The sequence below is a fragment of the Vibrio sp. GLN_1 genome, assembly GCF_043106015.1.
GTDB classification, from domain to species: Bacteria; Pseudomonadota; Gammaproteobacteria; order Enterobacterales; family Vibrionaceae; genus Vibrio; species Vibrio parahaemolyticus.
On the sequence record NZ_JBICMD010000017.1, the window covers coordinates 288026 to 402540 of the forward strand.

The 114515-nt window shown below is 42.8% G+C and carries 124 protein-coding genes (2 of these 124 running past the window's edge); 45 read left to right on the plus strand and 79 right to left on the minus strand.

Annotated features, from left to right (window positions below; translation table 11 throughout):
• From rplQ to rpmE, 29 genes are all read right to left on the minus strand, one after another.
• Positions 1–128, minus strand: partial view of a 50S ribosomal protein L17 gene (rplQ, locus tag ACF8OV_RS09620; protein ID WP_005383141.1) — the 5' end (the start) only. It extends 253 nt beyond the left edge of the window; the window shows 128 of its 381 coding nt (coding positions 1–128); its start codon is at positions 126–128; the stop codon falls past the left edge of the window.
• A gap of 26 nt (positions 129–154) precedes the next feature.
• On the minus strand, positions 155–1147 hold the full coding sequence (locus ACF8OV_RS09625) for a DNA-directed RNA polymerase subunit alpha (RefSeq protein ID WP_005383143.1): 993 nt from the start codon (positions 1145–1147) through the stop codon (positions 155–157).
• 24 nt (positions 1148–1171) lie between these two features.
• Entirely contained in the window at positions 1172–1792 is a 621-nt protein-coding gene (gene rpsD, locus ACF8OV_RS09630) for a 30S ribosomal protein S4 (protein WP_005383146.1), read from the minus strand.
• Positions 1793–1819: 27 nt separating this feature from the next.
• Positions 1820–2209 (minus strand): 30S ribosomal protein S11, encoded by a 390-nt coding sequence (gene rpsK, locus ACF8OV_RS09635; protein WP_001118870.1) that lies wholly within the window; start codon positions 2207–2209, stop codon positions 1820–1822.
• 18 nt (positions 2210–2227) lie between these two features.
• Positions 2228–2584 carry a 30S ribosomal protein S13 gene (rpsM, locus tag ACF8OV_RS09640; protein ID WP_005450559.1) on the minus strand — a complete coding sequence of 119 codons (357 nt, stop codon included), beginning with the start codon at positions 2582–2584 and terminating at the stop codon, positions 2228–2230.
• A 149-nt stretch (positions 2585–2733) separates the two neighbouring features.
• Complete coding sequence (rpmJ, locus tag ACF8OV_RS09645; RefSeq protein WP_000868186.1) at positions 2734–2847, minus strand: 50S ribosomal protein L36; 114 nt, start codon at positions 2845–2847, stop codon at positions 2734–2736.
• 38 nt (positions 2848–2885) lie between these two features.
• Entirely contained in the window at positions 2886–4220 is a 1335-nt protein-coding gene (gene secY, locus ACF8OV_RS09650; protein ID WP_005481401.1) for a preprotein translocase subunit SecY, read from the minus strand.
• A gap of 20 nt (positions 4221–4240) precedes the next feature.
• Positions 4241–4675, minus strand: a complete 435-nt coding sequence (rplO, locus tag ACF8OV_RS09655) for a 50S ribosomal protein L15 (protein WP_005450562.1) — start codon at positions 4673–4675, stop codon at positions 4241–4243.
• Positions 4676–4680: 5 nt separating this feature from the next.
• Positions 4681–4857, minus strand: coding sequence for a 50S ribosomal protein L30 (rpmD, locus tag ACF8OV_RS09660; protein WP_000201159.1), 177 nt, complete (start codon positions 4855–4857; stop codon positions 4681–4683).
• Positions 4858–4864: 7 nt separating this feature from the next.
• Entirely contained in the window at positions 4865–5368 is a 504-nt protein-coding gene (rpsE, locus tag ACF8OV_RS09665; RefSeq protein WP_005435090.1) for a 30S ribosomal protein S5, read from the minus strand.
• Positions 5369–5382: 14 nt separating this feature from the next.
• Positions 5383–5736 carry a 50S ribosomal protein L18 gene (gene rplR / locus ACF8OV_RS09670; protein ID WP_005435088.1) on the minus strand — a complete coding sequence of 118 codons (354 nt, stop codon included), beginning with the start codon at positions 5734–5736 and terminating at the stop codon, positions 5383–5385.
• A gap of 9 nt (positions 5737–5745) precedes the next feature.
• Positions 5746–6279 (minus strand): 50S ribosomal protein L6, encoded by a 534-nt coding sequence (gene rplF / locus ACF8OV_RS09675; protein ID WP_005455654.1) that lies wholly within the window; start codon positions 6277–6279, stop codon positions 5746–5748.
• 12 nt (positions 6280–6291) lie between these two features.
• Positions 6292–6684 (minus strand): 30S ribosomal protein S8, encoded by a 393-nt coding sequence (rpsH, locus tag ACF8OV_RS09680; RefSeq protein WP_005455656.1) that lies wholly within the window; start codon positions 6682–6684, stop codon positions 6292–6294.
• 29 nt (positions 6685–6713) lie between these two features.
• Positions 6714–7019: a 30S ribosomal protein S14 gene (gene rpsN / locus ACF8OV_RS09685; RefSeq protein ID WP_005455658.1), complete on the minus strand. Its 306-nt coding sequence runs from the start codon at positions 7017–7019 to the stop codon at positions 6714–6716.
• A 17-nt stretch (positions 7020–7036) separates the two neighbouring features.
• On the minus strand, positions 7037–7576 hold the full coding sequence (gene rplE / locus ACF8OV_RS09690) for a 50S ribosomal protein L5 (protein WP_005455660.1): 540 nt from the start codon (positions 7574–7576) through the stop codon (positions 7037–7039).
• Between the two features lie 23 nt (positions 7577–7599).
• On the minus strand, positions 7600–7917 hold the full coding sequence (rplX, locus tag ACF8OV_RS09695) for a 50S ribosomal protein L24 (protein ID WP_005455662.1): 318 nt from the start codon (positions 7915–7917) through the stop codon (positions 7600–7602).
• Positions 7918–7930: 13 nt separating this feature from the next.
• Positions 7931–8302, minus strand: coding sequence for a 50S ribosomal protein L14 (gene rplN, locus ACF8OV_RS09700; RefSeq protein WP_005489425.1), 372 nt, complete (start codon positions 8300–8302; stop codon positions 7931–7933).
• 162 nt (positions 8303–8464) lie between these two features.
• Positions 8465–8719 (minus strand): 30S ribosomal protein S17, encoded by a 255-nt coding sequence (rpsQ, locus tag ACF8OV_RS09705; protein ID WP_005461671.1) that lies wholly within the window; start codon positions 8717–8719, stop codon positions 8465–8467.
• On the minus strand, positions 8719–8910 hold the full coding sequence (gene rpmC / locus ACF8OV_RS09710; RefSeq protein ID WP_005379576.1) for a 50S ribosomal protein L29: 192 nt from the start codon (positions 8908–8910) through the stop codon (positions 8719–8721). The genes rpsQ and rpmC overlap by 1 nt, the downstream gene beginning before the upstream one ends.
• On the minus strand, positions 8910–9320 hold the full coding sequence (gene rplP, locus ACF8OV_RS09715; protein WP_005379577.1) for a 50S ribosomal protein L16: 411 nt from the start codon (positions 9318–9320) through the stop codon (positions 8910–8912). The genes rpmC and rplP overlap by 1 nt, the downstream gene beginning before the upstream one ends.
• An 11-nt stretch (positions 9321–9331) precedes the next feature.
• Positions 9332–10030, minus strand: coding sequence for a 30S ribosomal protein S3 (gene rpsC, locus ACF8OV_RS09720; RefSeq protein ID WP_005383161.1), 699 nt, complete (start codon positions 10028–10030; stop codon positions 9332–9334).
• Between the two features lie 18 nt (positions 10031–10048).
• Positions 10049–10381 carry a 50S ribosomal protein L22 gene (gene rplV, locus ACF8OV_RS09725; RefSeq protein ID WP_005383164.1) on the minus strand — a complete coding sequence of 111 codons (333 nt, stop codon included), beginning with the start codon at positions 10379–10381 and terminating at the stop codon, positions 10049–10051.
• Between the two features lie 10 nt (positions 10382–10391).
• On the minus strand, positions 10392–10670 hold the full coding sequence (rpsS, locus tag ACF8OV_RS09730; RefSeq protein WP_004394525.1) for a 30S ribosomal protein S19: 279 nt from the start codon (positions 10668–10670) through the stop codon (positions 10392–10394).
• A gap of 21 nt (positions 10671–10691) precedes the next feature.
• Positions 10692–11516 carry a 50S ribosomal protein L2 gene (gene rplB / locus ACF8OV_RS09735; protein WP_005489461.1) on the minus strand — a complete coding sequence of 275 codons (825 nt, stop codon included), beginning with the start codon at positions 11514–11516 and terminating at the stop codon, positions 10692–10694.
• Positions 11517–11531: 15 nt separating this feature from the next.
• Positions 11532–11834: a 50S ribosomal protein L23 gene (rplW, locus tag ACF8OV_RS09740; RefSeq protein ID WP_004398471.1), complete on the minus strand. Its 303-nt coding sequence runs from the start codon at positions 11832–11834 to the stop codon at positions 11532–11534.
• A complete protein-coding gene (gene rplD / locus ACF8OV_RS09745; RefSeq protein ID WP_005379556.1) occupies positions 11831–12433 on the minus strand; it encodes a 50S ribosomal protein L4 in 603 nt (200 codons plus the stop codon). Before rplD ends, rplW begins: the two co-directional genes overlap by 4 nt.
• Positions 12434–12450: 17 nt before the next feature.
• Entirely contained in the window at positions 12451–13080 is a 630-nt protein-coding gene (gene rplC, locus ACF8OV_RS09750) for a 50S ribosomal protein L3 (RefSeq protein ID WP_005456132.1), read from the minus strand.
• 14 nt (positions 13081–13094) lie between these two features.
• Complete coding sequence (gene rpsJ / locus ACF8OV_RS09755; RefSeq protein WP_004410492.1) at positions 13095–13406, minus strand: 30S ribosomal protein S10; 312 nt, start codon at positions 13404–13406, stop codon at positions 13095–13097.
• A 457-nt stretch (positions 13407–13863) separates the two neighbouring features.
• Positions 13864–14085 carry a 50S ribosomal protein L31 gene (gene rpmE, locus ACF8OV_RS09760; protein WP_005457203.1) on the minus strand — a complete coding sequence of 74 codons (222 nt, stop codon included), beginning with the start codon at positions 14083–14085 and terminating at the stop codon, positions 13864–13866.
• Between the two features lie 294 nt (positions 14086–14379).
• On the opposite strand from rpmE, the gene priA reads away from it, so the two are divergent.
• The 7 genes from priA to rraA all read left to right on the plus strand — a co-directional run bounded on the left by priA (position 14380) and on the right by rraA (position 22408).
• Positions 14380–16584, plus strand: a complete 2205-nt coding sequence (gene priA / locus ACF8OV_RS09765; RefSeq protein ID WP_392404351.1) for a primosomal protein N' — start codon at positions 14380–14382, stop codon at positions 16582–16584.
• A gap of 293 nt (positions 16585–16877) precedes the next feature.
• On the plus strand, positions 16878–17924 hold the full coding sequence (gene cytR, locus ACF8OV_RS09770) for a DNA-binding transcriptional regulator CytR (protein WP_254894148.1): 1047 nt from the start codon (positions 16878–16880) through the stop codon (positions 17922–17924).
• A 176-nt stretch (positions 17925–18100) separates the two neighbouring features.
• Positions 18101–18646: a cell division protein FtsN gene (ftsN, locus tag ACF8OV_RS09775; protein ID WP_005481405.1), complete on the plus strand. Its 546-nt coding sequence runs from the start codon at positions 18101–18103 to the stop codon at positions 18644–18646.
• Between the two features lie 164 nt (positions 18647–18810).
• The gene (gene hslV, locus ACF8OV_RS09780; protein ID WP_005489705.1) at positions 18811–19362 is read left to right on the plus strand and encodes an ATP-dependent protease subunit HslV; all 552 of its coding nucleotides are present in this window, start codon (positions 18811–18813) and stop codon (positions 19360–19362) included.
• 23 nt (positions 19363–19385) lie between these two features.
• The gene (gene hslU, locus ACF8OV_RS09785) at positions 19386–20717 is read left to right on the plus strand and encodes an HslU--HslV peptidase ATPase subunit (protein ID WP_203504585.1); all 1332 of its coding nucleotides are present in this window, start codon (positions 19386–19388) and stop codon (positions 20715–20717) included.
• Between the two features lie 184 nt (positions 20718–20901).
• The gene (locus tag ACF8OV_RS09790; RefSeq protein ID WP_017449001.1) at positions 20902–21819 is read left to right on the plus strand and encodes a 1,4-dihydroxy-2-naphthoate polyprenyltransferase; all 918 of its coding nucleotides are present in this window, start codon (positions 20902–20904) and stop codon (positions 21817–21819) included.
• Between the two features lie 76 nt (positions 21820–21895).
• Positions 21896–22408 carry a ribonuclease E activity regulator RraA gene (rraA, locus tag ACF8OV_RS09795; RefSeq protein WP_005457192.1) on the plus strand — a complete coding sequence of 171 codons (513 nt, stop codon included), beginning with the start codon at positions 21896–21898 and terminating at the stop codon, positions 22406–22408.
• 104 nt (positions 22409–22512) lie between these two features.
• Here the strand turns inward: rraA and zapB are convergent, their stop codons facing one another.
• Complete coding sequence (gene zapB, locus ACF8OV_RS09800) at positions 22513–22755, minus strand: cell division protein ZapB (protein WP_005481417.1); 243 nt, start codon at positions 22753–22755, stop codon at positions 22513–22515.
• A 346-nt stretch (positions 22756–23101) separates the two neighbouring features.
• Between zapB and glpX the strand changes: the two genes are divergently transcribed.
• The 3 genes from glpX to ACF8OV_RS09815 all read left to right on the plus strand — a co-directional run bounded on the left by glpX (position 23102) and on the right by ACF8OV_RS09815 (position 25330).
• The gene (gene glpX / locus ACF8OV_RS09805) at positions 23102–24109 is read left to right on the plus strand and encodes a class II fructose-bisphosphatase (RefSeq protein ID WP_020904309.1); all 1008 of its coding nucleotides are present in this window, start codon (positions 23102–23104) and stop codon (positions 24107–24109) included.
• A gap of 145 nt (positions 24110–24254) precedes the next feature.
• Positions 24255–24869, plus strand: coding sequence for a metalloregulator ArsR/SmtB family transcription factor (locus tag ACF8OV_RS09810; RefSeq protein ID WP_005484031.1), 615 nt, complete (start codon positions 24255–24257; stop codon positions 24867–24869).
• Between the two features lie 104 nt (positions 24870–24973).
• Positions 24974–25330 carry a DUF3135 domain-containing protein gene (locus ACF8OV_RS09815; protein ID WP_169566920.1) on the plus strand — a complete coding sequence of 119 codons (357 nt, stop codon included), beginning with the start codon at positions 24974–24976 and terminating at the stop codon, positions 25328–25330.
• 40 nt (positions 25331–25370) lie between these two features.
• On the opposite strand, the gene ACF8OV_RS09820 is transcribed toward ACF8OV_RS09815, so the two are convergent.
• Positions 25371–25793, minus strand: coding sequence for a DUF805 domain-containing protein (locus tag ACF8OV_RS09820; protein ID WP_005458874.1), 423 nt, complete (start codon positions 25791–25793; stop codon positions 25371–25373).
• Positions 25794–25885: 92 nt separating this feature from the next.
• Positions 25886–26239 carry a 5-carboxymethyl-2-hydroxymuconate Delta-isomerase gene (locus tag ACF8OV_RS09825; protein WP_392404352.1) on the minus strand — a complete coding sequence of 118 codons (354 nt, stop codon included), beginning with the start codon at positions 26237–26239 and terminating at the stop codon, positions 25886–25888.
• Positions 26240–26509: 270 nt separating this feature from the next.
• Here ACF8OV_RS09825 and tpiA point away from each other — a divergent pair, with 270 nt between their 5' ends.
• Entirely contained in the window at positions 26510–27280 is a 771-nt protein-coding gene (gene tpiA, locus ACF8OV_RS09830) for a triose-phosphate isomerase (RefSeq protein ID WP_005466271.1), read from the plus strand.
• A gap of 95 nt (positions 27281–27375) precedes the next feature.
• Here tpiA and galU read toward each other — a convergent pair whose 3' ends face one another.
• From galU to wecA, 12 genes are all read right to left on the minus strand, one after another.
• Positions 27376–28254: a UTP--glucose-1-phosphate uridylyltransferase GalU gene (gene galU / locus ACF8OV_RS09835; RefSeq protein ID WP_021487153.1), complete on the minus strand. Its 879-nt coding sequence runs from the start codon at positions 28252–28254 to the stop codon at positions 27376–27378.
• 66 nt (positions 28255–28320) lie between these two features.
• Positions 28321–29487, minus strand: a complete 1167-nt coding sequence (locus ACF8OV_RS09840) for a nucleotide sugar dehydrogenase (RefSeq protein WP_141179788.1) — start codon at positions 29485–29487, stop codon at positions 28321–28323.
• Positions 29488–29584: 97 nt separating this feature from the next.
• Complete coding sequence (locus ACF8OV_RS09845; RefSeq protein WP_392404357.1) at positions 29585–31690, minus strand: YjbH domain-containing protein; 2106 nt, start codon at positions 31688–31690, stop codon at positions 29585–29587.
• Between the two features lie 254 nt (positions 31691–31944).
• The gene (locus ACF8OV_RS09850) at positions 31945–33159 is read right to left on the minus strand and encodes an O-antigen ligase family protein (protein ID WP_392404353.1); all 1215 of its coding nucleotides are present in this window, start codon (positions 33157–33159) and stop codon (positions 31945–31947) included.
• Complete coding sequence (locus ACF8OV_RS09855; protein ID WP_153645874.1) at positions 33156–34289, minus strand: hypothetical protein; 1134 nt, start codon at positions 34287–34289, stop codon at positions 33156–33158. The genes ACF8OV_RS09850 and ACF8OV_RS09855 overlap by 4 nt, the downstream gene beginning before the upstream one ends.
• Positions 34283–35248 (minus strand): glycosyltransferase family 4 protein, encoded by a 966-nt coding sequence (locus ACF8OV_RS09860; RefSeq protein ID WP_392404354.1) that lies wholly within the window; start codon positions 35246–35248, stop codon positions 34283–34285. The genes ACF8OV_RS09855 and ACF8OV_RS09860 overlap by 7 nt, the downstream gene beginning before the upstream one ends.
• On the minus strand, positions 35249–35719 hold the full coding sequence (gene pssE / locus ACF8OV_RS09865; RefSeq protein WP_194831719.1) for a PssE/Cps14G family polysaccharide biosynthesis glycosyltransferase: 471 nt from the start codon (positions 35717–35719) through the stop codon (positions 35249–35251). It lies immediately after the preceding gene.
• Positions 35706–36191 carry a PssD/Cps14F family polysaccharide biosynthesis glycosyltransferase gene (pssD, locus tag ACF8OV_RS09870; protein WP_392404355.1) on the minus strand — a complete coding sequence of 162 codons (486 nt, stop codon included), beginning with the start codon at positions 36189–36191 and terminating at the stop codon, positions 35706–35708. Before pssD ends, pssE begins: the two co-directional genes overlap by 14 nt.
• 30 nt (positions 36192–36221) lie before the next feature.
• A complete protein-coding gene (locus tag ACF8OV_RS09875) occupies positions 36222–37487 on the minus strand; it encodes an oligosaccharide flippase family protein (RefSeq protein ID WP_153645877.1) in 1266 nt (421 codons plus the stop codon).
• Between the two features lie 2 nt (positions 37488–37489).
• On the minus strand, positions 37490–38431 hold the full coding sequence (gene murB, locus ACF8OV_RS09880) for a UDP-N-acetylmuramate dehydrogenase (protein ID WP_392404356.1): 942 nt from the start codon (positions 38429–38431) through the stop codon (positions 37490–37492).
• Between the two features lie 122 nt (positions 38432–38553).
• Entirely contained in the window at positions 38554–39837 is a 1284-nt protein-coding gene (locus tag ACF8OV_RS09885; protein ID WP_153645878.1) for a UDP-N-acetylglucosamine 1-carboxyvinyltransferase, read from the minus strand.
• A gap of 59 nt (positions 39838–39896) precedes the next feature.
• Positions 39897–40979: a UDP-N-acetylglucosamine--undecaprenyl-phosphate N-acetylglucosaminephosphotransferase gene (gene wecA / locus ACF8OV_RS09890; protein WP_262662323.1), complete on the minus strand. Its 1083-nt coding sequence runs from the start codon at positions 40977–40979 to the stop codon at positions 39897–39899.
• A gap of 1153 nt (positions 40980–42132) precedes the next feature.
• Here wecA and ACF8OV_RS09895 point away from each other — a divergent pair.
• Both ACF8OV_RS09895 and ACF8OV_RS09900 read left to right on the plus strand, forming a co-directional pair.
• The gene (locus tag ACF8OV_RS09895) at positions 42133–43449 is read left to right on the plus strand and encodes an MBL fold metallo-hydrolase (protein WP_203504540.1); all 1317 of its coding nucleotides are present in this window, start codon (positions 42133–42135) and stop codon (positions 43447–43449) included.
• A 239-nt stretch (positions 43450–43688) separates the two neighbouring features.
• Positions 43689–44696, plus strand: coding sequence for a sugar transferase (locus tag ACF8OV_RS09900; RefSeq protein ID WP_025500303.1), 1008 nt, complete (start codon positions 43689–43691; stop codon positions 44694–44696).
• A gap of 768 nt (positions 44697–45464) precedes the next feature.
• Here the strand turns inward: ACF8OV_RS09900 and ACF8OV_RS09905 are convergent.
• The 14 genes from ACF8OV_RS09905 to ACF8OV_RS09970 all read right to left on the minus strand — a co-directional run bounded on the left by ACF8OV_RS09905 (position 45465) and on the right by ACF8OV_RS09970 (position 60114).
• Complete coding sequence (locus tag ACF8OV_RS09905) at positions 45465–46388, minus strand: SIS domain-containing protein (RefSeq protein WP_025500302.1); 924 nt, start codon at positions 46386–46388, stop codon at positions 45465–45467.
• Positions 46389–46489: 101 nt separating this feature from the next.
• On the minus strand, positions 46490–47752 hold the full coding sequence (locus ACF8OV_RS09910) for a hypothetical protein (protein ID WP_203504538.1): 1263 nt from the start codon (positions 47750–47752) through the stop codon (positions 46490–46492).
• Positions 47753–47774: 22 nt separating this feature from the next.
• Positions 47775–48179 carry a serine O-acetyltransferase gene (locus ACF8OV_RS09915; RefSeq protein WP_005428152.1) on the minus strand — a complete coding sequence of 135 codons (405 nt, stop codon included), beginning with the start codon at positions 48177–48179 and terminating at the stop codon, positions 47775–47777.
• Positions 48176–49168 carry a glycosyltransferase family 2 protein gene (locus ACF8OV_RS09920; RefSeq protein ID WP_097371452.1) on the minus strand — a complete coding sequence of 331 codons (993 nt, stop codon included), beginning with the start codon at positions 49166–49168 and terminating at the stop codon, positions 48176–48178. The genes ACF8OV_RS09915 and ACF8OV_RS09920 overlap by 4 nt, the downstream gene beginning before the upstream one ends.
• 1 nt (position 49169) lies before the next feature.
• Positions 49170–50276, minus strand: coding sequence for an EpsG family protein (locus ACF8OV_RS09925; protein WP_005428117.1), 1107 nt, complete (start codon positions 50274–50276; stop codon positions 49170–49172).
• 2 nt (positions 50277–50278) lie between these two features.
• Positions 50279–51427, minus strand: coding sequence for a glycosyltransferase (locus ACF8OV_RS09930; protein WP_203504536.1), 1149 nt, complete (start codon positions 51425–51427; stop codon positions 50279–50281).
• 80 nt (positions 51428–51507) lie between these two features.
• Positions 51508–52611: a DegT/DnrJ/EryC1/StrS aminotransferase family protein gene (locus ACF8OV_RS09935; protein WP_129830443.1), complete on the minus strand. Its 1104-nt coding sequence runs from the start codon at positions 52609–52611 to the stop codon at positions 51508–51510.
• Positions 52608–53138 (minus strand): GNAT family N-acetyltransferase, encoded by a 531-nt coding sequence (locus tag ACF8OV_RS09940; protein WP_025500293.1) that lies wholly within the window; start codon positions 53136–53138, stop codon positions 52608–52610. The genes ACF8OV_RS09935 and ACF8OV_RS09940 overlap by 4 nt, the downstream gene beginning before the upstream one ends.
• Positions 53125–53535 carry an FdtA/QdtA family cupin domain-containing protein gene (locus ACF8OV_RS09945; protein WP_025500292.1) on the minus strand — a complete coding sequence of 137 codons (411 nt, stop codon included), beginning with the start codon at positions 53533–53535 and terminating at the stop codon, positions 53125–53127. The genes ACF8OV_RS09940 and ACF8OV_RS09945 overlap by 14 nt, the downstream gene beginning before the upstream one ends.
• Before the next feature lies 1 nt (position 53536).
• Entirely contained in the window at positions 53537–54403 is an 867-nt protein-coding gene (rfbA, locus tag ACF8OV_RS09950; RefSeq protein WP_005428136.1) for a glucose-1-phosphate thymidylyltransferase RfbA, read from the minus strand.
• Positions 54404–54429: 26 nt separating this feature from the next.
• Entirely contained in the window at positions 54430–55701 is a 1272-nt protein-coding gene (locus ACF8OV_RS09955) for an O-antigen translocase (RefSeq protein ID WP_025500289.1), read from the minus strand.
• A 16-nt stretch (positions 55702–55717) separates the two neighbouring features.
• The gene (locus ACF8OV_RS09960) at positions 55718–56728 is read right to left on the minus strand and encodes a Wzz/FepE/Etk N-terminal domain-containing protein (protein WP_029786799.1); all 1011 of its coding nucleotides are present in this window, start codon (positions 56726–56728) and stop codon (positions 55718–55720) included.
• Positions 56729–56828: 100 nt separating this feature from the next.
• The gene (locus tag ACF8OV_RS09965; RefSeq protein ID WP_203504534.1) at positions 56829–59531 is read right to left on the minus strand and encodes an SLBB domain-containing protein; all 2703 of its coding nucleotides are present in this window, start codon (positions 59529–59531) and stop codon (positions 56829–56831) included.
• Between the two features lie 64 nt (positions 59532–59595).
• Positions 59596–60114: an outer membrane beta-barrel protein gene (locus tag ACF8OV_RS09970; RefSeq protein ID WP_203504532.1), complete on the minus strand. Its 519-nt coding sequence runs from the start codon at positions 60112–60114 to the stop codon at positions 59596–59598.
• Between the two features lie 403 nt (positions 60115–60517).
• Here ACF8OV_RS09970 and ACF8OV_RS09975 point away from each other — a divergent pair, with 403 nt between their 5' ends.
• The 10 genes from ACF8OV_RS09975 (at position 60518) to ACF8OV_RS10020 (ending at position 70858) form a co-directional block, all read left to right on the plus strand.
• A complete protein-coding gene (locus tag ACF8OV_RS09975) occupies positions 60518–60745 on the plus strand; it encodes a hypothetical protein (protein WP_025499292.1) in 228 nt (75 codons plus the stop codon).
• A 67-nt stretch (positions 60746–60812) separates the two neighbouring features.
• Positions 60813–61493 (plus strand): YjbF family lipoprotein, encoded by a 681-nt coding sequence (locus ACF8OV_RS09980; RefSeq protein WP_140268596.1) that lies wholly within the window; start codon positions 60813–60815, stop codon positions 61491–61493.
• On the plus strand, positions 61490–62248 hold the full coding sequence (locus tag ACF8OV_RS09985) for a capsule biosynthesis GfcC family protein (protein WP_025499290.1): 759 nt from the start codon (positions 61490–61492) through the stop codon (positions 62246–62248). Before ACF8OV_RS09980 ends, ACF8OV_RS09985 begins: the two co-directional genes overlap by 4 nt.
• Positions 62245–64437: a YjbH domain-containing protein gene (locus tag ACF8OV_RS09990; RefSeq protein ID WP_025499289.1), complete on the plus strand. Its 2193-nt coding sequence runs from the start codon at positions 62245–62247 to the stop codon at positions 64435–64437. Before ACF8OV_RS09985 ends, ACF8OV_RS09990 begins: the two co-directional genes overlap by 4 nt.
• 148 nt (positions 64438–64585) lie before the next feature.
• The gene (rfaD, locus tag ACF8OV_RS09995) at positions 64586–65527 is read left to right on the plus strand and encodes an ADP-glyceromanno-heptose 6-epimerase (protein ID WP_021451714.1); all 942 of its coding nucleotides are present in this window, start codon (positions 64586–64588) and stop codon (positions 65525–65527) included.
• 134 nt (positions 65528–65661) lie between these two features.
• Entirely contained in the window at positions 65662–66651 is a 990-nt protein-coding gene (lpxM, locus tag ACF8OV_RS10000; RefSeq protein ID WP_025499288.1) for a lauroyl-Kdo(2)-lipid IV(A) myristoyltransferase, read from the plus strand.
• Entirely contained in the window at positions 66648–67706 is a 1059-nt protein-coding gene (gene waaF, locus ACF8OV_RS10005) for a lipopolysaccharide heptosyltransferase II (RefSeq protein ID WP_203504530.1), read from the plus strand. The genes lpxM and waaF overlap by 4 nt, the downstream gene beginning before the upstream one ends.
• On the plus strand, positions 67700–68971 hold the full coding sequence (gene waaA / locus ACF8OV_RS10010) for a lipid IV(A) 3-deoxy-D-manno-octulosonic acid transferase (protein WP_140098320.1): 1272 nt from the start codon (positions 67700–67702) through the stop codon (positions 68969–68971). The genes waaF and waaA overlap by 7 nt, the downstream gene beginning before the upstream one ends.
• A gap of 14 nt (positions 68972–68985) precedes the next feature.
• On the plus strand, positions 68986–69702 hold the full coding sequence (locus ACF8OV_RS10015; protein WP_020904338.1) for a glycosyltransferase family 25 protein: 717 nt from the start codon (positions 68986–68988) through the stop codon (positions 69700–69702).
• Positions 69703–69754: 52 nt separating this feature from the next.
• The gene (locus ACF8OV_RS10020) at positions 69755–70858 is read left to right on the plus strand and encodes a glycosyltransferase (protein WP_203504528.1); all 1104 of its coding nucleotides are present in this window, start codon (positions 69755–69757) and stop codon (positions 70856–70858) included.
• On the opposite strand, the gene ACF8OV_RS10025 is transcribed toward ACF8OV_RS10020, so the two are convergent.
• The 5 genes from ACF8OV_RS10025 to ACF8OV_RS10045 form a co-directional block, all read right to left on the minus strand.
• Positions 70855–71460: a DapH/DapD/GlmU-related protein gene (locus ACF8OV_RS10025; protein ID WP_203504526.1), complete on the minus strand. Its 606-nt coding sequence runs from the start codon at positions 71458–71460 to the stop codon at positions 70855–70857. The genes ACF8OV_RS10020 and ACF8OV_RS10025 overlap by 4 nt on opposite strands.
• Before the next feature lie 50 nt (positions 71461–71510).
• Positions 71511–72455 (minus strand): glycosyltransferase, encoded by a 945-nt coding sequence (locus ACF8OV_RS10030; protein WP_317676001.1) that lies wholly within the window; start codon positions 72453–72455, stop codon positions 71511–71513.
• 141 nt (positions 72456–72596) lie between these two features.
• Positions 72597–73655: a dTDP-glucose 4,6-dehydratase gene (gene rfbB / locus ACF8OV_RS10035; RefSeq protein ID WP_140358226.1), complete on the minus strand. Its 1059-nt coding sequence runs from the start codon at positions 73653–73655 to the stop codon at positions 72597–72599.
• 104 nt (positions 73656–73759) lie between these two features.
• On the minus strand, positions 73760–74470 hold the full coding sequence (locus tag ACF8OV_RS10040) for a 3-deoxy-D-manno-octulosonic acid kinase (protein WP_140098326.1): 711 nt from the start codon (positions 74468–74470) through the stop codon (positions 73760–73762).
• A 10-nt stretch (positions 74471–74480) separates the two neighbouring features.
• Positions 74481–74888 carry a diacylglycerol kinase gene (locus tag ACF8OV_RS10045; RefSeq protein WP_005459671.1) on the minus strand — a complete coding sequence of 136 codons (408 nt, stop codon included), beginning with the start codon at positions 74886–74888 and terminating at the stop codon, positions 74481–74483.
• Positions 74889–74995: 107 nt separating this feature from the next.
• On the opposite strand from ACF8OV_RS10045, the gene ACF8OV_RS10050 reads away from it, so the two are divergent.
• The 5 genes from ACF8OV_RS10050 to ACF8OV_RS10070 are packed head-to-tail and all read left to right on the plus strand — an operon-like array spanning position 74996 to position 79298.
• Complete coding sequence (locus tag ACF8OV_RS10050; RefSeq protein WP_023583811.1) at positions 74996–76051, plus strand: glycosyltransferase family 9 protein; 1056 nt, start codon at positions 74996–74998, stop codon at positions 76049–76051.
• A gap of 35 nt (positions 76052–76086) precedes the next feature.
• A complete protein-coding gene (locus ACF8OV_RS10055; protein ID WP_029829998.1) occupies positions 76087–76869 on the plus strand; it encodes a glycosyltransferase family 2 protein in 783 nt (260 codons plus the stop codon).
• Between the two features lies 1 nt (position 76870).
• Positions 76871–77902, plus strand: a complete 1032-nt coding sequence (locus ACF8OV_RS10060) for a glycosyltransferase family 4 protein (protein WP_140268582.1) — start codon at positions 76871–76873, stop codon at positions 77900–77902.
• On the plus strand, positions 77899–78378 hold the full coding sequence (gene coaD, locus ACF8OV_RS10065; protein ID WP_029829996.1) for a pantetheine-phosphate adenylyltransferase: 480 nt from the start codon (positions 77899–77901) through the stop codon (positions 78376–78378). Before ACF8OV_RS10060 ends, coaD begins: the two co-directional genes overlap by 4 nt.
• Complete coding sequence (locus tag ACF8OV_RS10070; protein ID WP_203504524.1) at positions 78375–79298, plus strand: glycosyl transferase family 90; 924 nt, start codon at positions 78375–78377, stop codon at positions 79296–79298. Before coaD ends, ACF8OV_RS10070 begins: the two co-directional genes overlap by 4 nt.
• 18 nt (positions 79299–79316) lie before the next feature.
• On the opposite strand, the gene mutM is transcribed toward ACF8OV_RS10070, so the two are convergent.
• From mutM to ACF8OV_RS10100, 6 genes are all read right to left on the minus strand, one after another.
• Positions 79317–80126, minus strand: coding sequence for a bifunctional DNA-formamidopyrimidine glycosylase/DNA-(apurinic or apyrimidinic site) lyase (gene mutM, locus ACF8OV_RS10075; RefSeq protein ID WP_024700442.1), 810 nt, complete (start codon positions 80124–80126; stop codon positions 79317–79319).
• 102 nt (positions 80127–80228) lie between these two features.
• Positions 80229–80705 carry a hypothetical protein gene (locus ACF8OV_RS10080; protein WP_029846727.1) on the minus strand — a complete coding sequence of 159 codons (477 nt, stop codon included), beginning with the start codon at positions 80703–80705 and terminating at the stop codon, positions 80229–80231.
• A 175-nt stretch (positions 80706–80880) separates the two neighbouring features.
• Complete coding sequence (rpmG, locus tag ACF8OV_RS10085) at positions 80881–81051, minus strand: 50S ribosomal protein L33 (RefSeq protein WP_004410866.1); 171 nt, start codon at positions 81049–81051, stop codon at positions 80881–80883.
• A 13-nt stretch (positions 81052–81064) separates the two neighbouring features.
• Positions 81065–81301, minus strand: coding sequence for a 50S ribosomal protein L28 (gene rpmB / locus ACF8OV_RS10090; RefSeq protein ID WP_005467944.1), 237 nt, complete (start codon positions 81299–81301; stop codon positions 81065–81067).
• Positions 81302–81604: 303 nt separating this feature from the next.
• Complete coding sequence (gene radC / locus ACF8OV_RS10095) at positions 81605–82279, minus strand: DNA repair protein RadC (RefSeq protein ID WP_005482037.1); 675 nt, start codon at positions 82277–82279, stop codon at positions 81605–81607.
• A gap of 113 nt (positions 82280–82392) precedes the next feature.
• The gene (locus tag ACF8OV_RS10100; protein WP_015296117.1) at positions 82393–84066 is read right to left on the minus strand and encodes a methyl-accepting chemotaxis protein; all 1674 of its coding nucleotides are present in this window, start codon (positions 84064–84066) and stop codon (positions 82393–82395) included.
• 184 nt (positions 84067–84250) lie between these two features.
• On the opposite strand from ACF8OV_RS10100, the gene coaBC reads away from it, so the two are divergent.
• The 3 genes from coaBC (at position 84251) to ACF8OV_RS10115 (ending at position 87157) form a co-directional block, all read left to right on the plus strand.
• Positions 84251–85450, plus strand: a complete 1200-nt coding sequence (gene coaBC / locus ACF8OV_RS10105; RefSeq protein ID WP_203504522.1) for a bifunctional phosphopantothenoylcysteine decarboxylase/phosphopantothenate--cysteine ligase CoaBC — start codon at positions 84251–84253, stop codon at positions 85448–85450.
• Positions 85451–85610: 160 nt separating this feature from the next.
• Entirely contained in the window at positions 85611–86201 is a 591-nt protein-coding gene (gene slmA / locus ACF8OV_RS10110; protein WP_005478760.1) for a nucleoid occlusion factor SlmA, read from the plus strand.
• 5 nt (positions 86202–86206) lie between these two features.
• Positions 86207–87157, plus strand: a complete 951-nt coding sequence (locus ACF8OV_RS10115) for a Kdo(2)-lipid IV(A) acyltransferase (RefSeq protein ID WP_005496814.1) — start codon at positions 86207–86209, stop codon at positions 87155–87157.
• A 60-nt stretch (positions 87158–87217) separates the two neighbouring features.
• Here ACF8OV_RS10115 and pyrE read toward each other — a convergent pair whose 3' ends face one another.
• The gene (gene pyrE / locus ACF8OV_RS10120; protein ID WP_005458955.1) at positions 87218–87859 is read right to left on the minus strand and encodes an orotate phosphoribosyltransferase; all 642 of its coding nucleotides are present in this window, start codon (positions 87857–87859) and stop codon (positions 87218–87220) included.
• A 104-nt stretch (positions 87860–87963) separates the two neighbouring features.
• On the minus strand, positions 87964–88680 hold the full coding sequence (rph, locus tag ACF8OV_RS10125) for a ribonuclease PH (protein WP_005459025.1): 717 nt from the start codon (positions 88678–88680) through the stop codon (positions 87964–87966).
• Positions 88681–88894: 214 nt separating this feature from the next.
• On the opposite strand from rph, the gene ACF8OV_RS10130 reads away from it, so the two are divergent.
• Positions 88895–89761 carry a YicC/YloC family endoribonuclease gene (locus tag ACF8OV_RS10130; protein WP_015296114.1) on the plus strand — a complete coding sequence of 289 codons (867 nt, stop codon included), beginning with the start codon at positions 88895–88897 and terminating at the stop codon, positions 89759–89761.
• A gap of 54 nt (positions 89762–89815) precedes the next feature.
• On the opposite strand, the gene ACF8OV_RS10135 is transcribed toward ACF8OV_RS10130, so the two are convergent.
• The 6 genes from ACF8OV_RS10135 to ACF8OV_RS10160 form a co-directional block, all read right to left on the minus strand.
• Positions 89816–90241, minus strand: a complete 426-nt coding sequence (locus ACF8OV_RS10135) for a phosphate-starvation-inducible protein PsiE (protein WP_005458957.1) — start codon at positions 90239–90241, stop codon at positions 89816–89818.
• A 129-nt stretch (positions 90242–90370) separates the two neighbouring features.
• Positions 90371–91210 (minus strand): ABC transporter ATP-binding protein, encoded by an 840-nt coding sequence (locus tag ACF8OV_RS10140; RefSeq protein WP_005458953.1) that lies wholly within the window; start codon positions 91208–91210, stop codon positions 90371–90373.
• Positions 91211–91246: 36 nt separating this feature from the next.
• The gene (locus ACF8OV_RS10145; protein WP_005496771.1) at positions 91247–92104 is read right to left on the minus strand and encodes an ABC transporter ATP-binding protein; all 858 of its coding nucleotides are present in this window, start codon (positions 92102–92104) and stop codon (positions 91247–91249) included.
• Positions 92105–92113: 9 nt separating this feature from the next.
• Entirely contained in the window at positions 92114–93940 is a 1827-nt protein-coding gene (locus ACF8OV_RS10150; RefSeq protein WP_069497048.1) for an extracellular solute-binding protein, read from the minus strand.
• Positions 93941–93978: 38 nt separating this feature from the next.
• A complete protein-coding gene (locus ACF8OV_RS10155) occupies positions 93979–95022 on the minus strand; it encodes an ABC transporter permease (protein WP_015296095.1) in 1044 nt (347 codons plus the stop codon).
• Position 95023: 1 nt separating this feature from the next.
• Positions 95024–96049, minus strand: a complete 1026-nt coding sequence (locus ACF8OV_RS10160; protein ID WP_005458995.1) for an ABC transporter permease subunit — start codon at positions 96047–96049, stop codon at positions 95024–95026.
• A gap of 820 nt (positions 96050–96869) precedes the next feature.
• Here ACF8OV_RS10160 and ACF8OV_RS10165 point away from each other — a divergent pair.
• The 13 genes from ACF8OV_RS10165 (at position 96870) to ACF8OV_RS10225 (ending at position 112617) form a co-directional block, all read left to right on the plus strand.
• Positions 96870–99473, plus strand: a complete 2604-nt coding sequence (locus ACF8OV_RS10165; protein WP_021486907.1) for a TonB-dependent siderophore receptor — start codon at positions 96870–96872, stop codon at positions 99471–99473.
• A 72-nt stretch (positions 99474–99545) separates the two neighbouring features.
• Positions 99546–100310: a DUF3450 domain-containing protein gene (locus ACF8OV_RS10170; RefSeq protein WP_005496754.1), complete on the plus strand. Its 765-nt coding sequence runs from the start codon at positions 99546–99548 to the stop codon at positions 100308–100310.
• A 3-nt stretch (positions 100311–100313) separates the two neighbouring features.
• Entirely contained in the window at positions 100314–101675 is a 1362-nt protein-coding gene (locus ACF8OV_RS10175; protein WP_025633790.1) for a MotA/TolQ/ExbB proton channel family protein, read from the plus strand.
• A 9-nt stretch (positions 101676–101684) separates the two neighbouring features.
• Positions 101685–102212 carry a MotA/TolQ/ExbB proton channel family protein gene (locus ACF8OV_RS10180; protein ID WP_005458945.1) on the plus strand — a complete coding sequence of 176 codons (528 nt, stop codon included), beginning with the start codon at positions 101685–101687 and terminating at the stop codon, positions 102210–102212.
• 25 nt (positions 102213–102237) lie between these two features.
• On the plus strand, positions 102238–102645 hold the full coding sequence (locus ACF8OV_RS10185) for a biopolymer transporter ExbD (protein ID WP_005458951.1): 408 nt from the start codon (positions 102238–102240) through the stop codon (positions 102643–102645).
• Positions 102646–102649: 4 nt separating this feature from the next.
• Positions 102650–103282, plus strand: a complete 633-nt coding sequence (locus tag ACF8OV_RS10190) for an energy transducer TonB (protein ID WP_005458947.1) — start codon at positions 102650–102652, stop codon at positions 103280–103282.
• Positions 103283–103294: 12 nt separating this feature from the next.
• A complete protein-coding gene (locus ACF8OV_RS10195) occupies positions 103295–104509 on the plus strand; it encodes a lipopolysaccharide assembly protein LapB (RefSeq protein ID WP_025573454.1) in 1215 nt (404 codons plus the stop codon).
• 305 nt (positions 104510–104814) lie between these two features.
• Positions 104815–105438, plus strand: coding sequence for a guanylate kinase (gene gmk / locus ACF8OV_RS10200; RefSeq protein ID WP_005496750.1), 624 nt, complete (start codon positions 104815–104817; stop codon positions 105436–105438).
• A 181-nt stretch (positions 105439–105619) separates the two neighbouring features.
• Positions 105620–105892 carry a DNA-directed RNA polymerase subunit omega gene (rpoZ, locus tag ACF8OV_RS10205; protein ID WP_005379346.1) on the plus strand — a complete coding sequence of 91 codons (273 nt, stop codon included), beginning with the start codon at positions 105620–105622 and terminating at the stop codon, positions 105890–105892.
• 39 nt (positions 105893–105931) lie between these two features.
• Entirely contained in the window at positions 105932–108052 is a 2121-nt protein-coding gene (gene spoT, locus ACF8OV_RS10210; RefSeq protein ID WP_005459012.1) for a bifunctional GTP diphosphokinase/guanosine-3',5'-bis pyrophosphate 3'-pyrophosphohydrolase, read from the plus strand.
• Between the two features lie 57 nt (positions 108053–108109).
• On the plus strand, positions 108110–108793 hold the full coding sequence (gene trmH, locus ACF8OV_RS10215) for a tRNA (guanosine(18)-2'-O)-methyltransferase TrmH (protein ID WP_005478720.1): 684 nt from the start codon (positions 108110–108112) through the stop codon (positions 108791–108793).
• Positions 108794–108911: 118 nt separating this feature from the next.
• Positions 108912–110993, plus strand: coding sequence for an ATP-dependent DNA helicase RecG (recG, locus tag ACF8OV_RS10220; protein ID WP_203504518.1), 2082 nt, complete (start codon positions 108912–108914; stop codon positions 110991–110993).
• 232 nt (positions 110994–111225) lie between these two features.
• Positions 111226–112617, plus strand: a complete 1392-nt coding sequence (locus ACF8OV_RS10225; protein ID WP_005459007.1) for a uracil-xanthine permease family protein — start codon at positions 111226–111228, stop codon at positions 112615–112617.
• Positions 112618–112681: 64 nt separating this feature from the next.
• Here ACF8OV_RS10225 and envZ read toward each other — a convergent pair whose 3' ends face one another.
• Both envZ and ompR read right to left on the minus strand, forming a co-directional pair.
• Complete coding sequence (gene envZ, locus ACF8OV_RS10230; RefSeq protein ID WP_005459014.1) at positions 112682–113974, minus strand: two-component system sensor histidine kinase EnvZ; 1293 nt, start codon at positions 113972–113974, stop codon at positions 112682–112684.
• A 105-nt stretch (positions 113975–114079) separates the two neighbouring features.
• Positions 114080–114515, minus strand: partial view of a two-component system response regulator OmpR gene (gene ompR, locus ACF8OV_RS10235; protein WP_005459027.1) — the 3' portion only. 284 nt of this gene lie beyond the right edge of the window; 436 of the gene's 720 nt are visible here — the last part of the coding sequence; its start codon lies off the right edge, out of view; its stop codon occupies positions 114080–114082.

The following is a 114515-nucleotide window of genomic DNA, read 5'->3' on the forward strand; positions in this document are numbered from 1 at the left end:
TCTTTTGCTTTTGGCAAAGTAGTCTTGATAACTTCATGACGTACTAGAGAGCTAGCCATGTTGCTAAACATCGCTTTACGATGTGAGCTGTTGCGGTTGAGTTGACGACCACTCTTACGATGGCGCATGACCTAATCCTTCTAACTAGTATCGATTAATCTTCAGCGATTGATGCAGGTGGCCAGTTTTCTAGGCGCATGCCCAGAGACAGACCACGTGACGCAAGTACGTCTTTAATCTCAGTAAGAGATTTTTTACCAAGGTTAGGCGTTTTAAGTAGCTCAACCTCAGTACGTTGTACTAGATCACCGATGTAGTGAATCGCTTCTGCTTTCAGACAGTTAGCAGAGCGAACTGTTAGTTCAAGATCGTCTACAGGACGCAGTAGGATCGGATCGAATTCTGGCTTCTCTTCCTTCTCCTCAGGAACACGTACATCACGAAGATCTACGAATGCATCCAATTGTTCAGCTAGGATAGTAGCTGCACGACGGATTGCTTCCTCAGGTTCTAGAGTACCGTTTGTTTCCATATCGATAACAAGCTTGTCTAGATCAGTACGCTGTTCTACACGAGCTGCTTCTACAGCGTAGGCAATTTTGTCTACTGGGCTGTAAGTAGCATCTACTAGTAGGCGACCGATTGGACGCTCGTCTTCTTCATTATGGATACGCGCAGAAGCTGGAACATAACCACGACCACGTTCAACTTTAATACGCATTGCGATTTCAGCGTTGTCATCCGTTAGGTGACAAATAACGTGTTCAGGGTTAGCGATCTCTACATCACCGTCATGGGTGATGTCACCTGCAACCACAGGGCCCGAGCCTGATTTGTTCAAAGTAATGAACACTTCATCTTTGCCTTCAGCTACACGCACTGCCAAACCTTTAAGGTTTAGAAGGATTTCAAGAATATCTTCTTGTACGCCTTCTTTAGTGCTGTACTCATGAAGTACGCCTTCAATTTCTACTTCTGTCACTGCACAACCAGGCATAGAAGATAGAAGAATGCGGCGAAGTGCATTACCCAGAGTATGACCAAAGCCACGCTCTAATGGCTCAAGAGTTACTTTTGCGTGAGTCGAGCTGATTTGTTCGATGTCAACTAGACGTGGCTTAAGAAATTCTGTTACAGAACCCTGCATTGTGTCCTCTCTTTAGTTTAAACCTTACTTAGAGTAAAGCTCGACGATCAATTGTTCGTTGATGTCAGCTGATAGATCAGAACGCTCAGGCATACGCTTGAATGTACCTTCCATCTTGCCACCATCTACTTCAATCCAAGTTGGTTTTTCACGTTGTTCAGCAACTTCTAGAGCTGCTTTGATACGAGCTTGCTGTTTAGCTTTCTCGCGAATAGAAACAACGTCATTAGCCGCTACTTTGAAAGAAGGAACGTTTACAACTTTACCGTTAACTAGGATAGCTTTGTGGCTAACTAGCTGACGTGCTTCTGCGCGAGTTGCGCCAAAGCCCATGCGGTAAACTACGTTATCAAGACGACCTTCAAGAAGCTGAAGCAGGTTCTCACCTGTGTTGCCTTTAAGACGTGCAGCTTCTTTGTAGTAGTTACGGAATTGTTTTTCTAGAACGCCGTACATACGACGAACTTTTTGCTTCTCACGAAGCTGAACGCCATACTCAGATAGACGACCGCGACGAGCGCCGTGTACACCTGGTGCGTTATCAATTTTACACTTGGTATCGATCGCGCGAACACCAGACTTAAGGAATAAGTCAGTGCCTTCACGACGGCTAAGCTTCAGCTTAGGACCCAAATATCTTGCCATGATTCTTCTCCAATAGTCCTAGAAACGTTATACGCGACGTTTCTTAGGTGGACGACAACCGTTATGAGGGATTGGTGTAGCATCAACGATGTTTGTGATGCGGAAACCAGCTGCGTTCAGTGCGCGAACAGTAGATTCACGACCTGGACCAGGACCCTTAACCATAACTTCCAAGTTCTTTAGACCGTATTCTTTAGCCATTTCAGCACAACGCTCAGCAGCAACCTGTGCAGCGAACGGAGTAGACTTACGAGAACCACGGAAACCAGAACCACCTGCAGTAGCCCATGCAAGAGCGTTACCTTGACGGTCAGTAATGGTTACGATTGTGTTATTGAAAGAAGCATGGATGTGCGCAACGCCATCTGCAACTTGCTTGCGTACGCGCTTACGAGCGCGAGTTGGTTGTTTAGCCATTGTACTCTACCTTCCCGATTATTTCTTGATCGGCTTACGCGGACCCTTACGGGTGCGAGCGTTGGTTTTAGTACGCTGTCCACGTAGCGGTAGACTGCGACGATGACGAAGACCACGGTAACAGCCAAGGTCCATAAGACGCTTGATGTTCATAGATACTTCACGACGTAGATCACCTTCTACAGTGTACTTAGCTACACCATCACGCAGTTGATCGATCTGCTCTTCAGTTAGTTCACTGATCTTAACATCTTCAGCAATACCCACTTCAGCTAGGATAGCTTGAGAGCGAGTTTTACCGATGCCGTAGATCGCCGTTAGAGCGATTACAGCGTGTTTCTGATCAGGAATGTTAATGCCTGCTATACGGGCCATTATTCACTCCTAAGTGTTTCTATAAAAGAATTAGCCGCAGCAAAGCCCGTTATGGATACGCTGCGGAATACTACTTCTTTTGCACGCAAAAGGTAGGCCGAGGAATATACTCGACCCAACCTTCATTTTCAAGTAAAAATTTCTGCTAATTAGCCTTGGCGCTGTTTGTGCTTTGGCTCACTGCAAATCACGCGAACGACACCGTTACGCTTGATTACTTTACAGTTACGGCAGATTTTTTTAACGGAAGCACGAACTTTCATTGCTAAACTCCGTAAATGAAACTGAGTCTACCGCCGGATTAACGGCCGTAGCCTTTCAGATTCGCTTTCTTCAACACAGAATCATACTGTTGAGACATCAGATGAGTCTGTACCTGTGCCATAAAGTCCATAATTACAACAACTACGATTAGTAGTGATGTACCGCCGAAGTAGAAACGTACGTTCCACGCGACCATCATGAACTCGGGAATCAGACAGATAAAGGTAATGTACAGTGCACCAGCAAGGGTAAGACGTGTCATTACTTTATCGATGTACTTCGCTGTCTGCTCACCTGGGCGGATACCGGGTACGAATGCACCAGACTTCTTCAAGTTATCTGCTGTTTCACGCGGGTTGAAAACCAACGCCGTGTAGAAGAAACAGAAGAAGATAATTGCTGCTGCATATAGCATTACATACAATGGCTGACCTGGGCTAAGAGCCAAAGACACGTCAGTTAACCAACCGAACGCGCTGCTCTCACCATTCTGACCAAACCACTGAGCCAGTGTTCCTGGGAACAGGATAATGCTTGATGCGAAAATCGCTGGAATAACACCTGCCATATTAATTTTAAGTGGCAAGTGAGAACTTTGTGCAGCAAATACTTTACGACCTTGTTGACGCTTCGCGTAGTTAACGACGATTCGACGCTGACCACGTTCCATGAAAACAACGAAGTAAATTACTGCAAAAGCTAATACCGCGATTAGCAACAGAAGAAGTACATGCAATTCACCTTGACGCGCTTGCTCGATTGTTTGACCGATTGCAGAAGGCAATCCAGCAACAATACCTGCAAAAATTAGTAACGAAATACCGTTACCAATTCCACGCTCTGTAATTTGTTCACCTAACCACATTAGGAACATGGTGCCGGTTACTAAACTTACGGTAGCAATTAGCGTAAACATGGTTTGGTTGATAACAACCAGATTGTCGACCATGTTTGGTAAGCCTGTTGCGATACCTATAGCCTGGAAGGTTGCAAGTACAAGCGTGCCGTAGCGTGTGTATTGGCTGATCTTACGACGGCCTGCTTCACCCTCTTTTTTGAGTTCAGCTAACGCTGGATGAACTACAGTTAGCAATTGGACAACAATAGATGCCGAAATATACGGCATGATGCCCAATGCTAATATAGATGCACGCTCAAGAGCACCACCGGAGAACATGTTAAACATTTCAACGATGGTACCTTTTTGCTGTTCGAACAAATCGGCAAGTACAGCAGCGTCAATACCAGGAATCGGCACAAAAGAGCCGGCTCGGAATACTAAAAGTGCACCAATTACGAATAACAAGCGCGACTTTAGTTCACTTAAGCCGCTCTGAGCACTACGAAAATCTTGTCCTGGTTTCTTAGCCATCTGTACCTCGTTCCTCGAGATTATTCCTCGATTTTACCGCCTGCAGCTTCGATTGCAGCTTTAGCGCCTTTAGTCACACGTAGACCTTTAACAGTCACTGCTTTGTTAATTTCACCAGAAAGAACAACTTTAACGAATTCGATGTTCTTAGTGATGATGTTAGCAGCTTTAAGGCTGTTTAGATCAACCACGTCACCAGAAACTTTCGCTAGCTCAGCTAGACGAACTTCAGCAGACACTAGGCTCTTACGAGAAGTGAAACCGAATTTTGGTAGACGTTGTTTCAGAGGCATCTGACCGCCTTCGAAACCTGGACGAACTTTACCGCCAGAACGTGATTTTTGACCTTTGTGACCACGGCCACCAGTTTTACCTAGGCCAGAACCGATACCACGGCCTACACGCTTAGGAGCATGTTTAGAGCCAGCAGCCGGTGCAAGAGTATTCAAACGCATTCTGATTACTCCTCAACTTTAACCATGTAGTAAACCTTGTTGATCATACCGCGTACGCACGGAGTATCTTCAAGTTCTACTGTGTGGTTGATTTTACGAAGACCTAGACCACGCAAAGTAGCTTTGTGCTTTGGTAGGCGGCCAATTGAGCTTTTAGTTTGAGTTACTTTAATAGTTGCCATGGTGTTCTTACTCCGAAATAGCTTCAACAGTTAGACCACGTTTAGCAGCAACCATTTCTGGCGACTTCATGCTACCTAGTGCATCGATCGTTGCACGAACGATGTTGATAGGGTTCGTTGAACCGTATGCTTTAGATAGTACGTTGTGTACACCAGCAACTTCTAGTACTGCACGCATCGCACCACCTGCGATAACACCAGTACCTTCTGCTGCAGGCTGCATGTAAACTTTAGAGCCCGAGTGGCGACCTTTCACTGGGTGGTGAAGAGTGCCTTCGTTTAGAGCGATCGTAGTCATGTTACGACGCGCTTTTTCCATTGCTTTTTGGATCGCTGCAGGTACTTCACGAGCTTTGCCGTAACCGAAACCTACACGACCATTACCGTCACCAACTACTGTTAGTGCAGTGAAGCTCATGATTCGACCGCCTTTAACCGTTTTAGAAACACGGTTAACTGCGATTAGCTTTTCTTGCAAATCATTCGCTTGAACTTGTTGTTCTTTAGCCATCTTCCAACCCTACCTTAGAATTTCAGACCAGCTTCGCGAGCAGATTCTGCTAGCGCCGCTACTCGACCGTGGTATTGGAAACCAGAACGATCAAATGCAACTGCAGTTACGCCTTTTTCAAGAGCGCGTTCTGCAACAGCTTTACCTACTGCTTTAGCTGCATCAACGTTACCAGTGTATTTCACTTGCTCACGGATCGCTTTTTCTACAGTAGAAGCTGCTGCGATAACCTCAGAGCCGTTAGCCGCGATAACCTGTGCGTACACGTGACGAGGAGTACGGTGTACAACTAGGCGAGTCGCACCCAGTTCTGCAATCTTACGACGTGCGCGTGTAGCACGACGGATGCGAGATGCTTTCTTATCCATAGTGTTACCTTACTTCTTCTTAGCTTCTTTAGTACGCACATTTTCATCTGCGTAACGAACACCTTTACCTTTGTAAGGCTCAGGTTGACGGTAAGAACGAATGTCAGCCGCAACTTGACCAACTAGTTGTTTGTCACAACCAGTAATCACGATTTCAGTTTGGCTTGGACATTCAGCTTTGATACCCGCTGGCAACTCGTGCTCAACTGGGTGTGAGAAGCCTAGTGTTAGACCTACAGCGTTGCCTTTGATAGCAGCACGGTAACCAACACCTTTAAGAGTTAGCTTCTTAGTAAAGCCTTCAGTAACACCAACAACCATGTTGTTAACTAGTGCACGAGCAGTACCTGCTTGTGCCCAAGCGTTAGCAACACCTTCTTTAGGACCGAAAGTTAGGTTGTTTTCTTCCTGAGCGATAACTACAGCGTCGTTTAGTACGCGAGTTAGTTCGCCTTTAGCACCTTTTACAGTGATTTCTTGGCCGTTTAGTTTCACCTCTACGCCAGCTGGAATAGCGACAGGTGCTTTAGCAACACGAGACATATTCTACTCCTATTAAGCTACGTAGCAGATGATTTCACCACCAAGACCTGCTTTACGTGCAGCGCGGTCTGACATAAGACCCTTGGAAGTAGAAACGATAGCAATACCAAGACCACCCATTACAGAAGGAAGTTCATCTTTCTTCTTGTAAACACGTAGACCTGGACGAGAAACACGTTTAAGTTGCTCGATTACTGGTTTAGCTTGGAAGTACTTAAGAGTTACTTCTAGCTCAGGTTTTGCTTCGCCTTCAACAGCGAAGTCAACGATGTAACCTTCAGCTTTTAGTAGTGCAGCAATTGCAACTTTAAGCTTTGAAGAAGGCATTTTAACAGCAACTTTGTTTGCTGCCTGACCGTTACGAACGCGGGTCAGCATATCCGAAATCGGATCTTGCATGCTCATATGATTTACTCCAAATGATTAAGTGGCAATTACCAGCTAGCCTTACGAAGACCCGGAATCTCGCCTTTCATGCAAGCTTCACGAACCTTAATACGGCTTAGACCGAACTTACGTAGGTAACCGTGTGGACGACCAGTTTGGTTACAACGGTTGCGCTGACGTGATGCACTTGAATCACGTGGAAGAGATTGCAGTGTAAGAACTGCGTTCCAACGATCTTCTTCAGATGCGTTTACATCGCTGATGATAGCTTTTAGCGCTGCACGCTTTTCAGCGAACTTAGCTACTAGCTTTGCACGTTTAGCTTCACGTGCTTTCATTGATTGTTTAGCCATAACAGTAACCCTTCACCTTACTTACGGAATGGGAAGTTAAAGGCAGCCAGCAGAGCACGGCCTTCCTCATCAGTACCAGCAGACGTCGTAATAGTGATGTCTAGACCGCGTACACGATCAACTTTATCAAAGTCGATTTCCGGGAAGATGATTTGCTCGCGAACGCCCATGCTGTAGTTACCGCGACCGTCAAAAGACTTAGCGCTAACACCACGGAAGTCACGTACACGTGGAAGAGCGATGTTAATCAAACGCTCAAGAAAATCCCACATACGTTCGCCACGCAAGGTTACTTTACAACCGATAGGGTAGCCTTCACGGATTTTGAAACCTGCAACAGATTTACGCGCTTTAGTGATAAGTGGCTTTTGACCAGAGATCGTTGCCATATCAGATGCTGCGTTTTCTAGCAGTTTCTTATCGTTGATTGCTTCACCAACACCCATGTTTAGGGTGATTTTCTCGATTCTAGGGACTTGCATGACGCTTGTGTAACTGAACTGTTTGGTCAGTTCAGCGACTACAGACGACTTGTAGTAATCATGCAGTTTCGCCATAGTAGAACTCCAAATTACTTCTATTAGTTAGAAACGGTTTCGCCGTTAGACTTGAAGAAACGAACTTTTTTGCCGTCTTCAAAACGGAAACCGATACGGTCAGCTTTACCAGTAGCTGCATTAAAGATAGCCACGTTAGAAACATCGATTGCTGCTTCTTGCTCTACGATACCGCCTTGGATACCTAGTGCAGGAACAGGTTTCTGGTGTTTCTTAACAAGGTTGATACCTTCAACGATAACTTTACCAGTTGCTAGGACCTTAGTTACTTTACCTTTCTTGCCTTTGTCTTTACCAGCAAGAACGATTACTTCGTCATTACGACGGATTTTAGCTGCCATTTCTACGTGCTCCTTACAGAACTTCTGGAGCCAGTGAAACGATCTTCATGAACTTATCGCCACGAAGTTCGCGTGTCACAGGACCAAAGATACGTGTACCGATTGGTTGCTCAGTAGTGTTATTCAACAGTACGCAAGCATTTCGGTCGAAGCGAATGACAGAACCGTCAGGACGACGTACGCCTTTACGGGTGCGCACTACAACCGCCTTCATAACGTCACCTTTTTTAACTTTACCGCGAGGAATTGCTTCCTTAACAGTAACTTTGATGACGTCACCGATATGTGCATAACGGCGGTGTGAGCCACCCAGAACCTTAATACACATTACGCTGCGTGCGCCTGAGTTATCAGCTGCGTCCAGCATACTTTGCATTTGGATCATGTTAGTGCTCCGCTAAATATTAATAACTAGACCCATCACGGGTCGGGCTGCCTCTTTATAAGGGACGCGAATTGTACCACCCTTTTCTGTGATTGGGTAGTCAAAAAATAAACGGCTCCAAAAATATTTTTGGAGCCGTTTCTTATCATAGAAGAGTGAAGATTACATCTTCGCCTTTTCTACAACTTTCACCAAAGTCCAAGACTTAGTCTTAGACAGTGGACGACACTCTGCGATTTCAACAGTGTCGCCAATGCCACACTCGTTGTTTTCGTCATGTGCGTGTACTTTAGTCGTACGTTTAACGAACTTACCGTAAATTGGGTGTTTTACGAAACGTTCGATTGCAACAGTGATAGACTTGTCCATCTTGTCGCTAACAACACGACCTTGTTGAGTACGTTTTACTTCGCTCATTATGCGCCTGCCTTCTCAGTCAAAACAGTTTTCACACGTGCGATATCACGGCGTACAGCTTTCAGAGTATGAGTTTGCTGTAGTTGACCAGTTGCAGCTTGCATGCGCAAGTTGAACTGTTCACGTAGCAAATTCATTAGCTCAGCGTTAAGCTCTTCAACGCTTTTCTCGCGTAGATCTTGTGCTTTCATCACATCACCTGCTTAGTTACAAATGTAGTTTTGAAAGGCAGTTTACGTGCCGCTAGACGGAACGCTTCACGTGCCAATTCTTCAGGTACACCACCCATTTCGTACATAACCTTACCAGGTTGGATTTGGGCTACCCAGTACTCAACGTTACCTTTACCCTTACCTTGACGAACTTCTAGTGGTTTTTCTGTGATTGGTTTGTCTGGGAACACACGGATCCAGATTTTACCTTGACGCTTAACGTGACGTGTCATTGCACGACGTGCCGCTTCGATTTGACGAGCAGTTAGACGACCACGGCCAACAGCTTTAAGACCGAATTCGCCGAAGCTTACATCAGTACCTTTAGCTAGACCACGGTTACGACCAGTCTGAACCTTACGGAACTTAGTACGTTTAGGTTGTAGCATCTGTCGACTCCTTACTTACGGCCTTTACGCTGCTTCTTAGGCTTGTCGCCTTTAGGCTCTACAGCGTTAGCTGCTGGCATACCACCTAGGATTTCACCTTTGAAGATCCAAGTTTTAATGCCGATCACACCGTATTGAGTGTGAGCCGAAGAAGTTGCGTAATCAATGTCAGCACGTAGAGTGTGTAGAGGCACACGGCCTTCACGGTACCACTCTGAACGTGCGATTTCAGCGCCGCCTAGACGACCGCTTACTTCCACTTTGATACCTTTAGCGCCTAGACGCATTGCGTTTTGTACTGCGCGCTTCATAGCACGACGGAACATAACACGACGCTCTAGCTGAGACGCGATGCTGTCACCAACAAGTTGCGCATCTAGTTCAGGCTTACGTACTTCAGCGATGTTAATTTGCGCTGGTACACCTGCAATTTTAGCTACAGCTGCGCGTAGCTTCTCAACGTCTTCACCTTTCTTACCGATAACAACGCCTGGACGAGCAGTGTGAATAGTCACACGGATGCTCTTAGCAGGGCGCTCGATAACGATACGTGATAGAGACGCTTTTTTCAGTTCACTTGTAAGGAACTGACGTACCTTGAAGTCGCCGTCTAGGTTGTCAGCGAAATCTTTGGTGTTAGCAAACCATGTAGCATTCCAAGGCTTAACGATGCCTAGACGAATACCATTTGGATGTACTTTTTGACCCATTGCTTACTCTCCTAGTCTCTAGCGATCTGCTACAACAACAGTGATGTGGCTTGAACGCTTCAAGATACGATCCGCACGACCTTTAGCACGAGGCATAATACGCTTCATGGTTGGGCCTTCATCTACAAAGATTTTTGCGACATTCAGATCGTCAATATCTGCACCTTCGTTGTGCTCCGCGTTAGCGATAGCAGACTCTAGAACTTTCTTAACTAGTGCAGCAGCTTTTTTGTTGCTGAACGTTAGGATTTCTAGAGCTTGGTCAACAGATTTACCACGGATTAGATCCGCAACTAAGCGAGCTTTCTGAGGCGAAATGCGAGCAAAGTTATGTTTAGCAATTGCTTCCATTATCTACTCCTTAGCGCTTCTTAGCTTTCTTATCCGCAGCGTGACCGCGGTAAGTACGTGTTGGTGCGAATTCACCCAGTTTGTGACCGATCATTTCATCAGTTACAAATACTGGTACGTGCTGACGACCATTATGGACAGCGATGGTCAAACCGATCATCGTAGGGATGATCATTGAACGACGGGACCAAGTCTTAATAGGCTTTTTGTCTCCGCTTTCCACCGCTTTCTCTACCTTCTTCAGCAAGTGTAGGTCAATAAAAGGACCTTTCTTGAGAGAACGTGGCATGGCGATTCCTCTTTATATAGATTACTTGTTACGACGACGTACGATGTACTTGTCAGTGCGTTTGTTCTTACGAGTCTTGAAGCCTTTAGTTGGCATACCCCAAGGAGATACTGGATGACGGCCACCAGAAGTACGACCTTCACCACCACCGTGTGGGTGATCAACCGGGTTCATTACTACACCACGTACGGTTGGACGTACGCCGCGCCAGCGTGAAGCACCAGCTTTACCAAGTTCGCGTAGCATGTGCTCAGAGTTACCAACTTCACCGATTGTTGCACGGCCTTCAGAAAGAACTTTGCGCATTTCGCCAGAACGTAGACGGATAGTTACGTACGCACCGTCGCGAGCAACGATTTGAGCGTAAGCACCAGCCGAACGAGCTAGCTGACCACCTTTACCAGGTTTAAGTTCAACATTGTGTACAGTTGAACCTACTGGGATGTTACGCATTGGTAGAGTGTTACCAGCTTTGATTGGTGCATCAACACCAGACTGAATAACATCACCAGCTACAACACCTTTAGGTGCTAGGATGTAGCGACGCTCACCGTCTTTGTAAAGAACTAGAGCAATGTTTGCGCTACGGTTTGGATCGTATTCTAGACGCTCAACTGTCGCTGGGATACCGTCTTTAGTACGTTTGAAGTCAATTACACGGTAGTGATGCTTGTGACCACCGCCGATGTGACGTACTGTGATACGACCGTTGTTGTTACGACCGCCATTCTTAGAGTTTTTCTCTAGAAGAGGTGCGTAAGGCTTGCCCTTGTGTAGGTCAGCGTTAACAACTTTAACAACGTGACGACGACCAGGGGAAGTCGGCTTACATTTAACAATAGCCATTTTTAACTACTCCTGTTATTCCGCGCCGCCAACAAAGTCAAGATCTTGACCTTCTTTCAAAGTAACGTACGCTTTCTTAACGTCGCTGCGGCGACCTTGGCGTAGACCTTGACGTTTGGTCTTACCCTTAGTGATAAGAGTATTTACAGACTTAACTTCAACTTCAAATAGCTTTTCTACAGCTGCTTTGATCTCTTTTTTAGTTGCATCTTTAGCTACTTTGAAAACGATAGTGTTCGCTTTCTCAGCTGCCATAGTTGCTTTTTCAGAGATGTGCGGTGCACGTAGAACTTTTAGGATACGCTCTTCAGTGATCATGCTAGCATTTCCTCTACTTGCTTAACTGCTTCTGCAGTCATTACAACTTTGTCAAACGCGATTAGAGATACTGGATCGATACCAGCAACATCACGTGCGTCAACTTTGTATAGGTTACGAGCAGCTAGGAATAGATTCTCATCTACTTCGCTAGTCACGATTAGAGCGTCAGTTAGCTCAAGCTCTTTCAGCTTAGCAACTAGCTCTTTAGTCTTTGGTGCTTCAACTGAGAAGTTATCAACAACGATTAGACGCTCTTGACGAACAAGCTCAGAAAGAATGCTCTTCATAGCACCGCGGTACATTTTTTTGTTTACTTTTTGGCTGTGATCTTGTGGTTTCGCAGCAAAAGTAACACCACCTGTACGCCAGATTGGGCTACGAATTGTACCAGCGCGAGCGCGACCAGTACCTTTTTGACGCCATGGCTTAGCGCCACCGCCAGATACTTCTGAACGTGTTTTTTGAGCACGTGTACCTTGACGAGCACCTGCTGCGTACGCAACAACTACTTGGTGTACAAGAGCTTCGTTAAACTCACGTCCGAAAGTAGTTTCGGAAACAGTTAGTGCATCAGCACCTTTAACCATTAGTTCCATTACTTACTCCTGAGACGTTATGCTTTAACAGCTGGTTTAACGATCACGTTGCCGCCAGTTGCGCCTGGGACTGCACCTTTAATAAGAAGCAGGTTGCGCTCAGCGTCAACACGTACGATCTCTAGGTTTTGAGTCGTTACACGCTCAGCACCCATGTGACCTGCCATTTTCTTGCCTTTAAATACGCGACCTGGAGTCTGACATTGACCGATAGAACCAGGAGCACGGTGAGACAATGAGTTACCGTGAGTCATATCTTGAGTACGGAAGTTCCAACGCTTAACAGCGCCTTGGAAACCTTTACCCTTAGATGTACCAGTAACGTCTACTTTCTTAGTTTCGTTGAATAGTTCAACAGTTAGTTCAGCACCAACTTCGAACTCTTCGCCGTTTTCTAAACGGAATTCCCAAAGACCGCGACCAGCTTCAACGCCAGCTTTAGCAAAGTGACCTGCTTCAGCTTTGTTTACGCGGTTAGCTTTCTTAGAACCAGCTGTAACCTGAATTGCAGCGTAGCCATCAGTTTCAAGAGTTTTCACTTGAGAAACACGGTTAGCTTCAACTTCAACAACAGTTACTGGGATAGAAACGCCTTCTTCAGTAAATACGCGGGTCATGCCCACTTTACGACCGATTAGACCAATCATACTTCTAATCTCCCTTAACCTAGGCTAATTTGAACGTCAACGCCCGCAGCAAGGTCTAGACGCATTAGAGCATCAACAGTTTTGTCTGTTGGCTCAACGATGTCGATTAGACGCTTGTGAGTACGGATTTCGTACTGGTCACGTGCTTTCTTGTTAACGTGTGGAGAGATAAGAACTGTGAAACGCTCTTTACGAGTTGGTAGTGGGATTGGACCACGAACCTGTGCGCCAGTGCGCTTAGCTGTTTCAACGATTTCCGCTGTAGAAGCATCGATTAGTTTGTAATCGAAAGCTTTTAGGCGGATACGGATACGTTGGTTCTGCATGAGACAGAGCTCCAATTTTAAAAATTACACAAACAATATCGCCACTCAAACTCGTCAAGACGAGAGAATGCCGATTGATTTATGTGAAACCGTAGCATCCAAGATTAGGACGCATTGTCAGTTAATTTTCGATTAACAATCCCTACGTGCCAAAGTCACCTTTGGGGATAGTTTTTCCGAAGAAAAGATAGCTAATTGTATTAACCGCGAACATAAGCTGAGTCTACATTACCTAACAGTCCTAGAAGGAAGTTAGCTCCTCACTGCTCATTGGTTCACAACTGGCTTAACCAGTGCGACGTATTATACAGATCACACTTTAGGTTGCAAGGGCTGAATGAAAAATAATCGAAACTATTTTTAACTTGCTGTTTTATGGTCACCTGCAAAATGGGCCATAAACAAAAAGGACGCCGAAGCGTCCTTTTCTAAACTGTAATCGTAATAGCAGTTGCTATTATTTCTTACCGCTTGATAGTGCACCGAAACGCTTGTTGAAGCGATCAACACGGCCGCCTGTATCAACGATACGTTGCTTACCAGTGTAGAATGGGTGACACTTGTCACATACGTCTAGGTGGATAGACTCTTTACCTAGAGTAGAGTTGAACTCGAAAGAGTTGCCGCAAGAACAAGTAGCGTTTACTGCTTTGTATTCTGGGTGGATACCAGCTTTCATGGGATAACCTCAATAGTAGGCCGTGTCGCTATACGAATCTAAGCCGCACACCACACGCAATTAATAATAAAATGGGATACCGCACCAACCAATTGCTGAAGCCATATCTCAAGGCGCGATATAGTAATGAATCCCCTAGATAGGATCAATACGTATGGCAATTTTTTCGCCACTTTTTTCACCAATCCGGTGATATTAGTATATTTCCGAACACACTCTGTAGGTTGACTCGTATTCCTGGGGCGATTTTAATAAACTCTACAGTCCTTTCTTCTTTTATATAGCTACGAATCTATGCGTCCATCCATTGCTAGAGTGGCACTGCCCGTACCTCTCGACAAACAATTTGACTATGCCATCCCAGGATACCTGTTTCCTATCATTGGCGGGCGCGTATCCGTACCTTTTGGACGTCAAACGTTAGTTGGCATCGTCACCGCGATGGTTAATCACTCGGACTTTCCCCAAGATCAACTCAAGCCAATCAAAGCAGTTCTTGATTCTCAGCCGGTATGGTCTGAAAAGCTTTATTCGTTGCTGACTTGGTGCAGCCAGTTCTACCAATACCCACTTGGAGATACGCTACACAATGCGATGCCAGCAGCTCTGCGTAAAGGAAAGCCTGCAGATTTTGCGACGCTACAAGAGTGGCAAATTACCGAATCCGGTAAAGACAAGCTGATGCAAGGGCTTGATCGTCGAGCGGTCAAACAACAGAAGGTCTTGCAAATGTTGGTTAACGGCGCTTTGCCTCACCAGGAATTTGTCGACCAAGAGATAGCCTCAACAGTACTAAAGTCTTTAGAAGAGAAAGGCTGGATTGAACGTATCGAGAAGAAGCCTGTAATCACCCAGTGGGGACAGCACGTTGAATGCGACGTCGAGAAGCCAAAGCTCAACCACGAACAAGCGCTGGCTATTGCGAGTGTAAATAGCCAAACAGGTTTTGCTTGCTATTTATTAGAGGGCGTCACGGGCTCAGGTAAGACAGAAGTGTACCTTAACCTGATCAAGCCGGTCTTAGAGAAAGGTAAACAAGCTTTGGTTTTAGTACCAGAGATTGGCTTAACACCGCAAACCATCAACCGCTTTAAACGCCGTTTTAATGTGCCAGTTGACGTTATCCACTCCGGATTAAACGAGACGGAGCGTCTGAATGCGTGGCTTTCTGCACGCGACAAAGCGGCCGGAATCATTATCGGCACACGCTCTGCCCTACTCGCGCCTTTTGCTGATCTCGGGATTATCATTGTGGACGAGGAACATGACACCTCTTACAAACAGCAAGATAGCTTGCGTTATCATGCACGCGATGTTGCTGTAATGCGCGCTCATAAAGAACAAGTTCCGATTGTTCTGGGCTCAGCCACACCTGCACTGGAGACATTGCACAATGCCTTGTCAGGCAAGTATCACCATTTAACCCTGACCCAACGCGCAGGCTCTGCGGTTCCTACTACTAATAAAGTGCTCGACGTCAAAGGTCAGTATTTAGAAAGTGGTTTATCTGCCCCATTGATTGCGGAAATGCGCAAACACCTTAAAGCAGGCAATCAGGTGATGCTGTTTCTTAACCGTCGTGGTTTCTCCCCTGCTCTCATGTGTCATGAATGTGGTTGGATTGCCGAATGCAAACGTTGTGATGCTTATTACACCTTCCACCAATACAGCAATGAGATTCGCTGCCACCATTGTGGCTCGCAGCAACCAGTAATTCATCAGTGTCAGGGCTGTGGTTCAACTCAACTGGTTACCGTTGGTGTCGGTACCGAACAGTTAGAACAACAATTGGCACAACTGTTCCCCGAATACAAAGCTATCCGTATCGACAGGGATAGCACGCGCCGCAAAGGTAGCTTAGAAGACGCGTTGGACTCCATCCGCAAGGGTGAATATCAAATTTTAATTGGCACTCAAATGCTAGCTAAGGGACACCATTTCCCCAATGTAACGCTCGTCGCCTTGCTAGATGTTGATGGCTCCCTATATAGTAGCGACTTTCGCGCCTCCGAAAGATTAGCGCAGTTATTCATTCAAGTCGCAGGGCGAGCCGGACGAGCAAGTAAGCCGGGGGAAGTGGTTTTACAGACTCACCATCCTGAGCACAGTTTGTTGCAAGCCTTATTGGAAAAAGACTACCGACACTTCGCTATGACGGCATTAGAGGAACGTAAACTGGCGCAGTTGCCACCGTACAGTTTCCTGACTCTATTTAAAGCCGAAGCGAATCAGAGCGAGATCGTAGAAGATTTTCTGCGCCAAGTTCGCTTTACCTTAGAATCTCACCCTTTGTTTGACGACACCTGCATGGTGCTTGGTCCAACACCATCGCCTCTCGCCAAACGCGCAGGCAAATACCGTTGGCAGCTGTTACTCCAAACCCTGCACCGTTCATTAATGCAAAAGTTATTAACCAGTGCCAAACCTGCTATTGAGTTGTTGCCTAATGCCAAAAAAGTTCGCTGGAATTTAGACATAGAACCACAAGATCTCAGCTAGCAAACGTTTAACTATGTAATGAATTACCTTTTAATGTGATGAGACTCACATCGAGATTGCAATTTTTGTTAAACAGACCGTAACTTTCCCGATAGAAATGAATAGACTATCCAAATTAGCAAAGTCTAAAGTGGGTTTACCCCATAGGCTTAGATTAAAACAATGACTATTCCCAAAATTTGAAGCAGTAGCCAAGCGATGCTTTATCGCCTACTCCCTAAAAATAACCACTAACAACGTGATTAGATAGGCACTGATTACCAGTGATAAAAACCTACGACTTCTGACAGGGAATAACGTCATCTTGGCAAAAATTTGAGAGGTTAAACACTATGGCGACAATGAAGGATGTTGCCCAGCTTGCGGGAGTGTCGACAGCTACGGTATCTCGAGCATTAATGAATCCAGAAAAAGTCTCTTCTTCAACAAGAAAAAGAGTCGAAGATGCCGTGCTTGAAGCGGGCTATTCTCCAAATTCATTAGCGCGTAATCTACGTAGAAACGAATCAAAAACGATTGTTACCATCGTTCCTGACATCTGTGATCCTTACTTTTCTGAAATCATTCGTGGTATCGAAGACGCCGCTATGGAACATGGCTACCTCGTACTGCTCGGTGACAGCGGCCAGCAGAAAAAGCGTGAAAGCTCATTTGTGAATCTAGTGTTCACCAAACAAGCCGATGGCATGTTACTGCTTGGCACCGACCTGCCATTTGATGTCAGCAAGCCAGAACAGAAAAACCTGCCACCAATGGTCATGGCTTGTGAGTTTGCGCCAGAGCTAGAATTACCAACCGTGCACATTGACAACCTAACGTCTGCTTTTGAAGCGGTCAATTACCTAACTCAGCTTGGCCATAAACGCATAGCACAAATTTCAGGGCCAGACACAGCGGTGTTGTGTCAGTTCCGCCAGCAAGGTTATCAACAAGCCTTGCGTCGCGCGGGGATCAGTAAAGACCCACAATACAGCGTTATCACTGAGTTTTCTTTTGACGGCGGCGCGAAAGCTGTACGTAAGTTGCTAGAACTTCCAGAGCCACCAACTGCGATTTTCTGCCACTGTGACACCATGGCAATCGGCGCAATCCAAGAAGCGAAACGACTCGGTCTGCGCGTTCCGCAAGATCTGTCAGTGGTTGGTTTCGATGATATCAACTTTGCTCAATACTGCGATCCACCGTTAACAACCATTTCTCAACCTCGTTATGAAATTGGCCGCCAAGCGATGCTTATGATGCTCGAACTCCTTAAAGGCCATGACGTTCATTCAGGTTCACGCTTACTAGAAACTAAGCTTGTTGTCCGTGGTAGCGCAGCGCCACCGCAACGCGCCTAAGCGCTCGGTAGTCCAACGCGACCTATCATGTAAACTAACGATAAGCGGTGCCCATTGGTGCCGCTTTTTGTCTTCTCTATCTGATACGTAGCTATCAAGATTACATCAATAGGGTGTTTTCTCGACCCGTTCTGGATTAACATATTTGGAAGAATCCTTGATGACCAGAAGTAACCGTGGCAAACAGAGATTATGTGAGACGGGGGCGAGGCGCTCCAAAAAAGTCGACAAAAAAACAACCTCCCAAAAGAAAACCTTGGCGTAGTGGTCTACTTGCAATCTTGCTTGTGGGCGGTTTTGGTTATGGTCTGTATTTATTAAGTAACGATCCAGAACCGAAACCACCCGTGGTGCAACAACCTACCACGACCGTCAGTAAGCCAAAGCCGAAAAAGGATTTGCCACCACCACCTGAAGAGAAGTGGGAATACGTCGAATCTTTACCCAAGCGAGAAGTGGAAGTCGTCGCTAAAGAAATCGAAGTATCTAAAATCCCATACGTAATGCAGTGTGGCGCTTACAAAACCCAAGCGCAGGCCGAAGAGCGAAAGCTGGCTATTGCTTTCCAAGGTCTTTCGAGCAAAATTCGTAAGAAAGAAGGCAGCTCTTGGTATCGTGTTGTACTTGGCCCGTACAAGTTCAAACGCGATGCAGAGAAAGATCGCCACAAGTTGCAACGCGCGAAAATCGAACCGTGCGCAATTTGGAAAGAAAACTTCTAATCTCACAAAGACCAACCGCATTCGCTGTTGGTCTTTTTTATTCCTCGCGTGTTATTGGCATCATCAGCGTTAGCAAATGTGAAAAACGCCCTCCCCTTGAATCCCAAGTTCCTCTCCCCCATATACTGAATTAAATCCAAAGAGAAATAATTAAGAGGTCGACTGTGACTACCATTGTATCTGTACGTCGAAATAACAAAGTCGTCATCGCGGGTGATGGCCAAGTATCTCTAGGCAATACCGTCATGAAAGGTAACGCGCGCAAAGTTCGCCGCCTATACAACAATAAAGTGCTTGCTGGCTTTGCTGGCGGTACAGCGGACGCCTTCACCCTATTTGAACGCTTTGAAAGCAAACTACAAATGCACCAGGGCCACCTGACGAAAGCAGCAGTAGAACTGGCAAAAGACTGGCGCAGCGACCGAGCTCTTCGCAAATTAGAAGCGTTGCTTGCTGTTGCAGACGAAACAGCATCACTCATCATCACTGGTAACGGCGATGTCGTTCAGCCAGAAAATGATTTGATTGCAATTGGTTCTGGTGGTGCATACGCACAAGCAGCCGCAACTGCACTTTTAGAAAATACTGACTTAGATGCACGTGAAATCGCGGAAAAGGCACTGAACATCGCTGGTGATATCTGTGTATTCACCAACCATCACCACACCGTAGAAGAGCTAGACTCAACTGCAGAGCCTGAAACCCCAGCCGCGTAATCGTAACGAAGTAAGGAAAGAATATGTCTGAAATGACCCCTCGCGAAATCGTTCATGAACTGAACCGTCACATCATTGGTCAAGACAAAGCAAAACGTTCGGTTGCGATTGCCCTTCGTAACCGCTGGCGTCGCATGCAGCTAGAAGAAAGCTTGCGCGCCGAAGTCACACCGAAGAACATTCTGATGATTGGTCCAACTGGTGTTGGTAAGACAGAGATCGCTCGTCGTCTTGCTAAACTAGCCAATGCGCCATTCATCAAAGTCGAAGCAACAAAGTTCACCGAGGTGGGTTACGTTGGTAAAGAAGTTGAAACCATCATTCGTGACCTGACTGATGTCGCTGTGAAGATGACCCACCAACAAGCGATGGAAAAAGTAAAATTCCGCGCGGAAGAGCAAGCTGAAGAGCGCATTCTCGATGCACTACTGCCACCAGCACGCGATAGCTGGGGTCAAGTCGAGCAGAAAGAAGACACCTCAAACACTCGCCAAATCTTCCGTAAAAAACTGCGTGAAGGTCAGCTAGACGATAAAGAGATTGAAATCGATGTAGCAGCGCCTCAAATGGGTGTGGAGATCATGGCACCTCCAGGTATGGAAGAAATGACCAACCAGCTACAAGGTATGTTCCAAAACCTTGCCGGCGACACCAAGAAAAAGCGTAAGCTGAAAATCAAAGACGCGATGAAAGCGCTGGCAGAAGAAGAAGCTGCAAAACTTGTAAACCAAGAAGAGCTAAAAGAAGCCGCGATTTTCAACGTAGAAAACAACGGTATTGTTTTCATTGATGAAATCGACAAGATTTGTAAACGCGGTGAAAGCTCTGGCCCGGACGTGTCTCGTGAAGGTGTGCAACGTGACTTACTTCCTCTGATTGAAGGCAGTACCGTTTCGACAAAACACGGCATGGTAAAAACAGACCACATTCTGTTTGTTGCATCCGGTGCATTCCAAGTTGCCAAGCCATCTGATCTCATTCCAGAACTGCAAGGCCGTCTACCAATCCGCGTGGAACTGGAAGCTCTAAGCAGTGACGACTTCAAACGCATTCTGACCGAACCTAAAGCGTCATTGACTGAGCAATACATCGCGTTGATGAAGACAGAAGATGTAGACATTGAATTTACTGAAGACGGTATCACGCAAATTGCAGAAGCCGCATGGACAGTAAATGAAACCACCGAAAACATCGGTGCTCGTCGTCTGCATACCGTTATGGAAAGTCTGATGGACGAAATCTCTTACGATGCAGCAGAGCAATCTGGTGCTAAGTTTGTGATTGACGCAGCCTACGTGCAAGCTCGTCTGGGCGATACAATTGAGGATGAAGATCTAAGCCGCTTTATTCTGTAAACTCAGATTTCACCTTGATTTTAAAGGCTATCTCGAAAGAGGTAGCCTTTTTGTTTTCCGGGCATTTGCGTAAAGATTATTCTCAGATACGTACCAACAGTCATGCCTGCCTTGTTTTAGGTCAATAGCGTATCTGCTGCTTTGTGCTTATACTGGGCACATTGGTTACTAGCACGAAATTTCCATGAAACAATCTTTGCAGATCTGGCTTGAAGCCGCTCGCCCTAAAACATTGCCTCTCGCTCTGGTGTCTATTTTAACTGGTAGCGTACTTGCATACTCAGCCGGTCATTTCTCTTTGACCATCGCAATCATGGCCTTTGCTACGGCAACCTTATTGCAGATTCTATCGAACTTAGCCAACGACTATGGCGATGCAGTAAAAGGCACCGACAATGAAAACCGTTTAGGTCCACAGCGTGCGATGCAGACCGGTGCCGTTAGTGCCAAACAGATGAAACAGGCGATCATTTTTAATATCGTGCTTACCGCCATCTCAGGCTTGGTTTTGGTGTTTTACGCGCTGAGCTCGCCAGAAAGCATCATCACCTTCATCGGTTTGGGTATTCTTGCCATTATCGCGGCGATTGCTTACACGATGGGCAGTAAGCCCTACGGTTATGTCGGCTTAGGCGATATCTCCGTATTCCTGTTCTTTGGTCTGCTAGGCGTATCTGGTACATACTTTCTGCATACAGGGCATGTAGACACCACTCTATTCTTACCAGCTCTGGGCTGTGGTTTACTCGCGGTAGCGGTACTGAACATCAACAACATGCGTGATATCGAGAACGATCGCGAATGTGGAAAGCGCACAGTCGCCGTCCGTTTGGGTCAACACAAAGCCAAGCAGTACCACTTTATCTTGCTTGGTGGTGCTATTTTAGCGTTTGCGGCTTACTTGTTAATTCAAGACAAACCTCTGTGGATGAGCCTACCCTTCTTGTTGAGCGTTTATGTCGTCATTCATCATGGTAAGGCCGTTTGGGATACAGAAAAACCTGCACAAATCGCTCCAATGCTGCCAGTTATCGTAAAATGCTCATTAGTCACTAACGTTTTGTTTGCAACAATTGTGGTAGCTCAAACTCTGGTAAGTTAAAAAAGGATTGTCATTGCATTGACTTAATGCCTAGATATACTCAAAGACAACCAGTTTCTGTTTAGAAAGGTACGCTATGGAATACAATACCTCAGCACTCTGCGATATCTACCTTGATCAGGTCGATGTGGTTGAACCAATGTTCAGTAATTTTGGCGGACGCGCGTCATTTGCCGGGCAAATCACCACCATTAAGTGTTTTGAAGACAACTCACTGATCCGCGAAACCTTAGAGCAAGATGGTCTTGGGCGTGTGTTGTTGATTGACGGTGGCGGTTCCTTACGTAAAGCGCTCATCGATGCAGAAATAGCTGCGATTGCAGAAGAAAACGAGTGGGAAGGCATTGTCGTTTACGGTTGTGTCCGTGAAGTCGATGAACTAGAAGACATGAACCTCGGCATTCAAGCTTTGGCATCGATTCCTGTTGGCGCGGCGAACCAGGGCATTGGTGAGCTAGATGTACCCGTAAACTTCGGCGGCGTTAGCTTCCTTCCAGAAGATTACATCTACGCCGACAACACTGGCATCATCCTATCTCCAGAGCCACTTAATATTGACCTTGAGTTAGATGATACGGTCGAAGAGTAGTTTCCAGTAGCCAGTCACTTTTCGTTGACTAAAGCGCGGCTCATACCCAAATACACAAACACCCGCCGAAGCGGGTGTTTTTAATTCTGGATGAAGAAGTTGAATTATTCCACTTCGTCCATTTTGCCAAGTAGTGCACGAATGCGCTCTTGCCACTGTGCGTGCTCTTGCTGAGCTTGCTGAGCTTTTTGCTCTAGATCTTCACGTTGAGAACGAAGCTCGTTTGCTTCTGCTTCTAATTTTACTTTGTCTTCTTTCAGCTCTTCAACTTCCATCTGAAGAAGAGTGATTGTGTCAACTGCAGTTTGAATTTTAGATTCTAGTTGTTCTAGTACTTCAAAAGACATCTTGGCCTACCTATGTTATTCCGTTGGGACGATGCACGAGATTGGCGTGCAGCTTACCTATATAAGGTCATTCTACTCAGCGTCGCGATGAGAAACACTCACTATATTCGATATTTCGCATCATTCGGTTAAAAAATCGGCGCAATCTCACTAAACGCTGACTTTTCTTATCGGCGAAGCATTTTTGTGCAAGGTATTTACGCATCTCCGCGACAAAAATCACCCAAGTATTGATCAAATTCAACTTAGTTAAAGTAAAAGCTCAGCAAAAAGGCAAACGTTTAACTGCCGTTGTGATAGAATCGCCGCGCAAATTCCTCTTCCCTATTGCTTACTTGGAGACATCATGAAACGCGATTTAGCAATGGCATTTTCTCGTGTAACTGAAGGTGCAGCACTCGCTGGTTACAAATGGCTTGGCCGTGGTGACAAAAACGCAGCCGATGGCGCTGCTGTTGAAGTTATGCGCACTCTACTGAACAAAACAGACATCAGTGGTGAAATTGTCATTGGTGAAGGTGAAATCGATGATGCTCCAATGCTATACATCGGTGAGAAAGTTGGTCTAGGTGGCGATGAAGTGGATATCGCTGTTGACCCTATTGAAGGCACACGCATGACCGCAATGGGTCAATCGAACGCATTGGCAGTGCTTGCCGCGGGTGAAAAAGGCAGCTTTTTAAAAGCACCTGACATGTACATGGAAAAATTGGTTGTTGGCCCAGGTGCGAAAGGCGTGATCGATCTAGAAAAGCCGTTGAAAGAAAACCTAGAAAACGTTGCTGGTGCGCTAAATAAAACGCTGGACACTCTGGTTGTCATCACTCTAGCAAAACCTCGCCACGATGATGTGATAGCAGAAATGCAATCGATGGGTGTGCGTGTCTTCGCGGTGCCAGATGGCGACGTTGCAGCTTCCATCCTAACGTGTATGCCAGATAGTGAAGTGGACCTCATGTACTGCATTGGCGGTGCACCAGAGGGGGTGGTATCCGCAGCGGTGATTCGCGCACTTGATGGTGACATGCATGGCCGCCTTCTACCTCGCCACGAAGTGAAAGGCGACACAGAAGAAAACCGTATTTACGGTGCGGCTGAACTACAACGTTGTGAAGAAATGGGCGTAAAAGCCAACGTCGTCCTAAAAATGGAAGACATGGCGCGCAGCGACAACGTCGTCTTCTCAGCAACAGGCATTACAAAAGGTGACTTGCTAGAGGGGATTTCTCGCCAAGGTAATATTGCGACAACAGAGACGCTACTCGTGCGAGGCCGTTGCCGTACCATTCGCCGCATCAAGTCGACCCATTACTTAGAGCGCAAAGATCCAGAAGTTCGCGATATCATTCTGTAATTTTTAGGTTCAGCATCGCAGAGGGTTGGCAAAGTGCCGACCCTTTTTGTTTTTGGCTCACCAAATCCCCACTCAAGTTAAGTCAACACTTTTCTTTACTAAGCCTATCGCGCATAATGTGTACGGAAATACAAATGGTGGGAATATGAAGACCGTAGATAGGATATTGCAAATCGTTAAGCGTGACGGGTCTGTCACTGCAAAACAACTCTCTTCTGAGCTTGGGATGACAACCATGGGTGCTCGCCAGCACCTGCAAGGTTTAGAAGATGAAGGCATCCTGTCGATTCACGATGTAAAAGTCAAAGTCGGACGCCCTACTCGCCATTGGTCTTTAACCCAGAAGGGACATGAGCAATTCGCCGATCGTCATGGCGAACTCACCATCCAATTTATCGAAGCCGTGGAACACATCTTCGGTAAAGATGGCCTCGACAAAGTTACCTCCGAGCGCGAAAAACTGACTTTACAAAACTATCGCCAGCACCTCGATCAATGTGAGTCTTTAGAAAGCAAACTGGAAACTTTGGTTTTTCTGCGCGAAAAAGAAGGCTACATGGCAGAGCTTGAACAAGATGAGCACGGCTTTATCTTGATCGAGAATCACTGCCCGATTTGTAAAGCCGCCACGCGTTGCCCTAGTTTATGCAAATCGGAACTGAGTGTGTTCCAGTCCTTACTCGGAGACGACACGACCGTCGAGCGTACCGAGCATATCATTAGCGGTCAACGTCGCTGCGTTTACCGAATCCGCGCTTAGATTTCGGCCCTTTCGCTCTCTCTTATAAATGAGACAGGCCAATGATTCATCCTTTACTCTGATTTCTGTGGTGTACGCTTGTAGTATTGAACACGAGTATCCATATGGATTTGGAGAAAGAGATGAGAACTCTACATACTCACACAACGCAAGTATTACCCTCATTTGATGAACTGGTTCAGATGGCCGAAAGCGATCCAGAAGGCTTTGAACAATTTCGCCACGAGATGGCAAAAGAAATGATAGAAAGCGCATCAGAAATGATGCAACCACGCTTATGGGCTCAGCAAAGCCATATTGATCGTGTGATTCGCAACTGTAAAAACCCTCATCACACCAACGTCGTGCTAATGAATGAACTACAAAAACAAGTCACAAAGTTCAGAGAAGCATTACAAGGAAAAGCGACGTCGGTTAAAACAGACAACGTAGTCGCCTTCAACAGAAACGATTTCTACTGATGTGAGAGTCACACCTTAGGCAGACTCCCACATTCATAAATCACTGTGGCTCAGGACCGTATTTATTCGGGCCTGATGTGCCTTTCAAAAAACCACACTCAATCAAAATCCAAAGCCCACAAATTAATGAAATCGAAGCAATGAACAGCTGTGGCGTTGAAGGCTCTTGCGCCATTGGGCTTGTCATCGGCGTTGCGATGCGACCAATCACCAAAGGAATATTCAAGCCTAACCAGTAGATCGACTTGTCGCGGTCATGCCATCTCTTTGTCGTAATAGCCAAATCAGGAATGAGCAGTACCAACAAGAATATTGGCAGTAACAGGTAAGAAAACGCAGGAAACAACTTACTGATACCCGCACCAAAACCTATAATCGAAATGTAGTAAATCACATTCCAAATCCAATAGGTTTTGCGATCGATACGTCCGTGAAACGAAAACAGTAACTCTTTAGTCGACATCAATTTTTATCCAAAAATAGAAAGAATACAGAGTAGCCGAGTCGGGTTAATTTGGGAAGAAACAACAAGTCGTGAACAACGTCGGCCAAGCCTTATGTTCTGTTCACCACTTTTTGAAAGCTGTCCACATCCATATCTCGAATGTTAACCGTTAAACTGTGTACATGACCTGCCTGTTCTTGAAGCACAGCCATTAAAGCTCTTGATAATTCCCGCTTTTGTTCAGGCGTTCGGCTAGACAACAAATCAAAATTGATATGAATAAAATCGAGGCTGTCACCCGCTTCACCAATTAGCCAGTTATGACATCTTAACGTTCTTGATTTCACAGAGGCCAACTCAAAAAGGCCACTCTCTAACGCAGCTTTATGTAAGTCTTCCAGCAAACCTTGTACATTGACCCGCTCTTCCACTGAGTTCGAATACTCTAAAACTAAGTTTGGCATTTTGATTCCTTTCTACAACATAAAAAATTCAGTGCGTAGTAATACCAATCTAGCCAGCAATTTCCGAGGAATGAACTATCATTCTGTCTACGCGATCACCAATCGATTGCTTTTGATAAAAATAACAGAACAACTTCGACTCCAGACGGAGAGAGAAAGCCACATAAGACATGATACCAATCATGATCTGTTCATATTATTCTGTTATATTCCTACGTAGATTTTTTACATTAATAGACTATTTACATTAAAGATAAGGGAGATATTCCTATGCGTCGTCCTGTAGTGATGGGTAACTGGAAACTAAACGGCAGCAAAGCAATGGTAACTGAGCTGCTAACTGGTCTTAACGCTGAGCTTGAAGGCGTTGAAGGTGTTGACGTAGCAGTAGCTCCACCAGCACTTTACATCGACCTAGCTGAGCGTCTAATCGCTGAAGGCGGTAACAAGATCATCCTAGGTGCTCAAAACACTGACCTAAACAACAGCGGTGCGTTCACTGGCGATATGTCTCCAGAAATGCTGAAAGATTTCGGTGCTACTCACATCATCATCGGTCACTCAGAGCGTCGTGAATACCACAACGAATCTGACGAGTTCATCGCTAAGAAATTCAACTTCCTAAAAGAAAACGGCCTAACGCCTGTTTTCTGTATCGGTGAATCTGAAGCTCAAAACGAAGCTGGCGAAACTGAAGCAGTATGTGCACGTCAAATCAACGCAGTTATCGACACTTACGGTGTTGAAGCTCTAAACGGCGCAATCATCGCTTACGAACCAATCTGGGCTATCGGTACTGGTAAAGCAGCAACAGCTGAAGATGCACAACGCATCCATGCTTCTATCCGCGCACTAATCGCAGCGAAAGACGAAGCAGTTGCAGCACAAGTAATCATCCAATACGGCGGTTCTGTTAAGCCAGAAAACGCTGAAGCTTACTTCTCACAACCAGACATCGACGGTGCTCTAGTTGGCGGCGCTTCTCTAGACGCTAAGAGCTTCGCAGCAATCGCTAAAGCAGCGGCAGCAGCTAAAGCTTAATTTCGCTTTTATTAAGCAGAAATAACAAAGGGATGCATCATGCATCCCTTTTTGTTTGTGTTGTACCGTCGGAGTACCTAATAGGAAGTTCCGACTTACGCTGGCTCAGCAATTTTCACGGTTGGCTTTTTCGCGAGCTCCGCGCTGGAATCTTTCTTATAAAGGTTCTCGTAGCAGTAATTTGTGGCTTCAATGTAGCCTTCTACGCTACCGCAATCAAAGCGCTGACCTTTAAATTTGTATGCCAAAACACAACCAGATTGAGCTTGTTGCATCAGCGCATCGGTGATTTGAATCTCACCACCTTTACCTGGCTCTGTATTTTCAATCAGTTCAAAGATATCAGGTGTCAGAATGTAGCGACCAATAATCGCTAGATTGCTAGGTGCAGTGCCTGGCTCTGGCTTTTCAACCATGTTATCAATGCGGAAGATATCATCTTTGATCATCTCGCCAGCAATCACACCGTATTTATGCGTTTCTGATTCCGGAACTTCTTGTACCGCAACGATTGAACAGCGGAACTGTTTGTACAGCTCAACCATTTGCGCTAGAACGCCTTGGTCCTCATTCACACAAAGGTCATCCGCGAGCACAACAGCAAACGGTTCATCACCGACCAGTTCACGTCCCGTAAGAATAGCGTGACCTAAGCCTTTCATTTCACGCTGACGGATGTAAGTGTAACTCGCAGAATCAATCAAAGAACGAATATCATCAAGCAGCGCTTCTTTACTTGTACCGCTAATTTGATGCTCTAGCTCGTAGTTTTTATCAAAGTGATCCATTAACGAGTGCTTACCACGACCCGTGACGATGCACATACCGTCCATGCCGGCTTCAATCGCTTCTTCAACACCGTATTCAATCAATGGCTTGTTCACCACTGGCATCATTTCTTTCGGCATCGACTTAGTTGCAGGAAGGAAACGTGTACCGTAACCCGCCGCTGGGAATAAACATTTTTTAATCATAACCATTACCAACTAAAAAAGGCTCCCTTAAGGGAGCCTATTATATTATTTGAATATAAAGACTAATTAATCGCTACCAAACAGGTCGCGTGTGTAAACTTTATCAGCCACATCAGCTAGTTCCTCAACCATGCGGTTAGAAACAATAACATCAGACATTTGTTTGAACTCTTCAATATCGCGGATAACGGCAGAATGGAAGAACTCATCTTCCTGCAGTACCGGCTCGTAAACCACTACTTCAATACCTTTCGCTTTAATACGTTTCATAATGCCTTGAATAGACGAAGCGCGGAAGTTATCTGAACCAGCTTTCATAATTAAGCGGTAAATGCCCACTACTTTTGGCTGACGTTTGATAATAGAGTCTGCAATAAAATCTTTACGAGTACGGTTTGCATCAACAATTGCACCAATGATGTTATTAGGAACTTCTTGGTAGTTTGCTAACAATTGCTTTGTATCTTTTGGTAAGCAGTAACCACCATAACCGAATGACGGGTTGTTGTAGTGATTGCCAATACGAGGGTCTAAGCCAACACCTTCTATAATTTGGCGAGCATCCAGGTTGTGTGCTTCAGCATACGAATCTAACTCATTGAAATAAGCTACGCGCATCGCGAGGTATGTGTTTGAGAACAACTTAACCGCTTCTGCTTCTGTAGAGTCAGTAAACAAAACCGAGATGTCTTCTTTTACCGCACCTTCAACTAAAAGGTTAGCGAACTTCTCTGCACGTTCGCTACGCTCACCAACGATAATGCGAGACGGGTGGAGGTTATCGTAAAGTGCTTTGCCTTCGCGAAGAAACTCTGGAGAGAACATAACATTCTGACAACCGAGCTCCTCTTTAATACGCGCAGTATAACCCACAGGTACAGTCGACTTAATCACCATAACCGCATCTGGATTAATTGCCATGACATCTTTAATCACTGCTTCAACTGAAGAAGTATTAAAGTAGTTCGTTTGAGGGTCATAATCCGTTGGTGTGGCAATAACAACAAACTCTGCGTCTTTGTAAGCCAGCTCTTTATCTAGCGTCGCGATAAAGTTGAGTTCTTTGTTTGCAAGGAAATGTTCGATTTCCGCATCAACAATTGGAGATTTATTGTCATTCAACAAGTCCACTTTTTCTTGGATGATATCAACCGCCACAACCTCATGGTTTTGTGACAATAACATGGCATTGGACAAACCGACGTAGCCCGTGCCTGCTACAGCAATTTTCATTTTTATTTCCTATTATTTAACTGACGCTAGCATATCAAAACACCGACACTCTCGGTAGAGTACAGTGATTAACTAAAAGCCTAACTAGCAACACAACTTAATTCAATTGAGTACCCAAGTAACGCAAATAAGCATTGCGAATGCGAAGCTTGTTCTGCTCAAAGTACTCTTGACCATAACGGCCTCGGTTAAAGTAGCGGCGAAGCATACTATTATCCATCACGAGTTCATCACCCTGACCTGCTGCCAAATAGTTTGTATCGTTGCCAACTCGTGTCGTAACGTTGAAATCATAAGCCTCGTTACCACGAACCTGTATCACTCCCGGCGACATATCACGCCATGGCGTTAATGGCAGCTTTACCGACACAGTGACAAACTGCTCTTCGTCTGTATTGTTAAACTTTGTCACCTGATAACTTGCGGATACTTCTATGTCTTCAAACCAATGTGATGTCGTGAATTTTGCGCCGACATCCCCCTTCCAAAACTCTCCAGCAGTTGCGTTAAACTGCCAATCCCACTTTGGCATAGAGAATGTGTAACGAGTTAAAAAGGTTTGGCGATCTGGGTTCGCATAACCATTTTTGTCTTTTTCGTCTTGATGCTGGAAATAGCTCATCTCTAGTCCCAACTCATGGTTGCCCGATTGAGAGAACCAAGCTGATTCACTGCGCGCACCGATATAATCCGATTTAACCAAGCCTAGAGATATCTGGTTGGCTATATCGACATATGGTAAATGGAAGAACTGATGCACCATTGCACGATCAATCTTGCTCTCGTACGCGCTATCTTCGAAATACTCGCCCTCTTCAAAATCATCGCTTTCTGCTAAAGGTAAAATATGACGAACATCAATTGCCGCGCCAGACCATAGGTAGGTGTATAAGTTGCTAGACATGGCAAAAGAGTAATCATACACACCGTACTCGGTTGCTACGCCATGCCTTACCATAGGGGAAAATACGATCTGCGAATCTAAAGTGCCTGAATTGACTCGCTCCGTTTTCCAATCAACCATGTCTAATCTTTCCGGCAAATCGCGCGTGATAAACTGAATGTCATCACAAACTGCGCTACCATTGACAAAACTTTGGTAACAGTTAGCGTCAGACAAAACACTTACCACTGGTTTTTGGTTGGCAAGCATCACAAGTTCAAATTGATCCGATGCAGCGCCTATATCTTGCGCCGCATTTTGACCTAAATGGCTCGACACAATTCCCAGAGCCACACCTAATCCATCTGCTTGATTATGGTTGTATCGACGGTTCTCTAAAGCCACCACGACTCTACCATTGACTAACCCCACTTGAACATTAACGAAACCTTCGTTTTTTAACGCACTCACCAAAGTTGAGATCGAAGCATCTTGAAACTTTTTCTGTTCTACAAAAAGCTTATCTCTCAAAGACATATCGTTTTGAGAAAAGCTAACTGAGCGTGTGTAATCAGATATCAGAGGGATTGAAAAAGCGGCATTCCATACATTTTTAGTATCAGTGTCATGGCCTGAATAGACCTGATAACTAAGAGAAGCTGTTATATCATACGGGAGCAGCTCTTTTGGCGTAAAAATTTTTACTGAAGAATTAAACTCTTCTGAGTCATACTCACCTACCAACTGAATAAAATTGAATGGTTGGTACTCAACACCACCAAATGGGCCATCCATAACACCAAGCGGAATATCTGACTGACCATACCCCAACGACATTCGAACTGGAGCAAAATCGAAAGAGTAGTCAGCAACTATATAATTCGTATTAAAGTAGTTTAACTCTCCTCCAAGATCTTGCACGCCAACTGCCAACTTGAGTTTATTAAAATCTTGAAAAAAAGGAAGTTGATACTTAAAAGAGGCTGATAGGTCTCTAACACTCCCCACAACAAACCCATTAGAACTATAGTCCTCAGTCACGATTCGGCCTTGTGCCTCTAACCCTTCGATTAGTCCGAGAGAAAACGTTAAAGACTCTATATCAGAGACGTTATTCCTAAGCGGTAACCCATGTGCAAAGTCAAAGCCAAAGCTCCCGTAGTTTTGAACTTGGGCATTGGGTATAAAAGTCAAACCAGTAAAACTTTGGTTAGAAGGTAATTCTTTTACTAATATAGCTGGAGTTTCTGCATATGCACATTGAGAGAAAGAAAATAAAGTCCCACTTACCAATGTAGCTGCTATAATTTTATTTATCATTGTTTCATTCAAATATTTCACGTTTTCACTTAAGTAAAGTTACGATTTCAATAGCTTATCTTACTTTTAGCATGTGGTACTTCCAAATTACTTTAATAAAATACCGAGTGGAGCACTAAGCAAGTTCATCGTCCATAATGAGTATCTTTATAAGTTTTAGTTAATATCAATATTTAAGCACTTATAATTTTGGTTAAATCATTAGCCATATATAAACACTGGCATCACCATATGATATGCTTTAATGATACATCTTAGTTGGAATTGTCCTCGTTATTAGTTAACCCCTTATAATAACTAAAGCCTAATAAAGCCCAAAAATAATAAAATATAGGTAAACTATATACCACATTAGCAGAGAGCATGGCGATTAGACTAGCACAGAATGAGTAAAAAACACCCTTCGATAGAGGATCTTTATTAGAAAGATAAAATGTAAACTGTAGTAATCCCCATAAGAAATAAATAAAAAACAGAAAACCCAAAAAGCCGAACTCCAACAAAAATTTAATCCAATCATTATGAGGGTCAAAAGTAATACCAGATTGAGTTGTTAAAGCATCCAAAACCACATAATGCCCTAAACCAGTTCCAAACCAGAAGTGTTCATTAAACCAGTCAGACAATAGCAACCGCCAATGCATCAACCTCCAGTTAAAAGAGTTCCCTACTTTTTCTCCTTGTTCAATATTAATACTTATTCCTGTTTCCACAAATTCAGACACTCTAGCGGAGATAGAAGTATGTTGAAATATATATATACCGATAGGGACAATAATAACAAAAAATAAAGGAATGATAATGATTTTTCGATTAGACTTTACCAAAGACAAGTAACTTATAAATAATATAAGAATAATAGCATTCTTTACTGTTCCTGTAACGAACACAACAAAAACAGACAATAAGAATGCTAACAGGGTCAAATTACTTTTTGATGAATCATAATAAACATAAAATAAAACAGCAAAAAATAGAGCAAAGTTGGCCAAAATATTTATTTTCCCAGCCAACCCGGAATACCTTACCACACCATCAATTTCTTCTGCTCCTAGAGCAAGTACAGGCCCAAGAGCACCAGCAATTAAGTGTATAAATACTGATAAAAAAACGACTACAAAAAACCATTTTCTAACTCTGGGAATAGAGTATGATAGGCAACCGAATATAAATATACATTGACAAGTAACAAGCCTAATATAAGTAGAAACAGACGTAAGTAAAGAATATCCTTGAATAACACCAATAGCAGTAGAAAAAATTAAAAAAATGTTTAAATAAATTAAAACCTTAAAAAGCCCACCTTTATTTAACGTGTTTCTAAAATGGTCACCTCCAACCAAAAACAATATCACAAGAATATCAATTATTAATGGAACAATAATACCAATCGCAACAGAATCATATGATACTAATATAGTTTTTAATAACCATAAAAGAGAGAGCAAACCCCATAAAACTGTTGTCATTTTAACTTCTGCCTTTCTATATACTTAAGGTAAATGAAGTTACAAAACACATCAACAATCCCAGAAAAACTCTGCCGCTGAGCTTTTGAATATATTTCATCATATTTTTTTGGTGCCGACAATATATCAAAATATTCATTAAATATATTTTGATAGAAAAATCTCTCTTTATTAAAATCAGACTTCGTAAATAAATTAGATATCTTGGTCAATGCTTCTGACTCAGAGAGGGTTGAAACAGATCTTTCAGAGAAATTCTTTTCAAATAAAGAACCAAAAGTATTGTCATCAACAAAAATTGGTATATCCAAGTTGGAGACTGGAGCTAGTGTGAGAACACCTAAGCACATGGCTTCCATAGCACCTCGTCCTGTACCAATTGAAAAGTCAAAATCAGGTAACCAGCGTACAGCATCCGTCGTAACTTTTTTATCAGTATGGAAAAATATTCGATCTTGTATAGATAAATAATTACATAAGTCTTTTAATTCACTTAAGACATGCCCATCCTCCAATACACCAACAACATCTACACTAAGATCATATCCTAATTTTTTCAGTTTATAACTTAGATTAATTGCCGATAATATTTTTTTACGATACTTTCTTCCAACTCGGGCAATGCATATTGCCCTTCTTTCAAAGGAACGCTCGAAAAACAAATTATCCTTCGTTCTTCCATTAACAAGAGTCATAATTTCGTTTCTATTGATTCTATTAGGTATCAGATAACTTGAAACGTTCTTATTATGAAAATGCTCTTGGTCTTCTTTTGAAAACACTGATATAGAATAGCACCTTGGATAGTAACGTAAAGGTTTACCTCCACACTTAGTAAGGACTAAAGGATTATTTTTAAAGATAGATACGACTCTAGCAAAGCTAAATGAATGCTCATCAAAACAATGTAATGTATCGTTTACATTTATTATTTTATATAATAAGCTAAAGGCACCATAATATCCATTATCTCTTATTGATATAAAAGTCAGATTATCATATTTCACCCTTGGTTTTGTATGACCAATGATTACTACCTTTGAGTCAACATACTGTTCAGAAAGAGCTTTTAAACTATAATAGTGTCCTCCAATTCCCTGGTCCATAGTGAAAGCTAAAAATGTCAACATTGTTTATATAACTCCATTATTTTTCCAGATATTATCTTATTTGAATAAGTGTTTAAAAATACACTTTCTGTCTCATCACTTTTCATGCCTTCCAATTCATAAGCTTTTAATACTTCACCAACCTTAATTATCATTTCTTCTTTTGAATTAACCACATAAACTCCTGTACAAATATGGCTTAACCTCTCGACATCACCTACATTTCGGCTAATTACAGGCAATCCGGATGCATAGGCCTCCTTAACAACTTGTGGTGAGCCTTCTCTATCCGATGTGAGAAGCATTAAAGATGAAATACTATACAATTCCTTGACTTCTTTCCTCGACAAGTTTTCAAGTGCTCTATATTTAACATTGTGGGATTTTGATATATTAGTAAATACATCTAGAAAATAGTCAAAGTTCTTCTCAGGCCTATCAGGGCTACTGGGAAATATAATAATTTTTTCGTTAGTTTGTATGTTCCTGTTGTTAGGATTGAAAAAATCAGTATCTACACCACATGGTATAACAGAAAGCTTATTTGAGCTTTCTGTTAGCTTATTAGTTAGAACACCGTTTAATTCATCACTAACTGCAATTGATTTATTAGAAAGATAAAACGCTAACTGGCTGATTAGCTTTACTAAGCTTGAACCACCTAAAACATCTGAGCCATGAAATGTAACAATTACTTTAATACCTTTAAGTTTAATAATTGGCAGTAGAAGTAAAACAGGGAAAAACGATAGTCCATAGTGTATATGAATAATGCTAGGATTATATTTAAATATTTTTTTAACAAGAGGAAAAATATTAAATATATACTTTCTAAAAAAACCAAATTTAGGTTTATCCAAGTTGAATACATCAACGTTTAAACCATGAAACCTTATTAAGCTTTCAACTTGTTCCTTTACAAATATACCTTTATTTCCTCTTGAGTCTGGATACATGTTAGTTATTACTAATATTTTCATTTACCATACCAATTTAGAAATAATTTCATCTGTAGAGAAAAACTCTTCTTTATTATATTTGCTAGGATTCCAAGAATTGGCCATAGCCTTATTAATAGCACTTTTAAGTTCTAACAAGTCATAACAAACCACAGCATAATTTTTCTTATCAAAATATCCAGCCAAATCTAATTGATGTTTATCTGAACGCTCTAAGTTAGGTACAACAATAAATCTTTTTCCTAATTCGGCCAACTTATAACATGTGCCAGCCCCAGCATGACAAATCACTAAGTCCGCAGTATTATATAGTTCATTAATATCACTAACGAAAGAATTGAACTCTATAGATTGAACATTATTATTGGCATCATATCCCGGCGCCTGGATAACAGCCTTCCAATTATTTCTAACAATTATATCCTTACAATGTTCGACCAAAGATGGAAATGGAGTTGTACCTACCGTAACAAATATGTTAAAGCCTTCCACAATATTTAGCCCTCGGGTATAATTCAGATAATGATTCATTCTGAATATAAAAGTCTGTTGATAAATAGTACATCAAGCCACCTGCCATTGACTTAGTTGTAAATCTAGACCATGTTTCTATATGAATAACTTTTTTCCCAAATAGCCTAAAGACTAAAGCTGGGATAACAGCGATACCTGGACCACATGATATTATCCCTGTTGTATTATTTTTCCTAACAAGATACCAAGAAATTTTAATATTTTTTATAGATGCATTAATCATATTCATTAATTTCGCATCATATTTATCTCGAACTTCAGTAGCCAAATAACATTTATCAAAAATATCAACACTAATGTTTTCCGAATCAGTAAAGGCAAAAAATTTTAGTCTATCATCTCGTTCTTTTAATTTTTTTACGAGGCGTAGTGCTTGAGCTTCATGTCCACCTTTACCAAAACAAACTATCACTCGACCTTTCTTTTCCAAAACAAAACCTCAAAGAATAAAAATTACTGATTATCTATAAGTTTTATATCCTAACCGACCAATAAGAGTAAGTATGCATATAGATTGTATAATATAATATAATGCTACTGATATAGACAAGAAAACCAGCGTATCTATCTCAGACAAAGAAAATAAAGATGAAAAAAACAATGAAGTAGCTACAAGTATCAGTTTAAAGAGATTAAAATAGAAATAATACCTTACCTTACCTATAACATTAAATGCATCTACAATTGGACCAGCGACAAAGTTGGCTGCGACTTGAATTGATAAAACCTTAGAATAAAGCCCAGCCTCAATCCAATTATCACCAAATAATACGGAAAATGCTTGCTCCGCAAACAAAAATAAAATCAATGAAAAAACTATAGCTAAACCTAGCATTTTCATTATTATACTCAATGTCAAAGACATAATTCTTTGTGATTCAGACAGTCCTATCTTAGATATTTCCCCGTAATAAACTTTTCTTACATTGCCTATAATCATAGTAGCAGGGATAGATATCATTGACATTGCCAACCCTAAAAAACCTACTGATTCATTACCATATTCCTTCGTAAAGTATATTATTGGTAATGCTTGAGATATAGCAAGAACAGTTCTAGATGGTAACCTAAAACGAGGATACTCTTTATACTTCCTAAATATTGCATAATTTAACAGCAGTCTTTTTCGACAAAACACATCTAAACTACTGTTAAATAATTTATATTTTTTTAGCATATATACTATGCCAAAGCCTTGTTGAAACGCAGAGCCGAAAATAAGGCCAATACTGCCAGCTCCAATCAAGCCACCTAGTACTTTAACTCCTCCACCAGCAACTGACTGTTGCAGCTGAGTTATGGAAATGACTTTATATTCAGCCTTTCTAACGGAGTAAAAGGTTAGAGTTTCATATACAGAAATCAATATAGCACCAAATATGATAATTGATATTTCCATATATTTAAACGTGACTTCACTTGAATTATAGAAAGGTGAAACAAAAAAATATGAAACTGGAGCCAAAAAAAAACTAATTAAAATAGATAGCTCTGTAATTCCTCTTGCTTGTCTTTTGGACTTTGCAATGGGTATAGCATCACAAAGCCGAAGTGATATTAATCCTCCACATACTGTCATGATTGACATCGCTGCTGTATAAACTCCAAAATCTTCTGGTTCGTACAGTCTGGTTAATATTGGAGTTAAAGATATTGATATCACTTTTGCAAGGAACGAACTACCGATCAATCTAGCTATACTTTTCCTAAAACTATCGGTGCCCATAACTATAGCTCCACAAATCTCTTTAGATTATTAGCAACTATATCTGCTCTATATTGCTCTCCACTTCTAGTTATATAGATAGCTTCTGACTTAAGTCTGAATCCAGTCTTCTGATAAACTTCATTATATGCTAAGTTAATTAAGGTTAGGACATCTATTGCACTAGCTTTTCCTCGGTTAACTATGAAGTTTGCGTGCATGGCCGAAATCTGAGCTCCACCAAACTCATATCCTTTTAGACCAACATCTTCTATAACTTTTCCTGGAGGACCAATAGTTTCATACATTTTCGGATTACTAACAAATACGGAACCACAACTAGGCTCTTTACGAGGAAACTTCATTCGCCTTTCTTTAAGAATTTCGAGACATTTCCTTCTCAACTCGATTTTGCATCCAGGCTGTAACTTCAATTTACAACTTAATATAATTTCATTCAATGACTGATAACAGCTTTCTCTATAATCAAAAGCACATTTATCTACTCTTCTCTCTATAATATTTCCACTTTCATCAATAGATAATACCGAGAGTACATTACTAGAAATAGACTTTCTTTGGCTACCAGCATTCATATAGATCACTCCACCAAATGAGGCAGGTATGCCAATTAAGTGTTCCAATCCAGAAAAACCTTTAGCAATTAATTTCCTTACAGTAGTTGGGGTAAAGCATGCAGATCCAATGTTTATAACCCCATCGTTGGAAAGACTTATATCTTTAAACTTTCCATCTAGTTTAATTAAGACACCATCAAATCCAGAATCCGAAAACAATAAATTTGATGTATTTCCAACAACTAACCAAGGTAAATTTCTCACCTTAGCAAACTCTATCGCTTCTAAAATTTCTTTTTCATTGTTTACTATTGATAAATACTTTGCTTTACCACCAATTTTCCAATGAGAAAAAGAACTAAGACTAACATTTTCTTTTATATTCATTTTTAATGAGAAAACTCTCAACACCTAATCCATGTGAAAGATAACTTATTAAGTTCCCCCTTAACAGTTAAAGTCCGTCAAGGGAAAACTTATATTTACTTTTAATAACTAAGAACAAGAAATCATTTAGAATATTTCACTTTCACACCCAAACCATCTAATTTAATAATGAGATCGTTATATCCACGTAGTGCCATTGAAACTCCTGTAATTCTGGAGACTCCAGAAGGAGCACATAATGCAGCTAAAACCGCAGCCATAGTACCGCGTAAGTCAGTTGCTGAAGCATCGGATGCATTAAATATCACAGGGCCATTCGTTGTTATCTGTCCAACAGATGCCTCTAGTTCTAAGTTTATAAATTTCTGTAACTCAGACAAGTAGCTAATTCTCTCTGGATATCTATAATCATGAATTCTAGATTTACCTACAGACATTAACCCTAACATCACGTAAAAAGGCTGCATATCCGAAATAATTCCAGGATGGGTGCCACATGCGACTTCGAATGAATGAGCATGCCCATCCACCATACAAGAAGGACCAATATAAATACTATCGCTATTTTGAAAAAAATCGACCCCAGCATTCTTAAGGTACATTAATGGAATTTCCATAGAGGAAAAAGGAACATTTTTTATCAAAATCTCCCCTCCGGATATTGCACCATATACTAGCCATGTTAATGCTTCTATCCTATCCGGTAATACGTGATAAGTATGCCCTTTTAATAAATTGCAGCCTGTGACTTTAATATAACTTTGTCCAATTACATTTATTTCCACACCACTTCTTTTTAAAAACTCTATTAGATCTTCTATTTCCGGAGTTATATAGGCATTAGATAATACAGAGGTGCCCTTGGCTATAGAAGCCATTAAGAGAGCGTTTTCTGTTCCTCCAACAGTCGAGATAGGAAACTCGAATTGACAACACTCTATCGTTTCAGGAGCAGTTACAACTATACAATTTTCCTTTTCCTCGACATTACAACCGAACTCTTCCCAAATAGATATATGTACATCATATTTTCTCGCGCCTATATTACATCCTCCAGGATACGGTATGTAAGCTTTTCTAGATCGCTTGAGTTGTCCTGCAACTAACAGATATGTTGTTCGAATTGGGTAGAAATAATCATCTAGTTTACGTGGCTCATAAGCTTCAGAATTAATATATAGAGAGTCTCCATTAATTTTAGTCTTTACGCCATTATTATTAAGGAATCTTTCTTTATGCTTTGAGTCAACTAAGTTTGTCGGATACCCGGTTAAAGTCACAGGTTCGTCACAAATAGTGGCAGCAGCTAGAAGACGTGTAGCAGAATTTTTAGCTCCAGATACAGTTACAATACCTTTAGGAACCTGTCCACCCTCAACTTCAAGTATATCTTTATATAAAGTCATCTCAATTTTCCAAAAATTAAATTATAAAATAATAATAACGCTAGCCTAAAATCAAACCGTTACTTTAGTTCCGTTCTTATATGGAGGTTTTTATTAAACACTTTATTAAAATATGTTAAGAACTTCCAAATATGAGAGATTAAAAAGAAATAGCAGCCAAATAGAACCAAAAAAGTAATAAACATTATTGATTCACTTACATTAGTAAAATCAGCCCATAAGCCTACCGCAGCACAAATTGATGCCATCGAACAGATGAAAATTAACGTTGCACCTGGAGAAAGCCCAATACGCTGACAAATATGGTGTAGATGTTCTCTGTCTGGTTGGAATGGGGACTGACCTTTACGAATACGACGGATCATAATGGTTGCCATGTCCATCAAGGGTAAAGCTATCAACCACAGTGCTGTGACTGGCTTGAAGGCTACCGCTCCTGGTTCTTGCGTGCCGCGAATCAGCATCCAGACCACGGTAAAGCCGATAAACATACTGCCTGCATCACCCATGAAGATCTTAAAGCGACGACCTAGTGGAAAACCTAAGTTCAGGAAGATGTAAGGAAGCATCGCAGTCACGATCATTAAACAGATTGTGGCTAAATATTCGTTTCCGTTGTAGGCAAATACAATACCCAATGCTGTAAAGGTGACAGAGGCTAACCCGCCCAGCAAGCCGTCTATGCCATCAACCATATTAAATGCGTTAATTGCGCCTATTACCGCAATAACGGTGATCACTGCGCCAGCGACTTCATTAAGGGCAATGGTTTCGCTCCCCATTAAGTAGCCTAAATCGTGTAAGCTGTGGCCTCCAATGTAAATCATCGCAAGGGATATTCCGGCTTGGATAATAAGACGAATTTTGAAACTTACATCGTAGTAGTCATCTAATGCGCCGAGCACTATAAGCACAGCCGAACAAGATAAGTAGAGTGATAGGTTGTCATTCATTGGTAGGAACAGAAGGAACCCAACCAGTATAGTAGAGAAAATGGAAATACCTCCCACAAGGGGTACTACTCCTTGGTGGAGCTTTCTTGCATTGGGTTTATCTACTAGACCTACGCGCTTAGCAACTTTGCGCATAACAAAAAGTAGAACGAACGACAAAATAAATACAAATAAATATGCATTATTCATGATAGCCAACTGTGTTATTAAATAAGTTTGAGGTAAATCTATAACGCATCCGACTGATTTCCTTTACGGATTCCATTGCATCACAGGTCCGATACTGCTGATTCTTGCTTCGCTCGTATCTAGACACGCCGAACTCTAAGAATGAGCAGGTGATTTTTGGGCGTGACAAAACCACATTAGCCAACGTGGGTTGTAACGCATTGCAAACGCTAATTTCTAATATTGAATATGTAAGTAACTGAGTTCCACCGACACTAGCTCGTGACGGTCATCGGTTCTCAGCCTTTTATAGGCAGGCCAAATACAAAGCTGAACATACTAACTGACGGTTAGGACCGGTAGTTAAGTACTTCTATAAACCTAGTATTTGGTTTTGATAGGTATGAGAAATGGAGATTTAAATTGTAACCTATGCCTAACCAACATTTGCTCGCCACTTTGTTAGCTTTGAGCGTCCCTCTGACAAAAGGGAATTACATAAATTTGTAATAGTTCTCGTTTTTTATAAATCAATCTTGCCAGAAATGCATTTAGATGCTTATTATTATTAAAAGTTATTTCACTTTTCAGATACTTAGCTTTAGAAACCTCGGAGTTATAACGACTTCGGGCACGCTACCGCCCCTAGGTCTGGCTCCTAGAGGCAATTGAAATGTTCACGATTTAATCGGTTGCATCTCCGATCTGGTGACGAATTGTATAGTAAACTCGTTGCAACGAAAAGCCATTCCATCGAAAAGCTTACAAAAAAATAGCTCTTTCCTGACACTTAAAGCGTCAGAAATGTGTCGGTTTTATAAAGTTATAATTATCAGACGCCCATTTACGCAGTTAGGACTAAGCAGCCAGTGACGTTGATTCCAAAAGCTTAAATGCAAATAATTGCAATAACATGAATTGCATCACAAGCAGTTGCAACTTAACACAGTCAAATTTATGACGAATATCTAAGTCTCTCTAAACTTTCAGTTTTGCCATTTTCTTTCTCCTATTTTGCTTGCCTACAATACGCTCACTTATTCACTATCTGCCTGCTTACCCTATCTACTCTACTGAGCGATTTACCGAATCGCTGCCAAATTGTGAGGTTTGGCTATGTGTAAAATAGATACTCGCAAGCGTAAGCTAGCAAAGGTAAAAGCGTCGTTTTGTTATGAAAGTACTACACCACGGTGGGAAAAATACGGTTACTGGCTCTTGTCACGAGCTCGTATTACAGAATGGAAGTGTGCTGATCGACTGTGGTTTGCTACAAGGTGAAGATAATGCTCAGCAGCAGCGTTTGAATATCGACTTTTCTATCTCTGATCTCAAAGCGGTTGTTCTAACCCATTCTCATATCGATCATGTTGGTCGGCTACCTTGGTTATTGGCTGCTGGCTATAAGGGGCCTATTTACTGTACGGAAGCCTCCGCTGAGCTCGTACCGCTTATGTTAGAAGATGGATTAAAGCTCCAACTAGGCATGAGGCATCATCAAAGGGAAAAAGTGCTCGATTTTATTCGAACGCTTATTCGCCCTTGCCCTTATTCCCAATGGATAGAGATTGAAGAACATGCCTCTCTTCGCTTTCAACCAGCAGGACACATTTTAGGGTCTGCATATGTTGAGTTTCGTTTATCAAACAATGAGGTTGTTGTGTTCTCAGGGGATTTGGGCCCTCGTAACACGCCTCTCCTACCGGATCCGGTATCGCCTGAAAAAGCTGACTATTTGTTTATCGAGTCGACATACGGCAATAAAGTTCACGAAGATGTAGAGTCTCGCAGTAGGCGATTGCTTTCTATTATTGAGCATGCACTTCAGGATGGTGGCGTAATTGTTATACCGGCTTTTAGCGTCGGGAGAACTCAAGAGTTACTCTTTGATATAGAACAGCTCATTCATGAGCACGCTTTGCAAGATTCACTGCCTATTATTCTTGATTCTCCTTTGGCTAAAAAGGTAACTAATGCCTATCGCCAATTTAAAAAGCTTTGGGGAGCAGAAGCGAAAGAGCGGCTCGAGCATCACCGACATCCTCTTGCATTTGATCAATGTATTACTATCGAAAGCCACACTGACCATTTAAAGCTCGTGAATCGACTCGCGAGCACAGCAGAAGCTGCTATCGTAGTTGCGGCCTCAGGAATGTGTGAAGGTGGACGTGTCGTCAATTATTTAGAAACATTGCTGCCAGATAAGAGAAATGATGTGTTATTTGCCAGCTATCAAGCGGAAGGGACTTTAGGTCGGCGTATCCAAGATGGAGCAGAAAGTGTATTGATTGAAGGTAAACGCGTAAAAGTGAAAGCTCAAGTTCATACGATGTCAGGCTACTCTGCACATGCCGATATGAACGACTTAATACAATTTGTAACTGCCATTCCCACTCCTCCTAAGGAGGTTCACCTTATACATGGTGAGGAAGATTCGAAAAAAGCACTTTATCAACAACTAATCAACCTCGGATATAACTGCGTATTATAGTGAATTAGATGATTATTTAATTTCGAGACAACATAATATATCGCAAACATAGTTTGTCGAATTCATTGATATAGTAACGTCAAGATTCAAAAACAAGCCATAAGTAAGGACTCAGGTTCAAGAAAATTCTCAAAGTTACAAGCATGTTCTGGATTAAGGGATATAATTTCTATACGAATTAAATTATAATCGCCGACTTGTAAGCAATTGGCTAGCCGAAAACAACTTATTCCATTACTATGACAGACAGTATGAGCGACACGCTTCAAGAACGAGAAGCAACTGAATTAGCTAAGAATAATTCTATCAGCATAACATCAACATTGGACGAGTTATCAGCAAGCGAAACCGATGCTTGTATTTATATCTACTGTCCAAAAGAAGACGAAACAAAGATTGCTCAGGTACTTAAGAGACATCCTGAGATTAACGCTCAAGTTAATAACTATGCCCTTAGGGATTTCAAGAGTAAAACGCTTTGCCACTTCAAAAGCTCACACCTAAACTCTGAGCAGCAAGCGTTTCTTGTAGCTGCGACAGAGTTAGGTGCTTGGGTTGAGCCTTTAGTGAGCTACTTTGATCGTTCACTTGGCTACACTGAAACTGAGCTCTTGCATAGCGGCTACTTCTTACACCAAAAAGCTTTTTCTATCCTCTCTAATCGTAAGAACAGCTGGCAAAAGCGCTTTATTGATCTATTGTTTGTTTTTATGCTCTCGTGGGTTGCTATCCCAGTAGGGCTTATTACGGCACTGCTTATTAAGCTTGAGTCACCAGGCCCGGTATTCTTTAAGCAGCGTCGTACTGGCCAATATAATGAAGAGTTTGAAGTGATTAAGTTTCGCTCGATGCGAAACGATGCGGAAAAGAATGGTGCCCAATGGGCAACTAAAAATGACGCGCGCGTAACGAAAGTTGGCTGTTTTATTCGTAAGACTCGCATAGATGAGCTCCCTCAGTTAATCAATGTACTAAAGGGAGAGATGTCGATGGTTGGCCCACGCCCAGAACGCGAGGTGTTCATCTCTGAATTGGAAAAAGCTATTCCTTACTACCGCTTTCGTCACGCAGTGAAACCTGGGGTAACTGGCCTAGCCCAAGTAAAATACCCTTATGGTGCATCAGTAGAAGATGCCATCTGGAAGCATAAATACGATATTTACTACATCAAACATCAAAACTGGATGATGGAAGTGAAGATTCTTTTCCTTACGGTTAAAACAGTGTTGTTTGGGATGGGTAGGTAAATTGTCACACTCTAAAAAAAAGAGGAGGATTACAATAGCGCGATTTAGCACTATTGTAATTATCACTAGTTCTCACACAAAAACTGTAATGTATCTACTGATGTTGTTTAACGTCTTAAAAATCAAAAGAAGGTTCTGCTGACAATAACCTAGCGAAGGAAAATCACCTACTAAAATAGGTAGTTGAGACTGAAAGTAAAAAGCTACCTTAACTAATATGGCTTTTTATTTATATTGACCAGTTCTAAAAAATTGACAATTTTCAACTATAGAGTTGGTGAGTATTACGAAGTCAATGAGTAAAGAACACTTAATAGCAAACCTCTAAGAGGCATCTATAATATGTTTGACTAAAACTAAGTTTACAAATCTATATAGTCTTTATAAGATTACCTAAGTACTAACACTTTTACACTTAAAAACTAATGTTCTCGATATTAGCTTTTTTAAAACCACTGTAGTAAGGATAGCCATATCTATTTAGAGAGTGGTGATGATTTAAGACGCCATTTGAAACCCTCTCAAGCCCTCCACAAAGCAGAGGGACTTGTACAGCAACTATGTCTATAGAGGAAGTAGTGAACAGATTGTACATTGAGTTCTTATCAACAAAACCGAGAGGTTAAGTATAAACAAAAGTGGTGGTTATAGATCTCTTGTATGTAGACTTGTAAGCAAGATTCCCGACATGCGTATTTAAAAGTCAATATACCTAATGTGGTACATCGAGCACTGGAAGTAAAACGACTAAACCCACTCTTGGAAGGATCATTTTTTTAGAATACCGACAACCATTCCCTCATCTTCAACCAACAATGACGTAATTCTCTTATGCTCCATCATTTCTAGGGCAAGTTGAATGTTTGCATTCGCGGACACTACGGCTGGGCTCTTAGAAGATATATCAGAAGCAGTTAGATCAAAAACATCTTTACGTTTTGATTCCATGGCTCGCCTTACATCTCCATCAGTAATAATTTCCCAAGTACTACCAGTCTGTATTAATGCCAAACCTAAAGCACCTTCAGTGATAGCAGAAACTACATCAGTGAAACTTGCATCAGTAGAAACTATAGGTAATTTACAGTGCATTTCATCACGTACTTTTGACAGAAGACGACGCCCTAGACTTCCTCCTGGATGGAATCGTGCAAAGCTTTCAGGAGAGAAACCTCTAGCATCCATCAAAGCAACCGTAAGTGCATCTCCCATAACTAGCGTTGCAGTTGTCGACGCAGTCGGTGCTAATTGATGAGGACAAGCTTCTTTCGGTACCGCAATATCCAAATGACAGTGGGCATTTTTAGCTAACGTTGACTCTCTTTTTCCTGTAATTGCAATAATGTAGTTCTGGTTGTCTTTGAGGAAAGGGAGGAGTTTAAGAACTTCATCTGTCTCGCCGGAATTTGAGATAGCAACAAAGATATCTTCTGGCTTTACCATGCCCAAATCACCGTGGAACGCCTCTCCTGGATGCATGAAGAAACTCGGAGTTCCCGTACTAGCAAAAGAAGCTGCTATTTTTTTACCTATAATTCCGGACTTGCCCATACCACATATGATCACTCGACCCGTTGTATCTTGGATTTTACTAACAGCGAGCTCAAATTCATTTCCAATTCTATCTTTCATATAAAGAAGACCATTAACTTCGATATCAATGACTTCTTGTGCAACGTTGATGGCATTCATTGTATTTTTCCATTTAAGGTATTTAGTTGAGTTATTTTCTATTCCGGGTCATCTTTTATAGATGACGACTATACGTCATCAGTCATAGTAAATATCACATACTAGATGTTAGATAACGTTAGGATTTTATTTGCTGTATACTCTAAATCTTCACCCGTATAGTTGAAGATTGAGCCAGGTACTTGATAGTTATCAAGCACAAAGTACTTGTAATTCTTTGCACAACGCTGTTCGAAGTTGGCATCAATGGCATTCATATGCTTATCGACATAGCCAACAAAGCCGTGCTCTGTATAAAATGATCTTCCCAGACAAAGAACTCTCTTTTTAAATAAAGCTTCAAAACCAACTGTTGAATTTATCGTTATACAGAATTCGCAATGCTCAATAAGCTGTTCTGTAGGCAAACTGCTCACAAGAACATCATTGGGGAAATTATAGAGGGAAGTATCTAAAGGGTGTTGCTTAAAGACAAGCTCAGCCTCACCATATAATTTTGAAGCGCGAAAATCCTCTACAATTTTATTGATAAATTCTTGCGTACTAGAAAAATCAGAATTTATTAGTGTTTGGGTATCGTTTGAAAGTTGCAGTGGAACAAATACATAGGTTATGTCTGCTAAATCAAGTTTTATATCATTTTGATTTTTAGATTTCACCTTACTGCTAGAGAATTGTAACTTAACATAATCTTTTAAATTTTTTCGGTAACGACTTTTAGCTACAGCCTTCACACTTTTTGGTTGTAGCGCGGCTGCAAACTTTGACGCAATAAAATACTTTACGAAATTAAACTTAACCGTTCTTTCAACCCTATTTTTAAAAAATACACGATCTAAAGTTTCAAACTTTTCTGAACAAATCTCTGTTACACGAGTATTTCTCAACTTTGAATTCGCGTTTACACCTATTGTATCCATTGTCGTTGAATACGGCCTAAAAACACCTCTTTCAAAAACGAAAAATGTACAATTATTTTTCTTTAAAATATCTATAGCAAAAGCGTGATTCCAGCGTAAATCATTGTAAATAAGATAAATTGCATTTAGATTATTCTTTATGTATTTTTCAATCGAAATATATACTTCGATGTGCTTGCGAGCGAGCTCATTACAAGTAACTTCACCATTAACATTACTCAGGCTTGGAATCTTTGTAACAAAATCATAGCGATAAAGATCTTTATCACTAGATTTACCGAGTTTTGGTTTGAACAGAGAAAAGTTAGGCAAGTATAATTTATTTGCGCTATTGAATGTGACACATTCTTTTTCTAAACGCTGTCCCAAGCACTTTTCAATAGACAATGTTAAGTCGTTAAAATAATGACTATAAGGAGGATCAAAACAAACTATTTTTCGCATCTTTAATCTCAATTAAAACTAATTAGCTTGGCTTAACCAACTTGTTTGCACTAATGATTGTATTTTCGGGCAAAGTTACATTTCCGACAATCACTGCACCTTTATATATAATTGAATTACTACCAATAACAGGCATGCAGCTGTCATCAACGTTAAGTTGTCCTATGCTTACATCATTATAAATAATCACATCGTTGCCGATCACCGCATTTTTTCCAATCACTATACCAAAATGATGTCTAATACTAAGCCCTTTTCCAATTTTTGATGCAGGATGGATATCTGAAGAATATACAATGCGAACAATCATATAGAGTAAATATGATAAAGGTCGTGTAATTCTCGTATTATAAAGCCAAGAATATAAACGATAAAAGAATACTAGTTGCTCCGAGGGATTAATCACTTTGTAGATTGCTTTTATCATTTTCTTTTCCCACTTTGACAAAATGTTTTAAACAGTCTTTTAGATACTAACAAGACGATAAGTGCAAAAAATTTCTTTTTATGATATTTATACATTAGACTCAAACTAGAAATGGTTAATACGTTAAAGTCAATTCTACCGAAGAGGTTCGAGATATCTTTCTTGTAATTTTTTGAATAAATGGCAATCTGATGACTACCTGCTACAATCACGTTTAAAATATAACAAACATTGAGATAATTTAAGTTATCCTTAAGTAAACTTCTCTTCTCTAATTCAGAAACTATTGAATCATGAACGATAAACCTATCTGTGACACTCTTTTCAGAAAGACCTTTCATAATAGAGCCTTCTCGCTGCAGGTAATAAAAAAGGGGTTTGTTAATCAAGCATACTTTAGAAGAGTCCAGAAACATCTTATATGTTGTCGCGCGATCTTCATAATATAGACCTAGAGGATAGGGATAGTTAATGATGTGTTCGCGTTTGTATAGTTTGTTTTGTGCACCAGACGCAATTGTATGCATTAAAAGATTGTTGCGGAACGCCTCGAAACCCGTAATGACTTCATTTTCTCTTGGGCCTCTCACCTCTAGTTCGTCATAACACTCATCAACTAGTGACATTGCGCATACAGAAATATCAGCGTTATTATCCATTAATGTATTAATCATTACTTCTAGGAACGTTTCGTCGAAGTAATCGTCACTATCTAAAAATGAGATATACTCACCCTTGGAATATTTAACTCCAAAGTTTCTGGCACAACTTAAACCACCATTGCTCTTACTTACAAATATAAACCTAGAATCTTCGGAGAATGCTGCTTTTGCAATTTTAATTGAATCATCGGGACTTTCATCATCTACAACTATGACTTCAAAGTTACTATACGTCTGATTTACAAGAGAGTTTAAACATTTAATAATATATTTTTCTACATTATAAACAGGGACGATAACCGAGATTAAAGGCTCTTTTGAATTCATGTTATTTCCATAGGTTTTCTGATATGACGATCGGACATACTGAATCCGACAAAATACAATAATTTAATGTGTAATGGCTATATGATATATCGCTTGAAGAACGATATATATATATAGCAGAAGAAAAGGTCAGAAGCATAAAGAAGAACGCACTTAATGCCATTCTTTTGTATATATACTTATTAAATAGTTCCAAAACTAATATTGAGAACATGACGAAAACAAACGGTTTAAAGTAGTTAGCTATCCTATTTATTTGTTCGAAATCCAAAGCCATCAATCTAAAAGTAATATAAAGAACAATCGCATTCTTAAAAACCGTTTCCATTCTTTTGTTAGGTATATTAAGAAAACTCAACATCGTAACAATAACGATAGAACTAATATAGGTGCTCAATCTTCCAACCATTGAGGTTTCATTGGCAAACTCTACATATGCCAAATATCCATAATATGGTAACTTTAGGTCAATATATATTGATTTAATTAGATTTATAGGTTCAATAAAAGCTATAGAAACCAGCAAAATAATTAGTGCTTTATGACTCATTTTTATTGTCATGAATGGTAGCAACCCAAGTAAAAGTAAGGCGCTAACATGAAATGAAGAAGCAAAGAAAATGAGAATAACCGATAACAAAATCTTCTTATTTACAAAGCAGAGCAAGGCAAAAAGTGACACAGCGATTGCAGCAAATTGCCTAATTTGGTTCATCGATTGGAAATAATAAAATGCTATAAAGAAGAGCAACATAAGATACTTATATTCGTACCTTGAGTTTTCCTCAAAAAAATTAGAACTTCGTGAAATGAAAAGATAAAAAAATGTAGATATAATTATCGAAAATATAATAAATACAGTTTGAGCATTACCACCAATAAAATCACTGAACATTACTATAAAGTAATACCCAACCTCTTTTGCAGTTGTACCGCCACTTGTTAATGTTGAATAAATATATTCATACTGGATAAAATCTGGACCTACATGATATCTAAGTGCAGAAAATAGAGTCAAAATAACCCAAGATATGACTAAGAGATAGTTTTCTCTTCTTAATATTGGTATAAATGTGGTAAATAATATTAATACAAGCCAAAAAAGCATAGTTATTTTGAACCCCAAAGTAGCAAGTATTCTTGCGCTATCTTCTCCGGTTCATGATTTTGAATTATAAACTCGACCGCATTAATTTTTATATTTCTTAATTTAACCGGGTTTAATATTAGTTCATTTATCGATGTATATAATTCTGACTCATCAGGAACTGCATTAATTCCTATTGGCTTATCGAAGCTTTTTTCGCTTTCAAATCCAGAAACGACCACTTTTCCGTTAGCCATACCTAATATAGCATTTACACCACGATCATAGCTATATACTTGATCAAGAAATATATCAGCTTTATCAAAACAACGCACATATTCATTGTACGGTACATTTTGAATTACATTGTATTCGATTTCTCGAACATGATCTTCTTTGATTTTTTTAACGACTCTATCAAGAACATCATTTCCTTTTCTTAAATCCTTTCCTATTTGCCATCCATGGAAGACATTTATTATTTCTTTATCTTTATTGGAGCTGTTCTCTAATTCCTTTTTAACATCATATGCGTTTGAATGTTGTTCCTTAGATATTGGTATCCTAATAATATTAGACACTTTTTTACAATCTGAGTAAGCATTATAATAATCTAATAGCCCAGGAATGATAGCTTCTGACTTTTCAATCACATACTGATCCAATTGCTTATATCCAATCGCATATAAGTATTTGAGAGAAAATAAATAATTTTTAATATTATTTAGTTTTAGCCTATCAAAGTAACTATATTTGTTCTTTTTGTTTAGGCAATAATTAACCCAAGTACGATCGTCTCCTAACGCACACAGAAACACTTTCGCGTTTGGATTTGAAGAGATAATCGTTTTTAGCACGAGATAATTGGCTAATGATGAATAACTACAAATTGAAGCTGTATTTATACATTGAATAACATCAATATCATTTAAATTAGATAGTACTTTTCTACGCTTGAAAAAATGTGCAGTACCTTTAAGCCCTAGCCAATCTAAGATAATTGATATGCCTAATTTTTTATACCAAGGTGAAAATGAAAGGTCTACATCGCGTGGAAATGACTTGAAGCCATCACCATCAGAAACGGTTATAACATCATGCCCTAGCTCCTTAAGAACCATTGCTAAGTTTGTATGAACACCAGAGTATTCACCCAATAAAAGAACTCTCATTCTAACAATCCAAATTTCCTGTAAATTGTATTAAAAACAAAAAAGGGCTTACGGAATTTCCGTACGCCCCCTCTTTAGTTTTACACCTCAAAGCTGTTGACTGCTTTGATAACCGCTGAAACTTCTTCTTCTGTCATAACAGGGCTTATTGGTAGACTTAGTACCTGTTCATGCAACTCTTCCGTTAGAGGTAAGCTCAACATATCCATACTCTTATATGCCATTTGTTTATGAGGCGGAATTGGATAATGAACAAGTGTCATCACACCTTCACTTTCTAGGTGCTTCTGGAATTTTTCTCTGTAAGGAGTTTTAATTACAAATAAGTGCCAAACATGAGATTGGTCACGTTCTACTTTCGGCAATGAAATAAATACATTTGATATTTCTGTAAGATAACGTTTCGCAACTGCTCTTCTCTGTGTTGTTTCTTCTTTCAAGTGACGAAGTTTCACTCGCAGCATAGCTGCTTGAATTTCATCAAGACGGCTATTGACTCCTTGGTACTTATTTTCATACTTTTTGTGTGAGCCATAATTTCTTAATGCACTAACAACTTCAAATAACTCATCATCATCTGTGAGAATTGCACCAGCATCTCCCATAGCACCTAAGTTTTTTCCTGGGTAAAAGCTAAATGCAGAAGCATGCCCCCAACTACCAGCTTTTTTACTATTAAGTTCTGCGTCATGTGATTGAGCGCAGTCTTCAAGTACTAGTAAATTGTGAGATTGTGCTATCTCATTGATTTCATCCATTGGCGAGATTTGACCATATAAATGGACAGGCAAAATTGCTTTCGTTTTTGATGTGAGAGCACTTTCAATCGCTTTAGCCGTCAAATTAAAAGTATCAGCATCAGGCTCGACCATGACTGGCACTAGGTCGTTTTCTGTGATTGCCAATATTGAAGCAATGTAAGTGTTTGCAGGTACAATAACTTCGTCGCCTGCACTCAATTTTCCTAGCTCTTTCCATGCTCTCAACACCAGAGTCAGCGCATCCAAGCCATTTGCGACACCGATACAATGCTTTGTACCACAATGTTCAGCAAACTCTTCTTCAAATTGCTTAAGCTCTTGACCCATGATGTACCAACCTGAGTCAATAACTTTCGCGCAAGCTTCAACAAGCTCATCTCTATAATTTGAGTTGATTTTTTTCAGATCTAGAAAAGGAATCATATTAACTTACTCTTTAACCTATTTTTCATTTGCTCAACGGCGTGTTTTTGAATGATATATTGGTAGCTATCATCAGACTCTCCAACTTTTACAGCTCCCATTTTCTCGTGAAATGAAACGACTTTCTTGTTCTCTTTCATTACATCAAAATGAGATTGGTTGAACCCTAGAACGGAAAAGCCAAAGTCATATACAAGGAATGCACTTTCTAACGCTGCATATTTTGTTTTGCTTTCATTCAGAATCCAACTACCCCAACAAAAAGAGTCTGGCTTTATGTCATAAACACGGACGGTACCACATGGGGTCCCATCAATTCTTTCAATAATGAAATAATACTCTTTTCCTTCCTTTTCCAGACGCTTATAAGACTCTATCCACGCTTTTTGTTGCTCTACATCACTTTCAACTTTAGAAAGATACTTATTGTATTTGTCGTCCGTTCTCAACGATAAAATAAATTCGGCGTCTGATACCTCAACAAAACGAATTCGGATAGTTTTAGATTCAAGGTTAATTGTTGACATTCTCAATCTCCTTTAAGAACTCGTCATAATTGCGAATATAGTCACTTTCTTTATACACTTCGTTTGCCATTACCATTAATATGCAGTTTTCTGAAAAGTTATACATTTCGTGCCATTGCATCACATCAATGAGGAGACCTTGAGAAGGAGAATTTAAGGTGATTGTTTCCTTAGTTATTCCATCATCCATCAGAATCTCACAACTTCCGTTCAAACAGACCGCTACTTGCACTGTATCTTTATGTGCATGGAAACCTCGAGGAACGCAGCTCTGCATACCATACAGATAGTAAACTCTCTTGATATCAAAAGGGATATCTTTGCTCTGCTCTAAAGCTACTAGGCTACCTCGAGCATCACCAATAACATTAAAGTTTATTAACTTTATCAAACTCATCTTATTCATCCAAAAGTTCTGATAAGTATCTACCATAGTCATTCTTAGACAGCTGTTGACTTGCTTCTTTTAATTTTTCTTTCGACAACCAACCATTACGAAAAGCGATTTCTTCAAGACAAGCGACTTTTAAGCCTTGAACATTCTCAATAGTTTCTACAAACGAAGAAGCTTCGTGAAGACTTGCGTGGGTGCCAGTATCCAACCATGCAAATCCCCTTCCGAGCAATTCAACATTTAACTTACCTTGGTCTAAATACATTTGGTTCAAACTTGAAATCTCTAGCTCGCCTCGCTCAGAGGGTTCCACTTTCTTCGCTAATTCAACAACATCATTATCGTAAAAATACAAACCAGTAACTGCAAAATTTGACTTTGGTTTTAGCGGCTTTTCTTCAATTGAGACAGCTTTCATATTTTCATCAAATTCAACAACACCAAACCGCTCAGGATCTTTTACTTGATAACCAAAAACGGTAGCTCCAACATCTCTATTTGCCGCTTGTCTCAATATTGGTGTAAACCCTTGACCATAAAAAATGTTGTCGCCAAGAACTAAACATACTGACTCGTCACCAATAAAGTGCTCACCGATAATAAAAGCTTGTGCAAGGCCATCAGGGCTAGGTTGTACCGCAAACTCTAATGAAAGCCCAAAATCAGCCCCGTCTCCCAACAAGCGTTTAAAGCCATCTTGATCTTCTGGCGTCGTTATAATGAGAATTTCACGTATTCCCGCTAACATCAGCACTGAAAGCGGATAATAAATCATGGGCTTATCATATACCGGCAATAACTGCTTAGACACACCTCGTGTTATTGGATAAAGGCGAGTCCCTGACCCACCTGCTAGAATAATTCCTTTCATTATTTTCTCTATTATGTAATTAAAATTTAATTATTGGAGATGCTAGAACTTTTAATGAAAATATACTTATTCATTATAAAAATCATAGCAATTAGATAACAAAAATAGTTTGTAGCAAATGCGTAACTCATCCCAATCAAACCATAAGAGCTAACAAAATAAATGCTAAACAAAATGAATGTTATTGCAAAAAATATTTCCGTTAAAACATAGACTTTAGTCATAGCTTTTGCCAACATTAAATATGCTAACAACCATGAACTAATTTTCAAAAAATCCCCTACTAATTGCCATTTAAATAGTGAGAGCATTGGATAAAAGTCTTCGGAAAACAATAACCAAACTATGAAGTCTTTAAGAAGGTATATGGAAACACAAAGAATGGCTAAGATTGGAAGTATAACTTTATAACCATTTAGGAGCTCCTTCCTTAGTTCAAATCTATCCTTTATTTCTGAAAGACGAGGAAGGTAATAAGTTCCTAATGCTGTTGTAATTACCATTAAGTACATTGTTGATATGTAGTACATACCTTGCCAATAACCAGCTTCATCCCATGATAAGTTTTCGCCCAAGTAATTCCTAATGTACATCATTGATAAAGGAACAGCAGCAGTTGATACTAATGTCATCAGAGTATATTTACTGAGTTTTACACAAACCTCTGAACTAATCGGTAAGATAAAATTCTTAAAACAAATCTCTCTATGGCCTCTCAACATCCACAAGAGTATTAGAAATATTACCGACTGGTTAGTTACCATGGCAATTAACGCACCATCCAACTGGAAAAATACTATCAAAACAGTGGTAAAAATAAGGCTATATATGCTTTGAATTACATTTATAGATATGAATCTTCTAATTTCTTTCAAACCATTAATAATTGATAACAGCAATTGATTTATTGAATACATGATCATTGTAATAGAAAATACAACGAACACATACTGATAATCATAACTGCCAAAGATCAAATGAGACCAATAACTAGAAAATAAAAATAATAGCAAGCTAACTATAACGCTAAAAAATACAGTTATCTTTAACGATGAACTCCATAGTTCATGTTTTTTTTCTCCATTTTCATGAAACTCAGCTGTATATTTAGTAACGCCAGAGTTAATACCTCCTTGAGCTAAAGTTCGTACAATGCCTTGAGCATTTTGAAACTGGCCAATGACTGCTAACCCAGACGGTCCTATAAAAATTGATACTGCTTTATTTATTATTAGTCCGGAAAGTAATTTAACTGCTGTCGCTATAAAGCTCAATAAAGAAGTCTTAATCAAATTCATAATATATAGCCATAAACTAATAATTACCTTGATTTATTTCACTGCTTTCAGAACGATTCTTTACAATAGCATAGCGGATAAGAACTAAAGCTAAGCCCAACATAAAGCCCATAAATGTTCCTACAATCACTATTAATGAACGCTTCGGTTTACTTTTAAGCTCAGGAACGACTGCAGGATCGACCACTTTGAACACAAACTCTTCTTGAGCCTCAGCAAGCATCAAGCTTTTCGTCTGCTCTTCTATAAGTTTATAAAATGTACTCTGCATTTCGGTAATTGGTGTTTTAACTAACTGGTCACTCAAGTACTTCAAATTCTTAGTCGTTTCTTCAATTGTTCGGTTTCGCATCACTTCATTGATATCGGCCACCAACCAATCAACCCATTCTTTGGCTACATAAGGGGAGTAGTAATTTACAGTGATACGATAAAGTCCACTATCTTTGTCTTGAGCCACTTGGAAAATATCTTTAATGAAGATTTCATAAGCTTCAAGAGTGCTAGGCTTAGCAACTCTCAGTCCTTTCGAGTCTCGCAACCATTCTTTAGTATCTTCATTATAAATGTCAGCGTCTATATTAAGAGAACCACTACCTATATCCCAATTATTCACTGCCATTATGGGGATTAACAAATCATGCTTACTAATAAAAGACTCGATAAACTTCCTCGATTGCATTACCTGTACTGCAAGCTCAGTTTGAGAAGATTCGCCTGCATTCAAGTTGACCCCAGCAAGAGCTGCGATACCGCCAAATTGACCAGCCATCTGAGATAAACTACTGCTACTCGAGTTTTCAGCAGGAGAAAGGAGAGCATCTGCTTGATATATATCTGGACGACTCAACGCGAAAAAAACAGACAGTATACAAAAAGCTATCGTCACAAACGTAATATATAGTTTGCCACTGTAAATGGCTTTTAATATTTCTCTAATATCAACTGATTGATTTAGATCATCACTTAGATCAAACCGCGAGCTTGGTGAAGCCACTTGAGGATGTTTATCTTGATTCATGTTCATTTCTAATTCTGGATTAATAATTTCACCGATACGAAATCGTGTTACTCACCCTGAGATTGGCGAAAAGGCTCTAATACAATGTACTAGAGCCTTGTTCAGGTTATTTCAACGCATTTATCGCTACACCCGTTTGGTAAAGGATCTGTGTAGCAGCAGTCCAGGTGCTTAACGCATCACGGTAGTCGGTATCAATTGGCACAACAATAGTATCGCCAGCTTTTAGTTCTTCTTTGTTATTTCCAAACCAATAACCAGAGGATGGTTTGTAAACTGAACCATCAGCTCGTACGACAAAGATACGATCTTCGTCCGCTTGCTTCTTGGCACCACCGGCTTTGTTAAGATAATCATCGACATTAAGTTTGTTGTCCAACAAGTAAGTAATTGGAACCTGCACTTCACCCATAATCGATACTGTATTACGGAAGGTCGGGACAAAGAGGAAGTCTCCATCTTCTAGCATAAAATCTGCTGAACGCTCCCCCTTTAAGATGAGATTTAACTGTACCACCATACGGCCAAGTGCTTTGCTGCGACTTGCTTCTTCAACAAACTTCAGTGTTTTATCTGGGTCTGAGATCACTGAGCCCATATTACTGTCTGCACGGAATGTTTTCTTCGCAGTCTCTGCTCGCATATCTGCTGCGTATTGGTTTAAAAGCTTTTGCTCTTGAAGGCGTAACGCTTCACGAGTAAAGATAGCACCTTGTGGGTGTGCAAATTCAGTTAAACCACCAGCACGTTCAAGTAATTCACTCAAGGTTTCCCCCTGGCGAACCGTATAAGTTCCAGGAAAACGAACTTCACCCTGTAACGTTACTGTGCTTTGTAGCTTCACATTTGGCTTTTCTAAGATGTTCAAACGATCTCGGCCCACGATAATTGCATCGTCTGAAACACTGCCTTGTATTGCTTTGCGTAAATCAATGCGTTCAACATCAATATACGCACGCTCATCCGCACTATTAATCGCTGTTCGTGCTAGTTCTGCATTAATTGTGAATGCGTTGTAAGTCAAACCACCAGCAGCTTCAATAAGTGTTGATACCGTCATTCTTGGAGTGATCGGGTAGCGTCCTGGGTGCTTCACTTCACCAAAGACTTCAGCAATTTGAGGAGCTAGCCCCAAACGAGACTGTTGCTGAAGTTGTAACAACACAGGGGCAAGTAAAGTGCGACGAGTATTTTGCTTCAGCTTTTCAAAGCCTTCCTCTGTAATCTCTTTACCACGGAAAATGATTTTAGCTGGTTTCGCCTGCTCTGTGGCGTTCTGGTTGTTCAGCATACCGTTTTCTGAATGCGAAACGGCAACAGAAGAGCTCATCACTTCTTGCTCTTTCTGTTGTTCCAGCTCAGCTTGCTCTTGCGCTTGCTCCAATGTTTTTGCTTTTGAAACAGCCTCTTGTGTTGCCAATGTATCCAAATCTTCGTTATTAAAGCGGTTGAAAACCAATATACGATCTCGTGATTGTAACTGGAGGTTGTCTTGGCTACCTGGTGATAGAATTGCGTTGGCTAAACTTAGTTGAAACACTTCAATATCACGCTGTGGATTAATCTCTCTTACCACAACGGCATAGTTAACATCAGCTGTAGAATTAAAAGCCGAGTCAACAGATTTGAAAAGATCGGCAACACGAACGCCATTGCGCCATTCCACATAGCCAGGATGACGAACATCCCCCTCTATCTGCACGTAACGAGTAAGCTCTTCGCTTTTTTTCAAGATCTTGATGGAGTCGCCATTTTTAACTTTACTCTGTCGATCTTGCGTTTTATTGAAATCAAGCGTCAAAGCCTCACGAGCGCCATGTGAAGCGTAGCGTTTTATCTCCAACTGCTCGACATAAGCATTCGCAGTAAAACCACCGGCCATCTGAATAAGTTGTTGGTAAGTTTCACCGGCCTTGACTTCATAAATTGCCGGACGGTTGATCTCGCCTTCTATAGACACTGTATCGTTAACAGAACCAATTAAAACAACATCATCCGGTAGTAAGCGCACATCATTACTTGCATCACCTTTTAGTAAAAGGTCATACATATCCAACTTACGAATGATTTTACCATCACGCTTTAGCTGGATATCTCTCAGCGCCCCACTTTCACCAAAACCGCCGCTGTAATAAATAGCTTGTGAAATTGTCGTTAATGCGCTAACCGTGTAGGCTCCAGGCTTATATGCATCACCCATGACAAACACTTGCATGGTGCGTAATTCACCCAATGAGATATCACTGCGCACACCAATCATTTGCTCTTTTACACGTTGCGTCAGAGAGTCTCGAACATCAGAAAAGTGCATGCCAGCAACATTTACCGGCCCAAGTGAGGGGAAGTTGATTGTGCCCGCACGATTTACGCGTAAACGATGCGTTTCATTCTCCTTACCAAACAACTGCACAATGATTTCATCACCTGCACCCACGGTGTAATTTGCTGGCACAGGAACATCACTGATCGGAGCAAAAGTGCTTGGAGAACCAGCAAAAAGATCTAAACCAAAACGTTTAAGCTCTTCCTGCTCACCTTTTTTGAGCCATTGTTCTTCGATATTGGAAGATACAGCGCCACTAGATTCAGCTCTAGGTTTGATTACTTGCGGGTTTTCGTAAGGAGACTTGTTTGAAGATAAACTAGAAGGAATGGAGAAACCATATTTACTCGCCAAGGCCTGTTGTTGGTCGGCGGGTAGATTTTGAAACATTTTGATTTGTTCTGGAGTGGGTGTTTGTGCTATCGAATAAGACGCAAACGTACTTGCCAATATAAAAGCGGCAATAGAGAAATATCCTTTAAACATGGTATGTCACTATAATAATTGAATAAAAAACCCTAGCCCCAAGTTTGAGCTCTAGGTATTTAAATTAGAATCGGTGCTGAAAACCCAGTGTAATCGAGTTAAGGCGAAACTGGTCTTCAGAGACGTTATCAACGAACTCAAATATCACCGCGCTTTTGTTATTTAAAGCATAGTGCATACCTAACCCAAAACTAAATCCTTGTTCTTTGTGAGAACCTACATTTTGTAGATTAAGCTGAACGCTTGAATACCCAGCTAAACCATAAAGTGCAACTCGCTCTGAAACTGGCATATTCAACTTAACAAAGCCGCTCAAAAAACTATCAACGGCAAGACCACTGTCACGTTGAACTGATGTCCCATAGCGTCCTTCTAAACCAATGTAATCGTTAAAGAAGTAACCTACTTGCGCACTAAGAAGAAAAGGGCTTCCCTCTTTTACGGACTCAGAAGACGAGCTTTTCAATTCTGCATTTGAGTAGCTCACTAACGCACCAGCATAAAAATCGGCTGACGCTGAAAAAGAACTCAGGCTTAAGCCCAGTGCACTAAGTATTCCTAAACAATGCTGCTTTCTTATCACGTAAAAGTCCCTAGTACTGGTAATAATATGGGCTGCCAAAGCAAAGTTAAGCGTGCTATGCAGGCCATTAAATACTGAAGAATTGGCACGCTACCGCCCTGAGGCGTTGAGCGTAAGCCACTGTATCGCTTTCTATATGGTGTAAGTAAAAACGACCTATTTCCTCCAAACCTCTAGTCTGGAGGAAATAGGCCGACAAATTATGCACTCTTGATAGTTTATCAGCAAGCAAGGGAGCAAGATAACCACACAATGTCACATTGGTGTTAGAAATGAGATAGTAAGCTATAGCAAAATAAGAAACTATTTACATGCTAAGGCTTTTTTATCTAAAATATAATTTGGAGCATTTTTTATGCTACCAAACATCGATGTTTTTATACCGGATATACAAGGATTAATAATGAAGAATACAGCTCTAGCTATTCTTATGGCTCTAAGCGCATCAACTGCATTTGCAGCAGAAGAAGCAGGTTCAGCAGGCGCAGCTTCTGCATCTGCAACAGGCACAACAGCTGTAGCAGTAGGTGCGGCAGCAGCAGTAACTGTAGTAGCAGTTGCAGCGTCAGATAGCGACTCAACATCTACTTCAACATCTACTTCTACTTCTACTTCTACTTCTACAAACTAATTTCGTTTTGTAGATAAAGATAATCGCCCTGAATGACTCAGGGCGATTTTATTTGTAAGAGGGAATAATGAATATCTTCCGAACGTCTAAATGGATACGCCCACTCCTCACTCTTCCGCTATTCGCCTTACTCTTTGGTTGTACACAAAAGTTCAATGATGTATCAGCCACAGTCCAAGAAGCATACGGTAACTACATCGATGTAGAGATGACCCCAGAAGAAATAAATGCTGTTCCATATGCCAGTGCCTACTTGAAACTTGGAAATCAAAAACAGGTGTTTGTTGTTTTAGCTTTCGCGGAACGAAACCCACTCAGCGGTAAAAAACAATTAAAATGGGTAAGCGCCGATAAAGCAATGATCGTTACGGAAAATGGACATATCGTCAAAACGATTGGACTACAAAATGGAGACTTAGTGGGCGTTTATGGTGATGTACCAGATTTTTCTCCAAACTCGGCCTCTGTCAACTTCACACTCTCATACGATTGGGCAACACAATACCGTTATGGTTTTCCTGCAAATGTAACGCGCTCTTACTCAGGCCAAGAAACGTTAACAACACCTATTTCTAACACCATGGCCGACGTATATAAAGAAATTGTTGAGTTTAATAGCCTTTCTCAGTCTGTCGAAAACTACTATTGGGTAGATGAACAAGGTCAGGTTGTCAAAACCTTACAGTATTTAGGGCCAAATATGATTCCGGTTGAGTTAACTATTTTAAAAGGGTATAGCAAATCATGAGCAAGCGACTACTCACATTATTCATTTTGGTTATGCCGCTTTTGAGCACACACAGCTTCGCTAAAACAGAAACCTCTACTACACAACCATTAAATGTTGAGTTGCCGGAAGTGGGCAAACAGCTACGATTCCAAGGGCCAGCTCGTTTAGAAAGTGTGTTAGCACTCGCCATCGAGCAAAATGTTTCACTACAATACTCTCTTGGTACGACCTTGTTTGACAAATCGGATCGTGCTGAGAAAACCTCTACCGCTTTAAAGAACTCGGTACTCAATCAAATGATTCAGCACAATTTGATTGCACACCCATTCTACAAGTTTATTCAGAAGCAAAGCTTTGCACCACGCTTACTGTCTGCGATCGATGTTGATAAAGTTCGACTAAACAAATTCGAAAATCCGATTTTGTATGGCAATGCCCTTCTAGCAAGCCCTCTACGCGAAGAAAAAGTGTATTACTTGGGAAACCTAAATAGCGTGTATTCCGTGAAAGACCAAGCAGGCATCCCTTTGCAGAGACAAATAAAGAATTTGAAAAGTAACATTGGTACGTTATCAACGCCGCCAGTGTTGATCTACCCAGATGGTCATGTAGTTAAACCGCATCACGGAGCTTGGTTAACAACACAATATTACTTACCACCTCTGACATTGGTATATGTCCCATTTGGTAATATTGAATACTCCGAAATGGACCAAGATATTGTCCGCCTACTCACCCAACTGATACCAAATTCCACAAAGAGACCACAATGATGCCAATTAGAAAAAGCTTAACCCTTTCTTTAATGGGCCCTGCATTGGTTTGGGCTCAAGACATGCCCTTTGAGGCTCCTGCTTTACAGCCGTCTCAATCAGACTTTGGTGGTGTTGGTTTAATGCAAATGCCAACAGGACGTATGGCTCCAGAAGGTGAATTCAATTTTTCTATCACTAGTAGCGATGAATACCTTTTTTACAATGTAACTCTTCAAGTGTTGCCATGGTTAGAAACGACGCTCCGCTACACTCGAGTTCCCAATATTCCATACTCATCAACACTACCTGACGTAACTAATGATTTCACCGACAAAGGCATTGACTTTAAAATCCGACTTTTAGAAGAATCCTCACATGTACCTGAGCTATCTATAGGAATCAGAGACTTTTCAGGCACAGGGCTATTTGACTCAGAATACATCGCCGCAACAAAAAGATTTTCAAACTCAAACGTTGGCTCTTTAGACTTAACTTTAGGTATTGGTTGGGGGTCATTGGGAATGCGCAATAACATCTCAAACCCAGCATGTAAATTGTCTTCTGCTTATTGTACTAGACCATCTGATTATAATGGAAACGGAGGAAGTGTTGACTTTGAACGATGGTTTAAAGGTCCTACAGCTCTTTTTGGAGGTATTGAATACCAAACGTTGCATAAGCCACTAAGGTTGAAATTAGAGTACGACAGTAACGATTATAGTCAAGAGTTACCTTATGTCCGTGGCGGAATTAATATGACCCCGCACACGCCATGGAACTTTGGTGTGCTCTACCGTCTAGGAATGGCCGACTTTCGTTTAAGTTATGAACGCGGCGATACTTTGGTCGCGGGCTTAACGCTAAACACTAATTTCAATGACATGCCATCATTCTGGCGAGACACACCAACACCAGAAGTCGAAGATAACCAGCCCGAAGAATTGTCTGATGTTGATTGGAAACGTGTAACAGAAGATTTAGACAAAATTGCAGGTTACAAACAAACTCAAGTTTTCGTAAACGGTAATACGGTTTCCGTTGTTGGCGAACAGAAAAAGTATCGTGATCGCAACGAAGCTCATGAAAAAGCAGCGGCAGTCCTTTACAACGAGATGCCAACACACATCGATACCTATACAATCAATGAGCGTAGCCGTGGTTTGATCGGCGAACAAACGGTTATTTCTAAAGAGAAATATCGTGACTTTGCAGAAGTAAACTACATCACTCCAGCTATTGAAGATGCAACGTCAACCTCGAGCGAAAAACCAAAAGGTAAGCCAGCTTACGATGACTTTGAGCGCTTTGATTGGGGCTTTGCACCTAAGCTTGTTCAAACTCTTGGTAGCGCTGAAGATTTCTATCTCTTTAGTGTAGGGCTAAGCGGTAATGCGTCATACTGGCTGACGGACAACCTTGAAATTGGCGGTTCGTTATACTGGGACTGGTATAATAACTACGATAAGTTTATCTATGTCACTCCACCTGATGGGACTACTGTTCCTCGCGTTCGTACCATGTTCCGCGCTTACCAAAATGAACATGTGGTAACCATGTCAAACCTCCAATTGACTTGGTTCCAAGAGTACACAGATACCATGGTTCAACAATTCTACGCGGGTTATCTGGAAAGCATGTTTGCTGGAGTCGGTACCGAGTTTCTTTACCGTCCACAAGGAGCTAACTGGGCGATTGGCGCTGACGTCAACTTAATTTCTCAACGTGATCCACAAAGTTACTTCGGTGTTTACGATGAGAAATGGCAAAACGTGCCAGAATATGGACGTCCGTTCCAAGTTATTGATAAAGGCTTCACTGGTTTTGTATCTGGTTACTACTACCCTCAATGGGATTTCCTACAAGATTTGATGATCCAAGTCGATGTTGGTCAGTTCCTAGCCGGTGATGTAGGTACACAAATCAATGTTTCTAAGCAGTTCAAGAGTGGCGTCATTGCTGGCGCCTTTGCCTCATTTACAGACTTGTCTGCGGATGAATTTGGTGAAGGTAGCTTTACCAAAGGCTTCTACTTGTCTATTCCGTTTGACATCATGACCGTTAAGCCAAGTAACAATCGTGCGAACTTTAGCTGGCAGCCTCTTACTCGTGACGGAGGGCAGAAGCTCGGCCGTAAATACAGCTTAATTGAGTTAACCGACGAACGAAATCCTTGGTACCAAAGACCTAACCGTTCGGATGTGGAATAATAAAGTAATCAAGGGAGCTACGGCTCCCTTTTTCATGTCTAGATACTGGCTCATAGAAGATTAAAACCTATCTTCCGGCTTCCAATAGCGCTACTTTTCGTTTCTTGCTAGAATTCCAGAGAAAATTTTAATCTATGGTGGAAGTTCTATGATCATCGTAACTGGTGGCGCTGGCATGATCGGCAGCAACATTGTTAAAGCACTAAACGAAGCTGGTATTAACGATATCTTGGTTGTCGACAACCTAAAAAATGGCAAAAAGTTTAAGAACTTAGTTGATCTGGACATCACAGATTACATGGATCGTGACGACTTTCTGACCCAAATTATGGCGGGCGATGATTTTGGTCCGATTGAGGCAATTTTCCACGAAGGCGCTTGCTCTGCAACGACAGAGTGGGATGGTAAATACATGATGCTAAACAATTACGAGTACTCTAAAGAGCTGCTTCATTACTGTTTAGATCGTGAAATTCCATTCCTGTACGCCTCTTCCGCAGCCACTTACGGCGATACAGATACTTTCGTAGAAGAACGCGAATACGAAGGCGCACTAAATGTATACGGTTACTCGAAACAGCAGTTTGATAACTACGTTCGTCGTCTATGGCAAGACGCTGAAGAACATGGTGAAACCCTTTCTCAAATCACCGGCTTCCGTTACTTCAACGTATATGGCCCACGTGAAGATCACAAAGGCAGCATGGCATCTGTTGCGTTCCATCTGAACAACCAACTAAACGCAGGTGAAAATCCAAAACTGTTTGCAGGTAGCGAGTCTTTTAAGCGTGATTTCGTTTACGTTGGTGATGTATGTAAAGTAAACCTGTGGTTCCTTGAAAATGGTGTTTCTGGCATCTTCAACTGTGGTACTGGTCGTGCAGAATCTTTTGAAGAAGTAGCAAAAGCGGTCATTGCCCATCATGGAAAAGGCGAGATTGAAACTATTCCTTTCCCAGAGCATCTAAAAGGTGCCTATCAAGAGTTCACGCAAGCAGACCTTACCAAGCTACGCGCTGCCGGTTGCGATGTTGAGTTCAAGACGGTTGCTGAAGGCGTTGCCGAATACTTAACTATCCAAAACAGTTAAGCATCATTTAGGTGGTAGCATCACTTGTTGCCACCTTTACTCCATTCCAATAGCCTGTATCATCTCTACTATCTTATTTTTATCACCTTGCTCTCATACGAGTAAATCAAGACGGATAGGTAACTAGACACGCCATGACAGCAAAACGTGACGACTACGACTCCAAAGCATATAACCCTGAATTTGAGCGTCATTTTTTGTCGCCTAAGTATTGGGGAACTTGGTTAGGTGTAATACTCTTTTTGCCGCTAGCCTTAATGCCTCTTAGCGCCCAAAAGTGGCTAGCCAAAACAATAGCTAAAAAGTTATCTAAATCTCATAAAGGGCCAGCTCACAGGGCTCGAGTCAACTTTGAATTATGCTTCCCTGGAAAGACGTTTCAAGAGCGCGAAGCCTTAATTGAAAAAACACTCTACACAGCAGCCATGTTCTTTTTTCGTTTTGGGTTGCTGAGTTTGCGTTCTCCTCAATGGCTTCAGAGTCGCTGCCAAATTCGCGGCCTAGACATTTTACAACAGCACATTGATAACAACGAAAATGTGATTTTAATGGTTCCCCACTCCTGGGCTATTGATGTGCCTGCTATCTTGCTCGCTTCAATGGGAATGCCAGTTTCTGCAATGGCGAAGAAACAAAAGAATGATGTTGCTGACTGGCTGATGCACAAGCAAAGAGTTCAATACGGTGGTCGTGTTTATGAACGCTCAGGTGGCATTAAGCCTTTTCTGAAATCCATTCGAGATGGCTATATAGGGTATTACCTACCCGATCAAGATCACGGCCCAGAGCATAGTGTATTTGTCGATTTTTTTGCTACACGTAAAGCAACGCTACCTGGTTTAGGCAAAATAGCGAAACTATCACGCTCAAAAGTACTGCCTCTATTTGCGTCGATGAACACTGAAGATGGTACGTTTGATATTGAGATTTTACCGGCGTTTGAGCTGGATAAAGGCGAAGAACAAGACGCCCGCACCTGTAACGAAGCTATTGAATACTTCGTCGGTGATAAACCAGAACAATATATGTGGGTGCTACAGCTATTGCATTCACAAGAAGACGGCAACAATTATTACAATCTCTTTAAGCCGAGATACAACACTGACTGGCAAGTTGAAAAATGAAAAAAATTCTAATTATTGGCCCAGCATGGGTTGGTGATATGGTGATGTCCCAATCTCTTTACATCACACTAAAGCAACTGCACCCGGAAAGCCAAATTGATGTTATTGCACCCGGCTGGTGTAAGCCTATTCTTGAGCGTATGCCAGAAATTCACCAAGCAATCGAGATGCCGATAGGCCATGGTGAGTTTAATTTATTAGGCCGCAGAGAGATTGGTAAATCATTACGTGAAAAGCAATACGACCACGCTTATATTCTGCCAAAATCAGCGAAATCAGCGCTGATTCCTTGGTTTGCGAACATACCTCTGCGTACAGGATGGAAAGGAGAGATGCGCTACGGTATTCTGAATGACCTGCGTCCAAATATGAAATCCTTCCAATACATGGTTGAGCGTTATGTGGCTCTCGCTTACTCTAAATCAGAAATGGTTGATTCATCCTCTCTTGGAGGATTGGATACTCTGCCTCGCCCTAGCCTGTCGATCAATAAAGAAGAACAGCAAACAACCATCAATAAATTCAATTTAGATCAAAAACGACCAGCTGTTGGTCTATGTCCTGGTGCAGAATTTGGCCCAGCGAAAAAGTGGCCGGAAACACACTATGCCGAAGTTGCTGCACAGATGTGCAAAGCCGGCCATCAAGTATGGCTGTTTGGCTCTCAAAAAGACCTAGAGACTTGTAACAATATCCGTGCACTTGTTCCAACACAGTTCCATGAACACATTCATGTTCTAGCAGGGCAAACCAGTTTAATTGAAGCGGTCGATCTTCTTGCTGCATGTAAAACGGTGGTCGCAAATGACTCAGGCTTAATGCATGTAGCAGCCGCTGTAGGTTGTAATGTCGTTGCTGTTTATGGCTCAACATCACCAAAGTACACACCACCACTGGCTGAAAAAGTTGAAATGGTTCATACCGATATCGACTGCCGACCATGTTTCAAGCGTGAGTGCCAATACCAACATTTGAAATGCTTGACTGAGCTATCGCCAAAACAAGTCCTAGATAGCATCCAGAAGCTCGAAGCCATTGCGACTATTTCATGTTAATTCGAATTATTTATACGGCACTGTTAGCGCTTGCCTCACCATTTCTTTTATTGGGCTTATATAAAAGCAAACCCAATAAACCCAAATTTGGTGGGCGATGGAAAGAACACTTTGGAATAACCCCACAGTTAAAAACGCATCAGCGTCCAATTTGGATTCATGCTGTTTCTGTAGGCGAAAGCATCGCGGCAACACCTCTAATCAAGGAACTCAAACAGCAATATCCAGAGCAACCTATCGTTGTCACAACAACCACGAGCACTGGTGCGGAACAAATAGCCAAGTTGGGTGATTTAGTTGAACACCGCTATATGCCAATAGACTTTGGCTTTGCTGTAAAAAGCTTCCTAAAGGCAATACAGCCAGAGAAAATGCTGATTATAGAGACAGAACTGTGGCCAAATACGCTCCACGTCGTCAAACAAGCCAATGTTCCGATCACCGTAGTTAACGCTAGGCTATCAGAAAAATCCTGTCAAAATTACGCAAAAGTCCAATGGCTTTTTAACCAACTTCATCCATGCTTGACGCAAGTACTTTGTCAAACGGATTCTGATGCAGAGCGATTTGAACGCTTAGGCGTCAATAAAGAGAAGCTATCGGTCACGGGCTCGATTAAATTTGATATTCAAATTTCAGATCACGTGAAGCTACAAGGCAAAGCACTTCGAGCGCAACTTGGAAAAGACCGCCCAGTATGGATTGCAGCGAGTACGCATAAAGGCGAGGATGAACAGGTATTAGAGGCACATAAGCAGATTTTAGAATCTCATCCAAATGCTCTACTCATTTTAGTTCCTCGTCATCCGGAACGATTTGACGATGTTTTCGCTCTTTGTAAAAAACAAGGCTTTGAAACTGTCCGTCGCACAGAAAAGCAACCTGCAGAAAACACAACTCAGATTTACCTAGGCGATACAATGGGTGAAATGCTCGTATTGATTGGTGCAGCAGACATCTGCTTTATGGGTGGTAGCCTAGTTGGAGATAAGATCGGTGGGCACAACGTTTTAGAGCCAGCCGCTTTAGGCATACCTGTTGTTATCGGTTCAAGTTACTATAACTTCACAGAAATCGTGAAAGCAATGCGCCACCAAGATGCAATCATGCTCATCGAGAACAGCCAGCAGCTTTCTTTGTTCATCACCTCGCTACTCCGTGACGATAACCACCGTTTTGCTCTCAGTAAAAAAACAACCGCGTTTGTTGCCGGTAACGCGGGAGCTTTGAACAAGACTCTAAAAGGGATAGAAGAGCACTCATAACAATGTCCATAACCATGAAAACATACGTAATAAATCTCAAAGAATCTGTTGAGCGTCGAGAGCATATGACCCAAGTGCTATCATCTATTAACTTTGAGTTTTTTGACGCCGAAAACATAAAGAAAGATCCGAACCACTTTATATACACCCTTTACGATGCGCAGAAAACGCGCAAGTACAAAGGCTATCAGCTAACCGTTCCGGAGTTAGGTTGCTGGGCAAGCCATATTGCTCTTTGGCGACATTGTGTAAAAATACAAGAACCAATTTTAATTCTTGAAGATAATATTGAACTACTTGGTCACCTGCATGAGCAGCTGGAAAACATAGAAAAGCTTACAGAGCAATATGGTTTAGTGAAGCTTGGTAATATTTTTGAGCGAAAACACGTAGATATAGCCAAGATAGATGGAAAATACAAACTAATAGCAAACCTGAAAGGTGCTTGTGGAACCTCTGCTTACGCTATAACGCCCACAACAGCAGAAAGATACCTCAAACAGATCGATGGTTTTTTCGAACCGGTTGATGACTTCATGGATAATGAGTGGCGAACAAATCAAACCATTTACAGTTACTTTCCTCCTTTAGTATCACGCAGCAATACGGCTTCGACTATAGGTAAGAGAAAAGTTAAATCAAATATAAGCTGGATAAACAAAATATATATCGAATGGTATAGGGTTTTCAAACAATGGAAACAAAAAGAATATAATCAACGAGCCAAATAATTTCAATATATACATTTTTCCACTTTAACATTTTACTCGTTATGGAACGGTTATGAGAAAAAAAACCATCATATCTATCATGCCACACTTAAAAGGCGGTGGTGTTGAAAAAGTAGTGTGCCAATTAAGCGATGGCTTGAGTCAATATGATGACTGTGATGTACATATCATTACAATCAAACCGTACGAAAGCCTTATACCAATTTCAAATAGTGTTAAGATACACCATGTAGACACAACTATTAGAAACTCTTTAAACCTTCGAATTAGCGAAAAGTCAAAATCAAAACTGATTGTTGATTATATTAAAAACAACATAACCACGTCTGAACCAGAACTGATACTGTGTCATCAAGATACAGTATCAAAGATCATGAGACACAGTGAATTTAATAATACTTTTCATGTCATTCACAGTACTCTATCCCACGATAAGCTTAGCAACTCAACGGGTTTAAAGCGTTTACTTAGAAGAAATAAGCTGCGCTCTCTGTACAAAGGTTTAAATATTATCTGTGTATCAAAAGGGGTTGAAGAAGACTTAAAAACAAACTTTAAGCTAACCAACACAAGTGTGATCTATAATGCGGTATGCCAACAGGCGCTTGAGCGTTACGCACAGGAACCCACTCAATTGCCAAGTAAAAAATACTTCATCAATGTGGGCAACTTTAGCCGTGCAAAACGACAAGATCGTTTAGTACGCGCATACTTGGAGGCAAACATCAAAGACGTAGATTTGGTTCTACTCGGTGAGTATTCGCACCGAACTAATGAAATACACGATCTGATGGCGCAGATGGAAGGTGCCGACAAGCGAATCCATATGCCCGGCTTTGTGAGCAACCCTTATCCATGGATAGCAAACTCGAGTGGTTTTATCCTATCATCAGATTATGAGGGGCTACCGACAGTATTATTAGAATCCATCGCCTTAGGAACGCCGGTGATTTCAACCGATTGTAATAGCGGCCCCAGAGAGATCTTCGGAGAAAATTTTAAACACTGCCTCAGTGAAGTAAGCACATCAAGTCTGAGAGATAAAATCATTGAGCTTTATAACTCTCCCAAGGATTTTACCACCCCGCTACGAGAAGAATTTTCTCTTAATTTTATGAGCCGCCAATACTATAAACTAATTAAACAACACCGCTAATCAATATTAAGAGTTTCTATTATGGGGGCATTTGCCCTCACTATTTTGTTCTTTTCAACATTCTGTGATATCAAACAACCAGCGCCAATAACACTGTTATCTCCGATCTCAACGCCTTGCAGAATAGTCACATTTGCACCAATGAAAACATTTCGACCGATTATGATTGGCTTACATGTGTAATCTGATGTCTTTCTTTTATCAGGAGAAAGTGGATGAAAATTACTCCCCAAACACATAAAACCGGGACCAATTAATGTTTCATCACCTATATGTATAGAGGATTTATCGGCAATAACGGCACTACCATTGTTAATCATCACATTTCGACCGATTTCAATAGTACTTTCTTCGCCTCGGGCTTCTATATATACTTCTGAAAGTCGCAATTGTGGAGATGTGTCATAACCCAAACGAACACCATCACCAATACTAACCCTTCCTTTACCCACAATCTTGATAGGCTGACTAATAGAAATATCCCTCCCAATTTCTGTCTGACCTTCCCTAAATAACGCATAAAATAAGAACTTTCTCCGGTATATACATAAAGAAAACTTTCTGTATTTGGCTATTATTTTTTTAATAATTAGATATCTCATACCAACATTACCACCTAAAGCTCAATGACAGAAGTAACTAGCAATCCCGCTCAACAACTAGAGTTTCTGAAATACTTCTTTACTCTTCTATTGAATTTAAACAATCGACTTAACTTAACACCTCGGGAAAAGTAAGCCTTCCATGCTTGAGCTTTACTATCAAATTCTCTACTAAAGAGAGCTCTTAATATTTCCACAAACAGATGTTTTTCATCTAGAGCTTTAACTACCTCTGTATTTCCTACAGCCTTAGCATCTTTTATATTCATCCGTAAATCAATTAACTCTCTTTCATACATCACTTTCCATTTATTGATGAATTCTTCTTTTGTTCTTTGTTTTAAGGCACTAATTCCAACATCATATCGATAGTCAATTAATGACTCCATTAACTTAATGCTTTTTCCTTTTAATCGACTTCTGAAGATAAATACTCGATCTTCGTTGATAACTTTTTTATCAATTTCCGGAAAATCATTAAACAATGATGAGTCAATCGCTGCGGTACAGCCTGCTGGTAAAACTTGACGCTCGATAATTGATTGATAAGAGTCATCAAAAACTTCACCTTCATCTCTGCCAGAAACAAAGTTGCCATGTTCATCAATCTTGTCAAACTGCGACAAAATGAGCTTAACATCTCTCTGCTCTTTCCAGGCTTGATATTGTTTTTCAAGTCGTTGTGGCTTAGACATATCATCACCGGCCTGAACAACTATCAGCGTATCATTAAACATCCCTTTCAATTTATTAAATTGAGAGACGAGGCCAACATTACATTCATTTTTAATAAACTCAATATTAAGCCCTTCTGGCTTTTCCATGAGTGTTTTTTCAATCACCGTCTCGGTATCATCGGGTGAACAATCATCAAAAATGTACAGCTTTTTAGGCCAAACCGTCTGATTAAATATAGATTTGATAGCGCCTTCAATATATGCAGATTGATTATAGCAAAATATTGCGACAATCATATCGTCAATAATTTTATTCATTGTAATTTCTCTAGTGCAAATTCATCCTTAGATACACATAAAACTTTAAATTCCATTCACCTAAAAACAATAACTTTTATATAGATAATCAGCTATCACCTTCGATATAGTAATAGCTGATAAACATGAAGAAGTGATATTTTAAACTCCCAATCGCTCCAAACTGTAAGAACCATCTAATACACGTTGCCACCATTGATGGTTATTTAGGTACCATTCTACAGTTTTGCGAATGCCGCTTTCAAAAGTTTCTTCTGGTGCCCAATTAAGCTCTTGAGCAATCTTGGTGGCATCAATTGCGTATCGCACATCATGACCAGGGCGATCTTTGACATGAGTGATTAAAGACTCATAAGACTCAACGCCTGCTGGTTTTTCTGGTCGCAACTCTTCAAGTAGTGCACAAATGGTTTTCACTACCTCAATGTTTGCTTTTTCGTTATGACCACCGATGTTGTAGGTCTCACCGACTTCACCTTCCGTCACGACTTTGTACAGCGCGCGAGCATGGTCTTCCACAAACAACCAGTCTCGGATTTGCATACCATCGCCATACACAGGCAACGGCTTGCCATCGAGGGCATTCAAAATCATCAGAGGGATCAACTTCTCTGGGAAGTGGTACGGGCCATAGTTGTTGGAGCAATTGGTGATAAGTGTTGGTAAACCATAAGTACGTTGCCAAGCACGAACTAGGTGATCGCTCGAAGCTTTAGATGCTGAATATGGGCTGCTCGGTGCATATGAGGTGGTTTCGGTAAACAAATCATCCGTCCCCTCTAAGTCGCCATACACTTCATCCGTAGAGATATGATGGAAACGGAACGCCGATTTTCTCGCATCCTCTAGGCCTGACCAATATTGACGCGCCGCTTCAAGCAGATGGTAAGTGCCCATGACGTTAGTCTCAATAAAAGCAGCAGGACCATCAATAGAGCGATCGACATGAGATTCGGCGGCCAAATGCATCACCATATCGGGTTGATGCTCTGAAAACACGCGATCTAGTTCAGCTCGGTCACAGATATCTACTTGTTCAAAGTAGTAACGTTCACTCTCTGAGACATCAACTAATGATTCTAAATTCCCTGCGTAGGTCAGTTTATCTAAATTGATAACGGTATCTTGAGTGCCACGTATAATGTGTCGTACAACAGCAGAGCCAATGAACCCCGCTCCACCAGTTATTATAATTTTCATTACGTATATCACCTTTGTTGATTTGTAAATCCACAATATATTATTGGGCTGTGTATATGGACGCGGTCTTGGAGTTTCGCACGGATAATCCTATTAAAGAAAAACTACGTCAAAGATATATAACTTTTGTTTACTTGACTAAAATCTGACTCTCGCCAAAGGATTTTTCGCACAAGCAATTCTTTTTTGAATGAGCGAAGAAGCCTTTCTAAGTTTTGCTTTTTCCAGTCGCCGTGCTCTTGTTTGCGGCACTTATCAAAATCAATAATCCACACTTTATCTTTGTCATCGATCAAGATGTTGTGGATATTCAGGTCAGTGTGATTAACGCCAGCGTTGTGCATTTTGGCAATTTCTTGCCCTATTTTTTGATACATTCCTTCCGGTAACGATTTTTCCTGCAAGATACTGACCAGGTCTCTTGCGTTAGGAATGCGCTCACTCAATAAATCGGCCTGATATGTCAATCCAGATTTCACAGCTCTTGCAGCAATTGGCCTTGGCACATGAACACCTGCATTAATCAGTGTAAGTAATAGTTTGAACTCTTGCGCACAACGCGTTTGCTCCCAACCTGAAAACCAATAATTGTCTTTAACTAACTTCCCAAACAAACCGCCACGACGGTAATGACGTAGTGCCGCTTGCATGTTCTCTAGTTGGATAAACCATGTCGTGCCTCGCCCCGTCGCACTGCCAACCACCTTGTCGGAGGACTGCCAATACTCGATATCAAAAATAGGCTGACTAGGATCTTCAATAAGCTCCTCATCAAACCAAATGACTTGGTTGCTATCTCGATACTGCTGAATCATGTTGTAACCTCTAGCCTAGGTAGCGACTGGCCAAGATGTATAGCCAAGTAAAAGCTGCGAACGCTAACGCAACCATAACGGCTGCCGATCCTATATCTTTAGCGCGACCACTTAATTCATGGCGTTCAACACCAATGCGATCCACCACTGCTTCTATCGCGGAGTTAATCAATTCGACAATCAGAACTAATACCACGACACCAATCAATAAGATGCGCTCTATCATCCCGACATCAACCACGCACGCCAAAATCACAGCAATGCTTAGCAAAGCGAGTTCTTGTCGAACAGCAGCTTCATGTTTAAAAGCGGCTTTTAATCCTTGTATAGAATAACCTGTCGCTTTGATAATGCGCTTTACCCCAGTATTGCCTGGCTTTCCAGATTCTTGCGATTGATGCGGTGTTGTCTTTGACATTGCAGAACACTTATCGGTACTTCGTTATATTGGAGCCGTGTATTTTACATTTATTCGGGATGTCTGCATAATTTACCTGCCTCTATTCATCTAGTCAGACAATAATTATGTTCACTTCTGCCCCGTCGTCATTATGCATCTTGCGTTTATCCGCTATTGGAGATGTGTGTAATACCATCGCTACTGTGCAAGCAATCCAGAAACAGTGGCCAACCACGCAAATAACTTGGATTACTGGCAAGTTAGAAGCTCAGTTGCTAGCGGCGATTGAGGGGGTCGAAGTCATTGTCTTCGATAAAAAAGCTGGTTTAGATGGCTATAAAGCCTTGTGGAAACAGTTAAAGGGCCGAGAATTTGATGCTCTGTTACATATGCAATATGCGATTCGAGCGAGCGTCGCGACTTTGGGCATTAAGGCAAAATACAAACTTGGTTTTTCATCTGACAGAAGCCAAGATTTTCAAACACTATTCACTAATGTCAAAGTTCCCTCACCACAATCTCTGCACGTGGCGGATGGTTTGATGGCTTTTGCCCATCAAATTGGCATCCTTAACACGGAGTTAGACTGGGCACTTTCCTACTCCACACAAGACCAAGAGTGGGCAGAGAGTCATGTTTCTTGCGACAAACCCAACCTACTGATTGTACCAGGAGCCAGTAAAGCATATAAAAACTGGAATGCTGAAGGGTACATAGACGTCATCCACCATGCGAGAGCGCAAGGCTGGAATGTAATTCTGGCTGGCAGCCCAGCTCAAGTCGAACTGGATTTGGCAGATGCCATTCAATCTCGACTGGAAGAGCCATGTCTAAATTTAGTTGGGCAAAGCTCAATCCTGCAAATGCTGGCTCTGATTGACAAAGTAGACATGGTCATCGCGCCTGATACCGGGCCTGCTCACATGGCAAGCGCCATGAACACACCGATCATTGGCTTATATGCCCACCACAATCCGGTTCGAGTGGGCCCATATCGCTATCTACAGTATGCCGTCTCAGTTTATGAGGAAGTCATCTTGGCTGAAACAGGAAAAACCAGCCAACAACTAAGCTGGAGAACTCGTGCGAAAGATGAAAAAGCAATGAATCGCATCACAAGCAAGCAAGTGATTACAATGTTCAATCAAGTCGTAGAAGATTTGTACCCGCAATACCAGTAAACTCCCTGTATAGATTTGTTAAGAAGGAAGTCAATTTGTCCAAGCCAACTTTAGCCGTTGCCTTAATCGTCAAAAATGAAGAGAAGCATTTAAAAGCTTGTCTAGACACCGTAAAAGGTTGGGTTGATGAGATTGTCATCCTCGACTCGGGCAGTACCGACCGCACTGAAGAAATTGCCCGACAATACACCGATAAGTTCTATACCAACTTAGACTGGCCGGGGTTTGGAAAACAACGCCAACTTGCGCAAACTTATATCGAGTCCGATTTCGTTCTTTGGCTAGATGCCGATGAACGCGTGACTGACGAACTGCGCCAAGACATTCTGAATGCTATTAGTCAGCACAACGACGCAAATGTCTACCAAGTGAATCGCCTAACCACCGCTTTTGCCAAAGAGATTCGTCACTCGGGCTGGTCTCCTGACTGGGTAGTCCGTTTGTATAAAACTTCACAAACTCAATACAATGATGCATTAGTGCACGAAAGCGTGGTAATTCCAGATGGATTTAACATCGTGTCATTGAACGGACGCCTCAAGCACTTTACCTATGAAAGACTGGGTGAATACACACGAAAAACTCAACTGTATATGCAGTCTTGGGCTGACCAGCGAGAAGGAAAGAAATCCGCTTCTCTATCGAGTGCGTTTACGCACGGTTTTTTCCGATTCTTTAAGATGTATATCATCAAGCGTGGTTTCTTAGATGGACGACACGGCTTTTTGTTAGCAGTGTTAAGCGCAAACACCACTTTTACCCGTTATGCCGATCTGTGGCTGCGTGACTACGTGAAAAAACACAACAAAGAGCAATAATATGAATATTTGCCATGTGAATTTGGCTTCTGGCTACCATGGAGGAGAAAACCAAACCCTTCAACTCATCCAGCAACAAGTCAAATTGGGTTATAACCTTACGGTAGTCGCTAACCCTAAAAGCCCTTTTGCCGATGCCATCCGTAAACTGAACGTTAAGCTAGTGCTGGCGACTCACTTTACCAAGGCACACTCTAAAGCTGTAACTCAAAATTGTTCACTCATTCATGTTCATGAAGGACGCGCAATTTATTGGGCTCTTATTCAACACATGCTTTATGATAAGCCCTATATCATAACGCGCCGTATCGATAACCCTTTGAAGAAAAAATGGTTAGCAAATTTAGCCTACTCTAAAGCAAGTGCGGTGGTTGGCCTGAGCACAGCCATTGTTCAGAGAGTCAAAGACGCTTACCCAACGTCTACCACTTACAAAATACCAAGCTCCCCAGTGGTATACTCTGTAGATAAACAAGCAGTTAAAGTCCTAAGAGAGCGCTTTGCGGGTAAGTTTTTGGTGATTCATGCCGCAAACATGCTCAAACATAAAGGCTTCAATGTCACTATCGAAGCGGCAAGGCTACTAAAAGACATTGCGCCCTCTGTTCACATCTGTTTATTGGGCGATGGTCCAGAGCGACAAGCGCTTGAAGCACAAGCAGAAGGTCTAACTAACATTAGCTTTGAAGGTAAACAGAACAACATGGGTGATTGGTTTGAGGCAGCAGACTTACAAGTACACCCATCGTATACCGAAGGGCTTGGCTCTGTCATTTTGGAAGGTATGGGCTCTGGTTTACCTGTTATTGGTACCAACGCAGGAGGTATTCCTGACATCATCGACCACAACTCAAATGGATTATTGGTTGAGCCAGGTAATTCACAAGAACTGGCAGATGCAATAGTGAAGGTTTCCCAAGATGATGAATTGAAGCAACACTTCATCGATCAGGGGCAAGAGAAATTGAAATTGTTTGATATCAACTACACTGCTAATCAATATGTAGACATTTACGAGACAGTTTTACGATGAAAAAAGTCATATACCCAGGTACTTTCGATCCAATCACAAATGGTCACCTTGATATCATCACTCGTGCTGCAGACATGTTTGACCAAATTATCATCGGTGTCGCAGCTAGCCCTTCCAAAAACACGCTTTTTAGCTTAGAAGAACGCGTAAAACTAGTCGAAGAATCAACGGCACATTTAAGTAATGTATCGACAGCTGGTTTTAGTGGGCTACTAGTTGATTTTGCCAGAGAGCAAAAAGCGAATGTGTTGGTCCGCGGCCTTAGAACAACGGTAGACTTTGAATACGAGTTCGGCCTTACCAGCATGTACCGCAAGCTGCTACCGGGAATGGAAAGCGTGTTCCTTACCCCAGCCGATGAATATGCTTTTCTCTCTTCCACCATTGTTCGTGAGGTTGCCATTCATGGTGGAGATGTAAAACAGTTTGTACCTGAATGTGTTTATACCGCTATCAATAAAAAGGTAGCACAATGAGTTTCAGGAAATTTAAGTATTACGTTGCAAATGGTCTGCAAGTCTTAGTTCCTAACGCTATTAGAAGTAAGTCAGCTCGTCATCTTATCGATAAATACCCGATGGATTCCTATATCCAAGAGCGAGTTGACTACTACAACAAGGTTAACGAGTCATTTGAACTTCCTGAAAACGAGTCGACACGTGTTGGCGAATACAAAAAGACAGGCGGTACAACATACTACTTCGACCTACACAAAGTGGTTAAGTCCTTCCCAGCTCAATACTTTTTCCAGTTTTTGAACGGTGATATTCGTTATGTCCCAGAATATCCATGCTTTCTTAAAAGTCGACCGATTGGGGAAAGCAATCACAACTCCGTCTTACTAAAGTTAAATGAGATTCGTCACTTCCAGTTTATTTCTGATAAACAGTCATTTAGAAACAAGAAAGACATGGCAGCGTGGCGTGGTGTTGGATACCAACCACACCGTAAAAAAGTGATAGAGCAGTACTATAACCACCCACAATGTAACATTGGTCAGACACAGCCAGTCAACGGCGATCCTTGGGAAAAAGGATTTATGTCGATTGAAGAACAGCTTAATTACAAATTTTTGCTCGCCATTGAAGGTAATGATGTTGCAACTAACCTCAAATGGGCGATGTCATCAAACTCGCTGGTGATCATGTCTAAGCCTAGATATGAAACTTGGTTTATGGAGGGTCGCTTGCAAGCAGGTATTCACTATGTAGAGGTGAAAACTGATTACTCTGACTTGATAGAGAAAATGGAGTACTACATCGCTCATCCTGAAGAGGCAGAAGCCATCATCCAAAATGCACACGAATGGGTAGAACAGTTTAAAAACCCTCAACGAGAAAAATTAATCTCTCTGTTAGTAGCAAAGAAGTACTTTGAAAAATCAGGGCAAATATAATTTGCCCTGATCCATATTTCACTTCTGACACTCATTACAGAAGAAGGTATTACGTTGGCCAATTTTTAGCTCTTGAAGCGGCTCTCCACATTCTGGGCAAGGCTCACCCGCTTTTCCATACACTAAAAGTTCTTGAGCAAAATAACCCGGCTTGCCATCGGCTTGAGCAAAGTCTTTTAAAGTCGTACCACCTTGGTTAATGGCAATTTTTAGCGTGGCTTTGATGTTTTCCACTAACAGCACCCACTCTTGGGGTGTCACTTGACCTGCTTGTCTGGTTGGGAGAATACGCGATTTAAATAGAGATTCATTGGCATAAATATTCCCCACACCGACCACGACTTTGTTGTCCATGATGAACTGCTTTACCGCGACACGCTTGCCTTGCGCTTTATCGGCAATGTACTCGCTATTAAACGCATCAGTTAGAGGCTCTGGTCCCATATGATCAAGTACCGCATGGGACTCACCAGGAGCACACCATAGCCAAGCACCGAAACGTCGAGGATCGTTGTAACGCAGCACTTTACCATTTGTAAGTTTGAGATCGACATGATCGTGCTTAGCCGCAGGAAAATCAGCATCCAACACACGTAACGAGCCTGACATTCCAAGGTGCACAATAGCAATTCCTGCATCCGTTTCTATGAGCAAATACTTTGCGCGACGATGAATGGCTCGAATCACTTGCCCTTCAAGCAATTTCAGCTCTTGCGGGATATCCCAGCGCAGTTTGGGTGTGCGAAAAACAAATGCCTTAATCGTTTGTCCAACCATATGTGGACTAATACCCATCCGGCTTACTTCAACTTCTGGTAATTCAGGCATTTAATTCTCCTTAAAACACTCAAAGCCTTACTGAAAGGCAGTTAGCATAATCGAAAAGTACAAGCGTAAACACTGCTTACCTACGAGGTTATTGACCACCTCTCACTTAGGCATGATGTAATTGCTATCAACAGAAATCGCGATCCACTTGTTTTGCCAATTCTTGAACAACCAAAAATCATGAAGACGATAAAGAGTAATTCGCTGCGGTTCTTCGACGCCTTGATACCAGACTTCGATGGTTTCTGGTGTGCCTAACTTATCTTTAAGAGTGTCGTATTGCTGCGCAGATAACTCCGTACCTTCGAGCGCTTGCCAGCGAGCAATAAGTTCAGATAGAGGGAGAGGAACATCTGCATTCGCATGCCATCGCCCATCGCGAAACTCCAATTCAAGACTATTGGAATAAATAGCGCTAACCGAATGATCAGTTCGAAGTAAATGCGGATAAGGATCAACGTTCTCTGACAACAAGTACGTTTTGATCCACATAGGCGCATTTAAGATCACGATAAACGCGATAATGCCCAATATTAGAATATTGTTCCAACGGCGACGGCGAGTCGGACTAATACGCATAACAGTTCCTACTATCTTAGTTCTAGTGCCAAACTAGCAAAGGTTACAGGAATTGACTAGAGCATCGGCATGTAAACATGGTGAAGGTAGATTTGAAGGAATAGTGAGGATTTCAGATAATAAAAAACCCAACTCGAAAGTTGGGTTTTTCAAATCGTCAAAGAGACAAAACCAATTATTTGATTTTAGCTTCTTTGTACATAACGTGCTGGCGTACAACTGGATCAAATTTCTTGATCTCAAATTTGCCTGGCATGTTACGCTTGTTCTTATCAGTTGTGTAGAAGTGGCCTGTACCTGCTGAAGATACTAGACGGATTTTCTCACGAACGCCTTTCTTTGCCATTGCCTATTTCCTCTTAAACGTTTTCGCCACGTGCACGGATATCAGCAAGAACAGTATCGATACCTTTCTTGTCGATGATGCGCATACCTTTTGCAGTAAGGCGTAGTTTAACAAAACGTTTTTCGCTCTCTACCCAGAAACGATGAGTTTGTAGGTTCGGCAGAAAACGACGCTTAGTAGCATTTCGTGCGTGTGAACGGTTGTTACCCGTTACTGGACGCTTACCAGTTACTTGGCATACTCGTGACATGAATGTCTTCTCCAAAATCGTTTCAGCTCGATATCAACCTTGGTGGCCGAACCTCTCTATCTCTCGAAAAGAAGTTAGAGGTTAAGAACCGCTATGGAAAATCCATACAAGGCTATCAAAGGTCGCGCATTATACTAACTTGATATGCATTGCTCAAGACCCGAACAGATCCTTTTTACAGGTTTTCGTGATCTTTTTTTAGACAGCAGGTTTTTTCTAGCAGTCCAAGCTGAATTCAGTTAAAAATTTAGTGGCGAGGATGATAGCAGATTTTTAGCAACTAACAACCTAAAAAACGCACAGTTATATCCATCCTCTTTCAGCAAAAGAGACACTTTCCCCATCGCCAATAACGAAATGGTCCAAAATACGAATATCCACCAGCGCCAACGCATCAATTAATCGCCTCGTAATCCTGCGGTCTGCCTGGCTTGGCTCGGCGACACCGGACGGGTGATTGTGCGCCAAAATCAAAGCAGCCGCGTTGTGGTGCAGGGCTCTTTTTACTACTTCTCTAGGGTAAACTGATGCAGCATCCAAGGTTCCTTCGAATAAAATTTCATCTTTTATTACTCGGTGTTGGTTATCGAGGAAAAGAATGTAAAAAGCCTCTCTTTGGCGGTCTCTTAATATAGAGGAGAGATATAATTTAGTTTGCTCAGGGCTGGTTAAGGCGTCGCCACGCTTGAGGGTTTCCGCCAAATATCGCTGAGTCATTTCTAACACCGCTTGCAATTGCACATATTTGGCCTGCCCTAACCCTTTATGCTGACAAAACTCTTGTTCTGAAGCAGAGAACAGCTGCCTAAGCGAACCAAAATCTTGAATAAGGAAATCGGCCAACTCAATCACGTTCATGCCTTGCGTACCCGTACGGAGGAATATCGCCAGTAATTCGGCATCGGTTAACGCCTGCGGCCCACGTTGCAGAAGTTTCTCTCGTGGCATCGACTCATTTGGCAAAGCTTTGAGTATCATCGGAACTCTCTTTGAAGGTAAGAATCCCTATTCCACAAAACAGAAAGCGAAAGTCGAGGGTGACTTTCGCTTTCTTCGTTCCACACTGATTTTATGTGCAATTTAATGGTTCATCAGAGTTTAAAGTTGCCGACCAGATCGTGAATTTCCGTGCCGGATTGTGACAACTGAGTGCTGATCGTTTCTGCGTGTTGCAAGGTGTCATTGATGTTGTTGACGATCTGTTGAATCGCCACCAAGTTCTGGTTGATGTCTTCCGCCACCGCACTTTGTTCTTCTGCCGCTGATGCGGTTTGAATTCCCATATCGCGAATTGTACCAATAGAATGGTGAACACCAGACAAAGACTGTTGAATCAGTGCCGACTCTTCAGCCGTTTTCACGCCGCGTTCTTGACTGGCGGACATAGTCGTGACGGCTCGAGATACACCACTTTGTAACTGTTTAAGCATATCGCCAATTTCATGAGTGCTATTTTGCGTACGGCTCGCTAGTGAACGTACTTCATCGGCCACCACTGCAAATCCACGCCCTTGCTCGCCCGCTCGCGCGGCTTCAATTGCCGCATTGAGCGCCAATAAGTTGGTCTGCTCAGCAATCTCGCCAATCACATCCAATACTTTGGTAATCTGCTCCGTTTGCTGACTCAACTCAGAGATAGCATCCGATGTGCTGTTGATCTCTGTAACCAACTCAGTAATGCCTTGAATCGCTTGTTCAACCTCTCGCTGGGCTTCGGTGACCTGATCGTTCGCATCGTCAATGGCCTGCGCAGTGGCATTTGTATTGCTCGCGACTTCTTTTGCCGTCATGCTCATCTCTGTTACGGCTGTCACCACTTTATCCGTTTCCAAACAGTGACTCTGCATTTGACCGCTCGCTGTGCGCGTTTGATCATTCAGTTCTTCAGAAACTGTTTGAACGGCAGAAGCAGATCGATGAATGTCCTGCATCAGTGGGTGAAGTTTATCCATAAACTCATTAAAGGCAGCCGCGACTTCGCCAACTTCGTCTTTACTTTCCACTTTTAGACGCGCAGTTAAGTCACCGCCACCCGCAGCAACATCTTTGAGAGAATCGGCGACGTGCTGAAGTGGTTTAATGCCTTTCGAGACAGCAATACTGGTTAAGATGCTGGTAATAATCAGGCCAATCACCGAGATTGTCACCGCAGATAAAGTGTGTTGATTTAACTCTTGCGTGCGCAATTCACGCTGCATGGCAACTTGTTGGTCGATGTCATCAATGTAGATCCCTGTACCAAGCACCCAGTCCCATTTTTGTAGATACTCAGCGTAACCCAATTTCGGTGCCTGAGCGTTGATGGTTGGTTTGTGCCAAGAGAAATACAAAAAGCCATCACCTTTTTGCGATGCATCAATCAAGCCAGCAATCACCGCTACGCCATTTTCATCTTTAAGGTCATACAGATTTTTACCTTCCAGCGACGGTTTGATGGCATGTAAGGTATTGATACCCTGAGAATCATACGCGAAAAAGTAACCGTCACTTTCAAAGCGCATCGCTTTTAAGATTTCTTTCGCCGCTTGTTTATTACTGCCATTAACGTCAGAGTCATACAGCGGCTTAATCGCCGTTACACCCATCATCATGTAGGCTTTTAGCTCTTTCTTACGCGCATCAATCAGCTCCTGTCTGTCTCGGACGAGCTCCGCCTCCAAACTCTTACTGCTGTTGATGTAATACACCACAGAGATCAATGTCGTGATCAACAACAGAGGAATTAAGGTTATCAGCAGCAATTTGTTTCGACTTTTCAACACCATGTTTGTACCACCTCTTTTTTCTTTTCAATCTTGCAAAATCAGCTCAAATTGTCTGTGAGATAGGCGGGAGTTTTTTCTCCACTTGCGTAACTAATGCCGCGGAGTTTGATGTGGATTTGATTTGCTTGGGTACTGAAACAGTCCGTTATGCTAAACTCGCTGCCAGAAAAATTGGAGATCTCACATGCAAACACTAGCAGGAAAGAAAATTCTACTCGGCATCAGTGGCGGTATTGCCGCGTATAAATGTGCGGAGCTAACCCGTCGCCTAATAGAGAGAGGGGCACAAGTTCAAGTCGTCATGACGAAAGCTGCAAAAGAGTTTATTACTCCGTTAACCATGCAGGCCGTCTCAGGACGACCAGTATCCGATAGCTTGCTCGATCCGGCGGCTGAAGCGTCAATGGGTCACATCGAGTTAGCTAAATGGGCGGATTTAGTGCTGCTTGCTCCTGCTACGGCAGACCTCATTGCTCGTATGTCAGCTGGCATGGGCAATGATTTATTGACGACGTTAGTGTTGGCAACGGATTCGCCTGTTGCGGTATCTCCAGCAATGAATCAGCAGATGTATCGCAACATCGCGACGCAAGAGAACATTGCGACTCTAGCTCGCCGCGGTATGTACATTTGGGGTCCAGCAGCGGGTGAACAAGCCTGTGGTGATGTTGGTCCGGGTCGAATGCTTGAACCAATGCAATTGGTGCATCTGTGTGAACAGTTTTTCCAACCTAAAGTATTGGAAGGTAAGTCCATTCTGATCTCAGCAGGTCCAACGCGAGAAGCCATCGACCCAGTGCGTTACATTACGAACCATAGCTCTGGAAAAATGGGGTATGCGCTAGCAAACGCTGCCGCGCAGTTAGGCGCAAAAGTTACGCTAGTGAGCGGCCCTGTCAACCTGAGCACTCCGATGGGAGTGGAGCGCATTAACGTGTCTAGCGCACAAGAAATGTATGAGGCCGTGATGGCTCAAGCCATCAGTCACGATGCGTTCATCAGTTGCGCAGCAGTAGCGGATTATCGACCTGAGGCCATTGCGTCTCAAAAGTTGAAAAAGACGGAAGACAACGATCAGATGACCATCAAAATGGTGAAAAACCCTGATATTGTAGCGTCCGTCGCAGCACTGACTGATAAGCGCCCATTTACGGTAGGTTTTGCAGCAGAAACCAACGATGTCGAAACTTATGCCCGAGGAAAGTTAGCGAAGAAAAACCTCAATATGATCTGCGCTAACGATGTGTCAGTCGAAGGCCAAGGCTTCAATAGTAATGACAACGCCATCACCCTATTTTGGCCTGATGGTGAGCTTGCATTAGCTCTAGAGTCAAAAGAAGCCCTGAGCTTCAAAATCCTCGAGAAAATGCGTGAATTGATGTAATTCGCACTTATTTTCTAATTAAGAACTGGCACAAATTTAGTCTAAACATGACAACTGAGGGTGTTAAATCTCCCATTCCGCCCTCAGCAGTCTAGTGTGATGCGACTTAGCATCTTATAATCCCCTCCGCTCAACTTTGTATTTTGAAAGGAAGTAACTAATGGCCGGCAGTAAAAAATCCAATCGTCGTGAAGAGATCTTGCAAGCATTAGCACAAATGCTTGAATCTGCAGAAGGCGCTTCACGCATTACTACGGCAAAATTGGCAAAACAAGTCGGCGTCTCCGAAGCCGCGTTGTACCGTCATTTCCCAAGTAAAGCTCGCATGTTTGAAGGTTTGATTGAGTTCATCGAAGAAGCCTTGATGACTCGCATCAACCGCATTTTAGATGACGAGAAAGATACACTAGAGCGTATTCGTATGGTAATGCACCTGATTCTTGCATTTTCAGAACGTAACCCTGGCTTGACACGTATTCTGTCTGGTCATGCTTTAATGTTTGAAAACGAACGTCTACGTGAACGCATCAACCAGCTGTTTGAACGTATCGAAACCCAACTACGTCAGATTCTGCGTGAGCGTAAAATTCGTGAAGGTAAATCTTTCCCTGTAGAAGAGCGCATTCTTGCTGCGCAAATTCTTGGGCAAGTTGAAGGCAGCCTGAACCGTTTTGTGCGCAGCGATTTCAAGTACCAACCTACTGCAAACTTTGACGAGTATTGGGCACTACTCAGTGCACAAATTAAGTAGAGATTATGAGTAAAGACAAATACACGCAGCCCGAGTTTTCTCTTTCCCTTCTCCATCCTCGTAACTGGGGAGTTTGGCTTGGGTTTGGTCTACTGGCTATCATCGTCAATATTCTTCCTTATCGCCTATTACTGTCTTTGGGGCGTTCACTTGGCAAGCTAGGCATGCGCTATGGCAAAAAGCGCGTGCATATCGCGAAGCGCAACCTTGAGCTGGCATTCCCCGCGAAAACGCCAGAAGAAGTGCAACATATCGTGGAAGAAAACTTCAAGAATACCGGGATGGCACTGATCGAAACTGGTATTACATGGTTTTGGCCTACATGGCGCTTCAAAACGCTCATTGTCGAGAAAGACATCCACGCTCTAAAAGAAAAAGGCGCGGAAGGGAAAGGCGTATTGTTGTGTTGTGTGCACGCTCTTAACTTAGAAATTACCGCGCGAGCTTTTGCTGTTTTAGGTGTTGCGGGTTACGGCGCATTTCGTCCTCACAACAACCCTGCGTACAACTTCATCCAATATTGGGGGCGCACGCACAACGGCAACAAACTGATTGATCGCAAAGATGTGAAAAAGATGATTCGTGTACTGCGCAGCGGCGAGCGTTTGTTTTACTTACCTGACCACGATTACGGCCGCAATAAATCGGTCTTCGTGCCGTTTTTTGCCATTGATGACGCTTGTACAACAACCGGCACCAGCATTTTAGCCTACACCTCAAAATGCGCGATCATTCCAGGTTCTGGTTTCCGCAATGACGAAGGCAAATACGAAATCATCGCTGATAAGTGCATTGAAGCCGATTACCCACAAAAAGATGAAGTGGCTGCGGCGGCTTACATGAACAAGTACGTGGAAGAAGTGATTTTGCGAGCACCTGAGCAATGGATGTGGCTGCACAAACGCTACAAAACCATGCAAGATGAAAACGAGCCCAAAGGCATTCGCTACAAATAAATCACAAAAGAAAAGGTATCCGATTGGATACCTTTTTTATTGAATTGGAAAAGTGGGAGATTAGATTCCGTATTCCGCGCGGTATGCTTTCACCGCTTCAAGATGCTCGGTCGCGTTACCTTTTTCTTCAAGGTAAGTGATTAGGTCACCCAAACTCACGATAGAAATCACCGCACAACCGAAGTCGCGCTCAACTTCCTGAATTGCAGAAAGTTCGCCTTTGCCTTTCTCTTGGCGGTCGATAGCCACTAATACGCCAGCCAGATCTGCACCATTCGCCTTGATGATTTCCATCGATTCACGAATCGCGGTACCCGCTGTAATCACGTCATCCACCAGCATGATACGACCTTCTAAAGCAGAACCGACTAGATTACCGCCTTCGCCGTGATTTTTTGCTTCTTTACGGTTGAAGCAGTAAGGCGTGTCGATATCGTGGTGATCCGCAAGTGCAACCGCCGTAGTTGTCGCGATTGGAATCCCTTTGTACGCAGGGCCGAATAGGACATCGAATTCGATACCAGAATCCGCAAGTGCTGCCGCGTAGAAACGACCAAGACGTGCTAGGTCACGGCCTGTATTGAAAAGACCAGCGTTAAAGAAGTACGGGCTTTTACGGCCAGATTTCAAAGTAAACTCACCAAACTTAAGAACTTCTTTCTCAAGTGCAAACTCAATAAATTCACGCTGGTATGCTTTCATTATTTTCTCTCTATTTCCTTGGTTTCTTTTATCTCTTCTCGGCAATCATTCAATTCTCTATTCCCGAGATAAAAAAATAGCCCCCATAATGGGAGCTATCTAAATCAATTGGCTAACGCCGCCTTCTGCGCCGCGACGATTTCCGTAATGCCGACTTTCGCCGACTCGAGTAATGCCATCAGCTGTTCATGACTGAACGGTTCACCTTCTGCGGTGCCCTGTATTTCAATCATCTTACCTTCTTCTGTCATCACAACGTTCATGTCGGTGTCTGCTGCTGAATCTTCAACGTACTCAAGGTCACACAGCACTTCATCACCAAGCAAACCAACTGATACTGCCGCTACGTGACCTTTCATTGGGTTTGCTTTTAGCTTGCCACTATCGACTAGATGTTGGAATGCATCGGCCATTGCAACGCTTGCACCACTGATTGATGCAGTACGTGTGCCGCCGTCAGCTTGAATTACATCACAGTCAACCGTGATCATGAATTCGCCCATAGCTTGCAAATCGACAACTGCACGTAGGCTACGCGCGATAAGGCGTTGGATTTCCATTGTACGGCCACCCTGCTTACCGTTTGCCGCTTCACGGCGAGTACGCGAATGAGTCGCACGAGGTAGCATGCCGTATTCAGCGGTCACCCAGCCTTTACCTTGGCCTTTTAACCAACGTGGCACTGATTCTTCGACGGTCGCATTACACAACACTTTGGTGTTACCGAACTCAACTAACACTGAACCTTCAGCGTAAGCCGTGTAGTTACGAGTAATTTTGATTGGGCGAACTTGGTCCGCCTTGCGATCGTTTGGACGCATGGGCATCTACCTTAAATAATGAGGAGAAGACGATTTGGTTGGGCGAAGATTATAGCGGAATCGATTTCGGATTCCTAGGTCACAGCTTCACTCCCTCTAAACATTTCCTGGGAGCATATTTGCGAGACACAGATGTAAGACAGCCCGCGCACCTCTTGCCGCTCCGTGATACACTCTCTAGGTAATTTTCAAAAAATGAAGACAGGAAAATTCGATGATTTACAGTATGACTGCGTATGCGCGCAAAGAAGTAAAAGGCGATTGGGGCTCAGCGGTATGGGAAATCCGCAGTGTAAACCAGCGTTACCTAGAAACCTATTTCCGCATGCCAGAACAATTCCGAGCTTTAGAACCAGTTCTACGCGAGCGTTTTCGTAAACGTCTAGCGCGAGGAAAAGTGGAATGTAGCCTTCGTTTCGAAGCGAACCCTGCAGCAAAAGCCGAGCTTAGCATCAATGAAGCGTTGGCAACCCAAGTGATTAAAGCTGCTGAACAAGTTATGCACATGACTGGTGAGCTTAGCCGCATCAATCCATTTCAAGTCATGCAATGGCCTGGTGTGATGGAAACTCCTGAGCAAAACATGGATGAGGTCAACAAAGAGCTGCTTGCTGCATTTGATGAAGCAATTAGTGAATTTATTGAAGCGCGTGGCCGTGAAGGCGACAACATGAAAGCGCTGATCGAACAACGCCTAGACGCGATTACCGCAGAAGTGGTGAAAGTTCGTGCTCGCATGCCTGAAATCCTAGAATGGCAACGTGAGCGTCTATTCTCAAAATTTGAAGATGCGAAAATTGAACTGGATGCTTCTCGTGTAGAACAAGAGCTTATCTTGCTAGCGCAAAAGTCAGACGTTGCAGAAGAGCTAGATCGTTTGGATTCTCACGTGAAAGAAACGACCAACATCCTGAAAAAAGGTGGCGCAGTCGGTCGTCGTCTGGATTTCATGATGCAAGAATTCAACCGTGAGTCAAACACGCTCGCTTCTAAATCGATCAGCACCGACATCACTGCGTCGGGCGTTGAACTGAAAGTTCTGATCGAGCAAATGCGCGAACAGATCCAAAACATCGAATAATCTAAAAACATTTAGATTACATATTGAAAGCCCCGCTTAATGCGGGGCTTTATTTTATTCGTCTTTTTCCAAGGTTCGGTTGTCAACATACGGCCAATAGTGGTGTCCAACGCGAATCACCAAAGTCGCTGCCGCCAAGATAAACGCCGCTATAGAAAGCCAAACCACCAAAGTGGCATCCAACTCTTTCATACCTAAGGTGATGTAGCGAGCAATGGCCATCATCGCGATATAGATAGGATAGCGAACGGGGATCTTACCGTTCATCACAAACTGCTGCACCATCGCTAAAACCTCAAGATAGATGAACATCAATAAGATGTCCGTCAACAGCACTCGCTTCTCAACAAAGACGTGAATGAACTCTTGAGCCATGGCATAAATAGTTGCCAAGGTAATAGCGACCAACAGAACCGCTTCTAAGATGTGGAACATCTTTAAAAATGGGCGACTGAACGATTTAGGTAAATTTGATGGCATAGCCAATTATCCAAGCAAAACCAAAGAGATAAGCTTTGAGTTTAGCATGCAAGATAAAAAAGGATACATAAGAAAAACGCCCCGTTTATTTAACGGAGCGTGTTTTCTTGAATGCGATGGTGGCACGGCTTACGCCACTTGCTGCTTTTTTTCTGCCACACGCTTTTTCTTGCGATATTTAGGATGGGTAATCGGAATCGCTGAGAGCAGTTTCTTGGTGTAATCGTTTTGTGGGTTCGCGTAAATTTCTTTCGCATTCCCCGCTTCCACCACTTTACCAAAGTACATCACCGCAACTTTATCGGAGACATGCTTAACCACCGACAAATCGTGAGAGATGAAGATGATGGCAAGGTTCATTTCTTGTTGAAGTTGCAGCAACAAGTTGAGAATTTGCGCCTGAACCGATACATCCAGTGCAGATACTGATTCATCACAAATCAACAGCTTTGGCTTCAGAGCTATCGCACGAGCAATACCAATACGCTGACGCTGGCCACCAGAGAATTCGTGCGGATAACGGTTCACAGCCGTTTCAGGCAAGCCAACTTTCACCAACAGCTCTTTCACCCATTGTTTACGCTCTGCAGGAGTGCCTATTTTATGGATGATATACGGCTCCTCCAAAATCATACCAATGGTGTGACGCTGGTTAAGTGACTCCATTGGGTCCTGAAAGACAATCTGCATGTCTTTACGCAACGAGCGCATCTCTTTGACAGAGAACTTTGTAATGTCTTTGCCTTCAAAGAAAATCTTACCTTCTGTTGGCTCATACAATTTTAGAATCGTACGTCCTAAGGTACTTTTACCACAGCCAGATTCACCAACGAGTCCCAATGTTTCTCCTTCTGAAACCGACAAGGAAACGCCGTCTACAGCTTTGATCGTGTAGCCTTTCTTAAACAGTCCTTTACCAGATACAAAGTGCTGCTTAAGATTTTCAATTCTTAATACTTCTTTGGCCATAACATCCTCTTTTATGACTTGTTCACTTTGCACCAGTTAGCTAGCAAACATGCTGGCATCGATTGGTTTGATATCAATCATCTGCTTAGGTTCGTTGTCCAAGCTTGGCATTAAGCCCATCAAACGTTCCGTGTAAGGGTGCTGCGGATTGTCAAACAGCTCAAAAATCTCCGCTTTTTCGACAATACGACCACCATACATTACCGCAACGTCATCACACACTTCAGCTACTACGCCTAAATCATGGGTAATGAAGATCATTGCCATGCCCGTTTCTTCTTGAAGTTCATTCATAAGTTCAAGGATAGACGCCTGTACCGTTACATCCAGAGCTGTCGTTGGCTCATCACAAATCAAAATGTCTGGTTTACATGCGAGTGCCATTGCGATCATCACGCGCTGGCGCATACCACCAGATAGGTTGTGCGGGTATTCGTTGAGGCGCTTTTCTGGCATTGGAATTTTCACTTTAGCCAGCATTTCTACCGCGTAGGATTCGCGCTCTTTTTTACCTAACTCAGGACGGTGTAATTCCAACACTTCGCACAGTTGGCGGCCAATGGTATGCACTGGATTCAACGCCGTCATTGGGTCTTGGAAAATGATCGAAATGCGGTCGCCGCGCATGGCGTACATTTCTTCCGCTGGTAGCGACACCAGATTGGTACCTCGATAGTTAACCTCACCATTGACAATATTTCCGTAAGGCTTTGGCAACAGTCCCATGATGGACATGGAGGTCACGCTCTTACCACTGCCAGACTCACCAACGAGACCGAGCGTTCGTCCTGCGCGAACATCAAAGTTCACGCCATGGAGTACTTTTACCGGGCCATCATCCGTGATGAATTCCACTTCGAGATCTTTTACACTCAAAATTACATCGTTTTCCATAACACATCCTTACAGCTTATACGTGTCATCAACGACAACAACCGGTTCAAAGGTTTTACCCGACTTCATCGCTTTCTGGGTTTCTTTCTTCACGTCTTTGTCGATCCAATACGTGCCATCACCGATAATTCCGCCACTGAACAACGCTTCTGTCATTCGATTCATTGGTTTCTCTGGCAATTTCAACCAACGCCAGTGTCCATAACGAACGTAAGGTACCATGTAGCCAGTGACAATCACGTGCGCATCAATAATGTCTCGCTGAATCTCATGACCTAGTTGGATCTTCTTATCCATGTCCATGTTAAAGCGATACGCAATGATCTTTTCATCTAGCTCTGGAGTGCTGTAGTTAGTGAATGAGTTCGTTTGTGGTTTGTTCGCGTTCACGGAATGGAAGTATTCCCAATAAGTTGGGATTTCCGAAGTCCCCATATCAAAGAAAGCAAGTTCGTGTTTTTTCTCACGCACATACTTAAACATCGATGAACCATCAATCAGCTTCAGCTCAATGTCCAACCCTGCCAATTTTGCCTGTTCACGCAAGAAAGCAATACGCGGTGTATGAACTGGAGATGAGTACGTCAATTCAAAGCTCAAACGCTGACCTTTATCATTCACGCGAATACCATCGGAACCAATCTTATCGAAGCCCGCAGCTTCAAACGCTGCCGCCGCTTTTTCTGGTTCAAACTTTGGCGCTTTCACATCTGGCAACGTGTACTTACCATGCCCAAAGCCCGTTGGGTTGGGTTTACGGCTGTAGTCTCCACGCATAACATTCTCGATCATGCCGTCGAAATCTGTCGCGTAAGTGATCCCTTTGCGAATGTTTAAGTCATCAAGTAGAGGCATGGCCGTGTTTATCCACACGCCACCAGCACCAACTGGATATTGGTTGTAACCCCAGAACTTCTCAATGTAACCCTTTTGATAAGGGGCAGTATTGGATTTGTCATGCCATAGACTTGGCAAAACCAATCCAAATGCGTCCAACTTACCTTTTTCGAAGTGCTTCATCGCAATATCACTATCGCGGATAACCGTGATACGAATTTTGTCGACGTTATAGCGATTCTCGTAGTACTTATTGGTATAACCCCACCAGTCCTCACCTACGTGCTTAAAGGTAACGCTTTTACCTTTTTTGACGTCGGCTAAGTAATAAGCGCTGGTGGTTGGTTCACTTTTAAAGTTGTAGTAGCGCACAAAATCATCATGAATGCCGTCACCGTTCTCGTCTTTCTTCGGATTCGCATAGAAATGAGCAGGACGAGGACGTAGCGCCCCCATTCTCAACAACAACTCTTCTGGATTGAGCTCTTTCGCGGCCTTCACGGCGAAGGTGTGATCGTCAAATTTGATAACATCAGCAACCGTTTTGTTGTAATAGTCGTTGTACCAAGGCTCTAAAATGTCTTTCGAGCGGTAAAACTTAAGCATAAAAACAAAATCGTCTGCCGTGACTGGCTTGCCATCCGACCATTTAGCTTGTGGGTTCAGTTTGAAATAAACCGTTTTATTGTCACCCGCTAATGCCCACTCATTGGCTAGTTCAGGGATGAATTCAAGCGTATCTGGGTGGCGAACCACCAACCCTGGCGTTTCATCCAAGATGAAAGAACGTAAACCAGAGTTTGCATCAGGACCAACACTGCGTAGAGTCTGAGGAAAGCTCGACATGAAAGTGCGGTAAGTCCCGCCACGCTTTGCTTGAGGAGAGCCATATTGAGGCTCATCCCAGTTCGTTTGCCAGTTTAAGTCAGTCGGTAGCGTCGCTGACATCGCACCAAAACTTAGGGCGCTTAGCGTGGACGCTAAAATTATTCTTTTCATAAAACTTCCCTTTTTTATGTTTTGCTCACAATGCATGCTTAAACATAGCGTGTGAATTTTTTCGGGTCGAATGCCGCTCGAATCGCTTCACCGATAAAGGTGACCATCACTAGTACCAGTACAATGGAAGTCACAACAGACGCCACAATCCATGGCGAGTCCAAGTTGGACTTACCTTGCTGCAGTAACTCACCCCAGCTTGGTGTTGGTGGCATCAAGCCTAAACCAAGATAATCAAGCGCTGTCAGTGCGGTGATGTTGGCAGCAATGGTAAATGGCGCCAAGGTAACAATCATGACCATGGTATTTGGCAGAATATGGTTAAACAGGATTCGGCCTGTCGAGGCACCTAACGCACGAGCTGCCATTACGTATTCGCGTGCAGATTCTTTATAAGTCATGGTACGCATGTACCATGTCATCCCCATCCATCCAAACAACACGTTGATGGCGACAAAGAGCGTAAAAGTCGGTTGAACGATGGACACCAAAATCATAATGACGTACAGGAATGGCACCATTGACCAAACCTCAATCAAACGTTGGACAAATAGGTCGAACTTGCCGCCCCAGAAGCCCATGGCACAGCCTACAGCGGTACCAATAGCGTAGGATACCGCCATCGTTAGCAACGCAAACCCCATCGCAGTACGGAAGCCATACACCAAGCGCGCTAAAATATCGCGACCAATAACGTCAGTACCTAGGTAGTGTTTATTCTCAGCGCTTGGCGCGGTCGGAGGGAAATCGCCACTGAAGTCTTGTTCGTATGGGTTCCAAGGAACGATAGGTAGAATCACAAAGTTGTCCCCCCCCTCTTCCTCAAAGACTTGTTGGAGAACTCGGTAATCAGCTTCACTTGAAGAATCTTGACCAAACTCGCTACCTAAACGAACGTCACTGACAACCGGAAAGTAATAACTACCATCGTACTTCACCATCAACGCTTTACTGTTGATTAACAGCTCGGCAAATAGTGAAAGAATCAACATGATAGATAAGATCACAAACGACCAATAACCACGTTTAATTTCTTTAAAGTGACGGATTTTCTTTTGAGTTAATGGACTTACTTTAATCATATTACGCTCCAAACTTCACACGTGGGTCGACTAAAGCAACACAGATATCCGAAATAATATTGCCGATCAGCAGCAATACCGCGTTGATAGCAACGATGCCCATCACTACTGGGTAATCACGTTCCATAATGGATTCGTAACCTAATAAACCAATGCCGTCGATGTTGAAGATAACTTCGATCAAAAATGCCCCTGTCATGAAGAACAACAGTGAGTTGCCAAAGTGAGAAGCAATTGGAATCAAACTATTGCGTAGCGCGTGTTTGCGTACCGCTTTCTTAAACGGCAAGCCTTTTGCGATCGCGGTACGGATGTAATCCGATGATAAGTTTTCCATCAGGTTATTTTTCATCGTCATGGTGAGCGTTGCAAAATCACCAATCAAGTAACAGATCAGCGGAAGCACAGCATGCCACATCACGTCTTTTGCGCGTTCAAAGAAGGTTTCATAGTCATCGAAATCATCACCGACAAAGCCCCCCATAGGGAACCATTCCAAGTGATAACTAAACAAAGTAATCAATAACACGCCAACCACATAGCCAGGCAAGGCATAACCGACGAATATCAAAATGGAGGAGGTAGAATCAAACACAGAACCGTGCTTGAGGGCTTTGTAATAGCCCAGCGGTATCGAGATGAAGTAGCTGATAAAGAAAGTCATGCCACCATAGAACAGCGAAACAGGCAGACGCTCTGCAATCATATCCGATACTGGTTCGTAATAACGCGTTGATTCACCCAAGTCCAACGTCACTAATCGACTCAACCAATCAACGTAAGCTTCCATCACAGGTTTATCCAACCCGTAGAATGCGTTTAGCTCAGCGATTTGCTCATCAGACAGTGCAGTATTGCCACCCGCTGACGTCATCGATGCTGCGCCGTCTCCCTGAGACTGCATTTGTGACAGCATGCGTTCAACTGGCCCACCCGGTACAAATCGAGTGATGGCAAAGATAAGAATGGTGATACCGAGAAACGTCGGAATGACTAACGCTAAACGGCGTAAAAAGTACGACAGCATATACAACTTGCTCCTTGTCTACTGTCCAAATTAGGCGGGTTTGGTGGGAAGTTTCCGGCCCAAAATGGTGCATATCTATCCGCGTAGTAACTAAAGCTGTTGAAACACACTCCCTGCGATTCAATAACTAGTTTTTTCTTCTACGGCAATAATTTCAGCGTCATATTTATCTTGAATCCACATCAGCTTCAAGTGTTTGAAACCAAAACATGACAAACTTCCTCCGATGTCGAAAAACAGAAATGTTTTTGTAAAAAATTATAAAAAACCACAAAAAGAATTCCTGCAGAATATCAATCTAGGCACTTTAGAGCCAAAACCCTATATAAAAATGCACATAGCAAGAATAAATAGACACATAAGCTGTGGTTACATTTGACTGAAAAATACGAGTGAGCCCTTTTACAGCAATGGGTATCATATTTTGATACCACCCAGTGCAACCAAGTCAACATGGTTAGCATTCGATAAAATTCCACCTTTAGAATAATTCACTGGATAAATGAGTATTTTCAGATTCAATTACCCGCTTAAAAACCATAGGCAATATATGTCATTAAAGTTTACAAGAAACACAAAATACGGTGTTTTATTAAAATTTGATCTCGATTTATAGAACCTACACAGTAAATTATTCCGTGATTTAAATCACTTTTAGTTGTTTACATCTTTTTTACATTTCCACATCTCCGTTTACCACTGGTTTGACTTCCTTTTTTCTTCTCGGTTATACATTGGCCGACCGTTAACGAAATATTAACGTCACATTTGGTCGCTATGCGACCAGACATAGGAAATAATAATAATCGGAGCAACAAGGATGTATAAAAACACAACCGCTTTATCTGTTGCGATCAGTCTTGCTTTGGGGACAGCGGCAGCAGTGGCCCCTCTAACAGCACAGGCAGAAGAGCAACAAGTTGAAAAACTTCAAAAGATGAAAGTTACTGGTTCGCGCCTAACGCGCGCATCTATGGAAGGAAGCACTCCAGTAGCAGTAATTGGTCGGGCTGAAATTGAACGCGCTGGTGACGTATCGATTGCCGATGTATTGCGTAAATCATCTTTTAACTCATTTGGTTCTTACAGTGAAAGTTCAGGCAGCTCATGGCAAAGCCAAGCAACCATGTCGCTACGTGGTTTGGGCTCTTCACGTACTCTAGTTTTGATTAATGGCAAACGTCTACCAGGCTCTGCAACCATGGGTGGTGGCGCTGCAAACATCAACGTAATTCCATCGGCAATCGTAGAACGCGTGGAAGTGATGGCTGACGGCGGTTCTGCTGTATACGGCTCTGATGCTGTAGCAGGCGTAGTAAACATCATTCTTAAAGAAGAATTTGATGGTATCAACGTAAGCGTGGGTTCTGGCATTCCAAGTCAAGACGGCGGCGACGAAGGAAACGTTGCACTCGTGATGGGCACAAGCGGTGAGAAAGGCAACATCATGTTCTCTTTCGAGCATGATAGCAAAGACGAAATCTACCAACGCGATCGTGATTACCTAAGTTCAACCAACACCGGCTCTGCAAACTATTTCGATATGTCAGGCGTTAGTATCTTTGGTCGCAACGTTTACCATGATGGCGAGTTGAAAGCACTTAAGGGCTACGACACTAACGCGTCATGTGATCCTTCAAAAGGTTTTGTAGGCTTAACAAACTACCCTGGTTTGGGCGATATCTGTGGCTACGACTACACATCGGAAGCTGCTCAAACGGCATCTTTAGAACGTAATACCGTATTTATGAACGGTAATATCTTCTTGTCTGACGACACTACTTTTAATGCACAAATGCTTTTAAGCCGCAATGAAAGTTTTGGTCGTTTCGCACCTGCAGCAGGCTCATTCGACGTAGATCCTAACACGAGTGGTGGCGCTGATTTCTTCGCAGAGAATGGCCTTGATACAACCAAAGGTCCAGCTTCTGTATACTACCGTTTTAACAACGTGGGAACTCGTGATACTACAGTTAAAGATTTCCAAGCTGATTTCAAAGCAGGTCTTGATGGCACGCTTTATACCGACTCTTTCGGTGAGGTAATTTGGGAAGCTGGTTACCACTTAAACTTCTCTAACAGTAATGAAGTTGGTACTGGTTACGTATTCGGTTCAGCGGCATCGAACCTAGTTGAATCAGGTCAGTTTGTGAATGGCGAGTTCAGTGCAGATGCAACAAATCAGTTGTCTGCAGGTACTAGTCGTGAATCCCAAATGGAAATGCATCAGTTTTCTGGCGGCCTTCAATTTGACCTAGCAGAAGTTGGTGACATCACTATTCCATTGTATGTTGGTGCTGAATTTACCACTTACGATTACTTCGATAAATACGACCCACAAAGTGAAGCAGGCAACATCATCGGTAGTGCTGGTAACTCTGCGGGTGGCGATCGAGAAACTTATGCATTTTACGCAGAATCTATGATCGCGTTTACTGATGAGCTGGAAATGAACATTGCGGCTCGTTACGACCACTATAGCGACTTCGGTGATGAGATCTCGCCAAAAGTATCTTTCCGTTACCAGCCTCTTGATAACCTGATGTTCCGTGCTGGTGCTGGTATGGGTTTCCGTGCTCCAACACTATCTGACCTTTACGCGGCTGACAGCTACTCGTCAGACTTCGCAAAAGACTACAGCTACTGTTCAGCAAATGGTATTGCATACGCAGACTGTCCAGAAACTCAATACGATGTAACTCGTACAGCAAACGAAGATCTAGAAGCAGAAACATCAGTATCGTTTAACTTTGGTGTGAGCTACTCACCAATCGACGACCTAGACGTAACAGTGGATTACTACAACATCAGCATTGATGACATGATCACACTGAATACTCTGCAAAGCATGATCGACGAAGAGCGTAGCTCTGGTGTTTCTAACCCGAACATCATCCGTGATGCAAATGGCCGCATCATTGAAGCAACAGCGGGGCTGCAAAACTTAGGTACACTCGATACTTCAGGTATCGACCTCAAAGTCGGCTACAGTTACGACTTTGATTTTGCGACAGTTCGTTACGACTTCATGGGAAGCTATGTTCTGGACTACAGCACACCTGAATACGTTGGTGGCCCAGTAAATAATCAAGTAGGTCGTAATGGTTTGCCTGAGTACCGTTTTAACACTGGTGTTGGCTTAAACTTCCTAGAAGACCATGACATCTATCTATCTGCAGACCACATCGCAGACCAAGCTCAAGATGTTGACGACAACTACAATAAAATCGGTCACATATCTTCACAAACAACGTGGAACATTGCGTACAACTACCTAGCTCCGTGGGATGCAAAATTCACGGCAGGTGTTCGTAACCTTACTGATGAAGATCCTGCATTTGAATCTGATGGTGTAACTTACAACTCAGACCTATACAGCATTCAAGGCCGCGTTTACTTCTTGAAATACTCTCAAAACTTTTAATTAAAACCTTTGGCGCAGGAGTATTTCCTGCGCCCTATTCGACTGACTATTTACACTAACAAGGATGCTACTATGACGTTAAAGGAATTTGGCGTAAGTGCAGTGACTGCCGCGATTCTCTCGGTAAGTGGTGCAGCGATTGCTGCAGACTCTGGAACCGTAGTCGCCAATCAAGCACAAACAACGAAGTCTTCTCAAGCTTCTCAGCAAAAAATCGATACTTACGCTGAAAGCACAGAAGGTATGTTGGCAGAATATAAGGGCTTACTTCGTCAAATCGATAGTATGAAAGTCTACAACGAGCAAATTAATCGAATGGTTCAATCGCAACAGGGCGAACTGGACTCATTGAATAACCAAATTGCTCAAATCGATCAAACAGCAACAGAAGTTGTTCCTCTAACACTAAAAATGATCGATGCGCTAGATGAGTTCGTTACTCTCGATTTGCCTTTCCAAAAAGAAGAACGCAACAAACGCGTTCAAGAGTTACGCCGCCTGATGGATCGCGCAGACGTAACGACTTCTGAGAAATTCCGTAAAGTGATGGAAGCGTACCAAATTGAAGAAGGCTTCTCTCGCTCAATTGAGTCTTACAAAGCGAGCTTAGATCGTAACGGCGAAATCGTAACGTACGATTTCTTACGTATTGGTCGTACAGCACTTCTATTCCAATCTCCAGACGGCGGTGAAACAGGTATGTGGAACCAACAAACACGTCAATGGGAGACACTACCTGAAAGCTACCGTATTGCGGTACAGCAAGGCCTTCGTATTGCGAAGAAGCAAGCGCCACCAGCGCTAATCAAATTGCCTGTATTTGCTGGGGAGGAATAAGAGATGAAAGGATTCAAAACTCTAGCCGCTGGTCTACTAGCCAGCTTATTTATGGTTTCTGGCGTACAAGCTGAAACCCCACAAACACTTTCTGAACTACTAAAAAACGTAAAATCAGAAAGCATTGTTGAATCAAAAGAAAACAAAGAACGCGAAGCTGTGTTCAAACGCGATCGTGACCAACAAGCCGTATTACTGCAACAAGCGCGCGATGAGCTTGCCGCACAACAAGCACTGGGTGATCAGCTAAAAGCAACGTTCGACGAAAACGACAAACAACTGACTGAACTAACCGAAACACTGCGTGTTCGCTCCGGTACCTTGGGTGAAATGTTTGGTGTGGTTCGTCAATACGCAGGCGAATTTAAAGGTCTGTTTGCCGCTTCGCAAAATGCCGTTCAGTTCCCAGAGCGTGATGCACTGCTGACGAAACTGGCAGAAAGTAAAGAACTACCATCAACTCAAGAGCTGGAAGCATTCTGGCACACTATTCTTCAACAAGTTGTCGTATCTGGTGATACATCAACAACACAAGCAACGGTTGTTTACGGTGAAGGTAAAGAAGCCGTTCGCGACGTAACGCTAGTAGGAGAATTTAACGCAATTGCAGATGGCAAATACGTCATTTACGTACCTCAAACTGGCAAGTTCGAAGAACTATCACGTCAGCCAAGCAAGAACATCACAAGCCAAGTGGCTGGTTTTGAATCAGCAAAAGGCACTTATGAGCCGCTATTCCTTGATCCATCTCGTGGCGTAATTCTATCGCTACTAGTACAGAGCCCTACCGTTCAGGAGCGTATTGACCAAGGCGGTATCGTTGGTTACGTCATCCTAGCAATGGGCGCTGTTGGTGTCATCATCGCGCTATTGTGCTTCCTACGCCTTCAGATCATCGGTGGCAAAATGCGTAAACAGGCGAAATCAGACACAGTTATCCCTGGCAACCCTCTAGGTGAAGTTATCCAAGCTTACCAAGATCACAAAGGCGACAACCTTGAAGATCTGGAAGCGAAGTTGGACGAAATCATCCTACGCAATGCACCAAGCATTGAACGCTTTATCAGCTCAATCAAACTGTTTGCTTCTGTAGCTCCACTACTGGGTCTACTAGGTACAGTAATGGGTATGATCGGTACCTTCCAGGCAATCACACTATTTGGTACCGGCGATCCGAAACTAATGGCTGGCGGTATTTCTGAAGCATTGGTAACCACCATGTTAGGTCTGGTTGTCGCAATTCCTCTACTGTTCCTTTACACCATCGTACACAGTAAAGGTCGTCGTTTGGTTCAAACTCTTGAAGAACAGAGTGCAGGTTTCATCGCTCGCTATCAGGAAAAACTACATAAAGCCGAAAGCTAAGGAGGCGTTATGTGGTGGTTAGTTGGAGAACTTGAATCAATTAGGCGCTTCTTGGGAATGGGTGGCGATGTACTCGTCGCTATCTTCATCCTCAGCTTCATGTTATGGGCAGTGCTGCTAGAACGCTGGTTCTACTTTGCCGCCGTCGCTCCAAGAGCCGCGAAAAAAGCCGTGACTCTTTGGAGTGAGCGTTCAGAACATCAAAGCTGGAACGCAAAGATGATCCGACAAGAAATTGTATCTCGTCAGGATATTGAGAATAAAAAGGGGCTACCAATCGTCAAAGTACTGATTGCACTTTGTCCCCTACTTGGCCTGCTCGGCACCGTAGTCGGCATGATCCAAGTATTCGACATCTTAGCGGTAACCGGAACAGGAAGCCCTCGAGCAATGGCCTCGGGGATCTCAAAGGCAACAATCCCAACTTTAGCCGGGATGGTGGCTTCTCTGTCAGGACTGTTCTTTAGTTCACGTCTTGATCATTTAGCCAAAGTCACAACGCAAAAGCTGGAAGATAAGCTAAAGCATATTGCCTGAGTAAATGGAATTAGAGGTATAGGTCATGAAAAGACGCTATAGCAGTGATAGCAGTGACGAAACAGCTATCGATATGACACCGATGCTCGACATCGTATTCATCATGTTGATCTTCTTTATCGTAACAACATCGTTCGTTAAAGAAGCAGGTTTGGAAGTAAACCGCCCAACAGCAAGCTCAGCACAAACCGTGAAGAAAGGGAACATTATGGTTGCCATCGGTGCCGCTGGAGACGTATGGGTTGATAAACGACGCATTGAAGTCGACGCTGTTCGCGCCAACATCGAACGTCTTCGCGCAGAAAGTCCTGATGGCGCTGTTGTTATCCAAGCGGATACCGAGGCCAATGCAGGGGTAGTCGTGAAGGTTATGGACCAGATTAAGATGGCAGGTGTCGAAAGCATCTCCATTGCCGCAACGAATAAGGATTAAGCTTATGCGGTATCTGGCCTCAATTGCACTGGCGCTCATTGTCTCCCTCGGATTGTTCTGGGGGATGGACAAGCTGGTAAACAAAGAGCGCCACGAGCTAGTGTCGAATGATGATCAGCGTATGGTCGATTTCATTCGCATTAAACCGGACGAAAAAGTACAGGAGAAAAAACGCGAACTCCCGAAACCGCCACCACCTAAGCGTCCGCCGCCGCCACCAGAAATGAAGGTGACGTCGACAGTAAAGCCGGTGATGGACCAAGTTCCAATGGATATGCCAAAACTCGATCTACCAGTTAACGTCACTGGTGGCTCAGTGCTCGGTCATTACAGCCAAGGTGGCGGAGCGAGACTGGCAGGTAGCGGAGGCCCTGTGCCTTTAGCAACATTCCAACCTCAGATGCCTCGTAAGGCCGCCCGTTCTGGACTTGAGAAAGGTATCGTACTTGTAGAGTTTACTGTTAACGAACGTGGTAGCGTCGAGGACGTCAAAGTTTTAAAAGAGACACCACGTAAGTTGGGCTTGGGACAAGCCGCGAAGAAAACCGTATCTAAGTGGACCTTCAAACCCAAAATGGTTGATGGTAAAGCGGTTAGCTCTCGCCTTTCTCAAGAAATTGAGTTCTCTACAAACTAAGGAGTCATACGTATGAAAGCATATACCAAACTGTTGGCTTCTCTAGTGTTATTGTCAGGCGCGTATGGCGCGCCTGGTTTTGCCAACACTCCGGAGTTGTCAGACAAAACGTTTCGAACGGTAAACAAAGTTCAGGAACTCATTGCTACAGAAAAGTACGCTGATGCCCTTTCTAAATTGAACTCAGCATTAAGTAGTACAAGTAAAAAACAATATGACCGTGCAGTCTTACTGCAACAGATGGGCTTTTTGTACTCTCTGCAAGATGACTACCCGAAAGCAGCAAAGTATTTTGCTGATGCGTTAAGTTTAAACGCACTTCCAGTGCCTGTAGCCCAGCAAGTTCGTTATAGCTTGGCGCAGCTTTACTTAGCCGAAGGGCAATTTAAAAAGTCAGTAGCAACCATGAATGAGTGGTTCAAAATTGCAGAAACCACCGAAGAAAAGCCACAAGCGCATGCATACATCACTCTAGCGAGTGCTTATGTTCAGCTAGAAGATTACAAAAACGCGATTCCACCAGCTAAGCAAGCAATCGCTATGAGTAAAGAACCTAGTGAATCTTGGTATCAGCTACTGATGTCTGCGCACTATGAACTTAAGCAGTTCAAGAGCGTTGCGGGTGTATTGAAAATATTAACCACTAAATATCCAAAAAATAAGCGTTACTGGACTCAATTGTCTGGTATTTACATGGAGTTAAATCAAGAGCGCAATGCCCTTTCAACACTAGAAATGGCTCATAAATTGGGTCTATTAGAAGGTGAGAAAGAATACCTGCGTTTAGTAAACTTCCAAGCTTATCAAGGGGTGCCTTTCCGCGCAGCGAAAACACTTCAAGCAGCCTTTGATAATGGTCATGTAGAACGCAACGCAAAAAATTTGGAAACACTTGGTTCGTTTTGGCAGCAAGCACAAGAACTTGAACAGGCTATCGACGTCTATCAGCAAGCTTACAATCTTGCTCCACAAGCAAAAACTCAAATAAAAATTGCTCGTCTAATGATTTTAGACAAGCAATATACGGAGGCGACGAAATTTACGCAAAACGCCGCCCCAGATGCTAAGCACGAACAAAAAGGAGAGCTCTCTTACATTCGTGGCATGGCATATTTTGAGTTAAACCAACCGAGTAATGCTCTTAAAGCAATGAAAAGTGCGGCTCAATCTCCGGATATGAGAGCAATGGCGAGCCCTTGGATTAATTTCCTAGAGTCACAAGGGTAAGTCATGCATTTAGCATGGCGCGAAAATTAAGTGTGAGTCAGTCGCACGCCTGGGGAAGTGAAAGCTTCCCCTTTTTTCGTCGTTTTTCAGTTCTCAATCCGTTGTCATTGAAGGGTACGCAAACCAAAAGATCAACTGGTAACCACATAGAGATCATGATACTCTTCGCCTCCATTTTTCTGGCGGGATTATCACCAATCACCATTTCCATAATGGCTGATTCCTTGCCGCCAGTGCTATCGTTATAAGACTGTCGAGACTTTCCTTCGGCACTCAATCAATCCAATCAAAAGTGGAACAGTACAATGGGCAAAGGTACTCTCTATATCGTATCTGCACCTAGCGGCGCAGGTAAATCTAGCTTGATCTCAGCAATGTTGGAACGTAATCCAACATACGCAATGAAAGTGTCTGTGTCTCACACTACTCGCAACATGCGTCCTGGTGAAGAAGACGGTGTCCACTATCACTTCGTCGCAAAAGAAGAGTTTGAAACTCTGATTGCTAAAGGCGACTTCCTCGAATACGCCGAAGTGTTTGGTAACTATTACGGTACGTCTCGCGTATGGATTGAAGAAACGCTAGAGAAAGGCATCGATGTATTCCTAGATATCGACTGGCAAGGTGCTCGCCAAATTCGTGAGCAAATGCCAGAAGCAAAAAGCATCTTCATTCTGCCACCTTCAAACGGTGAGCTTGAACGTCGTTTAAATACTCGTGGTCAAGACAGCGCAGAAGTCATCGCCAAGCGCATGGCTGAAGCAAAATCGGAAATCTCACATTACAGCGAATATGACTACGTCATCGTGAATGATGATTTCGACACAGCATTAATGGACTTTAAAGCTATCCTTCGTGCAGAAAGATTGAAGGAAGAAAAACAAGCTGCTAAATATAAAGGTATGCTTGACGCGTTATTAGCAGAATAGCTCTCACCAAAGAGTCAGTCTGTTTAACCAGAATTTCCGCTACTTTGTATTGTGCAAAGTGGCCATAATAAACAAGAGAGAAAGCCCACACATTGTGGCTTGTCTAATTGCTAGTAAATAAAGTAGTTAGGTTGTATACTTTCTCGTCATTCTAAAATTTAGTTAACTATTTGGAGTCCTCATGGCACGCGTAACTGTTCAAGACGCTGTTGAAAAAGTTGGCAACCGTTTCGACCTAGTACTGATTGCGGCTCGCCGCGCTCGTCAAATGCAAACTGGCGGTAAAGATGCACTAGTGCCAGAAGAGAACGATAAGCCAACGGTTATCGCTCTACGCGAAATCGAAGAAGGTTTAATTACTAAAGAAGTTCTAGACGCTCGTGAACGTCAAGAACAGCAAGAGCAAGAAGCGGCAGAGCTAGCGGCAGTAAGCAGCATCGCTCACAACCGTTAATTCTGTCTTTAGAATTCAACAACCTCCCGGGCCTATAATTTGTATCTATTCGATAGCCTCAAAGACGTTGCCCAAGAATACCTAACAGAGCCTCAAATTGAGGCTCTGCGTCAATCTTATGTGGTAGCGAGAGATGCCCATGAAGGGCAAACCCGCTCTAGCGGTGAACCATACATCATCCACCCTGTCGCTGTGGCTCGTATCTTGGCCGAAATGCGCCTCGATATTGAAACCCTCCAAGCTGCTTTGCTGCATGACGTCATTGAAGACTGTGACGTTACAAAAGAAGATCTCGAAGAGAAATTCGGCAACACCGTCGCTGAGTTGGTTGATGGTGTATCTAAACTGGACAAACTCAAATTCCGTGACAGGAAAGAGGCTCAAGCTGAGAACTTTCGCAAGATGGTTCTGGCGATGGTGCAAGATATCCGCGTTATCCTGATCAAACTGGCTGACCGTACGCACAACATGCGCACGTTAGGTGCACTTCGACCAGACAAAAAACGTCGCATCGCTCGTGAAACACTAGAAATCTATGCCCCATTAGCTCATCGTCTTGGTATTCACAATATCAAAACTGAGTTGGAAGAGCTGGGTTTCGAAGCGCTGTACCCAAACCGTTATCGCGTACTCAAAGAAGTCGTGAGAGCGGCTCGCGGGAATCGCAAAGAGATGATTCAGCGTATTCACAGTGAAATCGAAGGCCGACTGCAAGATGTTGGTTTGAATGCACGCGTCGTAGGTCGTGAAAAGAACCTGTTCTCCATCTACAACAAGATGAAAACCAAAGAACAGCGTTTTCACACCATCATGGATATCTACGCTTTCCGAGTGGTTGTTGATACTGCCGATACTTGTTATCGCGTTCTAGGCCAAGTACACAGCTTGTATAAGCCGCGCCCAGGTCGCATGAAAGACTATATCGCGGTACCAAAAGCGAACGGCTATCAATCGCTTCACACTTCCATGGTTGGCCCACACGGTGTGCCTGTTGAAGTTCAGATCCGTACTGAAGATATGGATCAAATGGCGGACAAAGGTGTCGCAGCTCACTGGTCTTATAAAGACAAGGGCGATAAGTCGGGCACGACCGCACAAGTGAAAGCACAGCGTTGGATGCAAAGCTTGCTTGAGCTACAACAAAGTGCCGGTAACTCATTCGAATTCATTGAAAACGTAAAATCGGATCTATTCCCAGATGAGATTTACGTCTTCACACCAAAAGGTCGTATTGTTGAACTGCCACTTGGCGCGACAGCCGTAGATTTTGCTTACGCGGTACATACCGATGTAGGTAATTCCTGTGTTGGTGCTCGTGTTGATCGCAACCCTTACCCACTAAGTAAGGCGCTGAAGAACGGCCAGACAGTAGAAATCATCAGTGCGCCAGGTGCGCGTCCAAATGCCGCTTGGTTGAACTATGTCGTGACTTCTCGCGCTCGCACTAAGATTCGTCAAGTACTGAAAACCATGCGCCGTGAAGAATCCATCACGCTCGGCCGCCGCCTATTGAATCACGCTTTGGGTCGTCACTCGATTGACTCCATCTACCCAGAGAACATTCAAGAAGTACTGACCGATCTGCGCTTAGAAAGCACAGACGATTTACTCGCAGCAATTGGCTTAGGCGAACTCATGAGTATTGTGATTGCTCGTCGTTTGCTGGGCGATACTGAAGAACTAACGACAACCAGTTCCATTCCAACCGACTCGAAGAAGAAACTTCCAATTCGTGGCGCGGAAGGTTTGCTGCTGACGTTTGCTAACTGCTGTCACCCAATTCCAGATGACCACATCATTGCGCATGTGTCTCCTGGCCGTGGCTTGGTTGTTCACCGTGAAACGTGTCCAAATGTGCGCGGTTACCAAAAAGAGCCGGACAAATACATGGCCGTTGCGTGGTCTGACGATTACGACAAAGAGTTTATCGCAGAACTGAAAGTCGACATGCTCAACCACCAAGGTGCTCTGGCAGAATTGACCAACGTGATTTCAAAAACAGGCTCCAATATCCATGGCCTGTCGACCGAAGAACGTGATGGCCGACTGTATACTGTCACCGTTCTGCTGACGACTAAAGATCGTGTCCACCTTGCAGGTATCATGCGAAAAATCAAAGCGATGCCGCAGGCGACCCGAGTCAGACGAAGAAAGAACTAAACTCATCGCCACCCACTCACACTGGGTGGCGATTTTTTTATACCCTATTTATTTACTATGAATTTAGAACGTTACCACCGTATCCATCAGGTGCTGAAAGCACGCCAAACCGACCTTACTTTGTGCCTAGAAGAGGTTCACAAACCTAACAACGTCTCTGCCGTTATTCGTACGGCTGACGCCACGGGCTTACACAAAGTTCATGCTATCTGGCCTGATAAAATGCGCACTTTAACCCACACTTCTGCAGGTGCTCGTAACTGGGTTGAAGTAGAAACTCACAACTCGATTGAAACCGCCATTACCGAGCTCAAAGCCCAAGGCATGCAAGTATTGGTGACCAACTTATCGGACACCGCGGTCGATTTTCGTGAAATCGACTACACCAAACCGACTGCAATCATCCTGGGTAGTGAGAAAATTGGCGCGTCTGAACAAGCGAAAAAACTCGCTGATCAAGACATCATTATTCCGATGATTGGTATGGTGCAGTCTTTGAATGTCTCAGTCGCCAGTGCTGTGATTCTTTACGAAGCACAACGCCAACGTGAAGCGGCAGGCATGTATGATCGAGAAGAAAGCGCACTACCAAAAGAAACCATTCATCGCATCTTATTTGAACGTGGTCACCCAGTGCTTGCCAAAGTAGCGAAACGCAAGAAACTGGAATACCCGCCACTCGACGATGAAGGTCAAATCATCGCAGATGAGGCGTGGTGGCAAGAGATGCAAAAAGCTTAAGCTGAAACATAACGTCGAAAGCCCTCGCTTTCTACGCCACTTCTTATAGTTTTTCCTGTACAAAAACACAGCTCAATGGTTAACATACTGCTATGTTAACCATTTTCTTGAGCTTTCTATGTCTGCCCAAATGCTATCTGCTGTTCCTTTAACTTCTCTATCAGGAGTTGGCGCCAAAGTCGCAGAAAAACTCGCTAAAGTCGGCTTGCATAGCGTTCAAGATTTGTTGTTCCACCTGCCTCTACGCTACGAAGATCGCACCCGCATTTATCCTATTGCCAAACTGCACGCAGGCCTTTGGGCTGCGGTACAAGGTAAAGTCATGACCGTCGATACCATTTTTGGTAAACGCAAAATGCTGACAGTCAAAATCAGTGACGGCAATGGCACTATCACGCTGCGTTTTTTCAACTTTACTGCAGCGATGAAGAACAATTTTTCACAGGGTAAGTTAGTACACGCTTACGGAGAAATTAAGCGTGGTGGTATGGGGCTGGAAATTGTGCACCCTGACTACAAATTTTACGCCAGTGAACAAAAGCCAGATGTGGAACAAAGCTTAACCCCGGTTTATCCAACCACAGATGGCCTGCGTCAAATCACTTTACGTAACCTTACTGAGCAAGCATTGGTGCTACTCGATAAAGCAGCAGTGCAAGAATTGCTACCTTCTGGCTTGTATAACCATCAGATTACTATGTCGCAGGCGTTGCACACCATTCATCGCCCGCCGCCAACCATTAATTTAGATGAATTTGATGAAGGTAAGCACCCCGCTCAAATCCGTTTGATCATGGAAGAATTGCTCGCTCAGAACTTGTCGATGTTGGCGGTTCGCAGCAAAGGCCAGCAAGATATCGCCTTACCGCTCGCACCATGTGACAAACTGAAAAAACAGCTGTTGGCGCAACTGCCGTTTTCTCCGACCAATGCTCAAGCACGCGTGGTGAAAGAGATTGAATCCGACCTCGAAAAGCCGTATCCAATGATGCGTCTTGTCCAAGGTGACGTAGGCTCAGGGAAAACCCTCGTCGCGGCACTGGCTGCGGTTCGAGCTATCGAGCACGGTTATCAGGTCGCACTAATGGCACCAACTGAGCTGCTCGCCGAACAACACGCCATCAATTTCGCCAACTGGTTTGAAGCCATGGGCATTCAAGTAGGCTGGCTTGCTGGTAAGCTCAAGGGCAAAGCCAAAGAGACGGAACTGGCTCGCATTGCCAGCGGTGAAGCGCAAATGATAGTGGGTACTCACGCCCTCTTCCAAGAACATGTGGAATTTCATCACCTAGCTTTAGTCATCATTGATGAGCAGCACCGCTTTGGCGTCCATCAGCGATTAGAGTTACGTGAGAAAGGGGCAAAACAAGGCGCGTATCCGCATCAGCTCATCATGACGGCGACTCCGATTCCTCGCACGCTAGCAATGACAGCGTATGCTGATTTGGAAACGTCGGTGATAGACGAATTACCACCAGGCCGAACGCCGATTCAAACCGTCGCCATTCCAGATACCAAACGTGACGACATTGTCGAGCGGGTACGAAACGCTTGTCTTAACGAAGGCAAGCAAGCGTATTGGGTGTGTACGCTGATCGATGAATCGGAAGTGTTGGAAGCTCAAGCCGCAGCAGACACCGCCGAAGAGTTGCAGCGCAAACTGCCAGATGTAAAAATTGGCCTAGTTCATGGCCGTATGAAGCCCGCCGAAAAGCAAGCTGTCATGCAAGAGTTTAAAGACAACAAGCTCCACCTGCTCGTAGCCACGACGGTGATAGAAGTTGGCGTAGACGTGCCAAACTCTAGCTTGATGATCATCGAAAACCCTGAACGCCTTGGTTTGGCTCAATTACACCAGTTAAGAGGCCGCGTCGGTCGAGGCTCGGTTGCCAGTCACTGTGTCCTGCTGTACCACGCCCCCCTGTCGAAAACCGCACAAAAACGACTCGGTGTGCTGCGTGAAAGTAACGATGGCTTTGTTATTGCGCAGAAAGACCTCGAGATCCGCGGGCCCGGCGAATTGTTGGGCACCAAACAAACAGGCTTGGCTGATTTCAAAATTGCCGATTTAGTTCGAGATCAACGCTTAATTCCCGAAGTTCAACGTATTGCACGTCATATTCACGACAATTACCCAACCAATGCAGCCGCCATTATCGATCGCTGGCTAGGCGAGCGTGATATCTACTCCAAAGCGTAAATCTTAAAGCGAGCCAAACGGCTCGTTTTTTAGTACCGCCACCAATAGCAAACGATTGCTTTTTGGGTAAATCTCTCTATAATCGCGCTCAAAATTTCTAGAGTGTGCCTCATCACACTTCACCAACCTGAGTTGACACTGATTAACAGCAATCACAGGTAACGACGTCAACTCCACCCAGCCCTCCCATTCAGCGAGATCTGGGAACACATTGCGACTAGCGAGACAAATCATGACAACTTCAAACCGATCTTCGGAACTGGTCTATCAATTAAATGATCGTCCACCACTGCCACAAACGATTTTTGCTGCACTTCAGCATTTATTGGCGATGTTCGTTGCGGTGATTACACCTTCATTAATCATTTGCCAATCTTTGGGCGTTCCGGCCGATCAAACCAACACCATTATCAGCATGTCGCTGTTTGCATCTGGTGTTTCTTCCTTTATCCAAATCCGTACCTTTGGCCCTGTCGGCTCCGGCTTGCTATCGGTGCAAGGCACCAGCTTTAACTTTTTGGGTCCAATCATCGGTGCGGGTTTATCACTCAAAGCAGGTGGCGCGGACATCAGCACCATGATGGCGGCGATTTTCGGGACGATTTTAGTTGCCTCCTTTGCCGAGATCTTACTGTCTCGTGTGCTTGAGCATGCACGTCGCATCATCACACCTCTCGTCTCTGGCATTGTCGTAACTCTGATTGGCCTGACGCTGATCCAAGTTGGCTTGGTTTCTATGGGTGGAGGCTATGCTGCAATGGGCGACGGTACTTTTGGTAGCTTAGACAAACTGGCGCTCGCTGGTACCGTACTTGGTTTAATTGTGATTTTGAATCGTTCTAAAAACCCATACATTCGCGTGGCTTCGATCGTGATTGCCATGCTGGTTGGCTATGTAATGGCATACTTCATGGGTATGGTCGACACCTCAAAATTGGGGGAAACCAACCTCGTTGCGCTACCGATTCCGATGCAGTACGGCTTGTCATTTGACTGGTCACTATTTATCCCTCTCGTGCTGATTTTCTTTATCACGGCGTTGGAAGCGATCGGCGACATTACCGCAACGTCTGAAGTATCTGGCGAGCCGGTTAAAGGCCCTATTTACATGAAGCGCATCAAAGGTGGGGTATTAGCGGATGGTCTGAACTCGGCCATCGCTGCGGTATTCAACAGCTTTCCAAACTCTACTTTCAGTCAAAACAACGGCATTATCATGCTAACGGGCGTCGCAAGCCGTTACGTGGGTTACTTTATCTCGGGCATGTTAGTGATTCTTGGTCTATTCCCGGGCGTGGCCAGTTTTGTTCAGCTGATCCCAGAACCTGTACTTGGTGGCGCTACCATCGTGATGTTCGGCACCATTGCCGCTGCAGGCGTGCGCATTATCTCGCGTGTTGACCTCGACCGACGCGCGATTCTGATTATGGCGCTGTCATTCTCGATGGGGTTAGGTATCGCTCAGAAACCTGAGATTCTGCAGTTTATGCCTGAGTTTATTAAAAGCATCTTCTCAACTGGTGTGGCTGCTGGCGGTATCACCGCGATACTGCTGAACTTGCTGCTTCCAGAAAAACTGACAGAAGAAGATGAACTTGTCGCTCAAGAAGTGAAAGAGTCTTAATACCTGTACTTAGAAATTAAAAAGCCCAACCACATTTTTGGTTGGGCTTTTTGGTTTAAGAAGGTTATTTGGTCGGGAAACTGATTTGGGCGATCAAGCCGCCTTCACTGCGATTACGCATCACCACCGAACCTGAATGTTGGATAACAATACGTTTTACAATCGCTAAACCCAGACCAGTACCTTCGCTGCCACGAGCCGTATCACCACGGGTAAACGGTTCGAACAACTTCGCGATTTGCGACTGCTCAATCCCCGGACCGTTATCTTCTACGCATATCCAAACCAACTGTTTGTCTGCCGTCACGCCTGTGCTGATTTTCACCCAACCGTTGCCGTAACGCAGTGCGTTGACAACTAAGTTACTCACCGCTCGCTTAATAGCAATCGGGCTACCTTTCGCAGGAGGAAGGTGCATGTTCAAGTCCGTTTCAATCTCGACTTCATATCCCCCTTCAGAGCTCGCCACGTCACTAGCGATGGTACTGACATCAACCGACTCAAACGATTCTTTGTTTACAGGCTTTAGATAATCCATAAATTGACTGATGATCTCATTGCACTCTTCCGTGTCACTGATGATCCCTTCCGCCAAATAGCTGTCTTCTGGCGACATCATTTCAGTAGCGAGACGAATTCGCGTCAGCGGCGTACGTAAATCATGACTGATGCCTGCCATTAACAGAGCGCGGTCTTCTTCGAGCTCTTGAATCCCTTTCGACATCTGGTTAAACGCACGAGTTACCGAACGAATTTCCGATGCGCCTTTTTCTGGTAGCGGTGGGGGAATTTCCCCTCTCCCAACGCCTTCTGCCGCTCGTTGCAACGCCAATAATGGCCGGTTTTGCAAGCGAATAAACAACCAACCACCTGCGATAATTAATAGCGCCATGATCAGGCTGTTACGAAATAGCGGCGCAAAGTCCTCTTCTTGCAGCTCAGACAGCGGGATGCGAATAATGGAATTGGGCAACTTCTCGATGTGCATCCACAAAATGTAGCTTTCACTACCCAGCAGCAGGCGTACTTCGGTTGGTGAGCCTAGCTCTTGAGTCATTTCCTCCGACATCAAATCAATCGACATCGCATGGTTAAACTCAACCGCCTTCTCGCTGTTGATGCTGTGAACTGTCACGCCCAACCTTTCTAATAACTGGCGACGCAATGGTGCATCCGATTTGAGCGGGCCATCTTCATCGAGAACCAGATTCAGTTCGTGAGCAAGAATTTTGTTGAACTGTTGCAGGCTTGGCATCAACGCGTAGTTAAAAACGGCGTAATAAGAAAAGACTTGGCTAGCGAGAAGCAAGGAGATGAACAGTAGAATAGATTGTGTCAGTGAACTTCGGATTCGCATGGAAATTTCCTGATGATCCTAATTGCGAAAACCTCGGCCACCAAATAAGAAGGAAATTTGATGGCCGAAGTTTTAAAAACCGATTGCCGGTTAAGTGAGTAAGAATTACGACTCTTTGCCGTCTGGGACAAATACGTAACCTAACCCCCATACGGTCTGGATGTAGCGAGGTTTACTCGGATCGTCTTCCAACATGCGGCGTAGACGAGAAATTTGTACGTCGATAGAACGCTCCATCGCCGAGTATTCACGACCACGCGCCATGTTCATCAGCTTATCACGCGACATTGGCTCACGCGCGTTGGTTACCAGTGATTTCAACACCGCAAATTCACCCGATGTTAATGGCATCGCCTCATCACCACGGAACATTTCACGCGTGCCGAGATTCAAACGAAACTCGCCAAACTCGACCACTTTTTCTTCCGTACTTGGCGCGCCCGGTAGCTCAACCGTTTGGCGACGTAAAACCGCTTTAATACGAGCGAGTAGTTCACGCGGGTTGAACGGTTTAGGTAGGTAATCGTCCGCACCAACTTCC

Bases quoted from the DNA above. Each gene is read 5' to 3' on its own strand.
- ACF8OV_RS09625 (WP_005383143.1), bottom strand. From the start codon at position 1,147: ATGCAGGGTTCTGTAACAGAATTTCTTAAGCCACGTCTAGTTGACATC.
- rpsD (WP_005383146.1), bottom strand. From the start codon at position 1,792: ATGGCAAGATATTTGGGTCCTAAGCTGAAGCTTAGCCGTCGTGAAGGC.
- rpsK (WP_001118870.1), bottom strand. From the start codon at position 2,209: ATGGCTAAACAACCAACTCGCGCTCGTAAGCGCGTACGCAAGCAAGTT.
- rpsM (WP_005450559.1), bottom strand. From the start codon at position 2,584: ATGGCCCGTATAGCAGGCATTAACATTCCTGATCAGAAACACGCTGTA.
- rpmJ (WP_000868186.1), bottom strand. From the start codon at position 2,847: ATGAAAGTTCGTGCTTCCGTTAAAAAAATCTGCCGTAACTGTAAAGTA.
- secY (WP_005481401.1), bottom strand. From the start codon at position 4,220: ATGGCTAAGAAACCAGGACAAGATTTTCGTAGTGCTCAGAGCGGCTTA.
- rplO (WP_005450562.1), bottom strand. From the start codon at position 4,675: ATGCGTTTGAATACTCTTGCACCGGCTGCTGGCTCTAAACATGCTCCT.
- rpmD (WP_000201159.1), bottom strand. From the start codon at position 4,857: ATGGCAACTATTAAAGTAACTCAAACTAAAAGCTCAATTGGCCGCCTA.
- rpsE (WP_005435090.1), bottom strand. From the start codon at position 5,368: ATGGCTAAAGAACAACAAGTTCAAGCGAATGATTTGCAAGAAAAGCTA.
- rplR (WP_005435088.1), bottom strand. From the start codon at position 5,736: ATGGATAAGAAAGCATCTCGCATCCGTCGTGCTACACGCGCACGTCGT.
- rplF (WP_005455654.1), bottom strand. From the start codon at position 6,279: ATGTCTCGTGTTGCTAAAGCACCTGTCGCTATTCCAGCTGGCGTAGAG.
- rpsH (WP_005455656.1), bottom strand. From the start codon at position 6,684: ATGAGCATGCAAGATCCGATTTCGGATATGCTGACCCGCGTTCGTAAC.
- rpsN (WP_005455658.1), bottom strand. From the start codon at position 7,019: ATGGCTAAACAATCAATGAAAGCACGTGAAGCTAAACGTGCAAAGCTA.
- rplE (WP_005455660.1), bottom strand. From the start codon at position 7,576: ATGGCGAAACTGCATGATTACTACAAGTCGTCTGTAGTCGCTGAACTG.
- rplX (WP_005455662.1), bottom strand. From the start codon at position 7,917: ATGGCAGCTAAAATCCGTCGTAATGACGAAGTAATCGTTCTTGCTGGT.
- rplN (WP_005489425.1), bottom strand. From the start codon at position 8,302: ATGATCCAAATGCAAAGTATGCTGGACGCAGCTGATAACTCAGGCGCA.
- rpsQ (WP_005461671.1), bottom strand. From the start codon at position 8,719: ATGAGCGAAGTAAAACGTACTCAACAAGGTCGTGTTGTTAGCGACAAG.
- rpmC (WP_005379576.1), bottom strand. From the start codon at position 8,910: ATGAAAGCACAAGATCTACGCGAGAAAAGCGTTGAAGAGCTTAACGCT.
- rplP (WP_005379577.1), bottom strand. From the start codon at position 9,320: ATGCTACAACCTAAACGTACTAAGTTCCGTAAGGTTCAGACTGGTCGT.
- rpsC (WP_005383161.1), bottom strand. From the start codon at position 10,030: ATGGGTCAAAAAGTACATCCAAATGGTATTCGTCTAGGCATCGTTAAG.
- rplV (WP_005383164.1), bottom strand. From the start codon at position 10,381: ATGGAAGCAATTGCTAAACATAACTTTGCTCGCATTTCGCCTCAGAAA.
- rpsS (WP_004394525.1), bottom strand. From the start codon at position 10,670: ATGCCACGTTCTCTCAAGAAAGGTCCTTTTATTGACCTACACTTGCTG.
- rplB (WP_005489461.1), bottom strand. From the start codon at position 11,516: ATGGCTATTGTTAAATGTAAGCCGACTTCCCCTGGTCGTCGTCACGTT.
- rplW (WP_004398471.1), bottom strand. From the start codon at position 11,834: ATGATCACTGAAGAGCGTATCCTAAAAGTTCTACGTGCACCGCACATC.
- rplD (WP_005379556.1), bottom strand. From the start codon at position 12,433: ATGGAACTAATGGTTAAAGGTGCTGATGCACTAACTGTTTCCGAAACT.
- rplC (WP_005456132.1), bottom strand. From the start codon at position 13,080: ATGATTGGTCTAATCGGTCGTAAAGTGGGCATGACCCGCGTATTTACT.
- rpsJ (WP_004410492.1), bottom strand. From the start codon at position 13,406: ATGCAGAACCAACGTATCCGTATCCGCCTAAAAGCTTTCGATTACAAA.
- rpmE (WP_005457203.1), bottom strand. From the start codon at position 14,085: ATGAAAGCTGGTATCCACCCAGAATACAAAGCAGTAAACGCTACTTGT.
- priA (WP_392404351.1), top strand. From the start codon at position 14,380: ATGCGTCCATCCATTGCTAGAGTGGCACTGCCCGTACCTCTCGACAAA.
- hslU (WP_203504585.1), top strand. From the start codon at position 19,386: ATGTCTGAAATGACCCCTCGCGAAATCGTTCATGAACTGAACCGTCAC.
- ACF8OV_RS09790 (WP_017449001.1), top strand. From the start codon at position 20,902: ATGAAACAATCTTTGCAGATCTGGCTTGAAGCCGCTCGCCCTAAAACA.
- rraA (WP_005457192.1), top strand. From the start codon at position 21,896: ATGGAATACAATACCTCAGCACTCTGCGATATCTACCTTGATCAGGTC.
- zapB (WP_005481417.1), bottom strand. From the start codon at position 22,755: ATGTCTTTTGAAGTACTAGAACAACTAGAATCTAAAATTCAAACTGCA.
- glpX (WP_020904309.1), top strand. From the start codon at position 23,102: ATGAAACGCGATTTAGCAATGGCATTTTCTCGTGTAACTGAAGGTGCA.
- ACF8OV_RS09810 (WP_005484031.1), top strand. From the start codon at position 24,255: ATGAAGACCGTAGATAGGATATTGCAAATCGTTAAGCGTGACGGGTCT.
- ACF8OV_RS09815 (WP_169566920.1), top strand. From the start codon at position 24,974: ATGGATTTGGAGAAAGAGATGAGAACTCTACATACTCACACAACGCAA.
- ACF8OV_RS09820 (WP_005458874.1), bottom strand. From the start codon at position 25,793: ATGTCGACTAAAGAGTTACTGTTTTCGTTTCACGGACGTATCGATCGC.
- ACF8OV_RS09825 (WP_392404352.1), bottom strand. From the start codon at position 26,239: ATGCCAAACTTAGTTTTAGAGTATTCGAACTCAGTGGAAGAGCGGGTC.
- tpiA (WP_005466271.1), top strand. From the start codon at position 26,510: ATGCGTCGTCCTGTAGTGATGGGTAACTGGAAACTAAACGGCAGCAAA.
- galU (WP_021487153.1), bottom strand. From the start codon at position 28,254: ATGATTAAAAAATGTTTATTCCCAGCGGCGGGTTACGGTACACGTTTC.
- ACF8OV_RS09840 (WP_141179788.1), bottom strand. From the start codon at position 29,487: ATGAAAATTGCTGTAGCAGGCACGGGCTACGTCGGTTTGTCCAATGCC.
- ACF8OV_RS09845 (WP_392404357.1), bottom strand. From the start codon at position 31,690: ATGATAAATAAAATTATAGCAGCTACATTGGTAAGTGGGACTTTATTT.
- ACF8OV_RS09850 (WP_392404353.1), bottom strand. From the start codon at position 33,159: ATGACAACAGTTTTATGGGGTTTGCTCTCTCTTTTATGGTTATTAAAA.
- ACF8OV_RS09855 (WP_153645874.1), bottom strand. From the start codon at position 34,289: ATGTTGACATTTTTAGCTTTCACTATGGACCAGGGAATTGGAGGACAC.
- ACF8OV_RS09860 (WP_392404354.1), bottom strand. From the start codon at position 35,248: ATGAAAATATTAGTAATAACTAACATGTATCCAGACTCAAGAGGAAAT.
- ACF8OV_RS09875 (WP_153645877.1), bottom strand. From the start codon at position 37,487: ATGGGCACCGATAGTTTTAGGAAAAGTATAGCTAGATTGATCGGTAGT.
- murB (WP_392404356.1), bottom strand. From the start codon at position 38,431: ATGAATATAAAAGAAAATGTTAGTCTTAGTTCTTTTTCTCATTGGAAA.
- ACF8OV_RS09885 (WP_153645878.1), bottom strand. From the start codon at position 39,837: ATGACTTTATATAAAGATATACTTGAAGTTGAGGGTGGACAGGTTCCT.
- wecA (WP_262662323.1), bottom strand. From the start codon at position 40,979: ATGAATAATGCATATTTATTTGTATTTATTTTGTCGTTCGTTCTACTT.
- ACF8OV_RS09895 (WP_203504540.1), top strand. From the start codon at position 42,133: ATGAAAGTACTACACCACGGTGGGAAAAATACGGTTACTGGCTCTTGT.
- ACF8OV_RS09900 (WP_025500303.1), top strand. From the start codon at position 43,689: ATGACAGACAGTATGAGCGACACGCTTCAAGAACGAGAAGCAACTGAA.
- ACF8OV_RS09905 (WP_025500302.1), bottom strand. From the start codon at position 46,388: ATGAATGCCATCAACGTTGCACAAGAAGTCATTGATATCGAAGTTAAT.
- ACF8OV_RS09910 (WP_203504538.1), bottom strand. From the start codon at position 47,752: ATGCGAAAAATAGTTTGTTTTGATCCTCCTTATAGTCATTATTTTAAC.
- ACF8OV_RS09915 (WP_005428152.1), bottom strand. From the start codon at position 48,179: ATGATAAAAGCAATCTACAAAGTGATTAATCCCTCGGAGCAACTAGTA.
- ACF8OV_RS09920 (WP_097371452.1), bottom strand. From the start codon at position 49,168: ATGAATTCAAAAGAGCCTTTAATCTCGGTTATCGTCCCTGTTTATAAT.
- ACF8OV_RS09925 (WP_005428117.1), bottom strand. From the start codon at position 50,276: ATGCTTTTTTGGCTTGTATTAATATTATTTACCACATTTATACCAATA.
- ACF8OV_RS09930 (WP_203504536.1), bottom strand. From the start codon at position 51,427: ATGAGAGTTCTTTTATTGGGTGAATACTCTGGTGTTCATACAAACTTA.
- ACF8OV_RS09935 (WP_129830443.1), bottom strand. From the start codon at position 52,611: ATGATTCCTTTTCTAGATCTGAAAAAAATCAACTCAAATTATAGAGAT.
- ACF8OV_RS09940 (WP_025500293.1), bottom strand. From the start codon at position 53,138: ATGTCAACAATTAACCTTGAATCTAAAACTATCCGAATTCGTTTTGTT.
- ACF8OV_RS09945 (WP_025500292.1), bottom strand. From the start codon at position 53,535: ATGAGTTTGATAAAGTTAATAAACTTTAATGTTATTGGTGATGCTCGA.
- rfbA (WP_005428136.1), bottom strand. From the start codon at position 54,403: ATGAAAGGAATTATTCTAGCAGGTGGGTCAGGGACTCGCCTTTATCCA.
- ACF8OV_RS09955 (WP_025500289.1), bottom strand. From the start codon at position 55,701: ATGAATTTGATTAAGACTTCTTTATTGAGCTTTATAGCGACAGCAGTT.
- ACF8OV_RS09960 (WP_029786799.1), bottom strand. From the start codon at position 56,728: ATGAACATGAATCAAGATAAACATCCTCAAGTGGCTTCACCAAGCTCG.
- ACF8OV_RS09965 (WP_203504534.1), bottom strand. From the start codon at position 59,531: ATGTTTAAAGGATATTTCTCTATTGCCGCTTTTATATTGGCAAGTACG.
- ACF8OV_RS09975 (WP_025499292.1), top strand. From the start codon at position 60,518: ATGAAGAATACAGCTCTAGCTATTCTTATGGCTCTAAGCGCATCAACT.
- ACF8OV_RS09980 (WP_140268596.1), top strand. From the start codon at position 60,813: ATGAATATCTTCCGAACGTCTAAATGGATACGCCCACTCCTCACTCTT.
- ACF8OV_RS09985 (WP_025499290.1), top strand. From the start codon at position 61,490: ATGAGCAAGCGACTACTCACATTATTCATTTTGGTTATGCCGCTTTTG.
- ACF8OV_RS09990 (WP_025499289.1), top strand. From the start codon at position 62,245: ATGATGCCAATTAGAAAAAGCTTAACCCTTTCTTTAATGGGCCCTGCA.
- rfaD (WP_021451714.1), top strand. From the start codon at position 64,586: ATGATCATCGTAACTGGTGGCGCTGGCATGATCGGCAGCAACATTGTT.
- lpxM (WP_025499288.1), top strand. From the start codon at position 65,662: ATGACAGCAAAACGTGACGACTACGACTCCAAAGCATATAACCCTGAA.
- waaF (WP_203504530.1), top strand. From the start codon at position 66,648: ATGAAAAAAATTCTAATTATTGGCCCAGCATGGGTTGGTGATATGGTG.
- waaA (WP_140098320.1), top strand. From the start codon at position 67,700: ATGTTAATTCGAATTATTTATACGGCACTGTTAGCGCTTGCCTCACCA.
- ACF8OV_RS10015 (WP_020904338.1), top strand. From the start codon at position 68,986: ATGAAAACATACGTAATAAATCTCAAAGAATCTGTTGAGCGTCGAGAG.
- ACF8OV_RS10020 (WP_203504528.1), top strand. From the start codon at position 69,755: ATGAGAAAAAAAACCATCATATCTATCATGCCACACTTAAAAGGCGGT.
- ACF8OV_RS10025 (WP_203504526.1), bottom strand. From the start codon at position 71,460: ATGAGATATCTAATTATTAAAAAAATAATAGCCAAATACAGAAAGTTT.
- ACF8OV_RS10030 (WP_317676001.1), bottom strand. From the start codon at position 72,455: ATGAATAAAATTATTGACGATATGATTGTCGCAATATTTTGCTATAAT.
- rfbB (WP_140358226.1), bottom strand. From the start codon at position 73,655: ATGAAAATTATAATAACTGGTGGAGCGGGGTTCATTGGCTCTGCTGTT.
- ACF8OV_RS10040 (WP_140098326.1), bottom strand. From the start codon at position 74,470: ATGATTCAGCAGTATCGAGATAGCAACCAAGTCATTTGGTTTGATGAG.
- ACF8OV_RS10045 (WP_005459671.1), bottom strand. From the start codon at position 74,888: ATGTCAAAGACAACACCGCATCAATCGCAAGAATCTGGAAAGCCAGGC.
- ACF8OV_RS10050 (WP_023583811.1), top strand. From the start codon at position 74,996: ATGTTCACTTCTGCCCCGTCGTCATTATGCATCTTGCGTTTATCCGCT.
- ACF8OV_RS10060 (WP_140268582.1), top strand. From the start codon at position 76,871: ATGAATATTTGCCATGTGAATTTGGCTTCTGGCTACCATGGAGGAGAA.
- coaD (WP_029829996.1), top strand. From the start codon at position 77,899: ATGAAAAAAGTCATATACCCAGGTACTTTCGATCCAATCACAAATGGT.
- ACF8OV_RS10070 (WP_203504524.1), top strand. From the start codon at position 78,375: ATGAGTTTCAGGAAATTTAAGTATTACGTTGCAAATGGTCTGCAAGTC.
- mutM (WP_024700442.1), bottom strand. From the start codon at position 80,126: ATGCCTGAATTACCAGAAGTTGAAGTAAGCCGGATGGGTATTAGTCCA.
- ACF8OV_RS10080 (WP_029846727.1), bottom strand. From the start codon at position 80,705: ATGCGTATTAGTCCGACTCGCCGTCGCCGTTGGAACAATATTCTAATA.
- rpmG (WP_004410866.1), bottom strand. From the start codon at position 81,051: ATGGCAAAGAAAGGCGTTCGTGAGAAAATCCGTCTAGTATCTTCAGCA.
- rpmB (WP_005467944.1), bottom strand. From the start codon at position 81,301: ATGTCACGAGTATGCCAAGTAACTGGTAAGCGTCCAGTAACGGGTAAC.
- radC (WP_005482037.1), bottom strand. From the start codon at position 82,279: ATGATACTCAAAGCTTTGCCAAATGAGTCGATGCCACGAGAGAAACTT.
- ACF8OV_RS10100 (WP_015296117.1), bottom strand. From the start codon at position 84,066: ATGGTGTTGAAAAGTCGAAACAAATTGCTGCTGATAACCTTAATTCCT.
- coaBC (WP_203504522.1), top strand. From the start codon at position 84,251: ATGCAAACACTAGCAGGAAAGAAAATTCTACTCGGCATCAGTGGCGGT.
- slmA (WP_005478760.1), top strand. From the start codon at position 85,611: ATGGCCGGCAGTAAAAAATCCAATCGTCGTGAAGAGATCTTGCAAGCA.
- ACF8OV_RS10115 (WP_005496814.1), top strand. From the start codon at position 86,207: ATGAGTAAAGACAAATACACGCAGCCCGAGTTTTCTCTTTCCCTTCTC.
- pyrE (WP_005458955.1), bottom strand. From the start codon at position 87,859: ATGAAAGCATACCAGCGTGAATTTATTGAGTTTGCACTTGAGAAAGAA.
- rph (WP_005459025.1), bottom strand. From the start codon at position 88,680: ATGCGTCCAAACGATCGCAAGGCGGACCAAGTTCGCCCAATCAAAATT.
- ACF8OV_RS10130 (WP_015296114.1), top strand. From the start codon at position 88,895: ATGATTTACAGTATGACTGCGTATGCGCGCAAAGAAGTAAAAGGCGAT.
- ACF8OV_RS10135 (WP_005458957.1), bottom strand. From the start codon at position 90,241: ATGCCATCAAATTTACCTAAATCGTTCAGTCGCCCATTTTTAAAGATG.
- ACF8OV_RS10140 (WP_005458953.1), bottom strand. From the start codon at position 91,210: ATGGCCAAAGAAGTATTAAGAATTGAAAATCTTAAGCAGCACTTTGTA.
- ACF8OV_RS10145 (WP_005496771.1), bottom strand. From the start codon at position 92,104: ATGGAAAACGATGTAATTTTGAGTGTAAAAGATCTCGAAGTGGAATTC.
- ACF8OV_RS10150 (WP_069497048.1), bottom strand. From the start codon at position 93,940: ATGAAAAGAATAATTTTAGCGTCCACGCTAAGCGCCCTAAGTTTTGGT.
- ACF8OV_RS10155 (WP_015296095.1), bottom strand. From the start codon at position 95,022: ATGATTAAAGTAAGTCCATTAACTCAAAAGAAAATCCGTCACTTTAAA.
- ACF8OV_RS10160 (WP_005458995.1), bottom strand. From the start codon at position 96,049: ATGCTGTCGTACTTTTTACGCCGTTTAGCGTTAGTCATTCCGACGTTT.
- ACF8OV_RS10165 (WP_021486907.1), top strand. From the start codon at position 96,870: ATGTATAAAAACACAACCGCTTTATCTGTTGCGATCAGTCTTGCTTTG.
- ACF8OV_RS10170 (WP_005496754.1), top strand. From the start codon at position 99,546: ATGACGTTAAAGGAATTTGGCGTAAGTGCAGTGACTGCCGCGATTCTC.
- ACF8OV_RS10175 (WP_025633790.1), top strand. From the start codon at position 100,314: ATGAAAGGATTCAAAACTCTAGCCGCTGGTCTACTAGCCAGCTTATTT.
- ACF8OV_RS10180 (WP_005458945.1), top strand. From the start codon at position 101,685: ATGTGGTGGTTAGTTGGAGAACTTGAATCAATTAGGCGCTTCTTGGGA.
- ACF8OV_RS10185 (WP_005458951.1), top strand. From the start codon at position 102,238: ATGAAAAGACGCTATAGCAGTGATAGCAGTGACGAAACAGCTATCGAT.
- ACF8OV_RS10190 (WP_005458947.1), top strand. From the start codon at position 102,650: ATGCGGTATCTGGCCTCAATTGCACTGGCGCTCATTGTCTCCCTCGGA.
- ACF8OV_RS10195 (WP_025573454.1), top strand. From the start codon at position 103,295: ATGAAAGCATATACCAAACTGTTGGCTTCTCTAGTGTTATTGTCAGGC.
- gmk (WP_005496750.1), top strand. From the start codon at position 104,815: ATGGGCAAAGGTACTCTCTATATCGTATCTGCACCTAGCGGCGCAGGT.
- rpoZ (WP_005379346.1), top strand. From the start codon at position 105,620: ATGGCACGCGTAACTGTTCAAGACGCTGTTGAAAAAGTTGGCAACCGT.
- trmH (WP_005478720.1), top strand. From the start codon at position 108,110: ATGAATTTAGAACGTTACCACCGTATCCATCAGGTGCTGAAAGCACGC.
- recG (WP_203504518.1), top strand. From the start codon at position 108,912: ATGTCTGCCCAAATGCTATCTGCTGTTCCTTTAACTTCTCTATCAGGA.
- ACF8OV_RS10225 (WP_005459007.1), top strand. From the start codon at position 111,226: ATGACAACTTCAAACCGATCTTCGGAACTGGTCTATCAATTAAATGAT.
- envZ (WP_005459014.1), bottom strand. From the start codon at position 113,974: ATGCGAATCCGAAGTTCACTGACACAATCTATTCTACTGTTCATCTCC.